At 63.8% G+C, this 112,838-nt stretch carries 105 protein-coding genes and 3 pseudogenes (2 of these 108 cut by a window edge); 32 read left to right on the top strand and 76 right to left on the bottom strand.

The window, feature by feature from the left end; genetic code table 11:
• The 3 genes from htpG to QZ656_RS09560 all read right to left on the bottom strand — a co-directional run.
• Positions 1-904 carry the 5' end (the start) of a molecular chaperone HtpG gene (htpG, locus tag QZ656_RS09570; RefSeq protein ID WP_291993163.1) on the bottom strand. The gene continues 1,016 nt to the left of window position 1, outside the view, so the window shows 904 of its 1,920 coding nt (coding positions 1-904); the start codon lies at positions 902-904; the stop codon falls past the left edge of the window.
• Between the two features lie 173 nt (positions 905-1,077).
• Entirely contained in the window at positions 1,078-1,653 is a 576-nt protein-coding gene (greB, locus tag QZ656_RS09565) for a transcription elongation factor GreB (RefSeq protein ID WP_291993162.1), read from the bottom strand.
• A 96-nt stretch (positions 1,654-1,749) separates the two neighbouring features.
• Positions 1,750-2,070 carry a hypothetical protein gene (locus tag QZ656_RS09560; RefSeq protein ID WP_291993161.1) on the bottom strand — a complete coding sequence of 107 codons (321 nt, stop codon included), beginning with the start codon at positions 2,068-2,070 and terminating at the stop codon, positions 1,750-1,752.
• Between the two features lie 133 nt (positions 2,071-2,203).
• Here QZ656_RS09560 and QZ656_RS09555 point away from each other — a divergent pair, with 133 nt between their 5' ends.
• From QZ656_RS09555 to hpnE, 3 genes are all read left to right on the top strand, one after another.
• Complete coding sequence (locus QZ656_RS09555) at positions 2,204-2,866, top strand: AzlC family ABC transporter permease (RefSeq protein ID WP_291993160.1); 663 nt, start codon at positions 2,204-2,206, stop codon at positions 2,864-2,866.
• A gap of 195 nt (positions 2,867-3,061) precedes the next feature.
• On the top strand, positions 3,062-3,895 hold the full coding sequence (gene hpnD / locus QZ656_RS09550; RefSeq protein ID WP_291993159.1) for a presqualene diphosphate synthase HpnD: 834 nt from the start codon (positions 3,062-3,064) through the stop codon (positions 3,893-3,895).
• The gene (hpnE, locus tag QZ656_RS09545; RefSeq protein ID WP_291993158.1) at positions 3,888-5,201 is read left to right on the top strand and encodes a hydroxysqualene dehydroxylase HpnE; all 1,314 of its coding nucleotides are present in this window, start codon (positions 3,888-3,890) and stop codon (positions 5,199-5,201) included. Before hpnD ends, hpnE begins: the two co-directional genes overlap by 8 nt.
• A 181-nt stretch (positions 5,202-5,382) precedes the next feature.
• Here hpnE and QZ656_RS09540 read toward each other — a convergent pair whose 3' ends face one another.
• On the bottom strand, positions 5,383-5,838 hold the full coding sequence (locus QZ656_RS09540; RefSeq protein WP_291993157.1) for a hypothetical protein: 456 nt from the start codon (positions 5,836-5,838) through the stop codon (positions 5,383-5,385).
• Positions 5,839-5,934: 96 nt separating this feature from the next.
• Entirely contained in the window at positions 5,935-6,636 is a 702-nt protein-coding gene (locus QZ656_RS09535) for an ABC transporter ATP-binding protein (protein WP_291993156.1), read from the bottom strand.
• Here QZ656_RS09535 and QZ656_RS09530 point away from each other — a divergent pair.
• A complete protein-coding gene (locus QZ656_RS09530; RefSeq protein ID WP_291993155.1) occupies positions 6,635-7,252 on the top strand; it encodes an arylesterase in 618 nt (205 codons plus the stop codon). The two genes, QZ656_RS09535 and QZ656_RS09530, sit on opposite strands and share 2 nt — an antisense overlap.
• Before the next feature lie 29 nt (positions 7,253-7,281).
• Positions 7,282-8,334: a tRNA 2-selenouridine(34) synthase MnmH gene (gene mnmH / locus QZ656_RS09525; protein ID WP_291993154.1), complete on the top strand. Its 1,053-nt coding sequence runs from the start codon at positions 7,282-7,284 to the stop codon at positions 8,332-8,334.
• Positions 8,335-8,344: 10 nt separating this feature from the next.
• Here mnmH and QZ656_RS09520 read toward each other — a convergent pair whose 3' ends face one another.
• Positions 8,345-8,890, bottom strand: a complete 546-nt coding sequence (locus QZ656_RS09520; RefSeq protein ID WP_291993153.1) for a class I SAM-dependent methyltransferase — start codon at positions 8,888-8,890, stop codon at positions 8,345-8,347.
• Positions 8,891-8,940: 50 nt separating this feature from the next.
• Here QZ656_RS09520 and QZ656_RS09515 point away from each other — a divergent pair, with 50 nt between their 5' ends.
• Positions 8,941-9,390, top strand: coding sequence for an OsmC family protein (locus tag QZ656_RS09515; protein ID WP_291993152.1), 450 nt, complete (start codon positions 8,941-8,943; stop codon positions 9,388-9,390).
• 212 nt (positions 9,391-9,602) lie between these two features.
• Positions 9,603-12,293, top strand: a complete 2,691-nt coding sequence (locus QZ656_RS09510; RefSeq protein ID WP_291993151.1) for a bifunctional acetate--CoA ligase family protein/GNAT family N-acetyltransferase — start codon at positions 9,603-9,605, stop codon at positions 12,291-12,293.
• A gap of 90 nt (positions 12,294-12,383) precedes the next feature.
• Here QZ656_RS09510 and QZ656_RS09505 read toward each other — a convergent pair whose 3' ends face one another.
• The 25 genes and pseudogenes from QZ656_RS09505 to QZ656_RS09385 all read right to left on the bottom strand — a co-directional run bounded on the left by QZ656_RS09505 (position 12,384) and on the right by QZ656_RS09385 (position 40,612).
• Positions 12,384-12,581, bottom strand: a complete 198-nt coding sequence (locus tag QZ656_RS09505) for a DUF3460 family protein (RefSeq protein ID WP_291993150.1) — start codon at positions 12,579-12,581, stop codon at positions 12,384-12,386.
• Between the two features lie 126 nt (positions 12,582-12,707).
• Positions 12,708-12,941, bottom strand: coding sequence for a DUF3567 family protein (locus tag QZ656_RS09500; protein ID WP_291993149.1), 234 nt, complete (start codon positions 12,939-12,941; stop codon positions 12,708-12,710).
• Between the two features lie 13 nt (positions 12,942-12,954).
• Complete coding sequence (clpB, locus tag QZ656_RS09495) at positions 12,955-15,534, bottom strand: ATP-dependent chaperone ClpB (RefSeq protein WP_291993148.1); 2,580 nt, start codon at positions 15,532-15,534, stop codon at positions 12,955-12,957.
• Between the two features lie 152 nt (positions 15,535-15,686).
• Positions 15,687-16,139: a molybdopterin synthase catalytic subunit MoaE gene (gene moaE, locus QZ656_RS09490; protein ID WP_291993147.1), complete on the bottom strand. Its 453-nt coding sequence runs from the start codon at positions 16,137-16,139 to the stop codon at positions 15,687-15,689.
• Positions 16,140-16,143: 4 nt separating this feature from the next.
• Entirely contained in the window at positions 16,144-16,395 is a 252-nt protein-coding gene (gene moaD, locus QZ656_RS09485; protein ID WP_291993231.1) for a molybdopterin converting factor subunit 1, read from the bottom strand.
• A 10-nt stretch (positions 16,396-16,405) separates the two neighbouring features.
• Positions 16,406-17,611: a gephyrin-like molybdotransferase Glp gene (gene glp, locus QZ656_RS09480; protein ID WP_291993146.1), complete on the bottom strand. Its 1,206-nt coding sequence runs from the start codon at positions 17,609-17,611 to the stop codon at positions 16,406-16,408.
• Positions 17,598-18,125 carry a molybdopterin-guanine dinucleotide biosynthesis protein B gene (gene mobB, locus QZ656_RS09475; RefSeq protein WP_291993145.1) on the bottom strand — a complete coding sequence of 176 codons (528 nt, stop codon included), beginning with the start codon at positions 18,123-18,125 and terminating at the stop codon, positions 17,598-17,600. Before mobB ends, glp begins: the two co-directional genes overlap by 14 nt.
• Positions 18,122-19,453, bottom strand: a complete 1,332-nt coding sequence (locus tag QZ656_RS09470) for a hypothetical protein (RefSeq protein WP_291993144.1) — start codon at positions 19,451-19,453, stop codon at positions 18,122-18,124. Before QZ656_RS09470 ends, mobB begins: the two co-directional genes overlap by 4 nt.
• On the bottom strand, positions 19,450-21,423 hold the full coding sequence (locus QZ656_RS09465; protein ID WP_291993143.1) for an ATP-dependent DNA helicase: 1,974 nt from the start codon (positions 21,421-21,423) through the stop codon (positions 19,450-19,452). Before QZ656_RS09465 ends, QZ656_RS09470 begins: the two co-directional genes overlap by 4 nt.
• Before the next feature lie 40 nt (positions 21,424-21,463).
• On the bottom strand, positions 21,464-22,333 hold the full coding sequence (locus QZ656_RS09460; RefSeq protein WP_291993142.1) for a serine protease: 870 nt from the start codon (positions 22,331-22,333) through the stop codon (positions 21,464-21,466).
• A 380-nt stretch (positions 22,334-22,713) separates the two neighbouring features.
• A complete protein-coding gene (locus tag QZ656_RS09455; protein WP_291993141.1) occupies positions 22,714-23,640 on the bottom strand; it encodes a transglycosylase SLT domain-containing protein in 927 nt (308 codons plus the stop codon).
• The gene (locus QZ656_RS09450) at positions 23,637-24,707 is read right to left on the bottom strand and encodes an SDR family oxidoreductase (protein WP_291993140.1); all 1,071 of its coding nucleotides are present in this window, start codon (positions 24,705-24,707) and stop codon (positions 23,637-23,639) included. The genes QZ656_RS09455 and QZ656_RS09450 overlap by 4 nt, the downstream gene beginning before the upstream one ends.
• Positions 24,704-25,984, bottom strand: coding sequence for a nucleotide sugar dehydrogenase (locus tag QZ656_RS09445; protein ID WP_291993139.1), 1,281 nt, complete (start codon positions 25,982-25,984; stop codon positions 24,704-24,706). Before QZ656_RS09445 ends, QZ656_RS09450 begins: the two co-directional genes overlap by 4 nt.
• A gap of 48 nt (positions 25,985-26,032) precedes the next feature.
• Positions 26,033-28,828 carry an XrtA/PEP-CTERM system TPR-repeat protein PrsT gene (prsT, locus tag QZ656_RS09440; protein WP_291993138.1) on the bottom strand — a complete coding sequence of 932 codons (2,796 nt, stop codon included), beginning with the start codon at positions 28,826-28,828 and terminating at the stop codon, positions 26,033-26,035.
• A gap of 41 nt (positions 28,829-28,869) precedes the next feature.
• The gene (gene prsR / locus QZ656_RS09435) at positions 28,870-30,231 is read right to left on the bottom strand and encodes a PEP-CTERM-box response regulator transcription factor (RefSeq protein ID WP_291993137.1); all 1,362 of its coding nucleotides are present in this window, start codon (positions 30,229-30,231) and stop codon (positions 28,870-28,872) included.
• Complete coding sequence (gene prsK, locus QZ656_RS09430; RefSeq protein ID WP_291993136.1) at positions 30,228-32,327, bottom strand: XrtA/PEP-CTERM system histidine kinase PrsK; 2,100 nt, start codon at positions 32,325-32,327, stop codon at positions 30,228-30,230. The genes prsR and prsK overlap by 4 nt, the downstream gene beginning before the upstream one ends.
• A gap of 74 nt (positions 32,328-32,401) precedes the next feature.
• The gene (locus QZ656_RS09425; RefSeq protein WP_291993135.1) at positions 32,402-33,784 is read right to left on the bottom strand and encodes a TIGR03013 family XrtA/PEP-CTERM system glycosyltransferase; all 1,383 of its coding nucleotides are present in this window, start codon (positions 33,782-33,784) and stop codon (positions 32,402-32,404) included.
• Positions 33,785-34,080: 296 nt separating this feature from the next.
• Positions 34,081-36,084 (bottom strand): O-antigen ligase family protein, encoded by a 2,004-nt coding sequence (locus QZ656_RS09420; protein ID WP_291993134.1) that lies wholly within the window; start codon positions 36,082-36,084, stop codon positions 34,081-34,083.
• Between the two features lie 227 nt (positions 36,085-36,311).
• A complete protein-coding gene (locus QZ656_RS09415) occupies positions 36,312-36,809 on the bottom strand; it encodes an Lrp/AsnC family transcriptional regulator (protein ID WP_291993133.1) in 498 nt (165 codons plus the stop codon).
• Positions 36,806-37,294 (bottom strand): AsnC family transcriptional regulator, encoded by a 489-nt coding sequence (locus QZ656_RS09410; protein ID WP_291993132.1) that lies wholly within the window; start codon positions 37,292-37,294, stop codon positions 36,806-36,808. Before QZ656_RS09410 ends, QZ656_RS09415 begins: the two co-directional genes overlap by 4 nt.
• On the bottom strand, positions 37,287-38,267 hold the full coding sequence (locus tag QZ656_RS09405) for an AsnC family transcriptional regulator (RefSeq protein ID WP_291993131.1): 981 nt from the start codon (positions 38,265-38,267) through the stop codon (positions 37,287-37,289). Before QZ656_RS09405 ends, QZ656_RS09410 begins: the two co-directional genes overlap by 8 nt.
• Before the next feature lie 5 nt (positions 38,268-38,272).
• Positions 38,273-39,436: a cytochrome D1 domain-containing protein gene (locus QZ656_RS09400; protein WP_291993230.1), complete on the bottom strand. Its 1,164-nt coding sequence runs from the start codon at positions 39,434-39,436 to the stop codon at positions 38,273-38,275.
• A 232-nt stretch (positions 39,437-39,668) separates the two neighbouring features.
• Positions 39,669-39,818, bottom strand: a pseudogene (locus QZ656_RS09395) (ABC transporter permease); the annotation flags it as partial.
• A 10-nt stretch (positions 39,819-39,828) separates the two neighbouring features.
• The gene (locus QZ656_RS09390; RefSeq protein ID WP_291993130.1) at positions 39,829-40,302 is read right to left on the bottom strand and encodes a protein NosL; all 474 of its coding nucleotides are present in this window, start codon (positions 40,300-40,302) and stop codon (positions 39,829-39,831) included.
• 13 nt (positions 40,303-40,315) lie between these two features.
• Positions 40,316-40,612: a hypothetical protein gene (locus tag QZ656_RS09385; protein ID WP_291993129.1), complete on the bottom strand. Its 297-nt coding sequence runs from the start codon at positions 40,610-40,612 to the stop codon at positions 40,316-40,318.
• Between QZ656_RS09385 and QZ656_RS09380 the strand changes: the two genes are divergently transcribed.
• Positions 40,605-40,994, top strand: coding sequence for a hypothetical protein (locus QZ656_RS09380; RefSeq protein WP_291993128.1), 390 nt, complete (start codon positions 40,605-40,607; stop codon positions 40,992-40,994). The genes QZ656_RS09385 and QZ656_RS09380 overlap by 8 nt on opposite strands.
• On the opposite strand, the gene QZ656_RS09375 is transcribed toward QZ656_RS09380, so the two are convergent.
• Complete coding sequence (locus QZ656_RS09375) at positions 40,972-41,313, bottom strand: hypothetical protein (RefSeq protein ID WP_291993127.1); 342 nt, start codon at positions 41,311-41,313, stop codon at positions 40,972-40,974. The two genes, QZ656_RS09380 and QZ656_RS09375, sit on opposite strands and share 23 nt — an antisense overlap.
• A gap of 186 nt (positions 41,314-41,499) precedes the next feature.
• The gene (locus QZ656_RS09370; protein ID WP_291993126.1) at positions 41,500-41,709 is read right to left on the bottom strand and encodes a hypothetical protein; all 210 of its coding nucleotides are present in this window, start codon (positions 41,707-41,709) and stop codon (positions 41,500-41,502) included.
• A 507-nt stretch (positions 41,710-42,216) separates the two neighbouring features.
• On the opposite strand from QZ656_RS09370, the gene QZ656_RS09365 reads away from it, so the two are divergent.
• Positions 42,217-42,678, top strand: a complete 462-nt coding sequence (locus tag QZ656_RS09365; RefSeq protein WP_291993125.1) for a hypothetical protein — start codon at positions 42,217-42,219, stop codon at positions 42,676-42,678.
• 15 nt (positions 42,679-42,693) lie between these two features.
• Positions 42,694-43,329, top strand: a complete 636-nt coding sequence (locus tag QZ656_RS09360) for an SCO family protein (protein ID WP_291993124.1) — start codon at positions 42,694-42,696, stop codon at positions 43,327-43,329.
• Between the two features lie 225 nt (positions 43,330-43,554).
• On the opposite strand, the gene QZ656_RS09355 is transcribed toward QZ656_RS09360, so the two are convergent.
• The 12 genes from QZ656_RS09355 to QZ656_RS09300 all read right to left on the bottom strand — a co-directional run bounded on the left by QZ656_RS09355 (position 43,555) and on the right by QZ656_RS09300 (position 52,511).
• Positions 43,555-43,944, bottom strand: coding sequence for a DUF2237 domain-containing protein (locus QZ656_RS09355; RefSeq protein ID WP_291993123.1), 390 nt, complete (start codon positions 43,942-43,944; stop codon positions 43,555-43,557).
• Entirely contained in the window at positions 43,941-44,135 is a 195-nt protein-coding gene (gene iscX / locus QZ656_RS09350; protein ID WP_291993122.1) for a Fe-S cluster assembly protein IscX, read from the bottom strand. The genes QZ656_RS09355 and iscX overlap by 4 nt, the downstream gene beginning before the upstream one ends.
• A complete protein-coding gene (fdx, locus tag QZ656_RS09345) occupies positions 44,132-44,473 on the bottom strand; it encodes an ISC system 2Fe-2S type ferredoxin (protein ID WP_291993121.1) in 342 nt (113 codons plus the stop codon). The genes iscX and fdx overlap by 4 nt, the downstream gene beginning before the upstream one ends.
• Positions 44,470-46,371, bottom strand: coding sequence for a Fe-S protein assembly chaperone HscA (hscA, locus tag QZ656_RS09340; protein WP_291993120.1), 1,902 nt, complete (start codon positions 46,369-46,371; stop codon positions 44,470-44,472). Before hscA ends, fdx begins: the two co-directional genes overlap by 4 nt.
• 64 nt (positions 46,372-46,435) lie before the next feature.
• The gene (hscB, locus tag QZ656_RS09335; RefSeq protein WP_291993119.1) at positions 46,436-46,963 is read right to left on the bottom strand and encodes a Fe-S protein assembly co-chaperone HscB; all 528 of its coding nucleotides are present in this window, start codon (positions 46,961-46,963) and stop codon (positions 46,436-46,438) included.
• Positions 46,964-47,050: 87 nt separating this feature from the next.
• On the bottom strand, positions 47,051-47,374 hold the full coding sequence (gene iscA, locus QZ656_RS09330) for an iron-sulfur cluster assembly protein IscA (RefSeq protein ID WP_291993118.1): 324 nt from the start codon (positions 47,372-47,374) through the stop codon (positions 47,051-47,053).
• Between the two features lie 52 nt (positions 47,375-47,426).
• On the bottom strand, positions 47,427-47,822 hold the full coding sequence (gene iscU / locus QZ656_RS09325) for a Fe-S cluster assembly scaffold IscU (protein ID WP_291993117.1): 396 nt from the start codon (positions 47,820-47,822) through the stop codon (positions 47,427-47,429).
• Positions 47,823-47,845: 23 nt separating this feature from the next.
• Positions 47,846-49,057, bottom strand: a complete 1,212-nt coding sequence (locus tag QZ656_RS09320) for an IscS subfamily cysteine desulfurase (protein WP_291993116.1) — start codon at positions 49,055-49,057, stop codon at positions 47,846-47,848.
• Positions 49,058-49,133: 76 nt separating this feature from the next.
• A complete protein-coding gene (locus QZ656_RS09315; RefSeq protein ID WP_291993115.1) occupies positions 49,134-50,291 on the bottom strand; it encodes a cysteine desulfurase family protein in 1,158 nt (385 codons plus the stop codon).
• Between the two features lie 56 nt (positions 50,292-50,347).
• On the bottom strand, positions 50,348-50,839 hold the full coding sequence (gene iscR / locus QZ656_RS09310; RefSeq protein WP_291993114.1) for a Fe-S cluster assembly transcriptional regulator IscR: 492 nt from the start codon (positions 50,837-50,839) through the stop codon (positions 50,348-50,350).
• A 64-nt stretch (positions 50,840-50,903) separates the two neighbouring features.
• Positions 50,904-51,656 (bottom strand): serine O-acetyltransferase, encoded by a 753-nt coding sequence (gene cysE, locus QZ656_RS09305; protein ID WP_291993113.1) that lies wholly within the window; start codon positions 51,654-51,656, stop codon positions 50,904-50,906.
• Positions 51,657-51,701: 45 nt separating this feature from the next.
• The gene (locus QZ656_RS09300) at positions 51,702-52,511 is read right to left on the bottom strand and encodes an RNA methyltransferase (RefSeq protein WP_291993112.1); all 810 of its coding nucleotides are present in this window, start codon (positions 52,509-52,511) and stop codon (positions 51,702-51,704) included.
• 67 nt (positions 52,512-52,578) lie between these two features.
• On the opposite strand from QZ656_RS09300, the gene QZ656_RS09295 reads away from it, so the two are divergent.
• Together QZ656_RS09295 and QZ656_RS09290 are read left to right on the top strand one after the other, a co-directional pair.
• Positions 52,579-53,388 carry an inositol monophosphatase family protein gene (locus tag QZ656_RS09295; RefSeq protein ID WP_291993111.1) on the top strand — a complete coding sequence of 270 codons (810 nt, stop codon included), beginning with the start codon at positions 52,579-52,581 and terminating at the stop codon, positions 53,386-53,388.
• Positions 53,389-53,456: 68 nt separating this feature from the next.
• Positions 53,457-53,813, top strand: a complete 357-nt coding sequence (locus QZ656_RS09290; protein ID WP_366522139.1) for a DUF1513 domain-containing protein — start codon at positions 53,457-53,459, stop codon at positions 53,811-53,813.
• 434 nt (positions 53,814-54,247) lie between these two features.
• Here the strand turns inward: QZ656_RS09290 and QZ656_RS09285 are convergent, their stop codons facing one another.
• The gene (locus tag QZ656_RS09285) at positions 54,248-54,574 is read right to left on the bottom strand and encodes a DUF2325 domain-containing protein (RefSeq protein ID WP_291993110.1); all 327 of its coding nucleotides are present in this window, start codon (positions 54,572-54,574) and stop codon (positions 54,248-54,250) included.
• Between the two features lie 122 nt (positions 54,575-54,696).
• On the opposite strand from QZ656_RS09285, the gene QZ656_RS09280 reads away from it, so the two are divergent.
• On the top strand, positions 54,697-54,984 hold the full coding sequence (locus tag QZ656_RS09280) for a hypothetical protein (protein ID WP_291993109.1): 288 nt from the start codon (positions 54,697-54,699) through the stop codon (positions 54,982-54,984).
• Positions 54,985-55,666: 682 nt separating this feature from the next.
• Here QZ656_RS09280 and QZ656_RS09275 read toward each other — a convergent pair.
• From QZ656_RS09275 to QZ656_RS09265, 3 genes are all read right to left on the bottom strand, one after another.
• Complete coding sequence (locus QZ656_RS09275) at positions 55,667-55,975, bottom strand: hypothetical protein (RefSeq protein ID WP_291993108.1); 309 nt, start codon at positions 55,973-55,975, stop codon at positions 55,667-55,669.
• Between the two features lie 553 nt (positions 55,976-56,528).
• On the bottom strand, positions 56,529-57,278 hold the full coding sequence (locus QZ656_RS09270; protein ID WP_291991589.1) for an ISAs1 family transposase: 750 nt from the start codon (positions 57,276-57,278) through the stop codon (positions 56,529-56,531).
• Positions 57,242-58,315: a Druantia anti-phage system protein DruA gene (locus QZ656_RS09265; RefSeq protein WP_291992010.1), complete on the bottom strand. Its 1,074-nt coding sequence runs from the start codon at positions 58,313-58,315 to the stop codon at positions 57,242-57,244. Before QZ656_RS09265 ends, QZ656_RS09270 begins: the two co-directional genes overlap by 37 nt.
• Here QZ656_RS09265 and QZ656_RS09260 point away from each other — a divergent pair.
• Positions 58,294-59,883 carry a carbohydrate porin gene (locus QZ656_RS09260; protein ID WP_291993107.1) on the top strand — a complete coding sequence of 530 codons (1,590 nt, stop codon included), beginning with the start codon at positions 58,294-58,296 and terminating at the stop codon, positions 59,881-59,883. The genes QZ656_RS09265 and QZ656_RS09260 overlap by 22 nt on opposite strands.
• Positions 59,884-60,007: 124 nt before the next feature.
• Here the strand turns inward: QZ656_RS09260 and QZ656_RS09255 are convergent.
• A pseudogene (locus tag QZ656_RS09255) lies at positions 60,008-60,139 on the bottom strand (IS3 family transposase); the annotation flags it as partial.
• Between the two features lie 87 nt (positions 60,140-60,226).
• Positions 60,227-61,345: an alanine dehydrogenase gene (gene ald / locus QZ656_RS09250; RefSeq protein WP_291993106.1), complete on the bottom strand. Its 1,119-nt coding sequence runs from the start codon at positions 61,343-61,345 to the stop codon at positions 60,227-60,229.
• A 307-nt stretch (positions 61,346-61,652) separates the two neighbouring features.
• Between ald and QZ656_RS09245 the strand changes: the two genes are divergently transcribed.
• Positions 61,653-62,300: a sigma-70 family RNA polymerase sigma factor gene (locus QZ656_RS09245; protein ID WP_291993105.1), complete on the top strand. Its 648-nt coding sequence runs from the start codon at positions 61,653-61,655 to the stop codon at positions 62,298-62,300.
• Here QZ656_RS09245 and QZ656_RS09240 read toward each other — a convergent pair whose 3' ends face one another.
• The 10 genes and pseudogenes from QZ656_RS09240 to QZ656_RS09195 form a co-directional block, all read right to left on the bottom strand.
• Positions 62,301-62,915, bottom strand: coding sequence for an alkaline phosphatase PhoX (locus QZ656_RS09240; protein ID WP_291993104.1), 615 nt, complete (start codon positions 62,913-62,915; stop codon positions 62,301-62,303).
• Positions 62,916-63,036: 121 nt separating this feature from the next.
• Positions 63,037-63,249: pseudogene (locus QZ656_RS09235) on the bottom strand (alkaline phosphatase PhoX); the annotation flags it as partial.
• A gap of 149 nt (positions 63,250-63,398) precedes the next feature.
• Positions 63,399-63,692: a BrnA antitoxin family protein gene (locus QZ656_RS09230; protein WP_291993103.1), complete on the bottom strand. Its 294-nt coding sequence runs from the start codon at positions 63,690-63,692 to the stop codon at positions 63,399-63,401.
• A gap of 129 nt (positions 63,693-63,821) precedes the next feature.
• On the bottom strand, positions 63,822-64,163 hold the full coding sequence (locus QZ656_RS09225) for a hypothetical protein (protein WP_291993102.1): 342 nt from the start codon (positions 64,161-64,163) through the stop codon (positions 63,822-63,824).
• Positions 64,164-64,385: 222 nt separating this feature from the next.
• The gene (locus tag QZ656_RS09220; RefSeq protein WP_291993101.1) at positions 64,386-65,342 is read right to left on the bottom strand and encodes a metal ABC transporter substrate-binding protein; all 957 of its coding nucleotides are present in this window, start codon (positions 65,340-65,342) and stop codon (positions 64,386-64,388) included.
• 12 nt (positions 65,343-65,354) lie between these two features.
• A complete protein-coding gene (locus QZ656_RS09215; RefSeq protein WP_291993100.1) occupies positions 65,355-66,236 on the bottom strand; it encodes a metal ABC transporter permease in 882 nt (293 codons plus the stop codon).
• A complete protein-coding gene (locus QZ656_RS09210) occupies positions 66,233-67,009 on the bottom strand; it encodes an ABC transporter ATP-binding protein (protein ID WP_291993099.1) in 777 nt (258 codons plus the stop codon). Before QZ656_RS09210 ends, QZ656_RS09215 begins: the two co-directional genes overlap by 4 nt.
• 14 nt (positions 67,010-67,023) lie before the next feature.
• Positions 67,024-67,167, bottom strand: a complete 144-nt coding sequence (locus QZ656_RS09205; RefSeq protein WP_291993098.1) for a hypothetical protein — start codon at positions 67,165-67,167, stop codon at positions 67,024-67,026.
• A 411-nt stretch (positions 67,168-67,578) separates the two neighbouring features.
• The gene (locus QZ656_RS09200; protein ID WP_291993097.1) at positions 67,579-69,294 is read right to left on the bottom strand and encodes an FAD-dependent oxidoreductase; all 1,716 of its coding nucleotides are present in this window, start codon (positions 69,292-69,294) and stop codon (positions 67,579-67,581) included.
• Positions 69,284-70,159, bottom strand: a complete 876-nt coding sequence (locus QZ656_RS09195) for a bile acid:sodium symporter (protein WP_291993096.1) — start codon at positions 70,157-70,159, stop codon at positions 69,284-69,286. The genes QZ656_RS09200 and QZ656_RS09195 overlap by 11 nt, the downstream gene beginning before the upstream one ends.
• A 352-nt stretch (positions 70,160-70,511) precedes the next feature.
• On the opposite strand from QZ656_RS09195, the gene QZ656_RS09190 reads away from it, so the two are divergent.
• The 7 genes from QZ656_RS09190 (at position 70,512) to QZ656_RS09160 (ending at position 78,623) form a co-directional block, all read left to right on the top strand.
• Complete coding sequence (locus QZ656_RS09190) at positions 70,512-71,420, top strand: DUF4338 domain-containing protein (protein ID WP_291991618.1); 909 nt, start codon at positions 70,512-70,514, stop codon at positions 71,418-71,420.
• Positions 71,417-72,937: a transposase family protein gene (locus QZ656_RS09185; RefSeq protein ID WP_291991619.1), complete on the top strand. Its 1,521-nt coding sequence runs from the start codon at positions 71,417-71,419 to the stop codon at positions 72,935-72,937. The genes QZ656_RS09190 and QZ656_RS09185 overlap by 4 nt, the downstream gene beginning before the upstream one ends.
• 186 nt (positions 72,938-73,123) lie before the next feature.
• Entirely contained in the window at positions 73,124-74,713 is a 1,590-nt protein-coding gene (locus tag QZ656_RS09180) for an alpha/beta hydrolase (RefSeq protein WP_291993095.1), read from the top strand.
• A 39-nt stretch (positions 74,714-74,752) separates the two neighbouring features.
• The gene (locus tag QZ656_RS09175; protein ID WP_291993094.1) at positions 74,753-75,772 is read left to right on the top strand and encodes a DUF4105 domain-containing protein; all 1,020 of its coding nucleotides are present in this window, start codon (positions 74,753-74,755) and stop codon (positions 75,770-75,772) included.
• A gap of 114 nt (positions 75,773-75,886) precedes the next feature.
• Positions 75,887-77,134, top strand: a complete 1,248-nt coding sequence (locus QZ656_RS09170; RefSeq protein WP_291993093.1) for a cation:proton antiporter — start codon at positions 75,887-75,889, stop codon at positions 77,132-77,134.
• A gap of 257 nt (positions 77,135-77,391) precedes the next feature.
• Positions 77,392-77,991 carry a hypothetical protein gene (locus tag QZ656_RS09165; protein ID WP_291993092.1) on the top strand — a complete coding sequence of 200 codons (600 nt, stop codon included), beginning with the start codon at positions 77,392-77,394 and terminating at the stop codon, positions 77,989-77,991.
• A gap of 59 nt (positions 77,992-78,050) precedes the next feature.
• Positions 78,051-78,623, top strand: coding sequence for a GNAT family N-acetyltransferase (locus QZ656_RS09160; protein ID WP_291993091.1), 573 nt, complete (start codon positions 78,051-78,053; stop codon positions 78,621-78,623).
• A gap of 74 nt (positions 78,624-78,697) precedes the next feature.
• On the opposite strand, the gene QZ656_RS09155 is transcribed toward QZ656_RS09160, so the two are convergent.
• Positions 78,698-79,882, bottom strand: coding sequence for an acetate/propionate family kinase (locus QZ656_RS09155; protein WP_291993090.1), 1,185 nt, complete (start codon positions 79,880-79,882; stop codon positions 78,698-78,700).
• Between the two features lies 1 nt (position 79,883).
• Positions 79,884-81,296, bottom strand: a complete 1,413-nt coding sequence (locus QZ656_RS09150; RefSeq protein ID WP_291993089.1) for a bifunctional enoyl-CoA hydratase/phosphate acetyltransferase — start codon at positions 81,294-81,296, stop codon at positions 79,884-79,886.
• A gap of 114 nt (positions 81,297-81,410) precedes the next feature.
• Here QZ656_RS09150 and QZ656_RS09145 point away from each other — a divergent pair, with 114 nt between their 5' ends.
• From QZ656_RS09145 to QZ656_RS09135, 3 genes are all read left to right on the top strand, one after another.
• On the top strand, positions 81,411-82,202 hold the full coding sequence (locus QZ656_RS09145; RefSeq protein WP_291993088.1) for a lipid-binding SYLF domain-containing protein: 792 nt from the start codon (positions 81,411-81,413) through the stop codon (positions 82,200-82,202).
• Between the two features lie 537 nt (positions 82,203-82,739).
• Positions 82,740-84,308 (top strand): 4-alpha-glucanotransferase, encoded by a 1,569-nt coding sequence (malQ, locus tag QZ656_RS09140; protein WP_291993087.1) that lies wholly within the window; start codon positions 82,740-82,742, stop codon positions 84,306-84,308.
• A 52-nt stretch (positions 84,309-84,360) separates the two neighbouring features.
• Positions 84,361-85,143 (top strand): EAL domain-containing protein, encoded by a 783-nt coding sequence (locus tag QZ656_RS09135; RefSeq protein ID WP_291993086.1) that lies wholly within the window; start codon positions 84,361-84,363, stop codon positions 85,141-85,143.
• A gap of 171 nt (positions 85,144-85,314) precedes the next feature.
• Here the strand turns inward: QZ656_RS09135 and QZ656_RS09130 are convergent, their stop codons facing one another.
• From QZ656_RS09130 to gabT, 10 genes are all read right to left on the bottom strand, one after another.
• On the bottom strand, positions 85,315-87,894 hold the full coding sequence (locus tag QZ656_RS09130) for a TRAP transporter permease (protein ID WP_291993085.1): 2,580 nt from the start codon (positions 87,892-87,894) through the stop codon (positions 85,315-85,317).
• A gap of 107 nt (positions 87,895-88,001) precedes the next feature.
• On the bottom strand, positions 88,002-88,967 hold the full coding sequence (locus tag QZ656_RS09125; protein ID WP_291993084.1) for a TAXI family TRAP transporter solute-binding subunit: 966 nt from the start codon (positions 88,965-88,967) through the stop codon (positions 88,002-88,004).
• Positions 88,968-89,308: 341 nt separating this feature from the next.
• Positions 89,309-90,097, bottom strand: a complete 789-nt coding sequence (locus QZ656_RS09120; RefSeq protein WP_291993083.1) for an enoyl-CoA hydratase-related protein — start codon at positions 90,095-90,097, stop codon at positions 89,309-89,311.
• Positions 90,094-92,277, bottom strand: a complete 2,184-nt coding sequence (locus QZ656_RS09115; RefSeq protein WP_291993082.1) for an acetate--CoA ligase — start codon at positions 92,275-92,277, stop codon at positions 90,094-90,096. Before QZ656_RS09115 ends, QZ656_RS09120 begins: the two co-directional genes overlap by 4 nt.
• 7 nt (positions 92,278-92,284) lie before the next feature.
• A complete protein-coding gene (locus tag QZ656_RS09110; protein ID WP_291993081.1) occupies positions 92,285-93,067 on the bottom strand; it encodes an enoyl-CoA hydratase/isomerase family protein in 783 nt (260 codons plus the stop codon).
• 75 nt (positions 93,068-93,142) lie between these two features.
• Entirely contained in the window at positions 93,143-95,905 is a 2,763-nt protein-coding gene (locus QZ656_RS09105) for an aminotransferase class I/II-fold pyridoxal phosphate-dependent enzyme (protein ID WP_291993080.1), read from the bottom strand.
• 39 nt (positions 95,906-95,944) lie between these two features.
• On the bottom strand, positions 95,945-96,949 hold the full coding sequence (locus QZ656_RS09100) for a C45 family peptidase (protein WP_291993079.1): 1,005 nt from the start codon (positions 96,947-96,949) through the stop codon (positions 95,945-95,947).
• Between the two features lie 16 nt (positions 96,950-96,965).
• A complete protein-coding gene (locus QZ656_RS09095) occupies positions 96,966-98,441 on the bottom strand; it encodes a biotin carboxylase (RefSeq protein WP_291993078.1) in 1,476 nt (491 codons plus the stop codon).
• A gap of 161 nt (positions 98,442-98,602) precedes the next feature.
• Positions 98,603-99,604 (bottom strand): carbon-nitrogen hydrolase family protein, encoded by a 1,002-nt coding sequence (locus QZ656_RS09090; RefSeq protein ID WP_291993077.1) that lies wholly within the window; start codon positions 99,602-99,604, stop codon positions 98,603-98,605.
• A gap of 363 nt (positions 99,605-99,967) precedes the next feature.
• Positions 99,968-101,272 (bottom strand): 4-aminobutyrate--2-oxoglutarate transaminase, encoded by a 1,305-nt coding sequence (gene gabT / locus QZ656_RS09085; protein WP_291993076.1) that lies wholly within the window; start codon positions 101,270-101,272, stop codon positions 99,968-99,970.
• Between the two features lie 324 nt (positions 101,273-101,596).
• On the opposite strand from gabT, the gene QZ656_RS09080 reads away from it, so the two are divergent.
• Positions 101,597-103,123, top strand: a complete 1,527-nt coding sequence (locus tag QZ656_RS09080; protein WP_291993075.1) for a PLP-dependent aminotransferase family protein — start codon at positions 101,597-101,599, stop codon at positions 103,121-103,123.
• Positions 103,124-103,227: 104 nt separating this feature from the next.
• On the opposite strand, the gene cynS is transcribed toward QZ656_RS09080, so the two are convergent.
• Positions 103,228-103,671, bottom strand: coding sequence for a cyanase (gene cynS, locus QZ656_RS09075; RefSeq protein ID WP_291993074.1), 444 nt, complete (start codon positions 103,669-103,671; stop codon positions 103,228-103,230).
• A 428-nt stretch (positions 103,672-104,099) separates the two neighbouring features.
• On the opposite strand from cynS, the gene QZ656_RS09070 reads away from it, so the two are divergent.
• Complete coding sequence (locus QZ656_RS09070; protein ID WP_291993073.1) at positions 104,100-104,954, top strand: formate/nitrite transporter family protein; 855 nt, start codon at positions 104,100-104,102, stop codon at positions 104,952-104,954.
• A gap of 65 nt (positions 104,955-105,019) precedes the next feature.
• Positions 105,020-106,756, top strand: a complete 1,737-nt coding sequence (locus QZ656_RS09065) for a bifunctional protein-serine/threonine kinase/phosphatase (protein WP_291993072.1) — start codon at positions 105,020-105,022, stop codon at positions 106,754-106,756.
• A 108-nt stretch (positions 106,757-106,864) separates the two neighbouring features.
• On the opposite strand, the gene glgB is transcribed toward QZ656_RS09065, so the two are convergent.
• A complete protein-coding gene (gene glgB, locus QZ656_RS09060) occupies positions 106,865-109,054 on the bottom strand; it encodes a 1,4-alpha-glucan branching protein GlgB (protein WP_291993071.1) in 2,190 nt (729 codons plus the stop codon).
• Between the two features lie 207 nt (positions 109,055-109,261).
• Positions 109,262-109,777, bottom strand: a complete 516-nt coding sequence (locus QZ656_RS09055) for a hypothetical protein (RefSeq protein ID WP_291993070.1) — start codon at positions 109,775-109,777, stop codon at positions 109,262-109,264.
• A gap of 36 nt (positions 109,778-109,813) precedes the next feature.
• Here QZ656_RS09055 and QZ656_RS09050 point away from each other — a divergent pair, with 36 nt between their 5' ends.
• The 4 genes in view from QZ656_RS09050 to QZ656_RS09035 are tightly spaced (each overlapping or abutting the next) and all read left to right on the top strand, a layout consistent with a single transcriptional unit that may run on beyond the window.
• Entirely contained in the window at positions 109,814-110,815 is a 1,002-nt protein-coding gene (locus tag QZ656_RS09050; protein WP_291993069.1) for an AAA family ATPase, read from the top strand.
• Positions 110,812-111,708 carry a DUF58 domain-containing protein gene (locus tag QZ656_RS09045; RefSeq protein ID WP_291993068.1) on the top strand — a complete coding sequence of 299 codons (897 nt, stop codon included), beginning with the start codon at positions 110,812-110,814 and terminating at the stop codon, positions 111,706-111,708. The genes QZ656_RS09050 and QZ656_RS09045 overlap by 4 nt, the downstream gene beginning before the upstream one ends.
• On the top strand, positions 111,705-112,166 hold the full coding sequence (locus QZ656_RS09040; RefSeq protein ID WP_291993067.1) for a DUF4381 domain-containing protein: 462 nt from the start codon (positions 111,705-111,707) through the stop codon (positions 112,164-112,166). The genes QZ656_RS09045 and QZ656_RS09040 overlap by 4 nt, the downstream gene beginning before the upstream one ends.
• Positions 112,163-112,838, top strand: partial view of a VWA domain-containing protein gene (locus QZ656_RS09035; RefSeq protein ID WP_291993066.1) — the 5' portion only. It continues 329 nt past the right edge of the window; only the first 676 of its 1,005 coding nucleotides appear in the window; the start codon lies at positions 112,163-112,165; its stop codon lies beyond the right edge, outside the window. Before QZ656_RS09040 ends, QZ656_RS09035 begins: the two co-directional genes overlap by 4 nt.

Genomic DNA, 112,838 nt, shown 5'->3' with positions numbered 1-112,838 from the left:
TGCCATGGCGGGCACCGCGGTCGAGCATGTCAAAGGGCGCTTTCGACGGGATGTACAACAGCTGGATGTACTCCTGCTTGCCCTCGACGCGCGCATGCGCGTGCGCCAGCGGGTCCTCGAAGTCGTGCGCGACGTGCTTGTAGAACTCGTTGTACTGCTCGTCGCTGATCTCCGACTTGGGACGCGTCCACAGCGCCGACGCCTGGTTGACTGTTTCGTCTTCGTTGCTAACGACCTGCTCTTTTTTCTCCTCGTCCCACGTCTCTTTCTTCATCACGATGGGCAGCGTGATGTGGTCCGAGTACTTGCGCACCGTCTCGCGGATTTTCCAGTTCGACAGGAACTCGTCCTCGCCTTCGCGCAGGTGCAGGACTACCTCGGTACCACGCTGCGGACACTCGACCATCTCGACGGTGAAGTCGCCCTCGCCGCCCGATTCCCAGCGTACGCCCTGATCGGCTTCGAGGCCGGCGCGACGCGAGGTCACCGTCACCTTGTCGGCGACGATGTACGACGAGTAGAAACCAACGCCGAACTGGCCGATCAGGTGCGCGTCGCGGGCCTGGTCGCCGGTCAGCGCCGAGAAGAATTCGCGGGTACCCGACTTGGCGATCGTTCCGAGGTGCTGCACCGCCTCGTCACGCGACAGGCCGATACCGTTGTCGCTGATGGTGATCGTCCGTGCTTCCTTGTCGAAGGCGACGCGGATCTTCAGCTCGCCGTCGTCGCCGTACAGGCCGGCGTTGTTCAAGGCCTCGAAGCGCAGCCGGTCGCAGGCGTCGGAGGCGTTGGAGATCAGCTCGCGCAGAAAGATCTCCTTGTTGCTGTACAGCGAGTGGATCATCAAATTCAGCAGCTGTTTGACTTCTGCCTGAAAACCAAGTGTTTCTTTTTGTGCACCCATTGAAGACTCCGTGAATAGCGTTGATGAAAGGATTGGATCGAACGAAGTGGCAGCGCGCCAGCGCGCAATGAAGCTGCAGGTGGGGGCCGTCGCGTCGATTTCAAGCCCTGCTGAAGCCGCGCGCTCGTGCGCAGGCACCAGCGTCGATGCAAATGCGAGCCAGGCGCACGGCCTCAGCCGTCGATCGCCCGATAGGCCACCGCCACCACCTCGACCTCACGAACACCCACCGGACTCTGAAAACGTACCGTATCACCTGCGCGTGCCTTGAGCAGCGCGCGCGCCAGTGGCGACACCCAGCTGATCCGTCCACGCCCAGAATCGGTCTCGTCGACGCCGACGATCTGGTAGGTCTGCTCGACTCCGTGCTCGTCGCAGAGCGTCACCGTTGCGCCGAAGAAGACCTGCTCGGTATCCTGGCGGCCAGACGGGTCGACGACGTCGGCAAGATCGAGCCGCTTGGTCAGGAAGCGAATCCGGCGGTCGATCTCGCGCAAACGCCTCTTGCCGTAGATGTAGTCGGCGTTCTCCGAGCGATCGCCGTTCGACGCCGCCCACTGCACGACGCCGACCAGCTGCGGCCGCTCGACGCGCAGCAGCTGATCGACTTCGGCCTTCAGCCGCGCGTGCCCAGCCGGCGTGATGTAGTTGCGCGTTCCCGCCGGCAGCCGGAACGAAGGATCGACGCCTTCGCTCTCGCCGCCGTCATCATCGTCAGCTGCCGACTCGCTGGTGAACGCTTTGCTCATGCCGCTCCTGCCACGGAAACTGGCCAAGAATGCCAAGCCAAAAAAGAAACGGCGCAGGTCGGGAAACCTGCGCCGCCAACCTGCGCCGCTGGTCGATCAGTAGCCGATATTGAAAGCGGCGACGTCGATGCGGACCGTGTCGCGTCCCAGCGCCAGTGCCGTGTAGCGGGCGAAACGCGTGGCCCATTCCTGCCGGTCGACGAAGCGCTGCTCGCCGCCGTAACGAGCCACGTTGAGGATCTTGTCGATGATCAGGACTTTGCCCATCGGGTTGCTGGGTTCGCATTCCAGGTCGGCGAACTCCTTGTCAAACCACCGGCGCGCTTCTTCGGGAGACCCTGCTGCGAGTTCGGTATGGGGGAATTTGAACTCAAATTCCCTGTCCCGCCCAAACGAAACGATAATGTGATAAACCATCTGCCTCCTCCTGGCGGTGTTCCCACGTAACAATTTGACCCTCTATTCTATTCGTAAAAAGCCGCCCATGCCGCAAGTCCCGAACGCGCGCACAGAGTTTGTTGCCGGTGTCCGCGCCTTTGCTCCAATGAGCATGAGCATCATCCCTTTTGGCATCGTCTGCGGCGCCGCGGCGAGCACCGCCGGCATGACGCCGCTGCAGGCCTTCGCCATGAGCTGGGTAATTTTCGCCGGTTCGGCGCAGATCGCCGCCACGCAGCTGTTCGCCGGCGGCGCGCCACTGCTGGTCATTCTCGCCACCGGCGCGATCGTCAACCTGCGCTTTCTGATGTACGGCGCCTCACTGGCCCAACACTTCGGCTCACTCGACCGCCGCTGGCAGGCAGCAATCGCCTACCTACTGACCGACCAGGCCTACGCACTGACCGTCGTGCACAGCGCGCAGCATCCCGAGCGCCACCTGCAGTTGCACTGGTTCTATCTCGGTCTGGCTGGCGCCACCTGGGCGTCGTGGCAACTGGCAACGATCGCCGGCATCCTGCTTGGCAGCCTGGTACCGCCGAGCTGGTCGCTTGATTTCATCGTGCCGCTGACCTTCATCGCGATGGTCGTGCCGCTGCTCAGCGACCGTGCCATGCGCCTGGCCGCGGCCGCCGGCGGCCTGGCGTCGGTGCTCCTGGTGCTGCCCTTGAAGCTCAATCTGATCGGTGCCGCGCTGATCGGCGTCGCGGTCGGCGTCAGCGCTGAAAAACTTTGCGCTGAGCGTCATCAGCGATCGCGAAACGCCCGACCATGAAGCGGATGACCGTTGCCCTCACCGGCCGTGTATTTTCCGGCTGGCACGCCGCAAGCGTTTTACGCGCAGGGACGATGATCGCTGAATTCTCCGTCGCTCACTCCGCTCCTTCTCCAACAGCGCGTAACGCGCAGATTAGCGAGATTCGGGAGTCGCGGACGTGACTCTTACGATAAGCACCTCACGAGATCGCCAATGACACCAGACGAATATTGCCAGCAGAAAGCTGCCCGCAGCGGCTCGAGTTTCTACTACAGCTTTCTCTTCCTGCCGCCGAACCAGCGGCGAGCGATCACCGCACTCTACGCCTTCTGTCGCGAAGTCGACGACGTCGTCGACGAGTGTCAGGATCCGCAGATCGCCGCCACCAAGCTGGCCTGGTGGCGGCACGAGTTGCGCAACGTCTACGGCGGCCAGGCACAGCATCCGGTAACGCAGGCGCTGCAGGCCGCGAGCGCCGAATTCAATCTGCCCGAAGAGCAGCTGCAGGAAATCATCGACGGCATGGAGATGGACCTGCAGCAATCGCGTTATCTCGATTTCAAGGCGCTTTCGCTTTACTGTTACCGCGTCGCCAGCGTCGTCGGCCTGCTCGCCGCCGAGATCTTCGGCTACCAGGATCGGCGAACGCAAAAGTACGCGCACGATCTCGGCGTCGCTTTCCAGCTGACCAATATCATCCGCGACGTTGGCGAAGACGCACGCATGGGGCGGATCTACCTGCCGATCGACGATCTGCAACGTTTCGAGGTCACTGCGGCCGACATTCTCAACGCGCGCCACAGCGAAAATTTCGAGCGCCTGATGAGCTTTCAGATCGAGCGCGCCGAGAGCTACTACGCGCAAGCGCTCGCAGCGCTGCCGGCCAGCGACCGGCGAGCGCAGCGTCCGGGCCTGGTGATGGCGGCGATTTACCGGACGCTGCTCGAAGAGATCAAGAATGATCGCTGCCGGGTTCTCAGCCAGCGGACTTCGCTGACGCCGATTCGCAAGCTGTGGATCGCCTGGCGGACCTGGGTGCGTGCCTGAGAGTAGCGTGCGCGTAGCGATCGTCGGCGGTGGCTGGGCAGGCCTGGCAGCCGCCGTCGAACTGGCGGCTGCGGGAACCCGCGTCACCGTCCTGGAGGCGGCGAAACAGCTCGGCGGACGCGCGCGCAGCGTCACCTTGAGCGGCCAGCGACAGCGGCTGGACAACGGCCAGCACATCCTGATCGGCGCCTACCGTGAAACACTGCGCCTGATGCAGCAAGTCGGCGTTGCCCCGGCGCGCGTACTGCACCGCCTGCCGCTGCAAGTGAGCTTTCCGGGCTGCCGGCCAAGGCCTTTCCGGCTGCGCCTGCGACGCCTGCCAGCGCCCTGGAATTTGGCGGCAGGGCTGCTCGCCGCCCGCGGCGCGAGCTTTGCCGAAAAGATCGGCGCAGCGCGTTTCATGCGCTTTCTGCAGAACAACGGCTACCGGATCGCCGACGACTGCAGCGTCGCCGCGCTGCTCGACCGCCACCAGCAACATGGAAACCTGCGCCGCTACCTGTGGGAAACACTCTGTCTGGCGGCTCTGAACACGGCGCCGGAAGATGCCTCGGCACAGATTTTCCTGAACACGCTGCGCGACAGCCTCGGCGGTGGCCCTGCGGCAACCGACCTGCTGCTGCCGGCTGTCGACCTCGACCAGCTCTTCGCGGTCGCTGCCGCTGCTTTCATCCGCGCGCGTGGCGGCGAAATTCGCCTGCGCACGCGTGTAGAGGCGATCGACGACGGCTTCAGCATCGCCGGCGAGCGCTACGACGCCATCGTCGTCGCCGTCGACCCGACGCATGCGGCCACCTTGCTGGCGCCGCATCCGGCAACGGCAAGCGTTGCGCAGTTGCTCGCCGACTACCGTTTCGAGCCGATCGGCACGGTCTACTGCGCCTATCCGCCAGAGCTGCGCCTACCCTTCCCGATGCTCGGCCTGGCCGCGCAGGATGACGGACAGATCGGTCAATGGGTCTTCGATCGCGGCACACTGTGCGGCACGCCGGGGCTGATGGCCTTCGTGCTCAGCGGCCATGGCGCCTGGGAGGCGCTCGACAATCAGGCGCTGGTTGCCGCGCTCGACGGCGAACTCGCGACGACGCTGCAACGCACGCTACCGACTGTCGTCTGGCAGCAGGTGATCCGCGAACGGCGGGCGACCTTCTCGTGCCGCCCCGGGCTGCGCCGCCCGAGCGCCAGAAGCGCGCGGACCGGTTTGTGGCTGGCCGGCGATTACGTCTGTGCCGATTATCCGGCAACGCTCGAAGCAGCCGTACGTAGCGGCGTCACCGCCGCGCGGGGAATCCTCCGCAGCGCGTGACGCGCGCTCGACCGCGGCGCGGTCCAGACCATTCGGGCAGCCGCTGCCTGAACGGTCTGGACTTGTCGAGAGATGCCGAATCGTCAAAGTGACGACCGTTTTCGTCTTTGCCGACGCTTCTCGCCACGGCGAAGCAGGGCGATTTGTCAGTCGCCGACGCGGCTTGCCCGCCAAGGCGCCGTCAGCTGGCGCTGTTCCATTCATCGATGCGCACCTGCGCGCACTGGACGGCGCCTGCCGAAAACAACTCTGGGTGACGGACGACGACGACCTCGAAGGCATAGTCCTCAAGACCCAGCGCCTGCAGCGTGGTGTAGCCCAGGCTTTCAGCGTCGCGGTTCACGGCGCGCTCGACGGCACCGATGATGCCATGCCGCCGGATCATCTGCCAGGTATGCACGGCGCGCGTCGCTTTGCCGTTTTTGATCGCCAGCACGCCTTCGTAGGCATAGACGGCCTCCAGGCACTCACGTTCGGGGTCGGTGCTGGCGCCATATTTCAGCGCCCGCAACTCGAGCGCTCGCTTACGAGCAGCAACCGCCAGATCAGGGCGCCCTCTTTCCAGCACGTTCTTCTCGAAGATGGTGCACTCTTCGGGCGTCTTGAAGTTTGCTACTCGTTCGGCCATAAGCGACATAAAATTCCTCAGATATTGATGTAGTTGCTGCTTCACGGCGGTCAGAGTAAAAGGACTCGTTCCTGGCCGCCTGATGTTCAGACCTGCTCGACACGCCTAGCGCACAGGTCTGGTGCTGACTTCTTCGAGCTTCCCGACGTCCATCCGTAGCCGTCGAGCACAACGTGCAGCAATCTCCTCGTCATGGGTAACCAGAATCAGCGTGGTGCCACTCTCGGCGTTGATCGCAAACATCAGCTCAATGACCTGATGCCCGGTAAGCGCGTCGAGATTGCCGGTCGGCTCATCGGCGAGCAGCAGCCGCGGCCCGGGAGCAAAGGCACGGGCCAGCGCGACGCGCTGTTGTTCACCGCCCGACAGGTGCTTCGGATAATGCCGCAGGCGGTGCGCCAGGCCGACGCGCTGCAGCCAGTGCTCGGCCTCGCCGCGAGCGTTGGCCGCACCCGCCAGTTCGAGCGGCAACATCACGTTTTCAATGGCGTTCAGCGACGGCAGCAACTGAAACGTCTGGAAGACAAAACCCAGCAGCCGCCCGCGCAATACCGCCCGCGCGTCCTCATCGAGCCCCTCCAGGTGCTCGCCGGCAACGACCACCGAGCCACTGCTCGCCTGGTCCAGGCCGGCGATCAGGCCCAGTAGCGTCGACTTCCCGGAGCCCGATGCGCCGACAATCGCCACCGTCTCTCCGGCCGCGACGGCGAACGAAATCTCGTGCAGAATGGTCAACGGCTGGCCGCCGTTATCGACACGTTTACTCAGCCCACGAACTTCAATCACCATCTCACCGTCTGGGACCATGCTCCATTTCCTGAACTGCCGTTGTTTGCTGCTCGCCGGACTGCTGCTGCTGGCACCAGCTGCCAGGGCCGCGCCAACCATCATGATCTACGGTGATTCGCTGTCAGCAGGCTACGGAATCCGCCAGGATGCCGCTTGGCCAGCCTTGCTCCTACGCCGCCTACAAGAGAAAAGCCTCGATTATAGCGTCGTCAACGCCAGTATCTCCGGAGAAACCAGCAGCGGCGGCCGTGCGCGCATCGACGCCGCACTCAGCAAGTACTCGCCGAAGGTCGTCGTCGTCGCCCTCGGCGCCAACGACGGCTTGCGTGGGCTACCGCTGGGCCAGCTGCGCGACAACCTCACCGCCATCGTCGCCAGCGCGCAGCGGCAGAAGGCCCGGGTGCTGCTGGTTGGCCAGCGCATACCTCCCAACTATGGCGCTTATGCGAGCGCGTTTCAGCAGGTCTTCGGCGAAGTGGCGAGGACCCGCAAGACCGCGCTGGTCGATTTTCTGCTCGACGGCGTCGCCACGCAGCCGCAGCTTTTTCAGTCCGACAACCTGCATCCGACCGCCGAAGCACAAGCCCAGCTGCTCGACAATGTCTGGCGCGGTCTGGCGCCACTGCTAGAATAGCGGGTTGCCATCGAGGGAAATGCCGCCGCATGAAACACGACATCGCGACCATCGAACGCATCGGCCAACTTGCCGCGTTTGACGAGATCATCGACGTTCGCTCGCCGGCCGAGTTCGCCGAAGACCACATCCCGGGCTCGATCAACTGCCCGGTGCTCGACGACCAGCAGCGTATCGAAATCGGCACGCTCTACAAGCAGGTGTCGCCATTCGACGCCAAGAAACTGGGCGCGGCCTACGTCTCCGAAAGTATTGCCAGACATCTGCGCGCGCGCTTCCTCGACCGCCCGAAGAACTGGCGGCCGTTGATCGTCTGCTGGCGCGGCGGCCAGCGCAGTGGTTCGATGACCTACGTCCTGCGGCGCGTCGGCTGGGACGTGCAGCAACTCGAAGGCGGCTACAAGAGCTATCGCCGGCTGGTCGTCGAGAATCTCGCCGAACTGCCGCGTCAATTCCGGCTCAAGGTCATCTGTGGTGCGACCGGCAGCGCCAAGAGCCGCGTCCTGCAGGCCATCGGACGGCTCGGCGAACAGGTGCTCGACCTCGAGGAGCTCGCTTGTCACAAAGGTTCGGTGCTCGGCGTCCTGCCCGACTCGCCACAGCCTTCACAAAAAATGTTCGAGTCGCACCTGCTGACCGCTCTACAGGCGCTCGACCCACAACGCCCGCTCTTTGTCGAAGCAGAAAGCCGCAAGATCGGTTCGCTGCAGGTGCCGGCGGCGCTGATCGAAACGATGCGTGCCGCCGAGTGCTTCAACATCAACGCCTCGTTCGCCGCGCGGGTCGATTTTCTGCTGCGCGACTATGACTATTTCCTGGCCGCTCCCGAACGCCTGAACGCCTGCCTGCGTCCCTTGCGCAATCTGCAAAGCAGCGAAACGATCGGCCGCTGGCAGGACTACGCGCGCGACGGCCAGTGGCGTGATCTTGTCAGCGAACTGCTGGCCCTGCACTACGACCCGCTGTACAGCCGCTCGCAGGCGCGCAACTACAGCGGCTTCGCCGCGCCGGCAAACTTCGTCAGCGACGACCTGACGCCCACTGGCGTCGAGGCGCTGGCGCTGGCGCTCTGCGGCCGCTGATCGGAGCATGTCAAAGTCGCCCGGCAATGGCGCCGCGCGCGGCGCACAGACGCTGGACGATCGCTGGCCGTGGCCGTTCGATCTCGCCCTCCTCGAAAGCGAGCACCCGCCAGCCCCGCTGTTGCACGCGGCCGAGCAGTTCCTGCGAGCGCAGCAGAAATTCTGGATTCGACGGCCTGCCGTGACGCTCGTTACCGATCATGAAGGTCTCGTAGATCAATACCCCAGGGTCGGCGAGGCAAGCCAGCAGTTCGTCCAGGCGTGGGCGAAACAGGTAATTGCTGACGACGATGCCGGCAAATGACTGACCGTCGTAGGGCCAGGCGCCGGCTTCGAGGTCGGCGCGTCGCGCCGACACCCGGCCAAAGCCGTGCAGCGAAACAAGTGCCTGTGAATCCCGATCGACCGCTTCAACGCGGTAGCCGAGGCCAGCCAGAAAGCGTGCATGGCGGCCCGTACCGCAAGCCAGATCAAGCACCTCACCCGCTGCCGGAATCAGCCCGGCAAAGCGCTGCACCCAGACGGAAGCTCGAGATTCCTCGGGAGAAATTGTCATGCCGGGCCCTCCTTCATTTATCATGGTCGCTGTTTTTCGAGAATGAACGCATGCCACAAGACCACTACCAGCAGGGCGTCGTCGTCAGCGAGAACGGCCTCGGACCTTACCAGCAGAGCGTTCGCGTCGGCAAGCACCGCTTGATCGCCGACGAGCCCGAGCACCTGGGCGGCGACAACGCCGGTCCCGAGCCCTTTGATCTCCTGCTCGCCAGCCTCGGCGCCTGCACCTCGATCACCCTGCGCATGTACGCCGAACGCAAGCAGCTACCATTGGCAGGCGTCAGCGTTGAGTTGACGCACGACCAGATCGACGTCGCGGGCCACGGCAAACGCGATCGAATATCGAGAAAGATCACCCTGCAAGGCGACTTGACGCGCGCCCAGAGCGACAGCCTCCTGGCCATCGCCAACAAATGCCCGATGTATCGCACCTTACACTCGACGATGCTGATCGAAAGCGTCCTGGCCAACGGCTGCGCGGCAGAGATGAGCAGCTAAGCGACGCCCCGTGAGCACCTCGCGCCGCGTACTCTGTTCACCAAACCGTCATGAGCATCGTCGATCATGGAAGTCATCACCGAGCACGAGAGCGTGACAAAATGCCGCTACCGCAACCATCAAGCTGCAGACCTGAAGGGCAATCCGTGGTAAATTGATGCAGTGCACCAATAACCCGAAAAGCGCCTCTCAAACACGAGGTGAAAATCCCCATGCTAGAACATCACTACCTCACCACCCTGTTTGAACCCAAGTCGGTCGCTGTCATCGGCGCCTCCGACCGCGAGTGTTCGGTCGGAGCCGTGCTCTTCAAGAACATCCTCGATTCAGGCTACAAGGGGCGCCTCTACGCGATCAATACGTCGCACGAGACGGTGCAGGGCGTGCCGGCGTACAAGTCGATCGAAGAGATCAGCGCCCGCGTCGAACTGGCGGTCGTCGTCACCAGACCGCAAACCGTCCCCAGGCTGATCGAGCAATGCGGGCGCAGCGGCGTCAAGAACGCGATCGTCATCACCTCTGGTTTTGCCGAGGCCGGTCATTCGGGTGCCGCGCTCGAGCGCAAGATGATGGAGATTGCCAGGAGCTACGGCGTCCGCCTCCTGGGCCCGAACTGTCTGGGAATCATTCGCCCCAATCTCGGCCTCAACGCCACCTTTGCCAGCGTCCACGCGCACCCCGGCAATCTGGCGCTGGTTGCCCAGTCCGGCGCCATCTGCTCGGCGGTTCTCGACTGGGCAAGCAGCAACCACATCGGCTTTTCCAGCGTCATCTCGCTGGGTGGCACCGCCGACGTCGATTTCGGCGAAATCCTCGATTACCTGATCTACGACAACCGCACCCACTACATCCTGCTCTATGTCGAAGGGATTCGTGACGCCCGCCGCTTCATGAGCGCCCTGCGCTCGGCAGCGCGCATCAAGCCGATCGTCCTGCTCAAGGCCGGTCGCCACGCCGGCGGGATGGCGGCAGTCGAGACGCACTCGGGAATGCCTGGTGGTTCCGATGTCGTTTTCGACGCCGCCGTCCGCCGCGCTGGCGTCGTCCGGGTCAAGAACATCGGGCAGTTGTTCTACGCCGCCAAGGCACTGGCGTCGAAGTTTCGCCCACAGGGCAAACGCCTGGCGATCATCACCAACGGTGGCGGTCCGGGGGCGATGGCCGCCGACCGCGCCGGTGACCTCGAGATCCCTCTCGCCGAACTGTCGGCCAGCACCATGCAGGCGCTCAACGCGGCGATGCCGTCGACCTGGTCGCAGAGGAATCCGGTCGACATCGAGGGCGACGCAACGCCAAAACGCTATCACGATGCGATCCTCGCGGTCGCCGAGGACGAGCAGGTTGACGGCGTTCTGGTGATGCTTTCGCCACAGGCGATGACGCAGCCGATGGAAGTCGCCAAAGCGGTCGTCGACGTCGACTTGCTGACCGCCAAACCAATCCTCACCTGCTGGATGGGCGAAGAACAGGTCGGTGAAGCGCGCAGCATGCTCGAACAGGCCGGCATTCCTTCGTTCCGGATGCCGGAAACCGCCGTCGAGCTCTACTACCACATCTCGACCTACTACTGGAACCAAAAGCTCCTGCTGCAAACCCCGGCGCCGCTATCGAAAGATGCCCGACCGGAGACCGAAGGTTCCAAGATGTTGATCGACGCGGTCCTCCACGAACGCCGCAAGGTGCTCTCCGAAATGGAATCGAAGGCCATCCTGCGCGCCTTCCGCGTCCCCGTTGCGCAGACCATGGTCGCCCACACGCCGACCGAATCGCTGCTCCTCGCCGAACAGATCGGCTTCCCGATCGCCATGAAGATCGATTCGCCAGACATCATCCACAAGAGCGAAGTCGGCGGCGTGCGACTGAACATCACCAATGCCCCGGCGGTCCGCAACGCTTATCACGACATCATCGAAACCATCAAGAAGCGGCACCCGACCGCACGTATCAACGGCGTATCGATCGAACCCTACCTGGCGCGCCCGCATGGCCGTGAGCTGATGATCGGCGTCTCGCGCGACCCGATCTTCGGTCCGATTATCACCTTTGGCGCTGGCGGTACCGAAGTCGAGGTTTTCAGCGACCGCGCGGTCGCGCTGCCGCCACTCAACCGCTTCCTGGCGCGCGACCTGATCGCGTCGACGCGCGCGTCGAAACTGCTCGGCGAGTTTCGCAACATGCCGCCGGTCAACCTCGAAGCGCTCGAAGACGTCCTGCTGCACGTGTCGCAGATGATCTGCGAACTGCCGCAACTGCAGGAACTCGATCTGAACCCGCTGATCGTCGACGAAAACGGCGCCATCGCCGCCGACGCGCGTATCGTGATCGACTATGCAGCGCCGTCGGGCGACCGCTATTCGCACATGGCGATCCATCCCTACCCGGTGCATCTGATCCAGGACTGGGAACTCCCCGACGGCCGGGTGGTGACCATTCGCCCGATCCGCCCGGAAGACGCCGAGCGCGAACACGAGTTCGTCATCTCGCTATCCGACGAAAGCAAGTACTACCGCTTCATGGATACCATCCGCGAACTGACGCAGGCGATGCTGGTGCGCTTCACGCAGATCGACTACGACCGCGAGATGGCGCTGGTGGCGACGATCATCAACAAGGATGGCAAGGAAGTCCAGATCGGCGTCGCGCGCTACGTCACCAATCCGGACGGCGAATCAGTCGAATTTGCCCTGGCCGTTGCCGATGACTGGCAGAAACACGGCGTCGGCCGCAAGTTGATGGGTGCGCTGATCGCCGCTGCCCGCGCCAAAGGCTACCGCACCGTCGTCGGCGACGTCCTGTCGATGAATACCAAGATGTTCAACCTGATGAGCAAGCTCGGGTTCACCATCCACCCGCACCCCGACGATCCGGCTGTCAAGCGTGTCATCAAGCCCTTGAACAGCTAGCGCCGACGCCTGCACGCGGCCGGCCTGGCGGCGCCCGGTCAGGCTGCCAGGCCGCTCCGGCCGCCCGTGCCGAAGCGACGCCCGGCTCGCCTATTCCTGCTCGAAATTGACGTCGTAGGGATACGAACGATGTCGTTCGGCCGCTTCCTTGTAGGATTTCTGCTCGTTCAGGTCGGACTTGCGGTCCCAGAAGATCGCCCGACCGCGGCGCTGATCCTCGACCCATTCGGGATTCCTGGCGAGCATTTCGCGGATGAATAGGGTGTGTTCGGATTCGTACAAGGCCATCTGGCCAACTCCCAAAAGATTGGCCGGCTGACGCCGGCAGACAGCGACAAGAGGCAAATTATACGCTCACGAAATGGCTGGATGGTCCCCAGCATGCCCGCCAACAGTGGCCAGCGCCGGCGGCCGTCAATGGACGACGATCGGCCGGGCGGCACCAGCGCAGTAAGCATCGAGAACGGCGTCGATCGCCTCTTCGTCACGCTCTTTGCCGGGGATCTCGTCCAGCGTTCGGCGCAGTTCCCTGGCCACCGACCCCTGAACGTAAAGGCTGCGACTGGCCGTCTTGTCGACCAGTTCGAAGCCGTGCTGCGGCGGGTAGGCGACGATCGCGTAATTGGCGCTGTTGTAGACAACGTTCATTGTCGGCGATCGCCTAAACCTTGTCGAAGCGCATGATGCCACTCTCGCAAGCGACGCGGATGCTGTCGCCGGCGACGAAGCGCCCTTCGAGAATCGCCCTGGCCAGCGCGTCCTCGAGCTGCGACTGGATCGCGCGTTTCAGCGGCCGAGCACCGAAAACCGGATCGAAACCCGCCGCGGCAATCTCCGACAGCGCACTGTCGGCGACTTCCAGCCGCAAATCCATCTGCGCCAGGCGCTTTTGCAGGTAGGCGAGCTGGATGCGCGCGATCGACTTGATATGCTTCTCGTCGAGCGCGTGGAAGACCACCACCTCGTCAATCCGGTTGACGAATTCGGGACGGAAATACGATTTCACTTCGCCCATCACCGCCAGCTTGATCAGCTGGTAATCGTCACCCGCCATTTGCTGGATCATCTGGCTGCCGAGGTTGGAGGTCATCACCACGACGGTATTCTTGAAGTCGACGGTGCGCCCCTGGCCGTCGGTCATCCGGCCGTCGTCGAGGACCTGCAGCAGGACGTTGAAGACGTCCGGGTGCGCTTTCTCGACCTCATCGAGCAGGATCACCGAATACGGCTTGCGGCGTACCGCTTCGGTCAGGTAACCGCCCTCCTCGTAGCCGACGTAACCCGGCGGCGCGCCGATCAGCCGTGACACCGAGTGCTTCTCCATGAACTCACTCATGTCGATGCGCACCAAATGCTCATCGGAATCGAACAGGAAACCGGCCAGCGCCTTGCACAACTCGGTCTTGCCGACGCCGGTCGGGCCGAGAAAGAGGAATGAGCCATACGGCCGGTTCGGATCGGACAGGCCGGCACGCGAGCGGCGAATGGCGTTGGCCACCAGGCGCACCGCCTCGTCCTGACCGACGACGCGCTGGTGCAGCCGCTCCTCCATATTGAGTAGCTTTTCGCGCTCGCCCTGCAACATCTTGGAGACCGGAATGCCGGTCGCGCGCGACACCACCTCGGCGATTTCCTCGACGCCGACCTGCGTGCGCAGCAGCCTGTTCTGTTGCGCGCCGTCACCTGCCTTTTCGGCGACCTTCAACTGCGCCTCGAGTTGCGGCAGCTTGCCGTATTGCAGTTCGGCGACCTTGTCGAGCTTGCCTTCGCGCTGCAGGCGGAGCATTTCGGCCTTCAACTTGTCAATTTCTTCCTTGATGTGCGCGCTGCCTTCCGCCTGCGCCTTCTCCGACTTCCAGATTTCCTCGAGGTCGTTGTATTCGCGCTCCAGCTTGAGCAGTTCGTCCTCGATCAGCTGCATGCGCTTCTTCGAGGCCTCGTCTTTCTCGCGACGTACGGCCTCGCGCTCGATTTTGAGCTGGATCATGCGCCGGTTGAGCTTGTCCATCACCTCCGGGCGCGAGTCGATTTCCATGCGGATGCGCGCCGCCGCCTCGTCGATCAGATCGATTGCCTTGTCGGGCAGGAAGCGATCGGTGATGTAGCGGTGCGACAGCTCGGCGGCAGCAACGATCGCCGGATCGGCGATCTTGACCCGGTGGTGCAGTTCATAGCGTTCCTGCAAACCGCGCAGGATGGCGATCGTGCTCTCGACCGACGGCTCGTCGACCAGCACCTTCTGGAAGCGGCGTTCGAGCGCGGCATCCTTCTCGACGTACTTGCGGTATTCGTCGAGAGTCGTCGCGCCGATGCAGTGCAGTTCGCCGCGCGCCAGCGCCGGCTTGAGCATGTTGCCGGCGTCGATCGCGCCTTCGGCCTTGCCGGCGCCAACCATGGTATGCAGTTCGTCGATGAAGACGATGATCCGCCCCTCTTCCTGCGCGATTTCCTTGAGCACCGCCTTGAGGCGCTCCTCGAACTCGCCGCGGTACTTGGCGCCGGCGAGCAGCGCCGCCATATCCAGGCTCAGCACCTTCTTGCCCTTGAGCGTTTCCGGCACCTCGTCGTTGACAATCCGCTGCGCCAGCCCCTCGACGATCGCCGTCTTGCCGACGCCGGGCTCGCCGATCAGCACCGGGTTGTTCTTGGTCCGTCGCTGCAGGATCTGGATCGCCCGGCGAATTTCGTCGTCGCGGCCGATCACCGGGTCGAGTTTGCCCTGGCGAGCGCGCTCGGTGAGGTCGATGCAGTACTTGCTCAGCGACTGGCGCTGTCCTTCGGCTTCCTGGCTATCGACGCCCTGGCCACCGCGCACCGAGGAAACAGCCTGCTCGAGCGCCTGCTTGACGAGGCCATGCTGTTTGGCCAGACGACCACATTCGCCCTTGTCGTCGCTCAGCGCCAGCAGGAACATCTCGGAGGCGATGAATTGGTCGCCGCGCTTCTGCGCCTGCTTGTCGGCGAGGTTCAACAGGTTGCCGAGGTCGCGGCCAACCTGGACCTCGCCGGCGTGGCCCTCGACCTTCGGCAGCCGGCCGACCGCCTGCGCCAGCGCCGCCTTGAGCGCCGCCACATTGACACCGGCGCGCGCCAGCAGCGGCGCCGTTGCCGCGTCGTCCTGCTGCAACAGCGCCAGCAGCAGGTGCTGCGGTTCGATCATCTGGTTGTCGTGGCCGACTGCCAGACTCTGTGCATCGGCCAGCGCTTGCTGGAACTTGGTCGTCATCTTGTCGAAACGCATGCGATTACCCTCCGGATAAGTTTGTCCATGCGCTACAGATGGGGGCGAGCGGCCGCCAAGTCAACGCGTCAAGGCTCCGATCTTTTCCGTTTGTTGGCTCGGCAGCGATCGACTCGAGTCGGCACCCGCGAATCACCCGCGCTGGTGGCGGCTCAATCGCGCCAGCGTTCGGCCGCCTGATCGTCGGCCTGGCGCGCGTCTACCCAGCGCGCACCGCTGCTGCCCAGCTCGCGCTTCCAGAACGGTGCCCGCGTCTTGAGGTAGTCGATGATGAATTCACACGCGGCGAAGACCTCGCCGCGATGCCCACCGGCGACGGCCACCAGAACGATCTGCTCGGTTGGCAACAGGCGGCCGACACGGTGGATCACCAGGGCGTCAAGGATTGCCCAGCGCCGCGCGGCTTCGTCGACAATCGCCGTCAGCGCTTTCTCGGTCATCCCCGGATAATGCTCGAGCGTCATTTCGGTCACGCCGCTACCGTCGTTGACGTCGCGCACCAAGCCGACGAAGGACGCCAGCGCGCCGATCCGCGGATCACCCTGACGCAGCGCCTGCAGTTCGGCGCCAACGTCGAAATCGCCTTCCTGGACGACGACGCGCATCGCCTCAGCCGCCGGTCACTGGCGGGAAGAAAGCGACTTCGTCGCCGGCAGCGAGCGGCGAGTCAGGCCGTGCCATCTCCTGATTGACCGCGTAGCGCAGGTTCCTGACCGTGGCCAGCGCCGCCCACTGACCGCCGCGAGCCGACAGAAAGGCGAGCAGGCCGGCGACGTCGCTGACGCCGGCCGGCAGCTCGAGCTCCTCACAACCGACGCCGAGTCGCTCGCGCAAGCCGGCGAAATAGAGAATCTTCAAGATCGTCTCCTGGCTAAGCCAGCAACTCGGAAAACGGCACGAAGCGCACCGTGTCGCCGCGCCGGATCGCCTGCTGCGGCGCATTGTCGATCAGGCCGTCGCCCCACACCGCCGACGTCAGCACGCCGGAACCCTGCTGCGGGAACAACTCGACGCCGTCGTCGGCGCTGGCCCGCGCGCGCAGGAACTCGCGCCGCGCGTCGGGCCGCAACCAGTCGAAATCGGCGCGCAGTGGATAGCTCGCCGGCGCCGTCTGGCGGGCGCCCTGCATCTGCAGAACGAAAGGCCGCACCAGCATCACGAAGGTGACGAAGCTCGATACCGGGTTGCCCGGCAGGCCGATGAACGGCACCGCGCGCACGGCCGTCGCCACCTGCCCGAAAGCCAGCGGCTTGCCCGGCTTGATGGCGATCTGCCACATCTCGAGCCGACCCTCGGCGTCGACAGCGGCCTTGACGTGATCCTCCTCGCCTACCGAAACGCCGCCCGAGGTGACGATCAGATCGTTGTCCTGCGCCGCGTCGCGCAGTGCCTGTCGCGTCGCCGCCAGGTCGTCGGCGACCTGGCCGTGGTCGCGGACCTCACAGCCGAGTTGCCCAAGCAGAGCGGTCAGCAGAAAGCGATTGGCATTGTAGATGGCACCCGCCGGCAGCGGCTCGCCGGGCATCCGCAGTTCGTCGCCGGTGAAAAATACCGCCACCCGCAAGCGACGATAGACCGGCAGCCTGGCGATGCCGACCGACGCCGCCAGCGCCGTGTCCTGTGGCCGCAGGCGTTGCCCGGCGGCGAGGATATCGCTGCCGGCGGCGATGTCGCTGGCCGCTCTCCGGATGTGCTCGCCAAGTGCGGGCAAATGGTCGATCAAGACCTCGTCGCCCAGCCGCTGGCAGCGTTCCTGCATCAGTACCGCGTCGGCACCAACGGGGATCGGCGCGCCGGTAAAGATGCGCGCGGCGCTTCCCGGCTGCAGTCGCTTGCCGACGCTGCCGGCGACGACGCGTTGGCTGACCGGCAAACGCGCCGGCAAGCTGGCCAGATCGGCGACGGCGACGGCATAGCCGTCCATCGCCGAGTTGTCGAGCGGCGGCGCATCGAGTGTCGAGCGTTGCGTTTCAGCGAGCACTCGTCCGGCGGCCGCCAGCGTTGGCTGCAGCGACACGTCGGTCAGCACCGGCGCGGCCGCCAGCAGGCGCGTCAGCGCCAGTTCAAAGGACAGCATGGCTCTTCCCTCCGGCATCGATGGTAGCGAGAATGAAGCGGGCGATCGTCGGCGCGTCGTTCAGATCAAGTGCCACCAGATGCGCCGGCAGCTTCGACGGCAGCGGCCGGTCGCAGGCGACGGCGATAATCTGAGGATGTTCGGGCCACAACGGCGGCTTGCCGTTGGCCGGCCGATAGACTTCCAGCGTCGGGATGGCCTCGCCCTTGAAGCCCTCGACCAGCACCAGGTCGCACGGCGCAAAGTGCGCGACGTAGTCGCGCAGCGACGGCTCGGGAGCGCCGCGCAACTCGTTCATCAACACCCAGCGCGAAGCACTGGCCAGCAAGACTTCGCTGGCGCCCGCCTGACGGTGACGAAACGAGTCTTTGCCGGGGCTATCGATATCGAACTTGTGGTGCGTATGCTTGAGCACCGACACCCGTAGGCCGTGCGCGCCGATCAATGGCAGCAGTTTCTCGAGCAAGGTCGTCTTGCCCGATCCGGAATAGCCGGCGATGCCGAAAATATTCAACGGCAACTCCCCGGCCGCATCTGATCGGGTACCGACAGGACCGCGGCGAAGCCGCCGCCCGGGGTGCGAAAGTTGGTCGTCTGGCCGCGGTAAACGCGCGCCGAAACGAGTTGCACGGCGCCCCGATAGACGTAATTGCGCAAATCCAGCTTGAAGTCCTGCTCGACGCCGTCGACCAGCAGACGCCGCTCCGACGGCCTGACCAGCGCCTGCGCGACGTAGCCACCGCGCGCAATCTGCGCGAAAACGCTGCGCGTCAGCTTGTCGCCGCGGTACGCCGCCTTGCCGCCAAAACCCGCCGATGGTTTGAAGAACCACTGCCGACGACTGCTCCAGAAGGCCTGTGCGTTTTCCGGGACGACTTCCTCGGTGTGCGGGATGCTGCTCGCCAGCAACTGTCGTTGCGGCTCGCCGACGCCGATTTCGGCCAACCAGCGGGCGTCGCCAAGGACCACCAGATTGCGCTTGTCGGCGTACAGCGCGTGCATCTGCGGATGCGGCGTGACGACCACCGCATCGGCCAGATAGGCGGCGCGCAGCGGCGCCTGCGGCGGCTCATCGAGGGCGAAGTCGGTCAAACGATTGTAGACCAGGTCGACGACCTGTCCACGACAGTACAGCTGCCGACCATCGAACGACAGCTCGGCCGGGCTGGCGACGACGGCGGCGATCGCGTGCGCCTCGAAGAGCTGGCGAAAGAGCTCGAATTCGGGCGCCAGATACTGCTCGTCGGGCCGCTCGTCGACGATCGCGATGCGCGCCAGTGGCCGACCGGGCGAGTCGCCCCGCGCCAAGCGCCACTCGTCGCGGAACATCGCGACGAAGCTCGCTTCGAGTGGCGCCGGCACCGGCATCAGCCGCGCCACCGGTGCGCAACACGCGCGCTGCGCGCGCAACAACCGGGAATTCAGCAGGGCGCCGCCGGCATTCGAATTGATCTCGATCAGCTGCGGGCCGTCGGGGCCCAGATGGAAGTCGTAGCCGAGAAAAACACCGGCGGCGGCCGGCGAATAGCGCGCAATCGGCGGTGCGTAGGCGAGCACCCGCTGACGATACGCCGGCAGCGCCAACACCTCTTCGAGCACGGCGATGGTCAGCGCCATCCGCCGCAGATGCGCCTCGCTGACAAAAACGACGCTGTCGGAAAACAGATGCGGTCGCGTCGCCAGCAGCTCGCTGTGCGAAAACGTTCCCTGGCCTTCTTCAAGCGCCTGCTTCAGCGAACCGTGATCGACTGAAATACACGCGCAACCATGATTGAGCCACTCGGCGGCACCGCCATCCGCGAACAGGGGCCCGGCGGCAGAGTTGGGCAGAACTTCGCTCATTCGTCGTCCGCAGTCGGCGGCGTGGCAAAGAAAGCCAGCGCCTCGGCGAGCTCGCGCGTCCTCTTCATCGGCGGCAGGCTGCGCCAGATGCGCTTGCCATAGGGCTTACTGATCAGCCGTGGATCGCAGATCATCAGCACACCGCGGTCGCTCTCGTCACGAATCAGCCGCCCGGCGCCCTGTTTGACGTTGATTACCGTGCGCGGCAACTGATACTCCATGAAGGCGTTGCGACCCTCGCTCTTCAGTCGCTCGATGCGCGCCGAGAGCACCGGATCGTCGGGGGGCGCAAAAGGCAGCTTGTCGATGACCACCAGCGATAGCGCTTCGCCACGCACATCGACACCCTCCCAGAAACTCTGGCTGCCAATCAGGATGGCGTTGCCAAGGCCGCGGAAGCGCTCGAGCAAATCGTTCTTGCTGCGCTCGCCCTGCAGCAGCAAAGGCAGATCGAGTCCCGCCGCCGCCAGTTGCTCGACCAGCAACTCGTGCGTTCGACGCATCGCGCGCAAGGATGTGCACAGGAAAAAAGCCCGCCCGCCGCTCGCTTTGAGCACCGGCAACGCGGCCTTGACGACCGCCTCGGTATAAGCCGGGCTATTCGGGTCCGGCACGTTGCGTGGCACGTAGAGCAAGGCCTGGCGCGGGTAGTCGAAGGGGCTCTCCCAACGCGCCGAACTGGCGTCGGCAAGCCCCATCTCGGCGCAGTAGTGGGTGAAATCGTTTTGCACGGCGAGCGTCGCCGAGGTGAATATCCAGGCCCGCGGATGACCGCTCATCTGCTTTTGCATGATCTCGGCAATCACCAGCGGCGTCGCGTTGAGCTGCAGCGAATGGGTATGCGTTTCTCCCCAGCGGACGAAATCGGCGTGCGCGCCGTCCTGCCAGCTGCGCAGCCGCAGCAGCAGCTCGCCGGCACGCCGCCAGCAACTCTCCAGCCCTTCGGAGCGCTGCGCTTGCGTTTCCAGCAGCGCGGCCAGCGCTTCGATGTCGCTGATTACCGCGGCAACGGCGCCGGCGAAGCCCGCTTGCCCTTCGAGTTGCAGCAGCGCGAAACGCGCCGGCTCGAGCGGCAGCGTCAAGCGCAGATCGCGCACCGTTTTTTCGAGCGCGCCACACAAGCCGGGAAGGTCCAGGCAGTCGCGCGCCGAAGCCAGACCGGCGATCTGCGTATCACGCGCCAGCTCGACGAGTTGCGCGGTCGACACGCTCTCGCCGAAGAACAAGCTGGCGACTTCGGGCAACTGATGCGCTTCGTCGAAAATGACCGTGTTGCACGCCGGCAGCAGCTCGGCGGTACCTTCATCGCGCAACATCACGTCGGCGAAAAACAGGTGGTGGTTGACCACCACCAGATCGGCGGCCAGCGCCTCGCGGCGCGCGGCGAGCACGAAACACTCCTTGTGTTTGGGGCAGTCCTGACCGAGACAATTGTCGCGCGTCGAAGTGACCGTCGCCCACACCGTCGCGTTCTCGGGCACGTCCGCGCACTCGGCCTTGTCGCCGCTGCTGGTCCGTTTGGCAAAGCGCGCGATGCGCTGCGCGTACGCCGCGTCGTCGCGCGACAGAAAACGGCCGTCGGCCAGCGCGCGTTCGAGGTGGTAGTGGCACAGGTAGTTGGCGCGCCCCTTGAGCAAGGCCACCTTGACCGGCGCCTTGAGCGCCTGGCGAATGGTCGGAATGTCGCGCGAGAAAAGCTGATCCTGCAGGTTGCGGGTGCCGGTCGACACGATCACCTTGCCACCGGCAAGCAGCGCCGGCACCAGATACGCATAGGTCTTGCCGGTGCCGGTACCGGCTTCGGCGATCAGCACCAGATTGTCGGCAATTGCCGCGGCGATGCGCTCGGCCAGCTCGAGCTGTTCGCTACGCAGGCGATAGCCGGGAACGCCGGCAGCCAGCGGTCCATCGGCAGCAAAGACTTCGGAAAGCAAGGTGGTCATGCGCTGTTCACCGGAAACAGCGCGCATGCTAACAGATGCTGGCGCTGGCCGTGTGGCCGCCGCTCGACTATTGGTTTGCGTCCTGCATCAGCTCGCGCAAGAACTGAATGGGAATCGCGAAGCTGATTCCCGAGGGCTTGCTGAGGATCGATTCCTTGGTTTCCTTGACGAAGACCATGTTGATGATGCCGACGACTTCGCCATCGCCAGCGTCGTACAGGGGGCCACCGCTGTTACCGGGATACGCCGTCGCGTCAAGCTGATAGATGTCGAAGCTACCGCTGCGCAGCCGCTGGATCACCTTGGCATTGAGTTTGCTGGAGTTCGCCCCGGGCAGGACAATCGGCGTCACCGCCGAGATGATGCCGCGGTGCGTCACCGGCGACAGGCCGAGTACGGCGCCGATCGGGAAGCCGGTAAACGCCACCGACTGCCCCTCGCGCACCGTGCCCGCCGCCTGCAAGCTCAGTGCCGGCAAGGCCGCACCGTCGATCCGCAACAGCGCCAGATCGTGCTCCTTGTCGACGGCGACCGATTGCGCGGCGCGCTGCTGCACGTTGGCAGCCGCCGAACGCGCGACGATCACCAGGACCTCGCCCGCCGCCTCGTCGATCTTCTCCGGAAGGACGTGCGAATTGGTCGCCACGTGGCGACCGTCGCCAACGACGAAGCCGGTGCCGCGCATCATGAATTGCGGGCTGCGCGTCCGCTGATACGTGCCGACGACGACCACCGAAGGCTTTACCCGCTCGATCACCTGCGGCAGGTCGGCGGCGACCGGCCCGGCGATCAGCAGCGAGCCAAGCAGCGCCGCCGCCGCCAAAAAGCGGCCCGGCGCCGACCCCCGTTGCGCCGCCGAACGCGGCTTGCCGGCGTCGCTGCCGAGCACGCCCGGCGCGTCAATCGACGCGGCCAAGAGCAAGGACCAGAAGTTCATGTTATTCCCCAGGCCATCAAAGGCCTCAGCAAAGCACTGTTGAAACCCGAGAAAGCGGCAGCGGCCAACGATCTTGTTGCCGCGTCCAAGGGTCGTTATGGCAGGTGAGTCGCACCACCGCGGATGATGAAACTCAGGACCGTTTCCCTCTCACTTGCAGTGCGCATTCCGGCTTGCACGCCGGAATCGTTCGCCGGGCAGGGAGCAGGCTCCCTGAATTCCCCGCCTCACCCCTGGCCCTTCTCCCGCAAGGGGAGACGGGAGTTTCGAGAGTCGCGTAGGCGACTTTCACATTAAATGCGCTGCGCCAGCGCCTGCTCTGCCGGCGTGGTGATGGCTTGCCATCGCCACGGCCGCCTGCCGTCGCCGCTTGCCGACCGCTAGCTGCCGTTGGCCAAGCGGATCCGTGACAACTCGGGCGAAGGCGTCGTCACCCTGGCGTCGTAGGGATGGTCATCGCGCTTGAAGAGGCTGATGATCCGCTTCACGTAACCCCGCGTCTCGGCGTAGGGTGGCACACCACGGTAACGGTTGACTGCCCCTTCACCGGCGTTGTACGCCGCCGCCACCAGGCTGACGTCGCCTTCAAAATAGGCCAGCAGCCAGCGTAGATAGGCGAGGCCGCCGCGCAGGTTCTGCTCCGGGTTAAACGGGTTCTTGACGTTGAAACGCGCCGAGGTATCGGGAATCAGCTGCATCAGACCCTGCGCGTTCTTGTTCGACAGCGCCTGCGAATTGAAATTGGACTCTGCCCTGATGACGGCCAGCGCCAGGCGTGGGCTGACGCCATATTCCGGCGCCAACTGATTGACCAGCCCGAAGACGACTTTTTGCGCTTCACTGCTGGCCACCAGAACATCGTGGCCATCGTCGGCCAGCACCGGCGGCCGCATGCACTCGGGCACAAGCGACCCGGGCTCGCCGACAAAGCGTTGCATCTTCTGTGACTGCGGGTGCCCTTGTTTGGCCGCCAGGTCAAAAAAGTAAGCGGCCCGCGAGTCGTCCCGGTCGACGCCACGACCGTTGGCGTACATCCAGCCGAGACTGAACTGCGCCTCGGCGTCGCCGAGACGCGCCGCGTCACAATACAGGCTGGCCGCCCGCAGCGGATCCTTGGGAACGCCTTCGCCATGCTCGTAGCGCAAGGCCTCGCTGCGAATCGCCAGCCGCCGTTCGCCATCCTGCTCGCCCGCGCCATCGACGGCTGCGTGTGCCGCGAACGACGACGCGGTGAGCGCCAGCAATCCGCAAAAGAACAGCGAGCCGCGGCGCCGCAACAGCTGACAGCGAAGGCCAGCGGCTTTCATCGGCGAACCTCGTCGGCGACGGCGAATCGTGACACGTACCAGGGCATCGCCGCGCGCACGCCCTCTTCGAGCCGGTGGCTCGGCTGATAGCCGAGCAAGCGCCTGGCCTTGCCGATGTCGGCCTGCGAATGGCGCACGTCGCCGGCGCGGAAATCGCCGTACACGGCTTGCGCGCTACTCACTTCGGGGTGAATTTCCGAGAGCGTGTCGCGCAGGATCGCGAACAGACGATTCAGCGAGGTACGACCGTCGACGGCGACGTTGTAAACCTCGTTGACCGCCGCCGCGTCGTCACTGCACGCGGCCAGCAGGTTGGCCTGCACGGCATTGTCAATGAAACAGAAATCACGGCTGGTCTCGCCGTCGCCGTTGATCGTCACCTGCTCACCGAGCAACAGCGCCCGCGTCCAGCGCGGAATCACGGCGGCGTACGCTCCCTCCGGATCCTGGCGGGCGCCGAAAACATTGAAATAGCGCAGACCGATCGACTGAAAACCGTAGCAGCGTGCAAAGACCTCGGCGTAGAGTTCATTGACCAGCTTGGTCACCGCGTACGGCGAAAGCGGCCGACCGATGCACTCCTCGACCTTGGGCAGCGCCTGATGATCACCATAGGTCGAACTCGAAGCGGCGTAGACGAAGCGCTTGACGCCGGCATCGCGAGCCGCGACCAGCATATTGAGAAAGCCATCGACGTTGCTGCTGTTGGTCAGCACGGGATTGGCCAGCGAGCGCGGCACCGAACCCAGCGCCGCCTGATGCAGTACGAAATCGACATCACGACACGCATCGTGGCAGGCATCGAGATCGCGGATATCGGCCTCGATGAAGCGATGCCGCAACCACTGCTCGGGAGCCACCAGCGCGCGCACCTCGTCGATGTTCCGCCGGTGCCCGGTGGCGAAATTGTCCAGACCGACGACGCTCTGGCCGAGTCCGAGCAGAGCCTGCACCAAATGCGAGCCGATGAAGCCGGCACTGCCAGTCACCAGCCAGCGTGCCGGTTGCGTCTGCAAACGCCGGCCAAGCGCGGCGAACGCTGGCGAGTCGGCAGTGCGGGAACTCACAGGCGCCACACCGTCACCCCTTGCGAACGCAGCTGCGCGGCGTCGAATATTCCCTTGACGTCGGCCAGCACGCCGCCCTCCTGCAACTTGCCCACATAATCGGCCAAGGGCCGCTCCTTGAACTCGCGGTGCGCGACGGCAGCGACGATCGCCGCTGCTGGCGGCAATTGTTCCCAGCTACGCAGCTCGACGCCGTACTCGTGGCTTGCTTCAGCGGCATCGGCAACGGGCTCATGGACCAGCACCTGCGCGCCGTACGATTCCAGTTCACGAATCACATCGATGACATGCGAGTTGCGCAGGTCCGGGCAATCCTCCTTGAAGGTCAGACCGAGGACAATAATCGGCGCACCCTTGACCTGCCAGCCATTGCGAATCAGGTGCTTGACCGTCTGCTCGGCAATGAATTTTCCCATCCCGTCGTTGATCCGCCGTCCGGCGTTGATCACCTGCGGGTGATAACCGAGCATTTCGGCCTTGTGCGTCAGGTAGTAGGGGTCCACGCCGATGCAGTGGCCACCGACCAGACCTGGCCGGAAAGGCAGAAAATTCCACTTACTGCCAGCGGCTTCGAGCACCTCGAGCGTATCGATGCCGATGCGATCGAAAATGATCGCCAGCTCGTTCATCAGCGCGATGTTCAGATCGCGCTGGGTGTTTTCGATGACCTTGGCGGCCTCGGCAACCTTGATGCTCGACGCCGGATAGACGCCAGCGGTGATCACCTCCTCGTAGACCTGCCGGACGCGCGCCAGCGTTTCCGGGCTATCGCCGGAAACCACCTTGACGATCTTGGTCAGCGTCCGCTCCTTGTCGCCGGGGTTGATCCGCTCGGGCGAGTAACCGACAAAGAAGTCCTTCTGCCACTTCATGCCGGAATGCTTCTCGATGATCGGAATGCAGACCTCTTCGGTGGCGCCGGGGTAGACCGTCGATTCGAAAACGACGGTTGCGCCACGCTTGAGGTTCTTGCCGACCGCTTCCGACGAGCCAATCAAGGGTCCGAAATCGGGCTGATGCGCCTGGTCCACCGGCGTCGGCACGGCGACGATCACGAAGTCGGCCTCGGCCAGCGCCGCCGGATCGGTACCCACTTCCAGATGGATAGCGGCCTGCAGGTCGGCGCTGCTGACCTCGCCGGTCGGATCGACGTACTGACGATACTGCGCAATCTTGCTCGCCGACAGGTCGAAACCGATCGTCCGGCGCCTCTTGCCGAACTCGACAGCAAGCGGCAAACCGACGTAACCCAAACCCACCACAGCAATAATAGTCATGAACTCCTGATCCTCCGAAAGTAATTTCTTGTCAAGTACAAGGGATTTCTACAGCCCTTTGAGCAGGCTTGCAACTTCAGCCTGCGCCGGGAACTTGTCGCCCAGCGCCGCCAGCTGCTCGAGCTCCTTCCTGGCCTCGCTCTTCTGAGCGGCGGCGATCAGGCCTTTGGCGTAGTTGAGACGAATCTGCGACGCCTCCGGAGCGATTTCCAGAGCTTTCTTGAGCAGCTCGAGGCCGCGCGCCCTATTGTCCTTATCGCCCTTGTCGATCAGCAGAACGGCGAGGGTATCCATCAGCGCCGGTTGATTCGGCGCCAGCTTGTTTGCCTTCTCGGCGTATTCAAGCGCCTTCGGATCCTTCATCTGGCCGGCAACCCAAGCCAGATTGTTGAGCAGCGCCGGCGTGTTGGGCTCCATCTCGAGCAAGATGCGGTAGTCCTTGGCGGCACCCGCATAGTCCTTGCGGGCGGTCGCGACCTCGGCCATATAGAGACGGAAACGCCCGTCCTTGGGGTTGGCCTTCAGCCAACTGTCACCGAATTTGTCGGCGGCACCGGCGTTGCCGCCGGCGGTCAGCACGGCGTACACCTTGATCGCCAGCTCACTCGCCCCGGGAACTGCCTTGAGGCCGGCACGGTAAGCGGCCTCGGCTTCGCTCCAGGACTTCTTGGCGACGTAGGCGTCGCCCTCGAAAACGTAGCCGATGATCTCCTTGGGCCGCTGTTTCTGCACCTCGCGAGCGACGGCGAGCGCCTCTGGGAAGCGCCCGGCATTGATTTCAAGCATCATGATTCCGCGTTGCGCTTCGAGCGAATCCGGCTTGATCTTCAGTGCTTTGTGCAGACTCTCGAGTGCCGCCGGCTTGTTCTCGGCCGAGACTTCGACCTCGGCCATACGCAAGTACGGCAAGGGATTTTCGGGTTGCAGCGCGACCATCTTGCCGTAAGTCGCCAACGCTTGGTTGTAGTCGCCGGCGGCCTGCTGGGTGCGTCCTGCGGCATCGAGAATCTCTGCCCGATCAGGCATCGCAGCAACGGCCTCCTGGGCAGCGGAGAGCGCACTCTTGACGTCTTTTTTGCCCAGATAAAGGCCGATCAAGGCCAGACGCGGCGCCGGTGCTGTCGGATCGGCGACCACCGCGCGCTTGATCAGACTAGCCACTTCTTCGGTCGAGCCACCGGCTCTGGCGCTCATCTGGGCGAGCGCCAGCAAGGCCTGCACGTTCTTGGGATCCTTCACCAGCAGCGTCTCGAAACGCTTTCTGGCTTCCTCGGGCTTCTTCTCGTACATATCCAGATTGGCCAGATTGGCGGTCGCCGGAAAGTAGAGCGGGTCCAGCGACAGCGCTTTCTCAAAGCTCTTGCGCGCGCCGCCGACATCTTTCTTGCCAAGCTGCGCGGAGCCGCGCAGGTTATGGATCAGTGGGTTGTCGGGTTGTTTTTTCTCCAAAGCGGCGATCGCCTTGAGCGCCTTGTCAAAATCGCGACGCTGCAAATGCGTCGCGATCAGAGCCAGATCGGCCTGATTACCGGGATCGACTGCCGCCACCTCCTCCAGGTCGCGAAGCGCGACGTCACTGTCGCCAGTGGCCAGATTGACCAATGCCAGCGAAGTCTTCTTCCCGACATTCTGTGGGTCCAGCGCGGCGGCCTTGGCAAAGTACTCGCCGCTCTTCTCGACGTCGCCGTTCTGCAGATAGACCTGGCCGGCGAGCGCCAGCATGTTCGAGTCCTTGGCGATTTTGTCGAGTACCGGTTCGAGGGTGCTCAGGGCCTTGGCCGGCTGCGCGTTGCGCAGGTAGCTGGCGATCAGGACGCGGCGGGCAACGCCGAGCGGCGGCGTCTTGGCAAGCGCCTTGAGCAGGTAGGCCTCGGCCTGCGGGTAGGCCTTCAGTTCGTACTCGATAAGCCCAGCCAACTGCAAGCCGAGCGGGCTGTCCGGAGCAAGCTTCAGCAACTGCAGAATGGCTTCCTGGGCGGCCGGGTAGTCTTTCTGTTGATACGCCAGCGTCGCCCGCAAGTAGTAGGTCTGGGGGTGATTGGCGGCGATCTTCTGCAGCGCGCCGAGCTGCGTTGCGGCCTCGTCCAGCTTGCCCTGGGCCAGCAGGATCTTGATCGCTGCCGCGTGCGCAGGGACAAAATTTGGCTTGACTTCCAGCGCCTGCCGATACGCCAGCAGGGCGCCAGCAGCGTCACCTTGGGCCGCCAAGACGTTGCCTTTGAGCTGCCAGGCGTCTTGCTGCTTGGGCGATTTCGCGATTACCGCGTCGAGCAAGGCCAGCGCGCCGGGGAAATCACCCTTGCTGGCGCTCACCGTTGCCTGGCCGATCAGCGCCGGCGGGTAATCCGGCTGCGCCGCCAGGGCCGCGACATAGGCGGCATCAGCCAGCTCGGCCTTGCCTTGCATCAGATAGGCTTGCGCAAGCGAGGTTTTGAGATCGGCGATCGCCGCCGGCGTCGACAGCTCGGACTTGGCCAGGTCGTCGGTCACTTTCTGTACCTGACCCAGCGCCAGCATGGCGCGGGCCAGGGGCGGGATCACCTGATCGGCAGGAGACTTCAAGCTCTGAGCCTTGCGCAACTCGACTTCAGCGCCGACCGGGTCGCCCGCTTCGAGTAGCGCCTGGCCAAGCAGAACACGCGCCTCGGCCAGGTCGGGTTGCTGTTGCAAGGCATTCTTCAACTGAATGGTAGCCGCCTTGTGGTCGTGCTTGGCCAGGTAGTCTTTGGCCGATGCCAGCATGGCTTCGGGCTTTTCGCCGCTACAGCCAACCAGCAGCAGAGCGGCCAGCAGACCGGAGACAGTCGCTTTGCGCAGCAAGTGAATCGAGTTACGAGTATTCATGAGGGTCCCCACGGAACGGAAAAGTTGACTAGCAAAAACCGCTACTTCAGTCCAAATCGATGCATCAGGTCGTAGAGTGTCGGGCGGCTGACGCCAATCAATTCGGCCGCCCGAACGACGTTTCCATCGGCGTGCGCCAAGGCGGTAATGATCACCCGCCTTTCGGCGTCGTCACGAGCCTGTCGCAGATCCAACAGCACCGCGTCGCGTTTCGCGTCGCCAGCCGCCAGGCCAATGTCGTCGGCCGTGATCTGATTGCCATCGGCCATGATCACCGCGCGTTTGATGCAGTTTTCGAGCTCGCGCACGTTACCTGGCCAGGGGTGCAACTCGATCGCCCGCAAAGCATCTTCGCGCAGCGTCATCGCGCCGCGATTCTGTTCGTCCGAGAAACGCCTGACGAAGGCGTGCGCCAGCAAAGTGGCATCGCCTGAGCGAGCGCGTAAGGGCGGAATGTTTACCACAATTTCAGCCAGGCGATAGTACAAATCCTCGCGGAAGCGCCCCTCGGCGATCAGCGACTTGAGATCCTGGTGCGTCGCGCAGACGATGCGTACGTTGACCGGGATCTCTTGCCGCCCACCGATCCGCTCGATCACCCGTTCCTGCAGAAAACGCAGCAACTTGGCTTGCAGCGAATGCGGCAGATCGCCGATCTCGTCGAGCATCAAGGTGCCGCCGTTGGCGGTCTCGATCTTCCCCGTAGTCGTCTTGGCAGCACCGGTAAAGGCGCCCTTCTCGTAACCAAAAAGCTCGCTTTCCAGCAAATTCTCCGGGATCGCCGCACAGTTGATCGCGACGAAGCGCTCACGGCGCCGCGGCGACGCGTTATGCACGGCCCGCGCCAGAACTTCCTTGCCGGTACCGCTCTCACCAAGCAGCAGCACTGTCGCATCGCTGACGGCAACCTTTTCGATCGTTCGACAAACGCGCAACAACTCCGGATCGCGAGTCAGCAGGCCAGACAACACATCGGGCTGCTGCATCGACTGCAGCCGCCGGTTCTCCTGCTGCAATTCATAGAGACGATAGGCACGTTCGATGGTCAAGCCGAGCATCTCGATTTCGAAGGGCTTGGCGAAGAAATCGTAGGCGCCGAGGGAAATGGCGCGCAAGGCATTGGTCCGATCATTCTGGCCGGTCAGAACAATAACCTTGGTGTCCGGTGCCAAATTCAGGATCTCTTCAAGCAGCCGGAAGCCTTCCGAGACCGAATCGGCATCGGGCGGCAAACCGAGATCCATGGTCACCACCGGCGGTTGGTAGCGGCGAATCTGCGCCAGCGCGCTCTCGCGATCGTCGGCAGTCAGCGCTTCGTACTGGTCGAACGCCCAGCGGATCTGTTTCTGCAGCGCCGGGTCGTCTTCGACGATCAGCAAATGCGGCAACTTCTCGGAACTCATTCCAACTCCTTCGGAGCAGCAGCGGCAGCGATTCCCGCGCTCGTGTCGAACAGTGGCAAAAGCAGGTTCACCTGCGTTCCGGCATCGACAGCGCTGTCGACCGACAGCTTGCCGCCCAACTCATTGACGTACTGGAAGCTCTCGTAGGCGCCGATTCCCATGCCCGTCGGCTTGGTCGTCTGAAAGGGCTTGAACAGCCGCTCGCGGACGAACTCGGGGCTCATTCCGTGGCCGGTGTCGCCGACCTCGACCAGCGCGTTGTTTCCCTGCCGGGCGATCCTCACCCACACGCGACCGCCCGCTTCCGTTGCCTCCAGCGCGTTCTGCACCAGATGGCCGATCACCCGCTCGATCCGATCCTCGTGGCCGCGCGCAACCAGTCTTTCCTCGATCGTCACTTCGACCTTGCGTCCCTGGCCCGACTTGGCGGTCTGAATACGCCGCACGGCATCGGCCAGCTCGATGCCGCGCGGACCATCCAGCGGCGTCGCGCCTTCGCGGAGTTGCAACATCAGCTGTCGCATCCGCTCGACCGAGTTCTCGACGGTCATCAGCATGTCCTTCTGAAACTCGGGATTGTCGCGATGGCGCTCGGCGTTCTTGAGCATCAGCGACAGCTGCGCGACGATGTTCTTGAGGTCATGCACGACAAACGCCGACATGCGGTTGAACGAGTCGAACTTGCGGACTTCGAGCAATGCCTCGCTGCCCTGCATCTGACCGAGAAAAGCACCGGCCTGGCGAGCGGCGGTCTTCAGGAGATCGTTCACCTCCCAATTCACGTCGATTCTGGCGCGCGCCGTGGCCAGCACGACGAAGGCGATCAATTCGTTGCCGGTGGTCAAGGGAACAACCAGCCAGGCGTTCGGCACCTCGACCAGCCAGGACGGCAAAGCGAGCCCGTCGTAGCGCCGTGGCAGGGACCGATACTCTTCGAGGTTGATCACCCAGCCGCTCTCCAGCAGAAACTTGCACAAGGAACTGCCATCTTCCTCGGTGGCCGCCGATACCGGCATGTTCCAGCACGCGGCCTGGGCAAAAAAACGACCCGAGGGATCTTTCAACCACAGCGCCCCGCCCGGACTCTCGACCATGTCGGCCAGGCCGCGTACGGCGTGGCGCCCCATGTCCGAGAAGCCATCCTGTGAGGCCAGCGTCTGCGTGAAGCGCAGCCATTCCTCACGATAGTCATAGCGGTAGCTGAAGAAATGCTTGCCAACCAGGACCCGCAAGCGCGCCCGCATCGAACCCGAAAAAGTCAGCGCGACAAGCACCAACAAGGCCGCAAAGAGTAGCGCGAGTTGCAGAGCCCGCCCCCATTCGCCGCCAAAGAAACGCACGTAGTAGCCGGCGGAAGCCATGAAAATCAAATACGCGCCGACGATCACCAGCGTCGCGGACTGCAGCGCGGCGCGCTGCGACATCACCAGTCGGCGCTTCCAGTCATGGCTGCGGATCGCCGACAAGGCCACCAGCGGCAAGCTCACCGCGTGCGCAAAACCGCGGATACTGAAAGCGTCAAGGTCGAGCCGGTTGAACAACAGGGCATCGGAATACAGGTACATATCGAACAGGAAAGCGCCGCCGAGCCCGAGGCACAGGGGCTTGATGCTCCAGCGGAAATCAGGCGACACCCGGCGGAACAGTTGTTCGAGCAGTAGCAGACCGAAGACACTCATCGCCAGCGAGGCAAACAAGGCCACGCGCTGCGGCGGCAGCGGGAAATCGATGCCGAAGACGACCAGAAGCTGCGAGCCGAAACCGCCCAGCGACAACAACACGGCGAGCGCGGTAAACCACCCGAAGGACTCCGTCGAACGCTCGCCATCGGGGACCTGCGGCTTCATCAGGACGAGCAGGAAGAGATACCAGCCGCCGAAGCGCAGTGCGTCGGCCAACAAGCTGCCAGCATAGAAGATCAGCTGACCGGTGAGCGCGAACGCCATCCCCAGCATTGCCCACAGCGCACAGAGGGCAACGGCCAGGAACATCGCGCGACTGCGCCCGCCCGCCCGCCAACCCGACGCCAGGTAGAGCGCCAGCATGGCAGCCAGCACGCCGGCCAGGCCGTAACTCCAGGCGGAAACAAGTGCCATGTTGCGGTCCATTACGATCTACGCTCCTCTGATAATCGACACCAGCCAACGCCCCGCACGCTACCGCGACAGCGTCACTGGGCGCCTTTTCCCGTCAATACGACACCGACCGTCTGGAAGAGGATCACGATATCCAGGAACAGGCTATGGTTCTTGACATAGTACAGATCGTACTGCAGCTTCTGGATCGAATCGTCGACCGACGAACCGTAGTGATAACTGACCTGCGCCCAACCGGTCACACCCGGTTTGACGCTGTGGCGCACGGCGTAGAAGGGCACGTCACGCGTCAGGTGATCGACAAAATACGGGCGCTCCGGCCGCGGTCCGACCAGGCTCATATCGCCGGTCAGGACGCTATACAACTGCGGCAACTCGTCGATACGCAGTTTGCGGAGGATTCTTCCGACGCGCGTCACGCGATCGTCGTTAGCCGTTGCCCAGCGTGGGCGGCCGTCGCTTTCGGCGTCGTTACGCATGCTGCGAAACTTGATGACATTGAACAAGCGACCGTCGAGGCCAACGCGCTCCTGCCGGTAGAAGACCGGAAAACCATCCTCGATAACAATCAGGATTGCGGTAATCAGCATCACTGGCAGCGCCAGAAGCAACAGGACCGATGCGGCAAGGATATCGAACAGCCGCTTGACGCTTGTCCGCCGCCAGCTCTGCCGGAAGCCATCGCCAAAAATCAGCCAGCTGACGCGTAGTGAATCGATACGAATCTGGCCAAGAGCACGTTCGAAATAGCTGGCCAGGTCGAGAACCTTGACGCCGGACAGCTTGCAGTCCAGGAGTTCGCGCAGGGGCAGCGCACCACCGCGGCGTTCGCGGACGGCGACGATGATCTCATCGACTTTCAGAGCATGCGCGGTGTCCGACAGCGAGCGATCACTCGGCAGGACGACCTGCGCCGGGACGACGATCTCGCCGTCGGTCGGGCTGGGATAAAAGCCGACGATGTGGATATCCGGATCCGACTTGCGCAGCACGCGCCCGACGTTTTCCGCCTCCTCGCCGGCACCAAAGACCAGCACCCGATGGCTGAGCAACTGACCGGTACGGCTGTGCGCCGAATGGACACGGTGAACCAGCGTCGCAAAAAGCGCCGCCAGGCCGGACAGCAACATGAAATCCCGATCCACCTCGGCGACCGACAGCAGCGCGAAGACGACATAAGCGAGCGGAATCGCCAGGTACAGGGCCAACACGGCGCGTGCCCGGGTCTCGGCCCGAGTGCGGCTGTGAACGCGTTGATAGATACCCAGCCAGGCGCTGAAGACGATCGTCGCCAGCGCGAAAATCACCGCGTAGAAAGCCGCTTTCTCGAGCGCCAGATGGCCTCCACGGCCGATCCAGATCGCGGCAAGGATCACACAGAGAACCGGGAACATCAGATCGATCGCGACCCGGGCAATGGTTGTCCGATAAAACCAATGATTGAACACCTTGATCACGATAGACCCCCTGCAAGCGCGAAGCTGAACACTTTTCGTTGATGACCGATTCGCCGAGAGCTCCTGGAGGCCAGGAAAAGTCAGCGAATCTCATGAAACGAAGGCTATCAGCGCACGGTAATGAACACCGTGATCAAATGCACAGGGAGCGAGTAGTACGCTGCGCGAGCGGCAACCCCATCCCACGGCAGAACAAAGGAATCGCATCCAGAAATTTCCATAAGCCGATGATAAAACATGTTATTGTCTTTTAATTGGCGCGAATTATGCCACTATTGTACTCTGCGCAGATCGTGTCAGGCCCTTTCCTGAGGACCGACAGACGTTCCGGGAAGGGCTTCAGACGAAGTCCCGTCGAGGAACAGGGCAGAGCATAGCAGCAAGAAGAACAGGAAAGCAGTCCGCGGCATGTCCAGCAGGCTCGAAAATACGCCGACCGCCAGGCCAGCCAGCAAGGACGCCAGCAGATACGGCGCCAGTACCTGCGTGCGGCCCGGACCGTACAGCAGATTGGCAAAAGCCAGCGCCAGCAGCGCCAGCAACAGCACCAGCCCGACCGCTCCCTGATCGATCAGCATCTCGAGAAACAGGTTATCGATATGCCAGGGCACGAAGTAATCGTGACCGGCAAAGAACCAATGCCGCAAGCCGTCCGAAAATGATCCGTTGCGCAGCCATTCGCGGCCATCCGAGCCGACCACGCTAAGCTTGTCGATATCGACGAAAGCGGCCGGCCCGAGCAGGCGTATGGTCAGGAATCCCGGTCCCGGCGGCGGCCACCAGTCCGTCGATCCGCCAGCGGCCGTGAGCGCCAGCGACCAGCCTTGCCATTGCTCGTCGCCCTTGATCGGCAGCACCACCACACGGCTGCAAGGCATCGCATACAGCAGATGCCGCGGGCAGAGCTCGACGAGCAGCCGCGCCGACTGCGCGGCGCGCAGCTCGATGTGCACCGTGTAGACGCCGCCGGCCATCGCCGGGACGCGCTGCAGGAGATCAAAAGCGCCGCGCAGGTAGGCACTGTGATGCGGGCCGAACAGACGCAGATAGCGTCGCTGATCCCGGCCGTCTTCGTCGATGACGCGCAGATGACCTGCCAGCTCGCGTTCGGGAACCGCCTGCGAGTAGTTGGCAGGAAAGCGCCCCAGCCCCCTGCCGAAGACGATCTCCGACGGCGCGCGCAGCAGCTGCAGCCCCTCTGACCAGTGCTGCAGGCGTCCGCCCAGATCGCGCACGCCACCCGACAGACGCCGGCCCATGAAATCGCCAAGCCCAAGCACCGCGACGACCTCGATGATCAGTAGCACCACCAGCGCTCGGCCACCCCACAGCCGCCACGGCTGGGATCGCCGCGGACTGGCCGTGCAAGCCGTGCGCGGGCCGCCCACGGCGGCCAGGAAAAAGCGACACGCCAGGACGCTCAGAGCAATCGCGACAGCCAGATAGACGCCGCGCGAGAAACTGGTCAGACACGCGTAGGCGGCGATCAAGGCCAACGCAGCGGCCAGCGCCCAGCGCCACGGGTCCGGCGCGCGCCGCAGCGCATAAACCACAAACGGCACCGTCAGGGCGAGAAAACCGTCGAGCGCGGCGCCACCGACGTGCATTTCCCAGAACAGCGCCGTCGTCCGATAGGCGGTCGAAAAATCGAACAATCCCGGATAAGCGGCTCGCTCCTGGAGAATCGCCAGCGAGGCGATCGCCAGTCCGCTGGCGATGCCGGCGGCGAGCCGGTGCGTCAGCAGCTCCGGCGCGCTACGCAGCGGGCGGCGCAAGGATGGCAAGAGCAGCAGCATCAAGGGCAAGCTCTTGCCGACGCGCAGGCTGTTCAGGGGTTCTTCGTAAGCCGCGAACCAGCCCAGCGCGAACTCTCCAGCGCCACCACCGACACTCACCGCATCGACCAGACCGCGTACCAACGCCAGCAGCCATGACCCGGCCAGCAGAGCGAGGCCGATTTCGGCCAGCGCAAACCACCTTTGCTGCCGCGATGCCGCCGGCTGACGATCCGGCCGCTGCCTGTGCAGCGTGGCCGCCATACGGCCGTGGCACCCCGTCACCGCGCCGAGAAGCAGCAGATCGAACTCCTCGACACCGATCCAGCCGGTCCACGGCGCCAGCCCGGCAAGCGGCAGCAAAGCGGGGACAACGAACGGCCAGATCGCCGGACGCAGCCAGACGGCCGCCGACCACGCCAGAAAAGCGCCGCACAGCAAAAGCGGCGACAGCGGATGATGCCAGGCAATGAAGCTGCCGAGGACGCCGGCAAAGGCCGCCACGGCGGCGTGCAGCCAGTTCACCGGCGGGCGCCGCGAACAAGGCGTCCGAGGCCACGGCAATGCGCGCAGACGACGATCTTCGATGGATTCATGGCCAGCAGAACGACTTCACGGATCAACGGCTGCCCAAATGCTGGCGCAGCGACTGGATTCAAGGGCGCGCTGCTCGGCGGCACGCCTCTCGGGAGACGCGGCCACGACGACACGCTGGACTGCGGCGACGCTTCCGGATGGTCTCGGCAAGCGCTTCAGACGCCGATCCGCAGACCCGTCTTCTTGAGTATGGCGGTCGAGAAAAGGACGTCGTTCGATCGGCAGTCGGGCCCCAGCAAGGCGGCGATTTCAGCGACCTTGGCCTGCACCTCGGCGCGCGAAGCGCCATGCACCATGGCAAACAGGTTGTACGGCCACTGCGGCAGCCGGCGCGGCCGGTGGTAACAGTGGGTGACAAAAGCCAGCGCACCGACGCGCGCACCAAGGTCGTCGATGCGCTCGTCGGGGACGTCCCAAACGCTCATGCCGTTGGCGGTGTAGCCGATCGCATAGTGGTTGGGTACGGCGCCGATGCGCCGGATAACGCCGCAGGCGAGCATCCGCGCCAAACGTTCCATGACCTCGTCGGGCAATATCCCGAGTTGTTCGGCGAGGAGGTGATACGGGCGACTGACCAGCGGCAAACCACTCTGTGTGGCGACGATGAGGCGGCGATCGATGGCATCCGCCGAGCCGGCGGGCGCGCCGTTCATGGCCGCACCGCCAGCTTCATTTCGACGAAGTATTCCTGCAGCTTGGGGAAGGCAAAGACCGCCAGACCGCTGGCATCCTCGATTGCGCGAACCGCGGCAGCGATGCCGTCGGCGGTCTCGGTGGCGAGCACGAACCACATGTTGAAATCGCAGTTACGGTCGCTCTCGCGGCGGTAGTTATGCGCCACCTGCGGGAAGGAATTGACCACCTCGAGCACTCTCTGCCAATCGGCTTCGGGAACGCGCATCGCGGCGAGGACGAAAGCGCCGCCCATACGCTCGACCTGGAACATCGGGCCAAAGCGCGTCAGCACGCGCGCCTCGAGCATCGCCTGCAGACGTTCGATGAGTTCGTTCTCGGCAATCCCGAGTTGTGCGGCGACGGCCGCGTAGGGCCTCTCGCAGATCGGAAAGCCACCCTGCAGGCCATCGATGATCGCCCGATCGATGGCGTCGATGCTGGCGCTGGCGGCACGCTCACGCATAACGTGCGCCGCCCTGCTTGAAACGCGTCAGCGAAAAAAGGACGTCGTGCGCGTAATCGCCAAGCCGCAAGCGGACCCGCAGTTCAGCGATGCGTTCCTCGACCTCGCCGCGGAGCCGACCATGGATCATGCAGAACAGGTTGTAGCGCCATTCCGGCGGCACGCGCGGGCGCTGATAACACAAGGTGACGGCGGGCTCGCGGGCAAGCGCCTCGCCGACCTCGCCAACGGCGTCGTCGGGGATGTCGTGCACCAGCATGGCGTTGGCCGTATAGCCGAGTTCGTGGTGCCTGACGACCACCCCGAAGCGCTTGATGATGCCCTCGGCGCACCAACGGCGGATGCGTTCGAGAACTTCGCTCTCGTCGCAGCCGACACGGCTGGCGAGCACCGAGAACGGTCTGATGAACAGCGGCAGGCCTTCCTGCAAGGCCATCACCAGGCGCCGCTCGAACTCGTCGAGCGGTCGCGGTGGCACAAAAGCCTGCCGGCGAGCGCTGGTTGGCGGTGACTTGTGCGTTGGGTCGTCGAGCGAAAAGCCGAGGTCGATGTGGTATTCCTGCAGCAAGGGCAGGCGCAGCAACGGATGACCGGTGGCCAGTTCGATGGCTCCCAGGGCGGCCAGCAGGCGCCCTTCCGAACCGGCGGTAACAACGAACCAGAGGTTGTAGCGGTGCTCACGCTCGTAGTTGTGGTTGACCTCGGGAAAGCGATTGACCGTCTCGGCTACCGCCGCCAAGCGCTCGGGCGGCACGGCCATCGCCGCCAGCGTGCTGGCGCCGATGCGCTTGGGTGCGAAAACGGCGCCGACGCGGGCAATCTTGCCCTGCCGACGCAACGCCTCGAGCAGCCGTAAAACGGCGCTCTCGGCGACACCAAGCCGCGCCGCCAGTTCGGCAAAAGGCGCCGGACAGATCGGGAAGTCTCTCTGGAAGTCGTTGAGCAGGCGGAAGTCGAGCGCCTGTTCGCTCATTTCGCTCAAAATCCGGTCCGCTGCGCGCGGCTGGTGAAGAAGATGCCGCTCGGCGCCTGTGCGGCGAACTCGCCAATCTTGCTGAAGGTCGCGGTATCGTAGATCACCACCTTGTTGTCGTCGCGGGCGGAAAGCCAGACGTGTTCGCCGCGCGGCGTAAACTCCATGTGCAGGATCGCCTTGCCCGGCTCGAAGCTGCGCACCACCTTGCCGCTCAGCGTGTCGATCACCTGTACCCAGCCATTGTCGGGAAAGGCGAAATTGACCCACACCTGCCGGCCATCGGGCTGCGCCATGACGAACACCGGCTGCCCCTTGACCTCGATGCGACCGACTTCCTGCCAGCTGCTGCCGGAAACGACCAGCACCTCGTGCCGCCCGACCGCCGGCAGGTAGGCCTTGCCCTGCGCCATCGACCAACCGCGCAGGTGCGGCATCTTGAACACCGGCAGCTTCTCTTCGCCGCGCCCGTAGTTGTCAAGAATTCGCCGTGTTCCCTTCTCCGGCTGCCAGGTATCGAGCAGGACCACGCCATCCTCTCCGAACAGTCCGGCGAGATAATAGCGCCCGTCGGGGGTCACCAACCCGTCATAAGGCTGCACACCGGCCGGGTAGCGCTGCGTGCTCGGATGGCGGGGATCGGAAAAGTCGCTGACCCAGATCTCGCCACCATCGAAGAGTGCATAGGCGAAGCGGTTGCCGGGAAGATCGGTCAGGCCGACAACTTTGGAAAAACTTCCCGGCGCGTACTCGGCGGGCACTTCGGAGAGCAGCTCCAGCGTTTCGGAGTCGAAGGCCTTGATGCCGCCTGGTTTGTAGTTCTGGGCGACGACGATGTGGCCATCCTGTGAAATCGAGCCGCCGATGGCATTGCCCGACTGCAGGACGCGCTTGACGATCCGTGCCTCGAGCAGATCGACCTTGGTCAGGCCGCCATCGCGGCCGAAGACGTAAGCGTAGCGCCCGTCGCGCGAGTAGACGACCGAGGCGTGCGAGAGGTCGCCCAGTCCTGCGATACGTGCGTACGGTACGCCGTGGCTGGTGTCGACCAGGCTGACGTGGCCGCTGGCGCGTTCGATCACCAGCCCGAGGTCGCCGGTGCCACGCAGCGGCGGTGCGGCACAGCCGGCAACGAGCACTATCGACAACAGGGCGAAAAGTCTTCTCATCATGCTCATCACTCAAACGGGCGCCATTGGCGCATTAACGAAAACGGTACCTGCCGTGCGTTCGGCACGCCCCTACACCTGCCATTATTCCAGCATTCAACAGCCGCGTGCCAGGCCGCTCGGTTAGCCGCCCCAAGCAGGCCGTGGCCAGAGGATAGAGCAGCATGCCCAGCCAGACAATGAAGGCGGCACCCTGCACAACAGCGGTGCTACGCGCCAGCGTCGAAGTCAGCATGCCGATGCCGAACTCGCGCGACTCGGTCAGGCCGAAAGCGAAGAGCAAGGCGACGATACCGCCGAAAAGCAGGCTGTAGAGCATGAACCGGCGCGCACGCAGCGACTCGACGATGTCCAGGCGGGCGGTCGGGAGCAGGAAATTCATTACGCCCGGTTCACTTGCCGCGTGCCAGGATGCGCTGTTTCATCTCCTGATACGACACGCTCTCGGGTTCTGGACGGGCGAGCGCCGCAAAATCGTAGCCCATAGGGCTCTTCTTGCCTGGCAGATAGTGTGCCTGGCGGGCGTCGATCCAGCCGCCCATGCGGTAATCGGCGACCCAGTACTCGGTGTTCGCTGTTTCCTCATTGAACGGCCTTTGCGACAGCCAGAACATCGCACAGCCGATATCGTCGAACTTCCACGCCCGGCCCTCGGGATCGCGAATCTGCGCGGCGAAACGTTTGTCGCTGATGATCATCCCGCAGCGTGGGTCGGCGTCGCGATCCCACTTGACCTGGGCCGGACCGCTGCTTGGCTCACCGCTGCAGCCGACCACAGACCAAGCCGCACCGACGCCGAGCAGCGGCCGCAAACAGGGTCCGATCGTCGCCGCCGGAAGAACCTCAAGAAAACGTCGTCGTTTCATTGCTATCCGTACCTCACTGCAAGGTGACCGCCGGGTCGACTTCCTTCATCTCGATCCGTGACAGCAGACCGACGTAGCGCGACACCATGCCCATGAAGCGCAGGCGGTCCGGCCCAGACACCGTACCTACCGTGCCACTCGAGGCCATTGCCGCGTCGGCGCGCGCCAGCGTCAGGGGCACCTGGAACAGCGCCGAAATCTTCTGGTCTTCGGCAACCCGATCGTCGAGAACAATTCTGCCGCTGCCCATTTCGAGCACCCGGTTGACCAGCACCAGGCCGTCGTCGAAACGGTGGCTGGCGATGATCATCGTCGCGTTCTCGAGTCGCTCGGCGAGCCGCGCAAAGAAGATGTGCGGCACCTCGGCGATCAAGATTGGCGGCCGGCTTGTCCATCACCAGCACCTGTGGATGACGGCCAGGGGCGATGGTGCTCAGCAGCTTCTGCTTCGTCCCCCCGGACAGGCAGTTGAAGGGTCGCGGCTCGACGTGGAGTTCGACGCCGTCGAGTACAGCGATCATCCTGTAGTCCTTGGCGACGTTTTCGCAGCGGATCATTCGCACCCTTCAGCGCAGCTTGCTCAAGCCCTTGCGTCCAAGACCAGCGTGCCGCTCGGGCAAACGTCGCCAGGCAGCCGGCAACGCGTGCAGTTGGGTCCGACCGGGGTGGTCAAGCGGCGGCCCCGCCCTTGATCAGCACGTCGAGAGCGTACGCCACCAGGCAGGCCGTGCGGCAGTTACCTTCGTGAAAGCACTTGTCCAGGCGGTACTGGGCGCGCACCGACGAAACGGCGCCCACGATACCATAGGTCAAGCCAATCGGGCTGACGTAGCGGCAGCAGGCGCGGCGCGAGTAGACGACTTCGAAGACCAGCAGCAGGAGCCAGCCGAGCGCCAACGAGGGTCCGTCGATCAGCGCCCTTGACACGATACCGGCCGACGAAATGGTCTCGAAAAGGCCATAGCCACTGACCACACCTCCAACAAGGCAAAAACGACCCAGAAGACTCATCACACTCTCCAGGGCTGGCGCTGATCGACGACGATCGCCACCGGCTCGACCGGGTAGACTATCTCGCCGCACTGTTCGACAAGCTGCGGTCGGTACTACTTGCTACCGTCGGCGGCGATCCACTCTCCCATGCGGATCGCGTCCTTGATCGGACACTCGCTGACGCAGAGCTCACAGAGGTCGCACTCACTCGTAGGGATGATCACGCGCCGGCAGCAGCTGCCAGCGATCGACCGCCGCGTAGGGCAGGTGACCACGCGCCTGGCAGATGCAGCCCTTGCCCCGAACCGCGAGGCACACCTCGGGGTACGCCAGACCGGCGCGCTCCGCGAGATTGAACGGTCGTTCGGGGTCGTCTTCCTTGGCCTTGAGGAGCGGCGGCTGCGCCAGCAGCATCCCGGCACAGATCTCCAGGAACGACGGCCTGGTGTCGGCCAGCGCGAATGCACTGCATGGCGGCGCTCGAGAAATCGCAGACCTGTCCAGACTGACCGCCGGACGAAGAGGCGACGAGTTTGTCGCGTTTGCCAGTCGAGACATAGGTCTTTGATGCCGCCAGCAAGTCTGTTGCGACAGCCACCTGCGCTTCATCACGTCCTGCAGAGACTCGGCAGCATGGACGCTACCGGCAGCGGCAACGCCGAATCCGGCTAGCCGCATCGACGCGACCTGCTTCGTTCGAAACTCCATCACCCCTCTCCCCGTGATCAATTGGCGGCTAGCGGTGCCCTCTCCATTGCCCCACGCCATGACGCCACTGCGGCAATATGCCGCACATTGTGCGTACAAGCGCTGCACGATAATTCGAGGTGCATCAATTTTCGCCAAGCCGGGCCTGCACAACAGCGCCGGCCCCACTGTCACCGCCCCACTGCCAACACCGATCACACCGCCGCCCGCTCGATGACCAAGAACCTGCTGCTCGACACTGCCATCCTGCTGGCGCTCGCCATCCTCGGCGTCATCGCCTACAAGCTGGCGCCACTGTTCAACCCGCAGACCGACGTCACGCTGCCGCTGTCGAGCTGCCAGCTCAGCGAGCAGGCCTGTGTGGCGACGCTGCCCGACGGCATGCAAATCGAGTTCTCTATCGAACCACGGCCGATCCCGGCGCTGCAGGCACTGCAGCTGCGGGCGTCGATCAGGGGCGGTGAGGTGCGCAAGCTCGAAGTCGATTTCACGGGCACGGAAATGAAAATGGGTTATAACCGACCGGCACTGGAAAAACTTCCTGACGGCCGCTTTTCTGGGCAGGCCAGCCTGCCGGTATGCATCACCGGCCGCATGGAATGGCACGCCACGCTACTCGTCGATACCGGCAAGGCGCTGGTCGCCGTGCCGTTCCGCTTCCTGATCGGTCACTGAGACGAAGCGGCAGCGATGAAAACACGCTGGGCACCGATGGCCTTGCTGGTTGTTCTGAGCGCTGCGCTGGTCTTCGTCGTCGCGTTCTGGGAACCGCTGCCGCCGCGGGCTGTTACCGCCATTCAGTCGCACAGCCGCTTGCCGCCGGCAAGCAGCCCGGCGGCGGGAGACTTCACGCTGCAGGGACCGCAAGGGCCGGTCGCGCTCGCCGACTATCGCGGGCAGGTGGTCTTGATCTACTTTGGCTACACCTCGTGCCCCGACGTCTGCCCAACGTCGCTGGCGCTGGTCGCGCAAGCGCTTTCCGGATTGACAGAGGCCGAGGCAAAGCGCGTGCGGGCGATCTTCATCTCACTCGACCCCGAACGCGACAGCACCGCCGTTCTGCGAGAATACGCGCCCTTTTTCCACCCGGCGATCGTCGGCCTGAGCGGTACGCCGGAGGAAATCGCAACGCTCGCCAAGCAGTACGGCGTCAGCTATCGAAAACAGCCGGCCAACGCCGAAGGCCAATACACCATCGACCACTCGACTGAAACCTACGTGGTCGACTCCCGCGGACGATTGGCGACGCGCCTGCCGTACGCCACGCCGGCGTCGGAAATCCTTGCTGCCATACGTCAGCAGCTGGCGCGACGCGATCCCGCATGATCGGCAATGACAGGAGAACACCGTCAGTCTTCTAGCCGCGCTCGTCGCACTGGCCGCCGCACGCAGGCGAGTGCGTAGCGCTGACGCGGCACTTCAAGGATTGCACGCGGAGCACCGGTGCTCCGCTCAGAAAGCCGCAGACGGCGATGTCGGTCGAAGCGATGGCCGAGCACGCTGGCATGAAGCACCGAGCGAGCAGCCCGTGACGCCGCTGCCGCGACTGCTTCAGTTCAAATCGATGGCGTGACGCTTGAGGTCGTCGAGGCTGGCGATCAGCAGCGCCGCTTCGTTGGTGGCGTTGAGGACTACCCGCGGCGCCTTGCCGGCGAGCAGTGCTTCGCGCCAGCGTTCGGCGCACAGGCACCAGCGGTCGCCGACTTGCAGGCCGGCAAAGCCGAACTCCGGCCGCGGCGTCGACAGGTCGTTGCCGCGTGCCCGCGAGAATTCGAGGAATTCGCCGGTGGCCACGATGCACACGGTATGACTGCCGAAATCCTCGTCGCTGGTGTTGCAGCAGCCGTCGCGGAAGAAACCGGTCATCGGCTTTTCGCTGCACGAACCAAGCAGGCCGCCGAGGACGTTGCGCTGCTGGCCACCCGTGTCGTCGGGTTTCATGCCAGCTCGTCGATCCAGGCTTGCTGGATCGCCTCGAGAATCTTCTCGCCGCAGTGCCGGCTGTCGTCGGCGAAACCCGGCAAGGCCATGACCCAGTTCATCAGGTCAACGAAGTTGATCGTCAGTGGGTCTACTTCGGGATGCGCCTCGGCGAGTTCGACCGCGAGATCGTTGATGTCGGTCCATTTCATCGCTTGCCTTCCTTGGTCATGTTGATCGAGTAGCGCGGAAGCTCGATCGTTAATGGCGTCGCGGTGACCATCACCTGGCACGACAGGCGCGAGTTCGGCTCGAGACCCCAGGCCTTGTCGAGCAGATCGTCCTCGAGTTCATCGGATGGATCGAGCGAGTCGAAGCCTTCACGAACGACGACATGGCAAGTCGTACAGGCGCAGGACATCTCGCAGGCGTGCTCGATGGCGATGCCGTTCTCGAGCAGATTCTGGCACAGCGACTCGCCTGGCCGGGCGTCGAAGACGCTGCCGTCTGGACACAGTTCGAGGTGCGGCAGGACGATGATCTGGGTCATGCCACTTCCCCCGTTTTCGCAGCCACCGAATCGCCTTCGAGTTCGTTGATATGGCGACCGGCAAAAGCCCGCCTGATCGACTTGTCCATCCGCCGTGCGGCGAAATCCTTGGTATCGGCCTCGAGATCGTCCATCGCCAACATGATTTGCCGGCGATTGTCAGCCAGCGCGGCGCTCTCGAGTCGGGCGATGTCGCTGTCGACCCGCGCGCGCTCGTCGGCCGCGAGCAGGTCGGCGTCGGCGGCAAGCGCCGCCCGCACCGCTTCGAGCAAACGCCGCGCGTCAACCTGCGACTCCTTCAAGGCACGCTGCAGCGCGTCGTCCTTGACGTGCGCCAGCGAGTCCTTGAGCATCGTCGCGATCTCGTCGTCGGATAATCCGTACGACGGCTTGACGACGATACTGGCTTCGACGCCAGACGTCTGTTCGCGCGCGCTGACCGCCAGCAGACCGTCGGCGTCGACCTGGAAAGACACCCGAATGCGCGCCGCGCCGGCGACCAGCGGCGGAATTCCGCGCAGTTCAAAACGCGCCAGCGAACGGCAGTCGCTGACCAGTTCGCGCTCACCCTGAACAACCTGAATGGCCAACGCCGTCTGACCGTCGCGGAAGGTGGTGAATTCCTGCGCGCGCGCCGTCGGGATCGTCGAATTGCGCGGGATGATCTTCTCGACCAGACCGCCCATCGTTTCGAGTCCCAGCGACAGCGGGATCACGTCGAGTAGCAGCCAGTCGTCGCCGGCAGCGCGATTGCCGGCCAGCAGGTTGGCCTGCGTCGCCGCACCGAGGGCGACGACCTTGTCGGGGTCGAGATTGTTCAAGGGGTCCTGGCGGAAGAACTTGCCGACCGCGCGCTGCACCTGTGGCATGCGCGTCGAGCCGCCGACCATCACCACGCCCTTGACGTCGCTGACCGACAAGCCGGCATCGCGGAGCGCTTTCTTGACCGGCTGCATGGTCTTGGCGACCAGCGTCTGCGTGATCTCGGCGAAGATCTCGGTGCTCAGCTGCAGGTCGACGACCTCACCGCTGTTCAGCCTCCCGCTGATCGGCGCGACACCGTGGCAGGTCAGGTACTCCTTGGCTTCCCTGGCGCGCGCCAGCAGCACGCTGGCGTCCTCGACGGACAGCGGCCGCAGCTTGGCAGCCTCGAGAATCCAGCAGAAGATGCGGTGGTCGAAGTCGTCGCCACCGAGCGCCGAGTCACCACCGGTCGCCAGCACCTCGAAGATTCCCCGCGACAGCTTGAGGATCGAGATATCGAAGGTGCCGCCACCGAGGTCATAGACCGCGTAGATGCCCTCGGCGGAGTTGTCGAGTCCGTAGGCAATCGCCGCCGCGGTCGGCTCGTTGAGCAGCCGCAGGACGGGCAATCCAGCGAGTTTTGCGGCATCCTTGGTGGCCTGCCGCTGCGCCTCGTCAAAGTACGCGGGAACGGTAATCACCGCGCCCAGCAGCGCGCCGCCCAGCGACGCCTCGGCGCGCAAACGCAGCGTCCGCAGGATGTCCGCCGATACCTCGACCGGACTTTTCAGCCCGCCGGCGGTGTCGATGCGCAGCATCCCCGGGGCGTCGTCGAAAACGTAGGGCATAGCCTCGCGGCCAGCAATGTCGGCGATACCGCGCCCCATGAAGCGTTTCACCGAGCCGATGGTATTGCGTGGGTCGAGCGCCTGCCCGGCCTGCGCCTCGTAGCCGACTTCGCTGCTGCCGTCGGCCAGGTAGCGGACCACCGACGGCAGCAGCGGTCGGCCGAGTTCGTCGCGCAGCACCACGGCCAGGCCACTGCGCACCGTCGCCACCAGCGAGTTGGTCGTTCCGAGATCGATACCAACCGCCAGCCGGTGTTCGTGTGGCGCGGCTGACTCGCCGGGTTCGACTATCTGTAATAAGGCCATTGAGAGTCCTGAGACGTACTTTTGGTGAGTGAACGCGTTACGGTTACCAGGGCGGCCTCTGCGGCTACTCCTCGCAGGCGACCATCGCGTCGTCGATTTCGATCAGCAGCTTCTCGATGAACATCAGCCGCCGCAGACGATCGGCGGCCTGTTCGAGATCGCGCCGATCGTCGAGCAGCACCGCAAGTTCGTCGTAGCGCTCGCCGATCTCACGTTGCAAGCGGTGGTGCAGGTGCTCGAGTTCATGGTGCTCGCCAGCGGTGCGCGCTTCGGCGACTGCCTCGCGCCACTCCATCTGTTCGACGAGAAAGTCGGCGGGCATCGCCGCGTTGTTCTCGCTGCCCAGGTCGTGGTCCGCCAGATGCAGCAGGTAGCTCGCCCGCGACAGCGGCTTCTTAAGTGTCTGATACGCTTCATTGACGCGTGTCGCCCACTGCAGCGACAAGCGCCGGTCGGCTTTGCCGGCGCTGGCGAAGCGGTCCGGATGGACGCGCGACTGCATTTCCAGATAGCGGCCGTCGAGCAGCGCCGCGTCCATCCGGAAAGTTGGCGGCAGCTCGAAAAGCGAGAAATGATCGGAGTTGAAATCCATTCGGTGATCCAGCGCGAGCGTCGGGCGACGCGGAAAGGCGCCGCCTGGGCACGCTCGTCGCGGCTTCCAGGACTGCGCGTTGCAAGGTCAGACGTTGAAACTCTCGCCGCAACCGCAGGCGTCCTTGACGTTCGGGTTGTTGAACTTGAAGCCCTCGTTGAGCCCCTCGCGGGCGTAGTCGAGCTCGGTGCCATCGAGGTAAGGCATGCTCTTCGGGTCGATCAAGACCCTGACGCCGTGCGATTCGAACTCGATATCGTCGGGCTGCGCGGTGTCGGCAAATTCGAGCTTGTAGGCCATTCCCGAGCAGCCGCTGGTGCGTACCGCAAGGCGCAAGCCAATTCCCTTGCCGCGCTTGACCATGTAATTGGCGACGTGGCGAGCTGCTCGTTCAGAAAGCGTCACTGCCATGAAAACCTCCTGCTGTTTTGCGTCTGCTACCGTTGATCGGACTTTGGCCATCTCAGGGGACGGCCTGCTCGGCGTGTTTTTTCTTGTAATCGGCGACCGCCGCCTTGATCGCATCCTCGGCAAGAATCGAGCAATGAATCTTGACCGGCGGCAAAGCCAGCTCTTCGGCGATCTGCGTGTTCTTGATGTCCAGCGCCTGCTCGACGGTCTTGCCCTTGACCCACTCGGTGACCAGCGACGACGAGGCGATCGCCGAACCACAACCGTAGGTCTTGAACTTGGCGTCTTCGATGACGCCCCCCTTGCCGACCTTGATCTGCAGTTTCATCACGTCGCCACACGCGGGAGCACCAACCATACCGGTCGCCACGCCCTCCTCTTCGTTGCCAAAGGAACCCACATTACGCGGGTTTTCATAGTGATCCAGAACCTTCACGCTGTATGCCATTTGTCTTCTCCTTCAAACCATTATCAATGAGCGGCCCACTGCACCGTGCTCAGGTCGACGCCTTCCTGAACCATTTCCCAGAGCGGCGAAAGCTCGCGCAGACGGCCGATCTTGTCGTGCAACAGGCGGATCGCATAATCGACCTCTTCCTCGGTCGTGAAGCGACCGAGCGTGAAGCGGATCGAGCTGTGCGCCAGCTCGTCCTCGCGACCGAGCGCGCGCAGGACATACGAGGGTTCGAGCGACGCCGAAGTGCATGCCGATCCCGACGAAACCGCCAGATCCTTGATCGCCATCAGCAGCGATTCACCCTCGACGTAGGCGAAACTGATGTTCAGGTTGTGCGGAACGCGCTGTTCCATGTCGCCATTCACATAAACGTGTTCGATGTCCGACAGCCCCTTCAACAGGCGGTCACGGAGCATGCGGACACGCTCGTTCTCGGCGCCCATTTCGAGGCGAGCCAGGCGGAAAGCCTCGCCCATGCCGACGATCTGGTGCGTCGCCAGCGTTCCCGAACGAAAGCCGCGCTCGTGGCCACCGCCGTGCATCTGCGCGGCCAGGCGGATGCGCGGCTTGCGACGCACGTAGAGCGCGCCGACGCCCTTCGGCCCGTAGGTCTTGTGCGCCGAAAAACTCATCAGGTCGACTTTCAGCGCCGTCAGGTCGATCGCCACCTTGCCGGTTGCCTGCGCCGCATCGACGTGCAAGACGATTCCCTTGGCGCGGCAGATCTCGCCGATCTCGGCGATCGGCTGGATGACGCCGATCTCGTTGTTGACCAGCATCACCGACACCACGATGGTGTCCGGACGCAGTGCCGCCTTGAAGACTTCAAGGTCGAGCAGGCCATCTTCCTTGACATCGAGGTAGGTGACCTCGAAGCCCAGGCGTTCGAGTTCGCGGCAGGTATCAAGCACGGCCTTGTGCTCGGTCTTGACGGTCACCAGATGTTTGCCCTTGCCGGCGTAGAAATTAGCCGCGCCCTTGAGCGCCAGGTTGTTCGACTCGGTGGCGCCCGAGGTCCAAACAATCTCCTTCGGGTCGGCGTTGACCAGCTTGGCCACTTCCGCACGCGCTTCTTCGACGGCCGTCTCCGTTTCCCAGCCAAAGGCATGCGAACGAGAAGCCGGATTGCCGAATTTCTCGACCAAATAGGGGATCATCTTGTCGGCGACGCGCGGGTCCACCGGTGTCGTCGCCGAATAATCGAGATAGATCGGTAGTTTCAGCATTGCTCTTGCTCCACTTGAACCATGTTGTACGGTTGATACCCTGTTGCGTCGTGTCGATCGCCGCGCGGCTGATCGCTCAGACGGCCATCGCGGTCAGTTGCTGCAGTCGGCGCACGGTGGCCTGCAGCGTCGCCAGAAAAGCGTCGACCTCGTCGACCGTATTGCTGCCGCCGAGACTGATCCGCACCGCAGCGCGTGCCAGCTCGGGCGCCACGCCCATCGCCTGCAGCACATGTGAGGGCTCCGGGTTGGCACTCGAACAAGCAGCGCCACTGGCCACAGCGTAGCCGGCACGGTCAAGCTGTCCGACGAGTGTTTCACCGTCAAGTTCCGGAAAAGCGAAATAGACGGTGTTCGGCAAGCGCTCAACGGCCTGCCCGAAGAGCGTCGCGCCAAGGCCCTGAAGACCGCGCTCGAGCCGCCCGCGCAAGGCCAGCAGGCGAGCAGCCGTCGTCGCCAGGCGAGCGACAGCCAATTCACACGCGACGCCAAAGCCGACGATCGCCGCGACGTTCTCGGTACCCGAACGCAGGCCGCGTTCGTGGCCGCCACCGGCAATCAGCGGCTCGATATCGAGCCGTTTATCGAGGACCAGAGCCGCAGCGCCCTTGGGGCCGCCGATCTTGTGCGCCGACAAGCTCAGAGCTTGCACGCCAGCAGCGTTGAGACGCCTGAAATCGACAGCGATCTTGCCCACCGCCTGCACCGCATCGGTATGGAAACACGCACCCGCCGCTCTCGCCAGGGCAGCCAACGCCTCGACGTCCTGGATCACGCCGGTCTCGTTATTGGCGAGCATCACCGACACGATGCGTGGCTGCGCAGCCATCACCGCCTGAAAATTCGCCGCGTCTACGCGGCCGTCGGCATCGACCGTCAGTTTGTGCAGCGTCCAGCCACGTTTGCGCAATTGCTCGGCGGGCCGGAGCACGCAGGGGTGTTCGATCGCGCTGACGGCCAGCAGACCGGGCTTCAGACAGCCGGCAGCGCCTTTGAGCAGAAGGTTGTTGGCTTCCGAACCGCCGCTGGTAAACACCACTTCGCTGGCATGTGCGCCAAGCGCCGCGGCGACCTTGCTGCGCGCCTCATCGATCGCTCGCCGCGCCGCCCGACCGTACTCATGCCGGCTCGAGGCGTTGCCGCACTGCAGCGACAGATAAGGCAGCATCGCGTCGACCACCGCCGGATCGGCAGGGGTCGTCGCGTTGTGGTCGAAATAGACGGGCGCAAACATCGTAAGTGGACGACCAGACAGTCAGACGTTGAGCAAAGATCAAGGCGCAAAGACACTCAGCGGCCAAAAGCGACCACTTTGGCGCGCGGCCGCGCGCCGCTACGGCGCGCGTCGTGCAAAACGGAAACGTCGACACCGCGCCTGCTGAGCTGCTGATCTACCAGCTGGGCCAAGGTCACCGAGCTCAGATAGTCGAACATCTTGACGTTCAAGGTTGACCACAGGTCATGGGTCATGCAGCGCTCGTCGTCATGGCAGTTCTCGCGACCGCCGCACTGCGTCGCATCGAGCGGCTCATCGACGGCGCGGATGATGTCGGCGACGGTCATCTCGCTGGTCGGGCGCGCCAGACAGTAACCTCCGCCCGGACCGCGCACGCTATCGACCAGCCGGTAGCGGCGCAGCTTGCCGAACAATTGTTCCAGATACGACAGGGAGATCTTCTGGCGATCGCTGATACCAGCCAGAGACACCGGGCCGTCGGCGCACCGCAAGGCCAGGTCGATCATCGCCGTCACCGCGAAACGCCCTTTGGTCGTCAGTCGCATGCTACCTCCACCATGAATAGTTGATTAGATTACTGCGATATTGACTATATCGACGACTCGCCGATTAGTCAACTATTTTACTCAGGTATTGAGGGTCGAACCGATCAGCCGTCACCAGGTCGCCATTGACATGCACGCCAGCGTCTTCGAGCTTCTTGAGCAGCAAGTCAAAGCGCCGGTCGGCGTCAACCGCATGGTCAAGCAAGCCATGAATTGCCTTGGCCAGCGGGTCATCCTGATCGCCCGCCAACGCGTACGCCGAAAAGCCCAACTGGCCGGCCATCTGCTCGCGTTTTCGCGCCTGCTCGCTATCGATGATCCGGGCTGGGTTGCCGACTGCCGTCGCGCCGGCCGGGACGTCCTTGACAACCACCGCGTTTGAGCCGACCTTGGCCGCAGCACCGACGGTAATCGGCCCCAGCACCTTGGCGCCAGCGCCGATCACCACGCCGCGCTCAAGCGTCGGGTGGCGCTTGCCCTTGTTCCACGATGTACCGCCCAGCGTCACGCCGTGGTAAAGCGTCACGTCGTCGCCGATCACCGCCGTCTCGCCGATCACCACGCCCATGCCGTGATCGATGAACATCCGACGGCCGACAGTCGCCCCCGGATGGATTTCAATACCGGTGAAAAAACGTGCCAGGTGCGAGACCAGACGACCCAACCAGGGACAGCGATGCGTCCACAACCAATTCCCGAGGCGATGCAGGACGATGGCGTGCACGCCCGGATAACAGGTCAGCACCTCCCAGGTGTTGCGGGCGGCGGGGTCTCGGTCAAATACCGATTGGATGTCTTCGCGCAGACGGCTGAACATGGGAAAAAAGTCCTTGGGCGATGCCCTGGATCCTACAATACCCAACTATTTTGGTCCACTATTTTCCGCACGTTCGGTGATCGCGCCCTGACGCGCTAGCTTCCGCTCAACCGCGTCGAGCAGTCCGCGCAGAATGTTGATCTCGTCGCCCTCCAGTTCGGCACGCCCGAACAGCCGCCGCAGCTTGGCCAACAGTCGCCGCGGCCGCTGCGGATCGAGGAAACCGCTGCTGACCATCACCCGTTCGAGGTGCTGGTAGAAGCGTTCGACGTCCTGATGCGGCGCCAGCGGCGAGGCAAAGGCAACTGCCCGGGTGACCACCGGCGGCTGACCGTCGAAGGCCGCCAGGCGCAGTTCGTAACACAGCAGCTGCACCGCCGAAGCGAGATTCAGCGAGCTGTAGTCGGGATTGGCCGGGATGAAGACCGTTCGCTGACAACGCTGCACTTCGGCGTTCGACAGTCCCGCCGTCTCGTTGCCGAACAGCAGGGCGACTTCAGCCTCGCCGGCGTGGGCGACAATTTCGGTCGCCGCTGCGCGCGCCGGCAGAGCGGACGGCCCGAGGTTGCGGTGCCGCGCCGACAGTGCGTAGACATGGATCGCCCCGGCCAGCGCCTCGTCGAGACTGCCACACACCAGCGCCTGCGCGAGAATGTCGTCAGCGTCGGCAGCCCGGGCCACCGCCTGCGGGTCTGGAAAACACTTCGGATTGACCAGCACCAGACGCGACAAACCCATGGTCTTCATCGCCCGCGCGGCCGCACCGATATTGCCGGGATGGCTGGGACGTGACAAGACGACGCGAATGCGATCGAGCGGCGCTGCGGAAGAATGCGACCCGGCAGGCGTGTTCATATTAGAATCGGGGTCCCCCACCACAGCAAGCGGGCGACATCAGTCGCCCGTCGCGTTATTCAAGGCCATGCATCCAGCTCTCAACATCATCATCAAGGCGGCGCGTCGCGCCAGCCAGATCATCAACCGTGCCTCGCTGGATCTGGAGCATCTGCAGATCACTACCAAGCGCCAGAGCGATTTCGTCACCGAAGTGGACAAGGCCGCCGAGGCGGCGATCATCGACATCCTGCGCGAGGCTTATCCCGACTACGGCATTTTAGCAGAAGAGTCGGGACAGACCGCCGGTCAGGACGGCGGCAGCGAGTACCAGTGGATCATCGACCCGCTCGACGGCACGACGAACTTCATCCACGGCTTCCCGCAATACGCGATTTCGATTGCCCTCGCACACCGCGGGCAAGTCACACAGTCGGTAGTCTACGATCCTGTCCGAAACGAGATGTTCACCGCCAGCAAGGGCGGCGGCGCCTTCCTCAACGAAAGGCGCATCCGCGTCAGCAAGTGCCTGAAACTGGAGAGCGCCCTGATCGGCACCGGCTTCCCCTATCGCGTGTATGACCATATCGACGCCTACCTGCGAATCTTCAAGGAGCTGGCACAGAAGACCGCCGGCATGCGCCGCCCGGGGGCTGCGGCGCTCGACCTGGCGTACGTCGCCTGTGGGCGCTTCGACGGATTCTGGGAATTTGGCCTGTCGCCCTGGGATATGGCCGGCGGCGCGCTGCTGATCTCGGAAGCGGGTGGCCTGGTCAGCGACCTCGCCGGCAACGAGACCTACCTGCAATCGGGCAACCTGGTCGCCGGCACGCCGAAAATCTTCGCGCAACTGCTGCAGGTGATCGACAGCCACCGGACGCCGGGGCTGGAGGCCTGAGCCCACAGCCCGACCGCAGTTAGAAGCAACGGCGAGCAACTGAGGAATCGGGCAGGCGATCGCAAGCCCTGCGAGAGGAAAGGCACCCGGATGTCTCTCACTCTGCACAAAGCCAAGCCCGACAAGCTCGCCACCGACATCTGGAGGTCGTCCGAGCGACTCAGGGCAGTGGCCAGGGCCTGATCGGCCTGCGCGACGTACAGAGCATGAGCAAGCTCGACGAATGGCGCTCGCACGGCCTGGACCCGCACCAGATGCTGGTGCTGCCGCAAGCGCTGATGGGCATCCCCGCCGGCGCACTGCTGGTCGCCAACGGTGGCATCCCCACACAGGCCGAGAGCGGTCGCGGCAAGAAAGTCGTCGCCGACATGGACTCGTCGCTGGTCGCGCTGGACAGCAAGGACGGGCAACTCCTCGGGCAATAGCGCCTGGCCGATGCCCGCCCGAGTATCTGTCATCTGGCATGGGACAGGGTCTCGGCACAGGTCGGCATTGCCCTGCAGGCCGAGCACGACGATCCGGCGGCACCGCTTGGTTCGATGTCAGCGGAGCGTTCCTGGGGCTGCAGCGGTAGCCCGATGTCTGCCCGCTGGCACTGGACAAGGGCCAGGTCTGGGCCGCAGGCGCAGACCGGGTGAGCACCCAGGCATCGCAGGAAGGCGGTGCCCGGTCAAGGGTCAGCTCTGGCGCATCAGGTAGCTGGCGGTTCGACAATCACTGGCATGTCCTCTCCGGTCAAGCCTGAGGCGCAGGAGTGGCTGCCGTCCTGCTGCGGTGCGCCGCGACAGCAGTCTCCCAGTGGCGTCGCCAGAAGCGCATGGCCGCTCGCTTGTCGAATCAGCCGAGCCAGCGACGACTTCTACTCGGGACTAGCCGCCGTCGCGTCGACGGCCGTTTCTCGTTCCCGCGCGCAAACGGCGCCGACGACGCGACCAAAACTGGCGACACCAGGGCTCTTGAGGAAGACGCATTGCTTGCCCGTACGCTTGCATTGTTCCTTCACCCGCCAATAGGCGTTGTGGCTGATACAGCCAGCCTGGCAGACGACGAGGTCGGCGGCGGCAAGGGCAGCGTCGATGCGGTGCAGGCTCTCCTCGAGCCCCCCGTCGTGATGAAGGAAATTGCCGCCGCGCTGCTCGACGACCTTGCGTAGGCCTCGATCGAGCCTGAGCGGCCACCAACGCACAGGATGCGCAACCCGGAGAGCGTCGGCTGCCTCCGGTTCGCCACGGCATCCTGCTGGTCGGCGCCGCCTTCGCCAACCGCAAGCAGGTACTCGATGGTCGACTCGGCATGGCAGGCGAGCCTGTGGAGTCTTTCGACTTCACCCTCCAACTCGACTGCCTTGGCCCGCAGCGCCGCAGATCGCGCATCGGCGTCCCTGGCACGGCGCGCGAGCATCTGACGGTCCTTGAGATCTGGCAAACTCTGGCGCAGAGTGTCGAGCTGGCCTGTCAGTACCGCCACCAGACCATCTTTGCCACCCAGGTCGGCACGCAGCCTGGCAATCTGCTCGCCGAGCAGATGCAGTTCGCGGGATTTCTCCGCGCGTTGCGTTTCCGTTTCGGAGCGAGCTTCCAGGAGTTGCCGGCGTAGCGCGGCGTTCTCTGTTCCGAGCAGCTGGAGCCTGGACAGATCGGCACGGGTGCTGCTGCCAACCTGGTGCTGAATCATGTGAATATCGCGAAATATCTGCTGTTCCAGCGTGCTGTCACACGATGGGTGCGTCCAACTGGCCCAAAGCGCGCCGGGGATATCAGTGCCGGTAGCGCAGAATTCTCGCCACAGCGCATGCAGTTCTTGTGCACCCCTGGAGCAGGACAGCTTACGGACCTGCGCTTGAAAACGCTTTTCCAGTTGTTTGTGCAACAAGGACGACAATTGCGTTCGTGTTTCGCATTCACCGACGGTCGTCGTGTGCAAGACGAAATCAGTCGTCTCGCGTGCAACACTCATCACTCGGGAGACGAGCGCGCGCAGCTCATCGACCTCGAAACAAACGCCGATCAACGGGCAATGGAACTTCGGCGATAGCTCCCATAGCTTCCGCCGTCGTGACCCTCGCGGCAGGGTCATTCCCTCGACAGCCGGGGGTGGCGCGTGCGGTGGCTTGGCAAGAGCCCGTTGGGGAAGTTGCGCGGCGGTGTCAAACGCTTCTCCGGCAAGGTGGAAGAGGCTATCGGGCATGTTTGCTTTCCTCGGCGAGAGCCCCGTTGCTGGCCGGCTGTGCGCCAGGCCAGACCAGAGCAGGCTGGCAATGTTGGAGGCCAGGAGACGGTCAACAGCTGTCCACGGCGCGCTCGTTGGTGCAGTCGGTTTTCTCCTGATACAAGAACAGTTGCGTCGTGACCTTGCCCTTTCCAGAACTGCGCCGATCCGAAACAGGGCAAACATTCGGCACCTCGCGAGCAGCGCCCAGCCAGATACTTGCGCGTTCGCAGAGGTTTCGCGTATCGCCATCAATCGCCGCCATGTCGTCCTGGCATTCGAGCAGGCGCGCGGCATTGAGAGCGGAATGCGGGCATCCGGTTTCCGCGTGGATCAGAAGGTGGCTCAGCGCGCCGGCCCAGAACTCGGTGGACGGCATGACAACTCCAGCGCGTTTCAAGGGAGAATACCGACCATGAACAACCAGACCAGGAGGCCGGCCAGGAAAGTATTGACAAGCAGCCCGTCCATAAACTCGCTCCGGTTGTTTAATTGCTTCTCATCATAGACACAGCTGGCCTTGTTCGCAATGGGAATCATTCGCAATAACGGCCATAAGCTTCGCCTTTTATCGCCAAAAGCTTTTCCCCGGTCGCCGACAGTTCGCTTTCAGGTTGTCGTTTCGCTGGCGCGATTCCGCAAGCGCCTGGGGTTACGGTGGCGGCGAGCTTGCACGTCGGAAGAGAACTCGCCCGGACTGCCAGCCTGACCTTGCGGAGCACAGCCGAGACGGTGCGGCACGAGAAGCGGCGCGGCAGGCCGCATCTTCCTGGCGGCGGTCGGCCTGATGAGGAAAGTTTCACCAGAACATTCCAATGCGAATGCTTCTCATCTACAATAACAACCAGTTCCTTTGGGTTTGGGCAGTGCTTGAGCAGCCCTGATCAGGGTCGTATTGCGCGAGACACGGTAAATTTGTTCTCGTGCCGGGATCAAGGTGATACGTGGCCTGTAGAATTTTTGGTCATGCGCAGGTAGTCGAAGACCAATCGGATGTTGCGGTTGAGGTGGCGCATTTTTTCGGAAATGCTGGTTTTGCCGTCGGAGAAGTGGTGCAGGATTCCGACGGCAAAGCGGCGCAGGCGTGACATGTTCTCGGGTCCGTAACCAGTCCGAATACGGCTACGGTCCTCGTCGTAGTTCCAGTCGATGACGTAGTGACAGCGGTTCTCTATCGACCAATGGCCGCGATTGATGGCGAGGATTTGCTGTGGGCTGGCCTGTTCTGGAGGGCGACTGGTGATCCCGAGAGCGATTTCGTGCGTCCGCTTGCCGCTCTTCTTGTGCAGCACTTCGCGCTCGATCAAGAACACCTGGCCGACATACGGGAAGTCGAGATAGGCGTTGAGGGCATTGCTGCACCAAATACGCCGAGTCTCGATCCGACCATGGTCAGGTGGCGAAACCGCCACGAAGTCTGCCCCCTTCCGATCCTGGAAGAGGAGCGCGATATCGGCTTGCAGTGTTGGCTGATTGCCTTTGACCGTGAAGTGATAGTGCGCCTTGCGCTCCACCAGGTAGGTCGCCAGCTTGCGCTGTGTCAGTAGCGCGTCGGCGGTGATGTCCTTGCCCTGAATATCGATCGCATCGAGCAGGGGTATGAACATCCCGATTTCATTGGTCTGCTTGAGCTCGTCCCCGCCATTTACGGGCAAGGTGCCGACTTTTTTTGGGTGTGACACACGCCGGTCTGATGCCCGACCACGCTCATGATGTGTGCTTGCTGACCGTGCTCGTCATGGGCATTGCGCATGGTCTTGCCGTCGACCGCCAGACTGGGGTCGTCTTGAGCATAGGCCTTGTTCCACTGCTGACACGCTTGATCGAGCGCCATGGGATCGACACGGATCAGGACGTCACGAATGATGAACTCGCTGGGTACGCGGTAAACGCCCTTCTCGCGACGACAGCGGAAACGCTCGCGTGCTTTCGGTGTGAGGTCTTTGGCCCACCCGGCGATGGCTTTGTAGCCCCGCATTCCGCACAAGACCGCCGCCGTGGCGATGGCCAGAACGGCAGGAAGGGGGTGACGCCTTCCTTGCGCGCGCCGCGGGTAGGCGATGCCGGCAAAGAAATCGGGAAGCGTGCGCATCTGTTCGGCGGTGAGCATCATCCTGGGCGCTCCTGTGCGATAGCGGGGGTTGAGTATCGAGCGGGAAAGTTGGCCGCGAGCGTCCGCCTGCAAGGGGCGAACAAAGACAACTTTGGGCGACGTCGGGTGGGCGCTGTAGCCTTCTCGGGTGCGGCGAAAGCCTTGCGTCAGCCCCAGAGGCGTCCAGTTCGCGGCGCGATAGACGGTCCCCTGGAAGCGCGAGGGGTCCACAAAGGTCTCCAGCAGTAACAGCGGCTTCCCGAAATGCGCCTGCCAATCCTCGGCGACCCGTCGCTCGCACAGCGAGAGCACCTTGGAGCCGAGATTGGGGTAATGCCAATCGGGAAGGATCAGAAAGCGACTGTTGTTGGCGACCAGGCCCAAGCGATCGTACTGATGCCGATAGTCCCAGCCGATCCAGCGGTCACGAACGCCGCATTTCCAGGCCGCCGCAGAGAAACTCAGCAGGGCCGTCCACTTTTCGCCGTAGGTGGCCACGTACCAAAGCGTGTGCCCGATCTTCGCCAGGTCGCCCAGGTAGTGATGCTCTGCCATCAACTCCCGATAGCGAGCCTCTTCGCTCTTGCCCACCAAGCGAACACGCAATGCACCAAGAACGCTTTCCATGCGCCATTTATACGGACTTCCGGCGCAGATGTCCAGGGGGAAGAACTAACTGCTTGATTGCCCGTGCGTTGCCTGAGAGGACAAATCCACCCTGTTGCGCGAGACTGGCGCTCATTCTTTTATTTGGAAGAAACATGTACATTGCCAGGCACACATTCGGAGCCGCGCACAGCGCGTTGCTCATCGCTGTTCTTTTCGCGCAAGTTTCGGCAGCGCAAGCGGCCGCAGCGCATGACCCGGCGGTGTTCGGGGGGACAGAAGAACCCCGGGAAGGCGACGGCGGACCAGCGCGCGAGGCCACCGCCGCCGAGAGAGCAGACCGCGTCGCGCCAAACTGGTCGGAAAGCACCCTCAGCGGCGATTGGGGCGGCGCACGTCAGCGCCTGTACGACGCCGGCATTGAGCTCGAACTCCTCTATACGGCTGACTACCTGCGCAACAACAGCGGTGGGTTAAAACGCGGTGGCGGCTACATGGGCCACGTCGACGTGATCCTGCAGCTTGACGGCGAGAGGCTGCTCGGCTGGCAGGGCGGATCGGCCTACCTGCAGCTGATCAGCAACAGCGGCAAGCGCGTTAACCTGAACTATGTCGGCAGCCTGATGGGCGTGGACAACATCGAAGCGCCGGTCAACCGCAGCGGCATTTTCCGGGCCTGGCTGCAGCAATCCTTCCTTGACGACAAGGCTTCGCTGCGGCTTGGCCTCTACCCTATCGACTCCGAGTTCTACGTCACCAATTCCTCAGGCGTCTTTCTCCATCCGTCATTCGGGATGGCTGCCGAAGCGGGCGATTTCGGCACCCTGGCCGGACCGTCGATCTATCCGACCAGCAGCTGGGGGGCGCGCCTGCGCGTTGATCCCGACCCCGCCTGGTACGCGATGCTGGCCGTCACACGTGCGCTGCCGAGCGATCGCGCAGCGACCGCTGGCCCTAACATCAGCTGGCAACAGGGCATCGGTAGCATGGTCATCGGCGAAGTCGGTCTGCGTCCGATAGAACTCGGCGTGTTCGGCGAGACAGCGCCGGCGACCACCGTGGGCGATGCCGCGGATGACTTTCAAAGCACCAGCAAGCTGGCGCTTGGTGCCTGGCGTTTTGCCCCGCAGTTCCCGGAACTGGTGGCCGTCGATGCGGCCGGCGATGCGCAGACGACGACGCACTGGGGCGCCTATGTTCTTGGCGAACAGACCCTCTATCGGGTGCCCGGTTCCAAGCGCAACCTGACCGGCTTCATTCGCTACGGCATCACGGACGGCAAGACCAACAACATCGATTATTCGGTCAGTGCCGGTATTGCCTGGCAGGGGGTGTTCGCCGGCCGCGAAGACGACGTGTTCGGCATCGCCGCGACGCGCGCGCACGTCGGTCCGCAAGGCCGCGAACTGTTGACCGCCGATCTTGGCTCAGCGCTGTCGTCGACCGCTGAAACCGTTGTCGAAATAAGCTACCAGGCGCAGCTCGCCCGCGGCGTGATCGTGCAGCCAGTGGTCCAGCGCATCTTCAATCCGGGTCTTTCGCTGCCAGACTCCACAGTCGCCGGCGCACGGCTGCAGCTGGCATTTTGAACACCAACACCACGACGCCGGGATAGGGCGTTTTTCTGCCATTTGATGGTCATGGACATTCAGCGGCAGTTAACCGAGTTTCGAGTGCAGGCGGGCGCCGTTGTCGAGGCCGACGACGCAAGCAGCGCTCCATGACGGCCTTGTTCAAGTAGTTGGCCTGGCGGGCCACACTGGCCTGCAGATGGTGCCGGGCGAGCAAGATGCGGTGGGCGTCGCTGGCGTACTGGCTGCCCCGATCCGAATGCACCACCGAACGCCGGGCTCGACTCCTGCAGGCAGCAGGCAACGAGGCACGCCGTCGTGCCCCGCAGCCCTCTTCAGTCGATTCGGTGCTGGCGCCTCGTCAGCCGGCAATCACCGACAGAGCATCGTGATAGTCGTACTTGAGGTCTTCGGCAACCTCACGGCAAGTGACCTTGCCGAAGGCGACGTTCAAGCCGTTGCGCAGGTGCTCGTTATCCTGCAGCGCTTGCCGCCAGCCCTTGTCGGCGATCTGCAACGCGAAGGGTAGCGTCGCATTGTTGAGCGCGTAGGTCGAGGTCCGTGGCACGCCACCCGGCATGTTGGCGACACAATAGTGAACGACGTTGCCGACCATGTAGGTCGGGTCAGCGTGCGTCGTCGCCCTGGCCGTTTCGCAACAACCTCCCTGGTCGATGGCGACGTCGACGATCACCGAACCGGGCTTCATCTCGTCGACCAACTGCCGGGTAATCAGCTTCGGTGCTGCCGCACCGGGAATAAGGACGCCGCCGATCACCAGGTCAGCGCGCAGCACGTGCTGCTCGACGTTGTCGCGGTTCGAGAAAACGGTGATCACGCGCGCGCCGAGCAGTCGATCCATGCGTCGCAGCACGTCGAGATTGCGGTCGATGACCACCACCTGCGCGCCGGTACCAACGGCGATCTGGGCAGCGTTCGAGCCGACCACACCACCGCCGAGAATGACGATCTTCGCCGACGGAACTCCGGCAACGCCGCCGAGCAGGATGCCCATGCCGCCATGCGCTTTCTCGAGACAATAGGCGCCGGCCTGGATCGACAAACGACCGGCTACTTCTGACATCGGCGCCAGCAGCGGCAAGCCGCCGCCGGGCTGCGTGACTGTTTCATAGGCGATACAGACCGCGCCGCTGTTGACCAGGTCGGCGCATTGAGCGGGGTCTGGTGCCAGGTGCAGGTAGGTATAGAGGATCTGCCCCTCGCGCAGCATCGCGCGCTCGCCGGCCTGCGGCTCCTTGACCTTGATGATCATTTCGGCGTTGGCAAAGATCTCGGCGGCGCTTGCGGCGATCGTCGCGCCAGCCTTTTCGTAGACTTCGTCGGCGGCACCGATGCCGCTGCCGGCCCCGGTTTCGACGGTTACCGGATGACCGTGCGCGACCATCTCCCGAACCGACGATGGGGTCAGACCAACACGGTATTCGTGATTCTTGATTTCCTTGGGTACGCCAATGTGCATCGCTGTCTCCTCAATGTGGTTTCGGGGTCGCCAATCTTATGCCAAATCCGGATCCAAGGCGCTTCTTTCGCGCGCCTTGCTGCGCGCCGTCCGCGTCCGGCAACGCGCTCGGCCAAGCCGCTATCGCCACTGCTCGCTTGCGTATAAACTGCCAGTCACGCCAGCGCTCCGCTGCGCGGCCGTCGCGGCCGCAGCCCTCAAGAAGCCGCGGCAAAACGACCGCCGCACGCGCGGCACCATTCCTGGCGAGACCACCACCGTGCCCCACCTGCCACTTCACCATGATTATTGCCGACGATAACGCCAGATGATCGCTCGGGGTTCAGGCCGCTGCGACCGCTCGCCATCCGAAACCGGCGCCAGTCCCGGACTGCCGGCAGCCGCGGCGACAATCGCTGACGATCTGGCGGGCTTTCGGCGCGAGATGCTGCGCTTCGCCGTATTGCAATTACGCGACCAGGCGAGCGCCGAGGACGCCGTCCAGGAAGCGATGCTCGCCGCACTCCAGGGTGCCGATCGTTTTGCCGAACGGGCGAAGCTCAAGACCTGGGTGTTCTCGATTCTCCGCAACAAGATTGTCGACATCATCCGCCGACGCGTTCGCGAGCCGATCTACGAGCACCCCGAGGACGAAATCGACGACGCCGATTTCGATTCACTGTTCAAAGGCAACGGTCACTGGCAAAGCGACGCGCGCCCTTCGGACTGGGGAAACCCGGAAAAGAGTCTTGAAAACCGGAATTTCTGGGCGGTTTTTGACGCCTGCCTGAACCGCCTGCCGCCGGCCACGGGCCGCGTCTTCATGATGCGCGAAATGCTCGGCCTGGAGACCAGCGAAATCTGCGAGGAACTGTCGATGACCAGCAACAATTGCTGGGTGGTGCTGCACCGTGCGCGCATGGCGCTGCGCGTGTGTCTCGATCAACAATGGTTCAGCAGTGGCCAGCGCCGCTGATCAACTGCCGACGATGCCGCCGTCGCGGCGCCTGATGACCAGCGTCGCCGAGCGCGGACGCCCGCCGGTGACGTCGGGAAACTGGCTGGCTGGCCATCGTGATCCGGCCAGGGGTGTCGCCGGCTCGGATCCGCCAGCGACCTCACCGGGATGCTGGACATTGACGAACAGCTTGCGGGCGTATGGCGTGGCGCTGATGCCGGTGATTTCACAGCCCTTCGGCCCGCTCGGGAAACGCCTGATTTCGCCGCTACGCACGTCGCCGACGAGCATCTGGTTGTTGCCGAATCTCGCGTTGTCGCCACGGTTCAGGGCGCTGCCCGAGACGTCGGTCTGAATCCACAAGCGCCCGTCGCGATCGAACCACTGGCCGTCCGGACTAGCGAACGCGTCCCCCCTGATAGTCCCCTGCTTGTTCATGTCTGCTTGCTGCGGGTCGCCGCAGAGTACGAAGACACGTCCCAGGCGAAGCGGCCGGCAGCGGCGTCGCCACTGCGCGGATCGACGGCGATCCATTCCGGGCGGTCCCTTTTTGGTCGCGCCGACGACATCGGTGGCCTGCCGAGTGCGAATCAGCACGTCGGCCTGATCGGCAAAGCCGCTGCTGGCGCTCAAACCGTTCTGACCATGGACCACAGTGCCAGCCAGTGCCCCTCGCCGTCGGCGTCGAAGCTCGCCACGTAGAGCGTCCCGACGTCGAGCAGCGCGCCTCTGGCGGCCGAATTCGTGGCGTCAAACGATCGCGCGAGACAAACTTGTAGATGTAGTCGAAGGCTTGGTCGTCACTCATGTAGACCACCACGCGGCCATCACTGGCCAACGCGACGGTCACACCTTCGTGCTTGAAACGACCCAGCGTGGTGCGCTTGACGGGTGCCTGTGTCGGCTGCCACGGATCGATTTCGACGACCCAGCCAAAACGATTGGGCTCGTTGGGCACAGTCGCCACGTCGAAACGGCTGTCGTGTTCGTGCTGTTGTTGCTGGTCGGTTCGTCGGCGATTGGCATGCTTCGTTCCCAGGGCTTGGCGAAGGCCGCCATTATCGCCCCTGCGCAGCGTCCGACCGGCGCTTGCGTGGAAGCATTCGGCAGCTGCTACTACGCCGTCCGGTGCCGTTCCACGTACTCGCGCAAGGCTTCGTCCATGCGCGTTTGCCAGCCTTCGCCAGTCGCCTTGAAGTATTCCAGAACCTCGCGACTGTAGCGCAAGGTTACCGCGACCTTGGTCGGTCTCTTTTGTGGTCCGCGACGACCTGGCAGACGAGCTTCGGCCTTGGCCCGAAACACCGCCGCTGGATCGTTTGCGTCGAAGCGGCACTCGGCAGCGCGCGCGCGCTCGGCGACCACCGCAGCAGCCGCTGGCAAGCGCTCCTCGCGGGACGCCAAAGGCATTGATGTGCTTTCTCTTGTCATTCGTTTCACCGTAAATGAAGTGGCCGTGAGCGAAGGCGTGCCGAGCGAGCCGCTCGGGCGTGCGGCGTAGCGATTTGCCAGCACCCCTTGCCCCCTGGTAGATCTCGCCTAGCGGTTTTTAAGCGCTGCGGCCGGCGCGATCACGTCGCGAATCGTCGCTTGCAGCTCGGCGAAGTCGAGACAGGAAAGCAGCATCAGGCCGGCGCGCAGGAGCTGCCCCTTGCCGATGTCGACACCCGCGCTCGCCAGACGCTTCTTGAGCTGCGCGAGCTGGCGGTATTCGCTCTTCGGAATCCGGACGCTGCGACGAACGGTCTTCGCCGCCTTGCGCGCTTTCCTGGTCTTCCGGGCGGGTGGCTCCGCGGCCGTCGCGGCAAGCCTCCGAAGCCGGAGTTGCTCGGCGGCGGCGAGAATCGCTTCGGCGCTGGACGATGTAGCTGGCAGTAACATTCATGGCTCCCTGGCAAGATGCGGAAAAGCAGCCAGCAAGTCACGCCGCGCGATCGGGCCGGGCGCTGCGTCTCGGTTGCTGGATGCCTTGGCAAAGACCGGCGAATGATGCGTCGATTGTGTGACGAATTGATGACAGCGCCGCGCGCCGCCGCGGTCGGCGAGCAAGCCAGGAAGGGCTTAGTTTGGCCGCCGAGCGCGGTGTCGATACCGCAACACGCGTCAGTCGGCGAGTGCTGCGGCGAGCGTTTTGGCGTTCTGCCGCATCATCCCGAGATAGCTGTCCGCCGCTGTGCCAGGCGGGGACAGCGAGTCCGAATACAGCGTACCGCCAATCACCGCGCCCGATTCCTGCCGGATCCGTTCGAGTAGACGGGGATCGCTGACGTTTTCAATGAACATCGCCCTGATCTTTTCCTGGCGGATCTGCCGGATCGTCGCGGCCACCGCCGCCGCCGAAGGCTGGGCGTCGGTACTGACACCGACCGGGGCAATGAAAGCGATTCCGTAGGCGCGAGCAAAGTAGGCGAACGCGTCGTGCGAACTGACGACCTTGCGCCGTTCGACTGGAAGCGCAGCAAAGGTCGCGCGCAAATCACGGTCGAGGGCGTTGATCTCGGCTTGCAGCCTGGCGGCGTTGGCCTGATACGCCGCCTTGTTCGCCGGATCGACGGCGCCCAGTGCCGCGGCGATGTTATTCACATAATGGCGGGCGTTGGCCAGATCCTGCCAGGCGTGCGGATCGACGTCGGCGACGTGATCATCCCGTGCACGCGGGCCGAGATCGCTCGCCGTCCGACGCAAGGGCTTGACGCCATCGCTGGCGACCACCAGCCGGCCGCGATAGCCCGAAGACCGAATCAGGCGGTCGATCCAGCCCTCGAAGCCCAGCCCGTTGACCACCACCAGACTGGCGCGGGCGATGGTCTTGACGTCGGCCGGCGTCGGTTGGTAAACGTGCGCATCACCGCCGGGGCCGACGAGGGCGTAAACCTGCACGTACTCGCCACCGATACGCCGCGTCAGGTCGGCAAGAATGCTGAAGCTGGCGACCACCGGCAGTGGCTCGGCCGCCACCGCCTGACCGAGGCAGACGATGCCCAACAGCACACCCGCCAGCACGCGGCAGAGCGCGCTCACAACGGCCTTGCCGCTCGCCCGCCAGGTCTCCCTATTCATTTCCTCGTGCCCTCAACGTTCAAAATGCCAGCCCGACCGCCAGCGGCTGGCCAAGGGCCCGAGCGTGCCGAGCGCCAGCGACAAGGCGTACAAGCCACCGAGCGTCAAGACAATCGCCGGTCCGGCCGGCAGATTCATGTAATACGACAGCAGCAGACCGACGAAGGAGCCAGCGATGGCAATCAACACGGCGATCAGCAGCAGTGGGCCAATGTTGCACACCCACAGGCGCGCCGCGGCCGCGGGCAGGATCATGATGCCGACCGCCATCAGCGTGCCGAGGGCGTGGAAACCGGCGACCAGATTGAGCACCAGGAGGACCATGAAGCCGTAATGCGCTAGTGGCCCGAGGCGGCTGACACGCGCCAGGAAAGCCGGATCGCAGCCTTCGAGGACGAACAGGCGCAAGCCGAGAGCGAGCGCCACCACCGACAGCGAGGTAAACGCCGCGAGCAACAACAGCGTCGCGTCGTCGAGCGCCAGCACGCTGCCGAACAGGACGTGCAGCAGGTCTACGCTGCTGCCCCGCAAGGAGATGATCAGCACCCCGGCGGAGAGCGAAATCAGATAGAAGGTGGCCAGGCTGGCGTCTTCCTTGATCACCGAATTGCGCGCCACGCCGCCGGACAGCACGGCAACACTCAACCCGGCCACCAGCCCGCCGATCGTCATCGCCGGCAGTGACAGCCCGGCGATCAGATAGCCGACGGCAGCACCCGGCAGGATCGCGTGCGACATCGCGTCGCCGGCCAGGCTCATCCGGCGCAACATCAGGAAGACGCCGACCGGCGTCGCCCCGAGCGACAAAGCCAGGCAGCCAGCCAGCGCCCGGCGCATGAAACCGAACTCGACAAACGGCGACAGCAGCGGCACATTGGCAAGTAATTCGCTCATCCGGATTCCTGGTTGGCGTGGCAGATCGCGGCGTGCGCTTCGTCGCCGCCCCCTTCGGCGATCTGCCGGGCGCGCAACAGATTTTCGTCGCTCAATACGCTGGCCGAGTCGCCACGGGCGATGATCTCGCGGGCCAGCAGCAGCGTCTCGGGGTACTCCTGCCGGACGTGCTCGAGATCGTGCAGGACGGCGATCACCGTCCGCCCTTCGTCGTGCCAATGCCGTACCAGCGCAGCCAGGTCGCGAACGCTGGCCGCGTCGATCGCCCCGTAAGGCTCATCAAGCAGCACCAGCGGCGCGTCCTGCAAAACCACCCGGGCAAAGTGTGCGCGCTGCAACTGGCCACCCGACAGCGCACCGATCGGACGGCTCTCGAGGCCATGCAAGCCGACCAGATCGATGGCTGCGTCGATGCGCCGACGCAGCGCGCGGTGCACACTGCCAAAGGCACCGATCTCGTGCCACAAGCCCATCGCCACGAAGTCGTGGACGACCATCGGGAAGCTGCTGTCGAGCGTCAATTGCTGCGTCAGGTAAGCGATTTGCCGACGCTGCACCCCGAGCAGCTCGAGGCTACCTTGCAGCGGCCGCAATTCACCGCTGATCCCCTTGAGCAGCGTCGATTTGCCGGCGCCATTGGGACCCACGATGGCCAGCAGGCTGCCGGCGGCAATTTCGCCGTGCAAGTGGTGTACCGCCGGATGACGGTTGTAGCCCAGCGTCAGGTTGGCGAAGCGCACGATAGCCCGGGACGTTGACGACGAAGGGCTCATCGATAGACGCGAATTCAAACGATCGCCCAGAGAACGCTGGTCCACAGGATGAGCAGCGCAGCGAGCGCCCAGAACAGGCGCGACGCGGCGCTGACGCAGAGAACCGGGTTGGCTACGGTGGCACTGGGCGACGAGCGCCGACGTGCAGGCGATGGCATGGGCAAGGTTGGGGGCTACCGTGGAAGTCGCGTCCGCGCGTCACGAACGCACTGTGTTCGCTCGGCTGAGGCGTCGAAGCCGTGGGACGGTGATCACTGTCATGATCGGGGCGATGTTTCGATAAGTCATGACCGTTTCGCCGGGGCACGATCAGCGTTGGCACGAGCGGCGAATGTTGCCTCGTTCGCCGTGCAATTGCAACAGCGGCAATGGCGTCGCGCCAAGCGCCGAGCAGCGGCTGCTGGCGCCGCCCTTCGACATTTGGCCGCGGCCTGGTCGACGCCCCGGAAGCTCGTTTGCAGCCAACGCTACGAGGTTCGGGCCGCGGGCCTTGAGGATTCGGCAGGCCCGGCATAGATCTCGCGAGCCATTCCCCGCCCACGCCGCGCGTCCCTTGCCGCCAAAGCTTCTCAAGTCATCGCCAGGATCACGCGTGACAGCATGCCGCCGGCGACATTGCGCGCCTTGAAGCCATTTTGCAGAAGAACTCGCGTCGCGTAGTAAGCGCGCTGGCCGGAGCGGCAGATGACCAGGATCTCGCGGTCGCGCGGGAGTTCGCCAAGACGCGCCCGCAGTTGCCCCATCGGGATGTTGTGCGCCCCGGGAACGTTCTCGACGGCGAGTTCGGCGGCCTCGCGGACGTCGAGCAGGAAGGCATCCTCGGCGGCATCCCAGTGGCTCAGCGGCATGTCGCCGCGGAGGATGTCGGCGGCGACCATGCCGGCGAAGTTCACCGGGTCCTTGGCGCTGCCGAACTGCGGCGCGTAGCACAGCTCGGCTTCCTCGAGGTCATAGATCGTTGCGCCCATCTGCAGCGCCATCGCGAGCGCGCTGATCCGCTTGTCCACGCCATCCTCGCCGACCGCCTGCGCGCCGAGGAAACGTCCGTCGGATTTCCGGAAGAGGACTTTCATCGCGATCGGCCGCGCACCCGGGTAGTAGCCGGCGTGCGAATTCGGGTACAGGTAGATCTTCTCGTAATCACTGTCGCCGAGCCGCTTGAGCGACTTCTCGCTGGCGCCGACCCAGGCCGCCGCCGCGCCGAAGAGACCGATGATCGACGTGCCCTGCGTGCCGCGGAAGCGCGAGTCGCGTCCGGCAATCACGTCGGCGGCGATGCGACCCTGCCGGTTTGCCGGCCCGGCGAGCGCGATGAGGCTCCACTCGCCGGTGACGAAATCGCGAACTTCGACGGCGTCGCCGACGGCGAAGATATCCGGCTTGCTGGTACGCATCTGTTCGTCGACGCGGATCCCGCCGCGTTCGCCAATTTCGAGGCCGGCGCCCTTGGCCAACGCCGTGTCCGGACGCACGCCAAGCGCCAGAATAACGATGTCGGCGGGATGCGTCCTGCCCGCTTGGGTGAGCACCTCGAGCGAACCGTTGGCGGCCTGCTGGAAGCCGGCGACACCGTCGTTGAGCGCCAGGCGGATACCGTGATGCTCGACGAAACCCTCGACGATGCGCGCCATTTCCTGATCGAGCGGCGCCAGGACCTGATCGAGCATCTCGATCAGGGTGACGTCGAAGCCGCGATGGACCAGATTCTCGGCCGTTTCGAGTCCGATGAAGCCGCCGCCGATGACCACCGCGCGCGTCTTCGGTCTGACCGTCTGGAAGCCCGAATACTTGTCCATGCCGGTAAGGAATAGCGAGCCGCGTTCGATCCACTCGCGGATCGCCCGCGCATCGGGAACGGTGCGCACCTGGAAGATCCCCGGCAGATCGATTCCGGGCAGCGGCGGGCGCACCGACGGCGCGCCGGGCGATAGCACCAGCTTGTCGTAGGACTCGACTGTCACTTCGCCGCTCGCCACGTCTCGCAATTCGACGGTCTTCTGGTCGGGCGAAATGCTGATCGCCTCGCAACCAGTGCGCGCGTCGACGGCAAAATGTGCGCGGAAAGTGTTCGCGTCCGCGACCATCAGACTGGCTTCCTTCTCGATTACGCCGCCGACGTGGTAGGGCAGCCCGCAGTTGGCGTAGGAAACGTAGGGCCCGCGCTCGACCATGATGATTTCCGCATTCTCGTCCAAGCGCCGCAGCCGGGCTGCACACGATGCACCGCCAGCGACGCCGCCAACGATGACGACTTTCGTCCTGCTACTCTTGTCTTTAGCTTCCACCTTGATCTCCTTGGGATTCATTCATCTTCTTCAGGCGGCGGCACATCTGGCGTGCCGTTGCCAGCATTATCGCCAGGCCCACAACCGCCCCGATCAGCACCATGACCACCACCGCCGGGTCATTGAGGCTCTCGACGGCGACCACCAATGCCGCCGACGTGTTTCGTTCGCCGCTGGCAAGCGCCAGGACATTTCGCGTGCGCGGATTCTCGCCACCCAGGACGTAGCCCAGCAGCGCCACGGCCAGTACGAACAGTCCGTAGGTGCCGATCGCAAAACTGCCGATCGTATCGACCAGGGCGCCGATGTTCAGCCCCACCAACAGCACCAGCAGCACCATGAAGGCGACGCTCGACAGCTTGCGCAGGAAAGGCAGGAGACGTCCGCTGGCCCTCGCCCACCAACCACCGAGCACGAAGCCGAGCGCCAGGGGCAACAGCATCATGAGCAGCAGCGGCCTGGCAATACTCCAGGGGTCAGCCGACAGTCCCGGGACGACCCAGGGCAACACCACCGGAATGAAGGCGATGCTCCCGATCATCAGCAGGACCATGATCGCCACCGAATACGCGAGGTCTCCGCCGGCGACTTCAGCCAGCTTCGGGATGAACGGTGCGCCGGCGGCACCGCCGAGCAGCAGCAAGCCGATCGCGTGCGCGGGCTGCAGCGGGACGATGCGCGCCAACAGCAGGGCCAGCAGCGGCGCGGCGATGAAATTCACGACCAGCGCGACGACCACCGTGCGCGGATCCTGCAGCGGCGCGACGACATCAGGCAGTCGCTGGCTCATGCCCATCACCAGCATGCTGCTGACAACATAAGTGACGACGGCCAGTTCGCCGACTTTCTCGAGAGTTTCGATCATCGCCAGTCTTCCATTCGCGGTGCCCTCGCCGCTTGCGCGCGCTCGCCAGAGTTCCGAAACAGTTCTCGTCTGGTTCACCGCGATGCGGCTTGCATGTGCCTGGGCGGCCAACGGCACTTGCCATCGGCAGCAGCCAAGCGCGAGCAAACTCCGTCATTCTACATGCTATTGGCACAGAACGATGGCGGCGGTGAGCAACGCCAGCGCTGAAGCATGACTGCGCCAGCCCAGTACTGGCAAGGCGTTGCGGTGGGCAGGCAAAAAAGGTTTCGCACAAGGGAGCTAGACAGCCGGGGGGACTTCTGGCAGGATAGGTGGAGGGTCATTGGTCCACGTTTCAGCCGGAGGTATCGTGGTGGTTGCAACGAGCGAAGGGGAGTGGGTGCACTGCGGTCGCGTATTCAGCGCCGCGGAGATCGCCGAGGTGTGCGGGACGGTGGCGTGGCTGCCGGGATTGGCGCGCAAGGAGTTGGCGGCGACGGTCTGCGAGCACCTGGGGTGGACCACTCTGACAGGGACGGCGAAGATCAGCGCCTGCCTGGAGTTTCTGGAGCGTTTGCAGGCGGCCGGGCTGCTGACACTGCCGGCGATAAGGCCGTCGTCAGCACGCCGTTGCGCGCCGCCCGCGGCACCCGTAGATACGGTCACCGGGGAGCTTCCCGTGCACTGCGCCCTGTCGGCACTCGCACCGGTCTGCCTGGAAGTCGTTCGCGACGCGGCGTTGGTGGCGCAGTGGGATGCGCTGGTGGCGCGCTGGCACCCACTGGGTTTCCAGGGGGCCTTCGGCTACCGCCTGCGCTACTTCATCACGGCGGGCGACCGGCGGCTCGGCAGCGTCCTGCTGGCCGGCGCTGCCCGCGCGGTCGCCGTGCGCGACCGCTGGATCGGCTGGACGGCCCAGGCCCGCCGCGAGAACCTGGCGCGGGTGGTGAACAACAGCCGCTTCCTGATCTTTCCCCACGTCCGGGTGCCGCATCTGGCCAGTCATGTGCTCGGACAACTCGCGCGCCGCGCACGCGCGGACTGGCTCGATCACTGGGGCTTCGAGCCCCTGTTGCTGGAGACTTTCGTCGATCCTCGTCACTATACCGGCACCTGTTACCGCGCGGCCGGTTGGCAGTTGCTCGGGGCAACCAGCGGGCGCGGGCTGGCCCGCCCCGGCCAGTCGTATCGCAGCACGCCCCGCCAGGTGTGGCTCAAACCGCTGAGCGCCGATTGTCGCGACCGGCTGTGTGCCGCCCCTGGGAGCTCCCGGCCATGAGCAAACCCTGCCGTCGCCCGACACGCGCTGCCCTCAAGGAGCTGCGCTCAGAGAAGAAACGGCAGGAAAAGGCACTGAACGCGAAACGGCGCGCGAGTGGACAAGTCCTCCACTCCCCCACTTCTCTGCCCAACCGATGCTCAGCCTTCGCGACCGTCGGCGAGGAAAGGGAGGCCCGCGAGGACGCCGTGAGCAAAAAGACGCGTCTCCTGCGCAAAGAGCTACCCGCCTTGCTCGAGCAACTGGAACAAATTCCCGACCCGAGAGACCCCAGGAAGCGCCGCCACAAGCTGACCGCGCTGCTGCTTTACGGTCTGCTGATGTTCGTCTTTCAGTTCTCCTCTCGGCGCGAGACCAACCGCGAAATATCCCGTCCCCAGTTCATGGCCAACCTCCACCTGCTGTTCCCGGAGATCGAGACCCTGCCACACGCCGACACCCTGTTTCGGCTGCTGCGCGACATCGACCTTGACCACCTTGAGCAGGCCCACGTCGATCTGGTGAAGCGGCTGATCCGCGGCAAGAGCTTCCGCCGCTATCTGATCAACCACTGCTACCCCATCGCCATCGACGGCTCGCAGAAGGTCGCCGGCGACACCCTCTGGGCGGAGGAACTCCTCCAGCGCACCGTCGGCAAGGAGGAAACCCGCCACACCCAGTACTTCGTCTACGTCCTCGAGGCCAGCCTGGCTTTCCACAACGGCCTGGTCGTCCCACTGCTCAGCGAGTTCCTCGAACACGCGCTGGGCGATACCGAAGCGCAAAAGCAGGACTGCGAGCTGCGCGGCTTTGTGCGCTTGAGCGACCGGCTCAAGACGCTGTTCCCCCGCCTGCCGATCCTGCTCCTGCTCGACGGCCTTTACGCCAACGGGCCGGTGATGCAGCGCTGCTTGCGCGCCCACTGGCAGTTCATGATCGTGCTTAAGGACAAGGATTTGTCCACGGTCTGGCAGGAGTTCCGCGCACTCCACGCCCTGAAGCCACAAGCCGTGCAGCGCGCTTGGGGAAGGCGCCGACAACACTTCAGCTGGGTCAACGACATCGACTACGCCTTCGCGGCCAACGGGCGTCAGCGTCTCAAGCTGAACCTGGTGGTCTGTGAGGAAAGCTGGGAAAAGATCGATGAACAGGCCAGGACCGTCACCGAAACATCGCGCCACGCCTGGCTCTCCAGCCAACCGCTCAGACAAGACAATGTCCATGAGCGCTGCAACCTCGGTGCCCGCCACCGTTGGGGCATCGAAGCGGGCTTCCTCGTCGAAAAACATCAGGGCTACCACTACGAGCATGCCTTTGCCCTCGACTGGAATGCCATGAAAGGCTATCACCTCCTCATGCGCCTGGCGCATGTGTTCAATACCCTGGCACGTTTCACCCGGCAGTTACGCAACCTCTATCAAGAACTCGGTGTGCGCGGCGCCATCGCCTTCATCCGTAATTCCTGTGCTGCGCCCTGGCTTGACCCAGCACGCCTGCGTCTGCTTCTCGCCGAACCGTTCCTGCTGCAACTCGAATAACCTTGCCCAGGCCTGCCCAACACATCTTCCCAAGCGCGGCGCACCCCGCGCCGGGAAAGGCTCGCCTGGCGATCGTAACGGAGCTCCCTCGACCTCTCCTGTCCCACTGACTGAACACCAAACCCCCGCGCCGCAAGCGCTCCCTTGCCGCTAGCCAACCCCCATCTGGCCGCCTCGGCGGCGAAAGTGGGCGTAACCGGCAAGTGCTGTCGATTCGGGGAGGTCATGCGTCAGGGCTGGAGCAACGCCGCCAGCTTGCAGCCGTCGCGGCAGGGGCTGCGGCGATGGTGCGCCTGCTGGGAAAAGATGTGCTGCCGCTCGGGAAGAACAGCGCTGGCCAGCCACCGGCAAACCCATGCGCAACGGCTTGCGGTAACATGCGGCTTCACCCTCGCCCAGATTTCAGGTTCCGACAGCATGCAAGCGCTACTCATCAGAACGACTGTCACCGTCCTGGCCGCCCTCCTGCTCGCTGGCTGCGCCGCCAGCGCGCGCCAGTTGATGCCGACACCGACCCTGTACCAGCTTCCGGACGGCCAGCCGGTATTCGATCTCGCCAAGGACGTCCAGCAGAGCCCCGACCTGGACCTGCTGTTCATCACCGACCGAGCCCCGCTGACCGCTGCCGAGCTTGCCGGGCAAGGCAAAGACCAGGCTCCCCTGCCCTACGGCGAGGAACGCGCCCGCGGCATCGCCTACGGCTCGGCTCTGGTTCGGATGGTGCCGGAGCTGGACTGGCAGACCCTGCGCGAGCAGAGCCAGCTCGCCGAGCGTACGCGTGCGGTCAATCTCGAGCTCGGCGAGGTGCGCGAGCTGGATTCCTTTCCCCGCGAGCCCTACCAGATCACCAAGGGCCCGGACGGCAAGATCCTGCGCGACCGCAGCGAACTCGCGCGCCACTTCGAGGCCAAGGCCGGGCTGCAGCAAGAGGTCCAGCGCCGTTTCGCTGTCGCGCCCAAGCACGAGATCCTGCTCTATGTGCACGGCTTCAACGAGACCTTCGCCACCGCCGCCTATACCGCCGCCGAGCTGTGCCACTTCCTCGGCCGCGAGCAGGTCTGCGCCTTCTTCACCTGGCCGGCCTCGTCCAGCGGCAACTTCCTGACTTCCTACACCACCACCACCGAGTCCGCCGAGTACTCCGTCGCACACCTCAAGAAGACCATCCGCGCGCTGGCAACAACGCCCGGGCTGAAGGGTCTGCAGATTCTTGCGCATAGCCGCGGCACGGCCTTGACCCTGGCAGCCGTTCGCGAGTTGGCGAACGAGGCCATCGCCGCCGGCAAAGAACCGGCGGATCTGTACAAGATCGACAACCTGGTCCTGCTTTCGCCGGACATCGACGTGGACATTGCCGGACAGGAGGTCACCAGCTATCTCTCGGACCCGGAGCTGCTCACGGCATGGCCCGAGGGGCGGCTGCCGCGTGTCCTCAATGGCCGCCTGACGATCTATGCGTCGCCCGAGGACCGGGCGCTGCGTGTCTCCCAGATTCTCTTCCGCAGCCGTCACAGAGTCGGCCAACTGCGCCCCGAGGACATCCCCGAGCCTATCCAACGCGTCTTCGAGTTCGCCGGACGCTTCGACCTGATCTCGTACGAGGGAAAGCGCACCGACCTGTTTGGGCATTCCTACTTCACCACCAACCCGGAGGTCAGCTCCGATCTCGTCGAGTTGATCCGCTTCCGGAAACAGTTGGGAGAACCAGGACGGGAGCTGATCAAGACGGGACGGGTGACCTGGATGTTCCCGGTCGACGGGCAGAATCGACGATAGGCAACACGTGACTGTTCTACCAGCCGGGGGTTCACAACGATGAAGGGGGCATTGGGCGCGATCCGCCTGGGTCGCCTGCTCCTGCGCCTCGTCGCCTCGCTGGCTCTGGCGATCGCCATACTCTGGGCGAGCGCGGCGCTGTGGGTCGATGGTCCCGAATCGCGCGTGCTTGCCGGCGCACTTGCCGGCGGCCTGGTCCTGATCGCCGCCTTGATGGCGCTGGTGGTCCGCCCCTGGTGGCGAGCCATGGTCGCCGTTTTGGCGCCCTTCGCCATCGCTCTCGCCTGGTGGTTGAGTCTCGCACCGAGCAACCAGCGTCATTGGCGGCCGGATGTCGCACGGCTACCGACGGCGACCATCGACGGCTCGCTGCTGACGATCAACAACGTCCGCAACTTCACGTATCGCAGCGATCAGGATTTCAGCGAGCGCTGGGAGACACGCAACTATGACCTCGACACCCTGGTCGGCGTCGATCTGTTGATCTCGTTCTGGGGGCCGACGCTCTACGGTCACACGATCACCAGCTGGGAGTTCGCCGACGGCCGCCATCTCGCCGTATCCATCGAAACGCGCAAAGAGAAAGGCGAGGAGTACTCGGCGCTGCGAGGCTTCTTCCGTCAGTACGAGCTCTACTATGTCGTCGCCGACGAGCGCGATGTCGTCGGGCTGCGGACGAACCAGCTTGGCGAGGCGGTGCAGCTCTACCGCATCCGTGCTGCGGCAGACAAGGGCCGCGCCCTGCTGCTCGACTATGTAAAGGAAATCAACGCCATCGCCGAGCAGCCGCGCTGGTACAACGCCCTGACCCATAATTGCACGACGACCATCTGGCAGCACACCAGGGCCGTCGGCTCGGGCCCAACGTTCGACTGGCGCCTGCTCGCCAACGGCTACCTCGTCGACCTGGCCTTCGAGCGCGATTCGGTCAACACCAGCATCGGACTCGACGAACTGAAGCGCCGCAGCAACATCACCGCCCGCGCCCGTTCTGCCGGCAACCTCGAAGGCTTCTCCAAAGCCATTCGCGACGGCCTACCACAGCGGCCGCCAGGCTGACCCGATGAGAACAGTCGGCAGTCGGCGACGAGGCCAACGCTTGGCGGCCGTTATCCTCAATTCGCATCCTGGGCATCATCGCCCGCTCGACCGAGCTCTAACTTTGGAACCTGCATGTTGATCGCGGCTGCCTTCACCCTCCTGGTCTTTGCCTACAGCCTCGTGTCGCGCCAGCTGGAGCGTACGCTCATTACCGCACCGATTCTGTTTACTGCCGCGGGGGCGCTGATGCTGCTCTTCCCCGATGCGTCCAGCGAACTGTTCCTCGACCGCAAGGGCCTCCTGCTGATCGCCGAAGTGGGGCTGGTGATGACCTTGTTCACCGACGCTTCGCACATCGGCCGGCGCTCCCTGCAGGACAACCACAAGTTGCCGGTGCGTCTGCTCAGCGTCGGCATGCTGCTGACGATTTTCCTGGGAGCGGCGGCGGCGATGCTGTGCTTCGCCGGGCTGTCGTGGTGGGAGGCTGGAATCCTCGCCGCGATCCTCGCACCGACCGACGCCGGCCTCGGACAGGTCATCGTCAACAGCCCGCGCGTGCCGGCGCGCATACGACAGGCGCTGAACGTCGAGGCCGGCCTCAACGACGGGCTGGCAGTACCGTTCCTGATGCTCTTCATTGCCCTCGCGGCAGCGATCGACGACGGTGTTGGTGCGCGTGGCGTGCTGGCGCGTTTTCTCCTTGAACAGATTGGCTACGGAAGCGTAATCGGGCTGGCGATCGGGCTGGGCGGCGGTCTGCTAATGGGGCTGGCGCAGCGTCGGCAGTGGATGTCGGCCGAACTTGGCCAGCTCGCCGTGGTGGCGATGCCCTTGCTGTGCATACTGGCCGCAGAGGAGTCCGGCGCGAGCATGTTCATCGCCGCCTTCGTCGCCGGCCTGGCGGCGCAGGTCGGCTTCCCAAAGGTCGGACGGCACAGCGTCGAGTTCACCGAAGGCTGGGGACAGCTGTTCAACTTCTTCGTCTTCTTCCTGTTCGGGCTGCTCTGCGCGGGCAACTGGCATGCGTTTACTCCGGCGATCCTGCTCTACGCGGTTCTCAGCCTGACAGTCGTGCGCATGCTGCCCGTCGCGCTGGCCGTTGCCGGCATCGGACTCAGTCGGGCGACGGTTCTCTTCATCGGCTGGTTCGGCCCGCGTGGCCTGGCATCGATCGTCCTCGGGCTGGTCTATCTGGAGCAGCAAACGAAGCTCCCGGGCGAGGAGACGATTCGTCTGGCGGTGATGGCGACGGTGCTGCTCAGCGTCGTCGCGCATGGACTGAGCGCCAAGCCCGGCATAGCGCGCTACGCCCGGAGTTGCGAAGCACTGCCAGCGGACGCCCCGGAGAACGCCGCCGTCGACGGGCCTGCCGCCAAATAGATGACACCCCCCTAGAGTCGTGCCGGACAAGGCGCAAACGGCGCGGCACGGCTACTTCTTCTGGCTCTACGACAACGCAAATTGTCTCCGCTCGAGTTCGCCAAGTGCGCACACGCAGGCACGTAAGGAAGCGTATCCCGATCGAGATCCAGCCGCCGCGCGGTCTCCCGTCGTCGTCTGATGGCGGCTACCGGGTATAATCGACACAGCTTCCGGCGACCCCTCGTGCCGCCCAGACCCCCTCTCCAGGAAACGACATGAACAAACCAGCCCGACTCAAGCAAAACCTCGTCACCCTTCTTCTCGCTGCTTCACTCGGAGCACTGAGCGCGTGCTCGTCCGTGGAGGAGAAACCCGAGTCGCGCAATCTCGACTCGGCGCAGGTCAAGCAGGAGCGCGAGCAGGTGCTGACCATGGCCAAGAAAGCGCTCGACAAACTCTACGCCAAGGAGCCCGCTGCTCGTGCGGTGGTTGAAGGCGCCGCCGGTTATGGCGTCTTCGACATCACCACGGTCAATGCGCTGGTCGTTGTCGGCGCACGCGGCCCCGGCGTGATTTTCAACAACGCGACGGGCAAGCCAACGTACATGCAGGCGATTCGCGCCGGCACCGGCCCGGGCCTGGGCTACCAGACGCTCTACCAGATCTTCGTCTTCAAGTCGAAGGCAGCACTCGATCAGTTCAAGGTCGGTGGCAAGGCGGGCGGCGATGTCGGCGCATCGGCGACCGCTGGCTCAACCGGCAAGACGATATCCTTCAATCCCTACATCGACGTCTACCAGCTGACCGAGAAGGGCTTCGCTCTGCAGGCCAACTGGGGCGCCGCCGCCTATTACGTCGATCCGGACCTGAACTGACGCGGGCCGCGCGAGGCTTGACGCCTCCTGCCCGGCGGATCAGGAGAAAAGGGGAAACAATGACGCCTCCCTTTTCAGACATTGACCTCAGCCTGCGCGACGGGCGAGCCGTACACATCCGCGAGATCAGCAGCACAGACGAGGACGAACTCCTGCAAGGATTCGCGCGCCTTGACCCGGAAGCCCTCTACATGCGCTTCATGCGGGTGGTCCGCGAGCCCAATGTCGACCGCTTGCGCAAGCTTCTCGCTTCGTTTCCCGAGAGCGGCATCGGCCTCGCCGCCACCGTCCCGGCTGCCGACGGCATCGACATCGTTGGCTTCACCTACCTGATGCTCGCTAACGACCGGGCGAACTGCGAGTTCGCGATCACCGTTGCGGCCGACTACGGAGGGACCGGCCTTGGCCACGCCCTGATGAGCGCACTGATCGCTGCGGCGAGGGCGCGCGGACTGGTTGAGATGGAAGGTTTCGTGCTGCGGGTCAACGCACCGATGCTGCGACTCGCCTCCCGCCTCGGCTTCACCGTCGCGCCCGACCCTGACGATCCATCGGTCGCCATCTGCCGCCTGCAACTCGACAGCCCGTCAACCACCTTGCCCTTTTCCCGACCAGCACCAAGCGCGGGCTGAGCTCCGCCCGTCGAAGAATCCTGAAGCGCGCGCTTCGCTGCCGGCAGTAGCTGAGCGCTACCTTGCAGCCGTGCTCACAGCCCGAGCAGCTGGCAGGTATGCCTCGCGATCATCAGTTCCTCGTTGGTCGGCACGACCCACGCCGAAACTTTGCTGCCGGCGCTGCTGATGCGCGGACCGCCCTGCTCGTTGGCCGCCGCGTCGAGGTCGATGCCCAGCCATTTCGCCTGCTCGCAGACCAGACGGCGAATGTGGGCGCTGTTTTCGCCGATGCCGGCGGTGAACACGAAGGCGTCGATGCCGCCGAGCACCGCCGCCAGCCCGCCGAGTTCGCGGCTGATGCGATAGACGAAATGATCGATCGCCAGCCGCGCGCGCGGCGAGTCGCTCTCCTGCAGGACACGCATGTCGTTACCGATTCCCGACACGCCGAGCAGGCCGGAGCGCTTGTAAAGCATGTTCTCGATGTCCTTGGCGCTCATGCCTTCCTGTTGCAGCAGGTAGAGGATGATGCCGGGGTCCAGGTTGCCTGGCCGCGTACCCATCATCAGTCCATCGAGCGCGGTGAAGCCCATCGAACTGCCAACGCTGCGGCCCTTGTGCATCGCGCACATGCTGGCACCGCTGCCGAGGTGCGCGACGACGACCCGCCCGTCTGCAATCTCGGGTGCGACCTCCGGCAGCGTCGCGGCGATGTACTCGTACGACAGGCCATGGAAGCCGTAGCGCCGGATACCGCGTTCGAAGTACTCGTAGGGCAGGCCATAGAGCTGCGCCACCTTTTCCTGGCTGCGGTGGAAAGCGGTATCGAAGCACGCGACCTGCGGCAGTTCGGGCTGCGCCTCGGCCACCGCGCGGATGGCGGCGAGGTTGTGCGGCTGGTGCAGCGGCGCCAGCGGCACAAAGGTATCAAGCGTATCCATCGCCGGCGGCGTGAGCAGCAGCGGCGCCGAGTAATCGGCGCCACCATGCACGACGCGATGGCCGACGCCCGCCAGATCCTGTCCCGCGAAACGCGAACGCAGCAGCATCGCGATCTGCTGCAAGGCCTGCGCGTGATTGGCGACTTCGCTCGTCGTCCACGATTCATCGGCAATGACCCTACCGTCTGCGCCCTTCGCCCTGAGTCGTGGCGCCGTTCCCAGGCCTTCGACCTGGCCGACGGCCATGGCGCGCAGAGCAGTCGCAGCGCCGACGTCGAAAACCGAGAACTTCAGACTCGATGAGCCGGCATTGAGGACCAGAATTGCCTTGCCCATTTTAGCCTCCCGCCCTGGTCACGTCGTGCGCCAGCGCGGCGCTGGCCATCAGGCAGGCCACCGCACACGAGGCCAGCTTGGCGCGCCGGTTGTCGGCACGGCTGGTGAGGATTATCGGCACGCGCGCACCAAGCACGATACCCGCGCCATCGGCCTGGCTCATGAAGGTCAGTTGCTTGGCGAGAATGTTGCCGGCAGCGAGGTCGGGAACGACCAGAATGTCGGGATCGCCGGCGACGACCGAATCGATTTTCTTGATGCGCGCGGCTTCCTTGCTGATCGCGTTATCGAGCGCCAGCGGGCCATCGAGAATGGCGCCGGTGATCTGGCCGCGGTCGGCCATCTTGCACAGCGAAGCGGCGTCGGTGGTACACACCATCCGCGAGTTGATGCCTTCGACGGCGCAGATGATCGCCACCTTCGGCCGCACGACGCCAAGCACGTGCGCCAGATCGATCGCGTTCTGGCAAATGTCGCGTTTGCAATCGAGGTCCGGCGCGATGTTGATCGCCGCATCGGTCACGATCAGCGGCTTGTGGTAAGTCGGCACGTCCATCATGAAGGCATGGGTGATGCGCCGCTCGGTACGTAAGCCCGTCTGTCGATTGACGACCTCGGCCATCAGCTCGTCGGTGTGCAGACTCCCTTTCATCAGCGCCGCAGCTTCTCCCAGACGTACCAGCTCGACGGCGCGAAAGGCGGCGGCGTGGCTGTGCGGCACGTCCTCGACACGTACCCCGGTGAGGTCGAAGCCATACTGCTCGGCGAGCGCCAGCAGCCGCTCCAGGGGGCCGACCAGAATCGGTTCGATCAGACTTTCGCGGGCGGCTTCGAGAGCAGCGCCCAGCGACGATTCGTCACAGGGATGCACCACCGCCACGGCCACCGGCGGCAGCTTCGCGCAGCGTTCGACAAAACTGTCAAAGCGGTCGTGGCTCTGGATCGACACCTGCGCCGCATCCGGACGGTCCATGATGATTCGGGTATCCGGAGCGATGACCCTGGCGACACCGCTGACGATCTTCTCGCCGCGGCCGTTGACGCCGAGGCAGTCGAAGCTGACCCGGCGCGTTTCCGGGAACTTCTCGCGCGCGGTGATGCTGATCGTCACCTCGTCGCCGATCGCCAGCGGCGCGTGGAACTCCAGATCCTGGCCGACATACAGCGTTCCCGGACCCGGCAGTTCGTTGCCGAGCAATCCGGAGATCTGCGCGCCCAGCCACATGCCATGCGCGCTCAACTCGTTGACGCCGAGTTGCTTCACCAGTTCGAGGTCGAGGTGGGTGGGATTGACGTCGCCTGAAACGGTCGCGAAGAGCTGCACGTCGCGCACGCTCAGCGTGCGGCGAACGCTCGCCGTATCGCCAATGCTGATCTCGTCGAAACAACGGTTCTCAAGGGTGTCTGTGGTCATCATGTACTCGTCGTGGATAATGATTTTGGCGTCTCGCCGGCAAGCCCCCCTGCTCGCTACCCGTCGTGCACCGGCGACTCCGGCCGGTGCCTGACGCCTTGCTGGCCGGCCGGAATGTCCATTCTAGCGTATCGCGCCGAAAGCGCGAATGGCAGGACCAGCCAGGGCGTGCGCTGGCCGTGTCGACGCCAGGCACGACCATCCCGGAACCTGACATTGGTATGTATCCCGCTTGCCGAAACAAGCACTGAGGCAACTTTCGCTTATCATGATGCCTCGACGAGGCGATCAGACGGGCGCTTCCCAACAACGTTTCTTTCTGTATGGAGTGGCGACATGAACAAGAAATATCTCTCTCACTTTTCTCAACTTTCCAGATGGCTGTTGGTGGCCGCAATCGCGCTTGTGCTGGCCCCGGCTGCGGCCATCGCCGCAGACCATGCAGCGCTCGAAAGAGACGCGCGCAAGGCCTATCACAAGCTGCTCGCCAAGCTGCCGGTGGCGAAGTCCCTGTCCGCCGATGCCGTCGCCGTGCTGGTCTTTCCGAAGATCATCAAGGCCGGCCTCGTCGTCGGTGGCCAGTACGGCGACGGCGTGCTCTTCAAGAACGGCAAGGCAGCAGGCTATTACAACACCGCGGGCGCCTCGTACGGCCTGCAGGCCGGCGCGCAGCAATATGGTTATGCGATGTTCTTCATGAACGAAAAAGCACTGCAGACCCTGAACCAGGCTGAAGGCTTCGAAGTCGGCGTTGGCCCGTCGATTGTCGTCGTCGATCAGGGCATGGCCAAGTCGCTGACCTCGACCACTGCGAACGACGACGTCTACGCCATCGTCTTCGGCCAGACGGGCCTGATGGCCGGTGTCGGCCTGCAAGGCAACAAGATTACGAGACTCGCCGACTGATCAAGCCGCCGACCGTGCACGACCTGACGACCGATAGATGGCGAGGGCACGCCGCGTTCGCGCCGCGCCGAAGCCGGCGCGGCTCGTTGGCCGCCTAGCGAACACCATTTTCTGCGGCGACGACGACCTTGCCGCAGGCGTCAGCGAGTTTCCGATTCACCTTGGGAAAGCACGCGCTGGCCGACCCGATCGCCGGCCGAGCGGCGAAAGCGATCGGCCTACGCCGCTAGCGGATCAACGCTTGCTGGCGCGGCCTGGGGCCCTGGCCGGGGCCCCGGCTCCTCGACCTCGCTTCACCGGCGCCAGCTCCTGGCGCCAAGCGCTGAACTCGACTTGCACTGCGGGCGCAGGCACCCGATACTGGCCGCTTTGTGCAATTCACATCACCCGACTCACCCTCCCCCAGCAACTTCCATGGCCCGCGACGCTGGCTTCGACTCCGGCGGCGCTCAGCGACTATCGTGCCCAGACATCGACCTGGGCGCGCTGCCATCGCCCACCAGCAGGCGATGGCCCTAACCCAGAAAAAGGATCAGCATGACCTCCATTCCGCGCCAGAGCGGCATTCTTCTTCACCCGACTTCATTACCCGGCCCGCACGGATCGGGCGACCTCGGCCCGGCTGCACGCCACTTCGTCGACTGGCTGGCGGGCGCTGGCCAATCGCTGTGGCAGTTGTTGCCGCTGACCGGAGTCGGACCCGGGAACTCGCCGTACTCCAGTCCATCGGCCTTCGCCGGCAGCGAACTGCTGATCGACCTGGGCCAACTGCAGCAGGCCGGCTGGCTGAGCGACGCCGACCTCGCGGAGGCGCCGTCTTTTCCCGAACAACGCATCGATTACGCGACCGTTAGACCCTTCCGCATGGAGCAATTGCGGCGCGCCGCCGGACGCTTCTTTGCCGACCAGAAATCACCCAGGCACACGGCATTTGCCGCCTTCTGTGCCGACGCTGGCGCGTGGCTCGACGACTACTCGCTTTTCATGGCGCTCGACATCGCCTACGGTGGCGACGGCACGACGTGGCAGGACTGGCCGGCCGCGCTGGCTCACCGCGAAGCCGACGCGCTGCGCGCAGCGATACGCCAGCACGCCGATGAAATAGACTTCTGGAAGTTCTGCCAGTGGTGCTTCTTCGACCAATGGACGGCGCTCAAGGACTACGCCAATTCGCAGCACGTCGAGATCATCGGCGACCTGCCGATCTTCGTTGCCGGGCACAGCGCCGACGTCTGGGCCAATCCGGGTCTTTTCGACCTCGACGAGCACGGCCGGCCGCGCGTGGTCGCCGGCGTCCCGCCGGACTACTTCAGTGAAACCGGCCAGCGCTGGGGCAACCCGCTCTATCTGTGGTCGGCACACGCCGCCGAGGATTATCGTTGGTGGGTCGAGCGAATGCGGCAGACGATGAAGCTTTGCAACACCATTCGTATCGATCATTTCCGTGGTTTCGAAGCGTACTGGGAAATTCCCGGCGCCGCCGAGACGGCCATCGACGGACTATGGCAACCGGGGCCAGGCGAAGCGGTGTTCGCCGCCATGCGCCGCGAGCTCAGCGACGATCTGGTCGACGAAAACGGGCAACTGAAGATCATCGCCGAAGACCTGGGGATCATTACCCCGGCGGTCAAGAAGCTGCGTCAGGACGTTGGCCTGCCAGGCATGCGCATCCTGCAATTCGCTTTCGGCGACGATGCCAGGAATCCCTATCTGCCGCACAATTACGACGCCAATTCGGTGGTCTATACCGGCACCCACGACAACGACACCACCTGCGGCTGGTGGCAGTCGCTCGAAAAGGAAGAGCAGGAGCGGGTACACGCCTACCTGGGCGTGGGCAGCGACAGTCCCGACGAACTCTGCTGGTATCTGATCCGCCTCGCCTTCTCGTCGGTCGCTCAGCGCTGCGTCATCCCGATGCAGGACGCGCTCTCGCTTGATACCGCGCACCGTATGAACCAGCCGGGAATTGGCTCCGGATCGTGGGAGTGGCGCTACCGCTGGGAACAGGTCGAGCCCTGGCACGCCGAGCGCCTCGCTGACCTCACTCGGCTGTACGGCCGCGACCGCGACAGCAACCGCGCCGACGACGAGCCCGAAGCTTGAGCGACGCACCAGGCCGCCGCCGGAAAATCTGTGCAACCAGGGCAGCAAGCCGATGACCTTACCCTCGCCCGAGCTGAACGCGATTCACGAAGGCCTGAAGGCAGGGGACTTCTTTGTCGAGTACCTGCCGATTATTTCCCTCGGCGACCAGACCTGCCTGGGCGCCGAGGCGCTCATCCGCTGGCGGCGGCCCGGCGGGGAAGTCATTCAGCCGGGCGAGTTCATCCCGCTGCTCGAAAACACGCCGCTATCGGGTCTGATCACCTACTGGTTGGTCGACACGGTAACCGTCGAAGTCGGCGGCTGGCTGCACGCCAACCCCGAAGCGCGTCTGAGCATCAATGTTCCACCCGAAATTCTCGGTCGCGGCGGTTTGGAATACGCGGCCGTCAAGTCCGGCTTGAGCGCTTTGCGCTCGCAACTGATCCTTGAGGTGACCGAGCGCGGGATTCCCGACCAACTCGGCTTGATGGCCCTGAACAGCATGCACCAGAGCGGCATCAGTCTGGCGCTCGACGACGTGACGATGAGCGGCACCAATCTGGCGCTCATTTCGCGCTGCGACTTCAAGATCATCAAGATCGATCGCCTGCTGACCGACCAGATCCAGCCGGACTGTCCGCAGCCGGACTGGCTGCGCGGCCTCGCCGGACTCCTGCAGACGACCGATCTGACTGTCGTTGCCGAAGGCATCGAGACCAACACCCAGGTTCAGGCGCTGAGCGCCGCCGGCGTGCAATTGGCACAGGGTTTCTACTTCTCGCCGCCGCTGGCCGCCGCCGAGCTGATGAGCTACTACGCGAGAACGCGGAAAACGCCCGCCAACCTGGCGTGAGCAGGCGTCTCGGCATGAAAAGAACTCGTCGATGATCATTCGCGACGCCTTGCCGTTCGACTAAGCGGAAATTATCGCCCGCGGCCAGCGCCAAACAACGACGGGCGGCGCCAACGCAAACGACGCGCTTGCCGAGCTTCCGGCAAGCGCGTCGTAGCCGACTACAGTGGCTTAGGTGGCGACGCCGGCGCGCCGCCGCTGGATGACGATAATCAGGCCAAGCAGACCGAGAGCGGGAATGAAGAACCATTCCTTGGCCGGCCGGTCAGCAAGCACTTCGATCGAGGTGATCTTGAAGCCCTGCTCGATCCCCAGTTTCGCTGCTCGGCTGCCAAACTTGACGCCCATGATGTCGACGCTGTCTCCGCTCGCCATCAGGCTCAGACCGGCCGCGTTGAGGCGCTTGAGCGCTGGCGCGGGTTCGCCCAGCGGCAACAACACGCCCTTGTGGACCTCCTTGCCGTTGATGTCCTCGCCCTCGATCCAGATCCGTAGCCGATCGTCGGCGGGCGCCCGCTCGACGACCTCCATGATCTGGTCGGCTGATATCTTGTCGTAAGGGGGATGGATCATGTCCATCCAGAAGCCCGGACGAAACAGCGTCAAGGTCACGAGTAGCAGGACCACAGCCTCCCACCAGCGGTTGCGGGCCATGAACCAGCCCTGCGTCGCGGCGGCAAAGACAAGGTTGGCGACGATCGCAGTGAATATCGTCAGCACCAGGTGCCAGATACTGTCGATACCGATCAGCAGCAGCTGCGTGTTGAAGATGAACATGAACGGCAGGATCGCCGTACGGATGCTGTAGCCGAAAGCCGTGACGCCGACCTTGATCGGATCGACGCGCGCGATGCCGGCCGCCGCGTACGACGCCAGGCCGACCGGTGGCGTGACGTCGGCCATCAGCCCGAAGTAGAAGACGAACAGATGCACGGCGATCAGCGGCACCAGCAGCCCGCTCTGCGCACCGAGTTCGACGACCACCGGCGCCATCAGCGTCGATACCACGATGTAATTGGCCGTCGTCGGCAGGCCCATACCGAGGATCAGGCAAATCACGGCCACCATCACGAGCATGACCATCAGGTTACCACCCGAGATCAGTTCGACCAGTTCGCTCATCACCAGGCCGATACCCGTCAGCGTCACTGTCCCGACGATGATGCCCGCCGCCGCGGTCGCGATACCGATACCGATCATGTTGCGCGCACCGGTCACCAGCCCCTCAAACAGATCATGGAAGCCCCGGCGAACGGCCGCGCCAGGGTCGCCCTGCTGGCGGAAGTGGGCGATGATTGGCCTTTGCGTGACTAGGATGAGCATCAGGAAAACCGTCGCCCAGAACGCCGATAGCGCCGGCGAAAGTTCCTCGACCATCAGGTTCCAGATCAGCACCACCACCGGCAGCAGGAAGTGCAGGCCCGATTTCAGTGTCGGACCGGCATCCGGCAGGTGCTCGAACGGCTTGTTCGGATCGTCCATGTGCAACTCTGGAAAACGCGTACCGAACTTCAGCAGGCCGACGTAGGTGGCGAGCATGACGACGCCGACGATGTATATCGACGCGTCACCAAAGACGTCCTTGAGCCAGCCGAAGCCGTAGTAGACGATGCCGGCGAGGATGATGATTCCGGAAACGGTCATCAGGAAAGACAGCGCGCGGTCACGGAACGAGGCTTCATGGACGTGCGGGATACCGCGGATATCGGCCTTCATCGCCTCGAGGTGCACGATGTAGAACAGCGCGATGTACGAAATCAACGCCGGCAGGATCGCGTGCTTGAGCACCTGCGTGTACGGAATGCCGACGTATTCGACCATCAGGAAGGCCGCGGCGCCCATCACCGGCGGCATGATCTGCCCGTCGACCGACGCGGCGACCTCGACCGCAGCCGCTTTGTCGGCACGATAGCCGACGCGCTTCATCAGCGGAATGGTGAACGTTCCGGTGGTCACCACGTTGGCGATCGACGACCCGGAGATCAGGCCGGTACACGCCGACGCGACCACCGCGGCCTTGGCCGGGCCACCACGCAGGTGGCCGAGCAGCGAGATCGCCGACTTGATGAAGTAGTTGCCGGCGCCGGCCGTTTCGAGCAGCGAACCAAAAAGAACGAAGAGGAAGATGAAACCCGACGAGACGCCGAGCGCGACGCCGAACACGCCCTCGGTGCTCAGCCACAGGTGCGACATGCCCTTGCCGAGCGAAGCGCCCTTGTGGGCGATCATGTCCGGCATGTAGGGGCCAAGGAAGATATAACCGATGAAGATCGTCGCCAGAATGACCATCGGCAGGCCGAGCGCACGCCGTGCCGCTTCGAGCAGCAGGATGATCCCCCCCACCGAGGCGACCAGGTCTAGCGTCGTCGGTTGCCCCGGCCGCGTGGACAACTCCGAGTAGAAGACGAACAGATACGACGCGCAGAAGACGCCGACCAGGGCCAGCACCCAGTCCAGGATCGGCACGTGATCACGCGGCGAATGTTTGAACGCCGGGTAGGCGAGAAAGGCGAGGAACATCGCGAAGGCGAGGTGGACCGAACGCGATTCGGTGTCATTGAGCACCAGGATGCCGAACGAATACGGCAGCGGCGAGGCGATCCATAGTTGAAACAGCGACCAGGCCAATGCCGTATACAGGATCAGCTTGGCGACCGCACCGGTCGGCTTGCGACCACCGGTGTCGGCTTCGGCAACGAGTTGTTTGAGCTGCTCGTCGGTCAGGACGGGAGCCGTTTCTTTTTCAGCCATATGCGTACCTCCACAGACTTCAAGGACAGACGGCCCCGATCGGGGCCGTCAGCAGGTCCGCCGGGAAAGGCTGGTAGCACGCCGATCCCGGAGTTCTTTCGACCGACTTACATCCAGCCCTTCTCTTTGTAGTACTTGACGGCGCCGTCATGCAGTGGTGCCGACAGGCCGTTCTTGATCATCTCTTTCGGATCGAGGTGCGCAAAAGCCGGGTGCAGCTTCTTGAAGTCATCCAGGTTGTCGAAGACCGCTTTCACCATCGCATAGACGACGTCGTTCGAGACCTTCGACGACGAGACGAAGGCGGCAACGACGCCGAAGGTGTTGGTCGGGTTCGGGTTGTGCGCGTACATGCCGCCGGGGATCGTCACCGCGGCGTAGTACGGATACATCTTGACCAGTTTATCGACCGCCGGGCCGATGATATTGACCAGTTGCGCGTGGCACGTCGTGGTCGGGTCCTGGATGTTCGCCGAAGGGTTACCGACAACGTAGGCGAAGCCGTCGATCTTGTTGTCGCACAGCGCGGCGCCGTGTTCGTCGGCCTTCATTTCCGAAACCAGCGAGAAATCACTGGTCTTCATGCCCATGGCAGGAAGCAGGATATCCATCGTCGCGCGTTGCCCGGAACCCGGATTGCCGATGTTGAAGCGCTTGCCCTTGAAGTCGAGCAGCGACGTAACCTTGGCGTCCTCGCGGGCGAGCACGACCAGCGGCTCGGGATGAATCGAAAAGACCGAACGCAATTCGCTGAAAGCGGCACCCTTGAACTGGTTTTCTCCCTTCAGCGCGTTGTACGCCACGTCGGACTGGGCCACGCCGAAGTCAAGCTCGCCGGCCTTGATGGTATTGACGTTGTAAACCGAGCCACCCGTACTTTCGACCGAACAGCGAATACCGTGCGTTTTCTTTTCCTTGTTCATCAAGCGACAGATCGCGCCACCCGCCGCGTAGTACACGCCGGTCACGCCACCGGTACCGATGGTGACGAATTTCTGCTGCGCAAAAGCCGCCGGGCTACCGAGGCCGGCGCAGACCGCCAGAGCGGCGGCCAGAGTTGTGAGTTTTTTCATGTTGAGTCTCCTTCCTTGTGATCTATCAATGAGAACGAACTATGCGGCTACTACCTGGGGGTACCAAGCTCATCGTCGGAAGGTGTGCGAAAGGTCTGCGCAGGCATTTCCCATCGATGTCCAATACTGCCCGGGTAGGTTTGCAACAGCCCGTTACAGCGCTATCTGCGCCATTGGCCAACACCAACTCGCAGGAGGCTTTCACCAACTGCCGCCGACAAAATGCCAACATGATGGACTGTACACACAAAATCGGCGCACACGAAGACCAATTCAAAAAAATGGCAAAGACCAATTTCAGGCGCTCTCCCCTCGGTTTTCCGCAGATGGCCGCCGGCAGATTATGCCTTCAGCATCGCCCGAACCGCCGCCAGGTGCTCCGTTTCGTTGTGACACATGCCCTGAAACGCCGCGCTCAGGTCGAGAAAATCCTTTAACTCCATGCGTTGCGCCATTTTCATCAGGCGCTTGGTCAAGCGCAGCGCCTTCGCGGGTTGGGCGGCAATCCGCGCAGCGAGTTCGCGCGCTCTTGGCAACAAATTCTCGGGTTCGAGCACCTCGAGCACGATACCCAGGGCTTTCGCCTCGTCGGCGGTGACGATGCGTCCGGTCAGCGTCAACTCGAAGGCCTGCTGGTAACCGATCAAGCGCTGCATGAACCAGGCGCCGCCATCGCCGGGGATGATCCCCAGGTTGAGGAAGGTTTCACCGAACTTCGCGCGGCTTGAGGCGAGACGGATATCGGCCATGTTGGCGAGGTCGAAGCCCGCACCAATGGCCGCGCCGTTGACCGCGGCGATCACCGGAACTTCGACGGCGTTCAGCGCCAGCGGGATGCGCTGAATGCCGCGCCGATAACGCTCGGCGACCTCGGCGACGTCGCCGGCAAAATCACCGCTGCGCTTGGCCATGTCCTTGACGTTGCCACCCGCCGAGAATGCCGCGCCAGCGCCGGTGATCAACAGTACCGAAACCTCGTCACAGCTATTGACCCACTCGGCGACAGCGACGATGTCGTCGATCAGGCGCGTACCGGTCAGCGCGTTGCGCACATCGTCGCGATTGAGCGTCAGCATCGCCACCCGCTGGTCCACCTCCAGCAGTGCGTCGCTAAGCGTCGGCATCTTCATAGTGTTTCCTCCGGCCGGTCAGCATCCACCCGCTCGACGATGATCCGGGCATCGACGACGGCGTAGCCGTCGGCCAAGGCAATGACCGGGTTGAGGTCAAGCTCGGCAAGTGACGGGTAGGCCTGGACAATGCTCGAAACTTTCAACAGCAGATCGATCAGCGCTTGCCGGTCCACTGCCGCCTCACCACGCACGCCTCCCAGGATCTTGCGCGACTTGATCTGGTCGAGCATCGAGCACGCGTCGCCGTAGGACAGCGGTATGGCACGGAAGACGACGTCCTCGAGGATCTCGACAAAAATACCGCCCAGCCCGAACATCAGCACCGGTCCGAATATCGGATCACGAACGACGCCGATGATCACCTCGGTTCCTTTGCGCGCCATCGGTGCGACGAGAACGCCGGTGATCAGCGCCTGCGCGTCGTAAGCGCGGCAGGAGTCGAGGATTTCGTCGAAGGCGACGCGCATTTGCGCTTCACCTTGCACATTGAGCTTGACACCACCGGCATCGGACTTGTGGAGAATATGCCGGGACACCACTTTCATCGCCAGCGGCTGCTCGCCGAAGTGCTCGGCAATCGCCGTCAAGTCGCCGGCCGAGGCGGCCAGCCGCTCTAGCGGCACGGCGACGCCATGCGCGCGCAGCAAGTCCTTGGCCTCGAACTCGAAAAGGTCGCGTCCCTCGGCTTGTGCCGTGGCGAACGCGCGCTCGGCATCGCCGTCGGGCGCAAGCGCCAGCGCCGGCTGCTCGCCGGCGCGGCCCGCCAGATAGCTACCGCGCTCGCCAAGCGCCGCCAGGACGCGCACCGCGTGCTCGATCGAACTGTAGACCGGCAGGCCGGCTTCGTGCAGCCGACGCAGGGCCGGTGGATTGACAGGCGCATAGAGGCTGTAGACCACCAGTGGCTTGTCGGTCCGACGCGCCAGTTCGATCATCGATTCGGCGCCGCGCATCTCGCCGCCGAGCAGGTCTTCGGCAAAGCGCGTGTGATAGCCACCAAACATGCCGACCAGGAAAATGCTGTCGACGCCGTCGTCATCGGCGACGATTTCCAGGCAGTCGGCGAGCAGCGCGGGGTTGGCATCGCTGCTGCCGGCGACGTCTACCGGATTGACCAGCGACGCCTGCGGAAAAAGGATTTCGCCCAGACGCCGGCGCGTCGTGGCGCTCAACTCGGCCAGCACCAGCCCCGCTTCGCTCAGCCGGTCGGAGGCGATCGTCGCCTGACCGCCGCCATCGGCGACGACGGCAACACGCTTGCCGCGTGCCTTCTGCAGCAGTGCCAGGCCCTCGGCGACGGGCAGGATCTCGTCTGAGTTCTGCACCACACTGACGCCGACCTGACGCAACAGGTCAAGGGTCATCGCGTAGCTGCCGGCCAGCGCGCCGGTGTGCGAACTGGCGGCTTTCTGACCGGCCTCGGTCGAACCCGACTTGTACACCACCACCGGCTTCAACGCGGTGATCTCGCGCGCCGCGTCGAGGAAGCGACGGCCGTCACGAAAACCTTCGACGTACAGCGTCGCAACACGCGTGTGCGGATCCTCGCCAAGGTAGCGCAGGTAGTCGTTGAAGCCGATATCGGCCTGGTTGCCCGGCCCGGCGTAGGTGCTGAAGCCGACGTGACCGTTGCGCTGCGCTTCGAGCACCAGCGACAGCAGCATGTTGCCCGATTGCGAGATCAGTCCGATGCCACCGGCCTTGACGTTGTTCAGCGCCAGCAAGTTGACTTTCTTGTGCAGGTTGAACATCCCGGAGGTGTTCGGGCCAATGACCCGTACGCCGTTCTGGCGCGCAGCGGCCAGCATCTCCTGCTCCAGCTTGATGCCTTCCGGGCGACCCGTTTCGCGAAAGCCACTGGCCAGGATCACCGCGCCCTTGACGCCTTTCTTGCCGCACTCGACGAGCAGGCCCGGCACGCTGGCGGCGGGAGTGCAGATCAGCGCCAGGTCGGCGGTGCCCGGAATGTCGGCCAGCGACGCGTACGTCCTGACGCCGAGAACCCTGTCCACCTTGGGATTGATCGGGTAGATTTTGCCCGCGTAGCCGTCCTTGATCAGGCCGACCATCGCCTTGTAGCCACGCTTGCTGGGGTCGGCCGAAGCACCGACGATGGCAATCGAATCGGGTGCGAGAAAATCGTGCAGCGGACTCCGCTGCGTTGCGCTAGCCAGCACTTTCATCTCAGCAGCCCTTGAAAACCGGCAGGCGTTTTTCGGCAAAGGCGTCGATTCCCTCCTGCCAGTCCTGCGTCGTTGCGGCGAAGGTCATTCCTTCGAGTTCGGCAGCAAATGCCGCGTCAAGAGTACGTTCAGCAGCCATGTTCAGCTGCTCCTTGGCCATCTGCATCGACAGGGGCGCTTTGCCGGCAATCCGTGCGGCGAATTCACGCGCCGCGTCGAGAAAACCCTCGTCGGGCAGCAGACGATTGGCCAACCCGATACGTACCGCCTCTTCGCCCTTGATTCGCTCGCCGAGAAAGACCAGTTCGCGCGCCTTGGCCAAGCCGACCAGGCGCGGCAGCAGATAGGTCACGCCACCACCAAGAAATGTGCCGATGCTCACCTCGGGCAGACCGATCTGCGCGCTCTCGGCGATCACGATGAAGTCCGCAGCGATCGCCATTTCGGCACCGGCGCCGAGCGCGAAGCCATTGACCGCGGCCACCACCGGCTTCGACAACAACAGCAATCGTTTGCAGACTCTCTGCTCGGCACACAGATACTGGCGTCTGGCGAAGGCCGTTCGGCCGGCCTTGTGGGCTTTGAGATCAGCGCCGACGCAGAAGGCCCTGCCCTCGCCGGTCAACAGCACGACGCGCACGTCGCTGTCGGCCTCAGCGACGTCCAGCGCGGCGTTGACTTCGTCGTAGAGCTGCTGGGTTACCGCGTTGAGCCGCTCGGGTCGGTTCAAACGGATTTCTGCAATCCCCTCGGCCGATCGATAAATGATCGTTTCGGTCTGCATCGATAGTGCTCCTTTTCTGCCAGCAAGTGCACGCGTCGGCGCAACTCAAAAAGCAGCGAGCCGCGCCGATCGTTGTCAGGTCGGCAGCTCCTGAATCGACGACGGCGATACCTCGAGCACCGCCAGCGCATGCTCGGTAAAGACGCGCAGGCCAAGTTCGGGCCGGTAGCCGTGAATCTCCTTGACATCAAGAGCGCGCATGAAGGTAATGATTTCCTGACTGATCACCTGCCCCGGGACGAGAATCGGAAAACCCGGCGGGTAGGGGATGACGAAGGTCGTCGACACCAACTGGCGTCCGGCGGCGATTTCCTTCTCGATCGCCCGGCCGGCGATCGGCACGTATTCGCATTTGCTCTCGTCGTAAGCGAGGAAGAACGCCGAGCGGATGTCGCCTTCCGGCGTACCATTACCCGAACTCAGCCGGAACGAGTCGTGAAAGCAACTGAAATCGGGAAGCGGCGGCAGGTCCTCGCGCAAGGCCTTGACCTGACGTTGGAAGATCTTGCGCTCGACATTGCTGGCGTCGTCGAGGCGGTCATCCAGATCGCGCGCGATCTTGACCAGCACCTCGATCAGATACGCCACCGACGAGCGCGTCGTGCCGATGTTGGTCATGAACAGCACCGTGTTGCGCGAGGTCTTGTTGATCTGGATGCCGTGCTTGTTCATCAGGATTTCGTTCTTGAACGTATCACCGTCCCAGCCCGAACCCGCCACCGACAGCGTGATGCGCGTCGCATCGAGGACGAACTCGTCCTCGCTCCAGGCGGTCATGATGTCGGTCCAGCCGTGCTCGGGATCCCAGTAGCTCTTGATCCCCGACTTGCGGTACTCGGCGGGAATCATCTCGGCGACGGTGAGAACGTGGAAATACTTGCTGATCAGCGGGTGGGTATTGATCACCTTGCGCAGCGACATCGCCTGCTCGACCTGGCGCTGGATGAACTCGAAGCCCTCGAGTTCGACCTGCCGCCGGCCGATATCGAGCGAGGCAATGATCTGGTAATTGGGCGAGGTGGAAGTGTGCGTCATGTAGGCCTCGTGAAAAGCCTGCTCGACCTCGTCCTTGAAATCCTGGTCGTGTACGTGAATCATCGAACCCTGGCGCAGAGCGGTCAGTGTCTTGTGCGTCGATTGACACGCGTAGGCCCGCACCCGCACATGCTCGGGGTCCGCCATCAGGCGCGTGTTCAGCAGGACCTCATCGTCGGCATCAGCCATTTTTTCCCGGTACTCGGCATAAGCCGCGCGGTACTCGGGCGAACGGTAACGCTCGCGCAGCTGGCCGGCGCAGTACATGGCGGTGCGCCGCCGATAGGCCGGACCAAAACGGGCGAAGGCAAACCACGCCTCATCCCAGAGGAAGACCAGGTCCGGTTTTATCGCCAGGCACTCGTCCATGACCCGCTCGACGTTGTAGACCACGCCATCGAAAGTGCAGTTGGTCAGCAGCAGCATGCGCACGCGGTCCAGCTTGCCTGCCGCCCGCAATTGCAGCAGACGGTGCTTGATTTCTTTCATCGGCACCGCGCCGTACATCGAGTAATCGTTGAGCGGGTAGCTATCGAGATAAACGACCTGCGCGCCGGCCAGGACCATGCCATAGTGGTGCGACTTGTGGCAGTCGCGGTCGACCAGCACGATGTCGCCCGGGCGGACAATCGCCTGCACCACGATCTTGTTGCAGGTCGACGTACCGTTGGTGGCAAAGAAGGTCTGCTTCGAGCCGAAGGCACGGGCGGCCATCTCCTGTGCCTTCTTGATCGGACCATGCGGCTCGAGCAGGCTGTCGAGTCCGCCCGAGGTGGCCGAAGTTTCAGCCAGGAAAATGTTCATCCCGTAGAAGTCGCCCATGTCCTTGATCCAGTGCGAGGCGGTGATCGACTTGCCACGACTGATCGGCATGGCGTGAAAAACGCCGGTGGGGATGCGGGCGTACTGCGTCAGGGCATTGAAGAACGGCGCCTCGAAGCGCTCCGAGACACCGCGCAGGATGTTCAGGTGCAGGTCCAGATGGTCTTCCTGGTTGTAGAAGACGCGCCGGCAGTTACCGAGCTTGGCACCAGCAATTTCTTCGACCGACTGATCGGTGAACAGGTACACGTCGAGCTCGGGACGAAGCTTGGCGATCATCCGGCACAGTTCCGGACCGTACTCCTTGGGCTCCACCTCTTCCAGAACGGCCTCTTCGAGGCGCGAAAGATAGCGATGCAGGAGCTCCAGCGTCTGTTCCGATTCGCGCTTCAGGTCGTTGCGAATCACCACCGCCTGCAGGTTGTGGTTGAACATCACACCGATCAGGGCATCGGTAAGGCTGGGAACGAAGACCGGTTCATAGACAAAGGGATCCTCGGGGCGGCGCAGCGCACGCAGGGTGCGACGCAGATTCTCTTCCTGCATCGGCGAAAACTTGTCGACGAACAGCACTTCGAAGTAGAGCAGGTCCTTGGTCGCATTTTCGGTGGACTCGTCGTCCGGACTGCCTTCGGTCAATTCCTCGACGTCATGGTGGTGCGGGTTGCGTCGATAGCTGTTGCTCAGCAGCGCGTGACAGATGTTTCGCACGGTGATCGCCAGCACGTCAAAACGACCCTGCGTTACAAGGTCGCCGAGCCGGCCGAAAGTGTCGTGCCCCGGAAACGCCCAGTAGAGTTCGATCGGACGCAAGGCGTCGATCAATTCGACGACCTTGCGCTCGGCCTCGCTTCGCCGGCGTTCCGTCTGGCTCTGGACGAGTTGTTCGCTGGCGATTTTCAGCGCGCTCCAGCGATCGGTCCGCAGCTGCAGCGCGCTGTAATATTCACCCAGCGATTTCTTGCTCTTGTCTGCCTTCATCTTCTTGTCTCCTCACGCAGGTCAATGCCTGGCGTATCGTTATTCGGTGGTGGGGGAACTGCCAAACTCGATCAGCCGCGAGCCAACCGTGAAATCGGTAAACGACTGCGACCAGGCAAGGCCTGGCCAGAGAAAATCGGCACGTCCTTCGCTCGGCCAGTAGGCGGCCGAGTAAAGCGTGCCAAGACCACGGGCAAACGCGTTCGAGTAGATCGGTGCTTGCAGGAAGGCGGCGATCAGCGCCTCGCTGGTGATGGCGCTGTCGTCGAGCATCAGCCGTAGCAGCCGCAGGCGCTCGACCGTCGACGTCGCACGCGCGTGTTGCTGCCATTCGACCTTCTGCTGGTGGTTGGTCGCCGCCGCGATGCGCTGGATATCGCCTTTCTTGCCCGGCGCCAGATAGACCGTCGCAAAGTCGCCGTGACAATCGAGCACCGTCACGTTGTAACTCATGTGCACCGGCACCCGCGCCAGAGCCGCACTGGCCTCAGCCGTTCGGCGGCAGGTTTCCAGCACGTAGCGCAGGAGCAACGGCACGCCGAAGCCTTCGCCGACATCCAGGCGGCCACCGAACGACAAGGATACTGCCAGGCCGTCGTCGTTGATGCCGTCGAGTAGGCCCCAGACGCAGTCGCTGACGCCGATCACCTGGCGGCCGTTCCATGCCGTCTTCAGGATTACGCCTTCACATAACTGCGGCGGATAGTCGTAGTTGCGCAGCAGCAGCGGCCGAGTTCCGGTCAGGGCGACCTGCGAACACGCGGTGACGTACGGTGGCGGGCAGAACAGCGACAGAAAGCGGGCTTCCAGATCGCCGCCGCCAACGAGTTCGGCGAGTTTTTCGTAGGTTGGCAGCAACTCCGGCATGTGCTTGCGCAGCGCCCGTACGCAAGGCAGGTAGTAGGGGCGCGCCGCATTGCCGCCTTGCAGGTACCAACGGCGATACGACGGCCAGAACTCGGCGAACAGCGCTTGCCAGATGGTGCCCGGTCGTTCTTCCTCGATCGCCCGGAACAGCAGCGACTGGGACTGAATGAGCGCCATCTGGCTCGGCCGACGATCAGAGGATCTTGAACGCGCCGGCCGACGGCGCCGGTTGCTGAATGCCGGTATCCAGCGGTCGGCCCTTGTAGAAGCTTTGAATGCCCTTGATCCAGTTAAAGGCCCGCGGGTTGAGCTTGAACTCCTCGGTCATCGAGCGGCCGCGGGTGATCAAAATCCCCAGATCGGCGCCTTCATAGCGGTAATCACCGGGGCCCGTGATGCGCAACCAGAACGCCTCGTTCTCGCCTTCGACCGCCAGGCGGTGATAATCAAAGCGGTGATAGCTGACGTTGCCGGCGTCGTCCATGCGGTAGATCCCCGATTGCGGCGCCTCCTCGACGATATCCACCTCTTCGTCGGTGTACTTCATCACCAGTTGGCTCCAGGTGTCGATGTACTTCGGATTTTTCCAGCGTTCGTTCATTGCGGCTACGTCGAGCTTGAAGTCCGCACCGCTGAACTCCAGCAGGTGGAAGAAGAACAGCGGCGCGTCGGCATAGGCGAAAGCCGCGTGGTTGGTCATCGGGCTGGCACCGCAGACGCGCGGGTTGAGTTCGCCCAGATAAACCTCTTCGCTGTCCTCGTCGACCAGAAAGTCGAGGTCGAAGTAACCGCGATAACCCTCCTCGAGCAATTGGTTGCCGAAGGCATAGGCGTAGTCGCGCGCGGTAATCCGCGCCTTTTCCGGAAAAGCTCCGGGGAAGACCTCGTTGCCGCACCAGCCGCCCTTGTATGGCGTCAGTTCCTTGGCGCCGACGATTTCGGTCAGCAAGGGGCCAACCACCGTCCCGCAATGCGTGACGCAGGCTTCCAGCGTGCCGCCGCGGCAGTTAATCCGCTTCATCACCTTGACCTCGGGATCCTTGACGATCTCGTCAGCGTACTTCTTCCACTCTTCGTCATTCGAGATAAAGAAAGTCGTGTGACCCGAGTCGCCGAAAGCCGACTGAATCACCAGGTCGCTGCCAAGACCATTTTCCTCGGTCAGCTTGATCAGTTGCTCGTAGCTTTCGACCTTGGCCAAGACGTTCGGCACCGATGGCACGTTGGCCTTGTTGCCGATGCGTACCGTTTCCATCTTGTTGTCGCAACGCGTGCGCAAGGATGCTGGCGGGAACCACAGCTCGATGCCCAGTTCCTTGCACAACTCCTCGGTCTTCTCGTCGAACATCAGGAACACGGCGACCGGATCGCCGCCGCGTCCCTTGATGTAGTCGATGACTTCCTTGTTCTGCAACAGATAGTTGTTGATGTCCTCGATACCCTCGAACTCCTCATGCGGCTGCTCCTTGGGAACGAAGACATTCGGATGGCGGCCGTCGTAGCAGTCGATGTAGTTGATGTGCTTGAAGTGCGGCACCCTTTCGTCCATGCCCGCCAGATTGAAGTTGGTAGCGCTGATGAAGTAGATCGGACGCTTGTTGCGATGGAAGAACAAGCGCAAGTCGGACATGCTGGTGATCGTGGACAACGGCGGCTGGGTCATTTCCATTTCCTGTCTCCTCTGTGGGTTTGTTTCTTCTTGGGCTTGCATCCTCTTGCGGCCTCGCTGGATCGCGAAAATAGCGATCCCGAAGACGGCCAGCAAAGCTGAACCGGCGAGCAGCGCGGCATTCATCCTGTCACCCGCCTGACTTCCGGAGATCGGCTCACTCACGAGCGATGATGGTAGTACGGTGCAACACTCTCCAGCGATTCACCAGAGAAACCGGTGTCCGCTTGCAGATCGGTGAGGTAGACGGTCGAACCGTCCGGTCCGGCGACGACGCCAGCAGGCAGCGCAACTGGCTCGGAACGCGATCCGCGCGTCGGCTTGACCAAGGGCCCGAGACTATTCAGATAGTCGCCCTCATGACCCAGGTGTTTCTGATAAACCGGAAACTCGATCGGGCGGTCACGGAAACTCTTGAGCGTTTGCCCCAGGCCACGGATTCCCACCTCGCGCTCGCGACGAACGCGCGACAGATCGATTTCCACCGGCATGATTTCTTCGCCACCGCCCGCTTCATGGATGACGTAGCCGGAAGGACCGACGATCACCGAGCGGCCTGTGCCGCAGTCGCCGACGCCATTCACATCGAAAAAATAGCACTGATTGATGGTCGCGTTGGCGCGGGCTATCGGCAGCTCGACATCGCGGTCGATGGTGTCGGTCATCGTCGGATGGAGAATGCATTCCGCGCCCATCGAGACCAGCGTCCGGGTAGTTTCGGGAAACCACATGTCGTAGCAAATGGAAACCCCGAAACGGCCGATGTGGGGGACGTCAAACACACAGAACTCGGTGCCGGGCTTGATACCCATTTCATAGGGCAGGAAAGGGAACATCTTGCGGTAACGGGCGATCACCTTGCCGTTCGGATCGATCACCGGCGTCGTATTGAAAATATCATCGCCAATGCGTTCGAACATCGACCCCGGCAGCAACCACAGGCCATGCTTGGCGGCCATCTGGCAAAAAATCTGCTCGGCTGGCCCGCCGGTCGGCTGCGCGTGATACGGCGCCGGTCCGAAAGGCGCCAGCTCGCTGAAGACGACCATCTGCACCCATGGAAAACGGGCCATGAGGACGTCCAGCTTGTGCCCCATCGCGGTGATGTTCTCGTGCTCCATCGAGATATTCATCTGAAGGCCAGCAATTGAAAACGGAACCATGAAGTGATTTCTCCTGCCGCTGCTAGTGAGCGTACGGTGATTATTGGAATTGCCCTCAAGTTCCGACGCCGCGAACCTGAGCAGATTACGTCAACGCTCGTGACGTGTCGAGACGCCGCGAACTCGACTGCTGCAACGGACCCGCCCGCCCGGGACTCTTCAAGGCGGGCGCCCTGTGCACGCCAAACGACTACATCACAGTAATCGCGCGACGACAATTCGGCGACGCCGTCTGCTTCTCGGCCATTCCCGGAATTGCCGCGTCGTCGCGGCGAGCACCACGGCAAGGCGTACCAAGGGGCGATACTGTTGGGCTAGTGCCAACAGCGCTTGGCCGATCAGGCCGTCGCCGCCGCGCGGCGTTCAGGCGCCGATCGCCTGCAGCGACGCGTCGATAATCTCCAGACCTTCGTCGAGGAGCACCTCCGGGATGGTCAGCGGCACCATGACGCGCAAGACATTACCGTTTGATCCACACAACAGCAACAGCAAGCCGCGTCGCGCCGCTTCGTTCTTCAGGGCCAGGGCCATATCGGCCGCCGCTTGCCGCGGATCACCATTGCGGCAGAACTCCACCGCCGTCATCGCCCCGAGGCCGCGTACTTCGACGATGCTCGAATACTTTTTCTGCATTGCGCCGAAGCGGCTACGCATGCGCTCGCCGAGCGCCATCGAGCGGCTGCACAGCTGCTCCTCCTCAATCACGTCGAGGACCGCCAGCGCGCCGGCGACAGCCACCGGGCTGCCGGCGTAGGTGGAACCGAGACCACCGACTTCGGCGGCGTCCATGATCGCCGCCTTACCGACGATCGCGGCAACCGGCAGACCACCGCCAAGACCCTTGGCCAGGGTGATGATGTCGGGCTCGACGTCGTAGTGCTCGGTCGCAAACAGCTTGCCGCAACGGGCCATGCCGCTCTGCACTTCGTCGGCAACCAGCAAGATCCCGTGCTGGTCGCACAGCGTCCGCAGGCGGCGCAGGAAAGTGAATGGCGCCGGCAGGTAGCCGCCCTCGCCCTGTACCGGTTCGATGACGATGGCGCCGACCTGCGACGCTTCGATGCTGTAAGCAAACAGTCGTTCGATCGCCGCCATGGAGTCGTCTTCCGAGACACCGTGCAGCGCATTCGGGAACGGCACATGAAATATGCCGCCCGGATACGGCCCGAACTTGACCTTATAAGGAGCCACCTTGCCGGTCAGCGCCAGACCGAACATGGTCCGCCCGTGGAAGCCACCGCCGAAGGCGATCAGGCCGCTCCGGCCGGTCGCCGCGCGGGCGATCTTGACGGCGTTCTCGACGGCTTCGGCGCCGGTATTGACCAGAAAGGACTTCTTCGGCGTGGCGCCAGGTGCGGCGGCATTGAGGCGCTCGCACAGTTCGACGTACGACTCGTAGGCGACGACCTGGAAGCAGGTATGCGTAAACGCCGCCAGTTGTGCGCTGGCCGCGGCCACCACTCGAGGATGGCAATGGCCGGTATTGACGACCGCGATGCCGGCGCAAAAGTCGATCCAGCGCCGGCCCTCGACGTCCCACACTTCGGCGTTTTCGGCGCGCGCGGCAAACAGCGGGTGCGCCTGGCCAACGCCCCTCGGCAAGGCCGCCTGGCGCCTGGCCAGCAAACTGGCGTTGGTTTCCGTGCTCATCTCATTGCCTACGTTCATGGCTTTCTCCTGTGTGTTTGCCGACCGGGTCGGTGGCTGCCACCGCGACGACCATGCTCGACTTCGAGAGACTTCGGGGCCCGACACGGGCTGCGGCACGCGCGCCGCAGCCTGCGACCCAGGTGATGGCATTCGCTGCCCGGCGCTGGTCCTGGCGCCGCAAAGTTCCAGTTGACTTGAGGCACCGCCAAACAGACAACAGATTTCGACGGCATGCACCAAAGTGGGTTGACTGTACGCTGAAGAGCGGCGGACAATCAGACCAATTATTGCAAGACTCCTGATACCAATTCGGACGGCTTCGCGATGGACAAGTCGCTTTGCATGGAACTCATTCGGCATCACTTCGACAGCGAGCCGAGCGCTTCCCGAAGACAGACGGCCTTGTACCTGACGCTCCGGCGCCTGATTTTTGACGGCCAATTGCCACCGGGCAGTCCGCTGCCGCCGACACGCCAATTGACCGCCGCGCTCGGTCTGAGCCGCAGTACGCTGGTCCGCGTCTACGAGCAGCTCCTGGTCGAGGGCTATCTGCAAAGTCGCGGCGGCTCCGGCACGCTGGTCTCGGAAGACTTGCCGATCGCCGCGCCCAGCCACACGCCGCGCCTTAGCCCGCCGCGAGCGGGTTCCGGCTTATCGCGACGCGGTGTCGAGATTTCCCGGCACGCCAGCAGCAGCCCGCTGCAGGGCGGCGCGTTCGTGCCCGGCATGCCCGACGTCGGCCTGTTTCCGTTCAAGACCTGGCGGCGCCTGTTGTGCAAACACAATCGCTTCGAACAGCGTCACCTCGCGCGCTACAGCCACGGCGGCTATGGGCCATTGAAGGCGGTGCTCGCCGACTACCTGCGTGGGGCGCGCATGATGTCGTGTTCGCCGCGGCAGATCCTGATCCTCAATGGCTCGCATCAAGCGATTGATTTGTGTGCAAGAATGCTCTGCGATGTCGGTGATCGGGTGTGGATGGAGGACCCGGGTTACTGGGGCGCGAGCAATGTGCTGCGCGCCAACGGCCTGCACATCGACGCCATTCCGGTCGATGACCAGGGGATCACCGTCCCGCCACCCGACCCGGCGTCGCCACCACGGCTGATATTTGTCACCCCCTCGAGCCAGTACCCGACCGGCGTGGTGATGTCGCTGAGCCGGCGAATGCAGCTTCTCGAACTCGCCGACGCGCACGATGCGCTGATCATCGAGGACGACTACGACAACGAGATCCGCTTCCACCCGTATGCCATCGGCTCGCTGTTCGGGCAGTCGCGGTCAGCGCGAGTCATTCATCTGGGAACCTTCAGCAAGACCATGTTCCCGGGCTTGCGTCTGGCCTACATGGTGGTCCCTGAACACCTGGCCGACGCCTTTGCCATCGGCAACGCCGAACTATACCGGGAAGGACGCCTGATCGAACAGGCGACGCTCGCCGACTTCATCGACGAGGGCCACCTGAGCACGCATCTTCGGCACGTGCGCAACATCTATCAGGAACGCCGCAACGTCCTGCGCCGGGCGATCGAATCACGGCTAGGCGGGCTGGTGACGACCACCGGCGGCATGGCCGGCCTACACCTGCCCTATTTTTTCAACGAAGCTTTCGATGACCAGGCACTATCCAGGGAGATGCTCGACGCCGGCATGGTCTTGCGACCGCTGTCGATGTATTACGCCGACCCGGGCCGCAGCCGCTCGGGGATGGTTCTCGGCTTCGCCGCCGCCGACGCCGCAAGCATCGAAGCCGCCGCCGACCGCTTGTGCGACCTGATCGAACGCCGACTCGAACGCCAGCGAGGCGGCGGCGCTGGCACCAGCAGCCGCCAGCCCCTACGCGCTCCAGGCAATCACCACGACCGGTAGGCGAGCCTGCTAACGGCCTGCGTCGAATGATCGACAGGCAGCACCCCGGCTCCGACCAAGCTCGTCAACGGCGCCGATCGAGCACCGATCAAGAGGTGGCGCGATCAATACTTCTTGTACGGCAGAAACTTTCCCGACATAACGATATGGACGCGGTCACCGGCCGCGCTCGGCTCGCGTTCGAGCTTCATATTGAAGTCGATCGCCGACATGATGCCGTCGCCGAATTCTTCGTGAATCAGCTCCTTGAACGTCGTGCCGTACACATTGATCAACTCGTAGAAGCGGTAGATCAGCGGGTCGCTCGGTACCGCGGTCGGCAGCGAGCCCTTGTACGGAACGACCTGCAGCAGGGCAACGGCCTCGGCAGGAAGGCCGAAGATGCGGCCGACAGTTGCTGCCTGCTCGTCGTCAAAGCTCATCTGGCCAAGGCACGCGGCGGTGACCCATTCCTTCGACAGAGCAAGCTCCTTCGCCACATCGGCCCACTTGATTCCTCTCTGGATTTTTGCGGCGACGATCATTTCGGTCACTTCGATGCGATTCATGGTCTGGCTCCTGGTTTGCTCGGTTGGCGAGAAGGACTGCGGCTTGAGCCCCTCGCGTTCATAGTTTAAGCAGCATTCGTGCCATGCCGGCCGCGATCGCCGGCGACGGGCGAATTCTCGGCAGCCTGCTGCGCCGCACCAAATGAAAGCGCAATCGCGTCAGGCACGCCCCACGAGAGGGCAGGAATCGGCTTGCGCGGGTCGCCCGGGCGACGCGGAGCATTGTCGGCAGGTCTTGATGTGGCTGGCACGATACGTGCTTTGCCTTGTTCAAGCCAAGCCGATAGCGGCTTGACGCCAGTGCAGCAACGATGCGTCTGCACGGGCGTGCGAATGGATAAAGGCGTCTCGTACCGCGCCAGCGGTGCGAGCTGGCGGGGGACGCCTTTATCGCCAACGCGACCCATCACTCACCCAGGGGAAACATCATGTCCTACCTAGCACCTACAGAGTTCGTCACCAAAATGGTCGACGCCGGCGAAGCCAAGGTCTTCATGTCCACTCGTGACACGCTCGTTCGGGCCTACATGGCCGGCGCCATCCTCGCGCTTGCCGCGGCTTTTGCCATAACCATCAACGTCCAGACCGGCCAGCCACTCGCCGGCGCGATTCTTTTCCCGGTCGGCTTCTGCATCCTGTACCTGCTCGGCTTCGACCTGTTGACCGGGGTGTTCACGCTGTGCCCACTGGCCTTGATCGACAAGCGACCAGGGGTGACCGTGGGCGGCGTTCTGCGTAACTGGGGCCTGGTCTTTGTCGGCAACTTCGCCGGCGCGCTGACCGTCGCGGTGATGATGGCGATCATCTTCACCTACGGCTTCACCACCGAACCCAACATCGTCGGACAGAAAATCGGCGTCATCGGCGAAAGCCGTACGGTCGGCTACGCCGCGCACGGTGCAGCGGGCATGCTGACGCTGTTCGTCCGCGGCGTGCTGTGTAACTGGATGGTTTCCACGGGCGTCGTCGGCGCGATGGTGTCGACCAACGTGTCGGGCAAGGTCCTGGCGATGTGGATGCCGATCATGCTCTTCTTCTACATGGGCTTCGAACACTCGATCGTGAACATGTACCTGTTTCCGTCGGGCCTGATGCTCGGTGGCAACTTCTCGATCTATGACTACATGGTCTGGAACGAGATCCCGACGGTGCTCGGCAACCTGGTCGGTGGCCTGGCCTTTGTCGGCCTGACGCTGTACTCGACGCACGTGCGCACGGCGCCAAAGCGCAACGCCGACTACGCGACGCAGCTGCGCAGCGCCGCCAAGCGCAACGCCGCCTGAGCAGTACTCGGCACGAGCGTCGCGCCGCCGGCGCGGCGCGACGCTCAAACCATCAGCCATGCGCCATGTCCGGTAAACTCACTCTCTCCGTTGGTCAGTACTCCGACCGCGGCCGCAAGGAAATCAATCAGGATTTTCATGGCCTGTGCATCCCTGAAGAACCGCAACTCGGTTCAAAAGGAATCGCCATTGCCATCGCCGATGGCATCAGCAGCAGCGACGTCGGCCACATCGCCAGCGAGTCAGCCGTCAAGAGCTTCCTCGACGACTACTACTGCACCTCGGAAGCCTGGTCGGTCAAGTCGTCGGCGCAGCGGGTGTTGATGGCAACGAACTCCTGGCTGTACTCGCAGAGCCGACAAAGCCAGTACCGCTACGACATGAACCGCGGTTACGTGAGCACGCTCAGCGCGCTGATCATCAAGTCCACCACCGCGCACGTTTTCCACGTCGGCGACAGCCGTGTTTATCGCCTGCGCGACGACACCCTCGAGCAGTTGACCAACGACCACCGCCTGCTTGTTTCAGCGGACAAGAGTTATCTCAGCCGGGCCCTCGGCGTCAGCGAACAACTCGAAATCGACTATCAGGCGCTGCAGATCGAGGAAGGCGATCTGTTCGTCCTGGCGACCGACGGCATCTACGAATTTGCCGCAGCACGATTCATCGTCGCGACCATTGGCCGGTGCCGGGCCGATCTCGACAGCGCCGCCAAATTAATCGCCGATGAAGCCTACGCGCAGGGCAGCCAGGACAATCTGACGATCCAGATCATCGGCATCGAAACGCTGCCCCAGCCGGCGGCCAACGAACTCTACCAGCAGTGGGCCGAGCTGCCGCCGCCGCCCATCCTCGAAGCCAGGATGTCCTTCGACGGCTACCGGATCGTACGCGAGGTCCACGGCAGCAGCCGCAGCCATATTTATCTGGCCGAGGACAGCGACAGCGGCCTACCGGTGATCATCAAAATCCCGTCGATTGACCTGCGCGGCGACCCCGCGTATCTGGAACGGTTCATGCTGGAAGAGTGGATCGCCCGCCGCATCAACAGCGCGCACGTGCTGAAACCCTGCCCGCCGGCGCGCAAACGCAACTACCTCTACGTCGTCACCGAGTACGTCGAAGGCCAGACGCTGGCGCAGTGGCTAGTCGACAATCCCGCTCCCGAACTTGAAACGGTGCGGCGCATCGTCGAACAAATCGCCAGAGGCCTGCTCGCCTTCCATCGGATGGAAATGCTGCACCAGGATCTGCGGCCGAACAACGTCATGATCGACGCATCCGGCACCGTAAAGATCATCGATTTCGGCGCCGCGCGCGTGTCCGGACTCGCCGAAGCGGGCAGCGCAAACGTGCAGCCGCACATTCTCGGGACCGTTCAATATACCGCGCCCGAGTACTTCCTCGGCGAGGCCGGCCGGCCGTGCTCCGACCTCTTCTCGCTTGGCGTCATTGCCTACCAGATGCTCTCGGGACGACTGCCGTACGGCGCCGAGGTGGCAAAATCAAGAACCCGGGCGGCGCAGAGAAAACTGCGCTACCGATCGGTACTCGACGAACAGCGCGAGATCCCGGCCTGGGTCGACGCGACGCTCGCCAAAGCGGTCCACCCGGACCCCAACCAGCGCTACCAGGAACTCTCCGAATTCACCCATGACCTCAGGCACCCCAACCAGGCGCTGCTGGAAGGACGCCCTCCACCGCTGATCGAACGCTACCCGCTGCGCTTCTGGCAGGGCCTGTCGCTCTTGCTGGCGATGATCGTCCTGTTCTTGCTCAGCACGAACACGCTCGTGAAATAGGCGCGTCAACACGCGTCTCGATGCTCCGGCGAGCCACCGCCGACGATCGGCGGCGGCCCAACCGGCGCTCGCCATGGCGAGCGCTGGCCCCGGAACGGGTCGGCGGCGCTAGCGAAGCGGCGCCAGAACGATCGTCGCCAGCGGCGGCACGGTGATCTCCAGCGAGTGCGCACGATTCATCCACGGGATCGATTCGGCAAACAGCACATCCTGCCCATTGCCGATGTTGCTGCCGCCGTAGAAATGCGAATCGGAGTTGAAGATCTCGCTATACGCACCCTCCTCGGGAACGCCGATGCGGTAGCAGCGGCGCGGCACTGGCGTCAGGTTGACAACGACGATCAAGAACTCGGATCCCGCCCGGCGCACGAAGCTGAGTACTGACTGCGCGGAATCGCTACAGTCGATCCAGTCAAAGCCCGTCCACTCGAACTCGTGGGCGTACAGGGGCGCGCTGTTGCGATAAAGATGGTTGAGATCGCTCACCAGCAGTTGCATGCCGGCGTGCAGCGGGTATTCCAGGACGTACCAGTCGAGGACGCCGGCGCTGTTCCATTCCAGCCCCTGGCCGAACTCGGTTCCCATGAACAGCAGCTTCTTGCCGGGGTGCGTGAACATATAGCTGTAGAGCGTGCGCAGGTTGGCGAAGCGTTGCCATTCGTCGCCCGGCATCTTGTTCAGCATCGAGCCTTTGCCGTGCACCACCTCGTCGTGCGAGAACGGCAGCATGAAGTTCTCGGTGAACGAGTAGAGCATGCTGAAAGTCAACAGGTTGTGGTGATACTGTCGATAGATCGGTTCCTGCGCGATATAGCGCAGCGTGTCGTTCATCCAGCCCATGTTCCACTTGATGTCGAAGCCGAGGCCGCCGAGATAGACCGGCCGCGTCACCTGTGGCCACGAGGTCGATTCCTCGGCGATGATCAAGGCACCCGGACATTCGACGTGCGTGACGCTGTTGAGCTCGCGCAGAAAGCCGATCGCCTCGAGGTTCTCGCGGCCGCCGTAGATATTCGGGATCCAGTCCTCACGCGAATAGTCCAGGTACAGCATCGACGCCACGGCATCGACGCGCAAGCCGTCGAGGTGCATCTCGCGCAACCAGTACAGCGCGCTGGCGACGAGGAAGTTTCTGACTTCGTTGCGGCCGAAGTTGAAGATCAGCGTCGACCAATCGAGGTGCTCGCCCTTGCGCGGATCCTCGTGCTCGTACAGCGCGGTGCCGTCGAAACGTGCCAGGGCGAAAGCGTCCTTCGGGAAGTGCGCCGGTACCCAGTCGAGAATCACGCCGATGCCGTGCGCATGCAGGTGGTCGACGAAGAAGCGAAAATCGTCCGGCGTGCCAAAACGGCTGGTCGGCGCGAAATAGCCCGTCGCCTGATAGCCCCACGAGAGGTCGAAGGGGTGCTCGGTGACCGGCAGCAACTCGACGTGCGTGAAGCCCATGCGTAAAACGTAGTCGACGAGTCTGACCGCCAGTTCGCGGTAGTTCAGAAATTCGCCCTCGGGCCCGCGCTGCCACGAGCCCAGATGCACCTCGTAGACCGACATCGGCGAATGCTGCCAGTCCCACTCGGCGCGGCTCGCCATCCACACGCCGTCCTGCCAGACGTGCTCGCTTTCACCGACGACGATTGACGAGGTCTTCGGGCGGGCCTCGAACTGCTGCCCGTAGGGATCGGACTTCAGCAGCACCTCGCCGCTTTGCCGATTCCTGATCTCGAAGCGATAGAACGCCCCCGGTGCAAGATCGGGAATGAAGATCTCCCAGACGCCGCTGCCTGGACGCACACGCATCTGGTGGCGACGACCGTCCCAGCGATTGAAGTCGCCGACGACGCTGACGCGCTCGGCGTTCGGCGCCCAGACGGCGAACAAGACGCCGGCGACGCCGTCCACTTCGCGGCAATTGGCGCCGAGAACCTTGTAGGCGTGGCGGTGATTGCCGGCGCTCAGCAAGTGCAGGTCGAGGTCACCGATCTGCGGTGCGTACGAATAGGGATCGTGGGCAATATGCTGGCGACGTGCATCGTCGAGCCAGATCAGCCGATAGTGCTCCGGAACGTCGCTTGCCGCGCCGCGCCACTTGAAGAAATCGCTTTCACCGACACGTTCCAGCGGCCGATTTCCTTCCAGGATGGATACTTCCACGGCATGCGGAATATAGACGCAGACCTCTACGCCGTCTTCGTTCGGATGTTTGCCGAGCACCTCGAACGGATCGTGATGTCTGGCCTCGATGATCTTGATTTGGCTGTCATTGAGCGTCGGTGCCGTGCTGCGTTCTGCCTGTTTCATATGCCTTCTCTATTTTTGTGTTGACGCCACGGCACGCATGCGGACCGCGGCCAGAAAATGGTGGGGATCGTCTTCTGCGCACGCCAGACTGCGGCGGCGCACGGCGCATGCGCCTTCCCTCGCGCACCCCACACGGCTCGGCAAACAGTCTACTGCGTGGTCATTACGACCACAAGCACGGTATGGACAAAGCGCCAACGCGGCCGCTCACTCTTCGGTGATGACGCCGATCGCGAACCGCTCGGCGTACGCCGACGAGCGAAGAATCGACGCCTGGGCGTGCCGACTGGCCGTTTTCCAGCTAACTGCGCCAGCCGGCGAGGCCGTGCAATTGCCGCCATCCGCGCAAAACACTATGCACCGACGTAGCGCAGCAAAGGCTGCCAAAGCGCACTGGCCAGTGCTTTTCCTTTGCAGCAGGATGGTCAAAAGTCTCCTTAAGTTGTCTTTAAGCGTCCCCGGCGCATGCTCCGGCTTGTCGGAAGGGTGCTGCTGCCGACGACCAGCACCGGAGTTACCAACCCTGGCAGCCGCGGAACTCTTGCGCTCGGATCGCCTCAGTGCGTCGCAGAGCTCTTTTCCCCTGGCCTGGATTGCCCGCCAGAATCGCCATCGATGGCGACCCGGGAATGACAGGGCAATTCCTGGCGGCTCGCCAGCAAGCGCAACCAGCCATCCGGCTGCCGTCATCCCGCCGGCGCGGCTGCCGACAAAGATGAGCAATCACGCCAATTTCTGACCATCAGCACGGACCATGACATGAACAGCCCTGCCCTCGAATTGAGCCACACCAGCAGCCGTGCGCTGACCGTTTTCGACGAACTGCGCCGCTATCTCGATGCTCAGATCATCGGCCAGGAGCGACTCGTCGAGAGTCTACTCATCGCCTTGCTGGCGGACGGCCACCTGCTCGTCGAGGGGCCTCCCGGGCTGGCCAAGACGCGTGCCGTCAAGGCTCTTGCGCACGGCCTGGAGTGCGACTTTCAGCGCGTGCAGTTCACCCCCGACATGTTACCCGCCGACCTTACCGGATCAGACATCTATCGGCCCGAAGAGGGACGTTTCGAATTTCAACGCGGGCCACTGTTCCACAACCTGATTCTGGCCGACGAAATAAATCGCGCGCCGGCCAAGGTGCAGTCGGCGCTTCTCGAAGCCATGGCCGAGCGCCAGATCAGCGTCGGCGCGGCGACCTATTCGCTACCCGGCCTGTTCCTGGTGATGGCCACGCAAAACCCGATCGAGCATGAAGGTACCTATCCCTTGCCGGAAGCTCAGCTCGACCGCTTCATGCTGCACACCCTGGTCGACTATCCGGATCGCGCCAATACCCTGCGCATCATGGAATTGGCGCGCCGCGAAGCGCTCGCGGGCCGCGAGCTACCCCCGCCAGCGCATTCGCTGCCTCTTGATGCCGTCTTCACGGCACGTCGCGAAGCCTTGAATCTGACCCTCGCCGCGTCGGTCGCCGAGTACATTGCGGCGCTCGTCGATGCCACCCGCAGGCCTCAGCCCTACAGCGACAAACTGGCCGGCTGGCTGCGCTGGGGAGCCAGTCCGCGCGCGGCAATGGCCATCGAACGCGGCTCGCGCGCGCTCGCCTGGCTCGATGGTCGCGACTACGTCAGCCCTGAAGACGTCCTGACGATCGCTCCCGATGCTCTGCGCCACCGCCTGCTGCTCGACTACACGGCACAGGCGCGCGGTGTCACCGCGCAGGATTGCATTGACGAACTGCTGCGTCAGGTGCCGGCGCCATGATCATCCCCGATCTCGCGGAACTGGCTGCCCTGCGCGGCGCCGCACGGGGCCTCAGTTTGCACGCTCGCCGACCGGCGCTGGCGCAGTTGCGAGGCGGACATCGCAGCGCGCAGCGCGGCCGCGGCCTGGAATTCGAAGAGGTCCGTCTCTACGCGCCGGGTGACGACGCACGCGCCATCGACTGGCGCGTGAGCGCACGCCGTGGGCGACTGCACACCAAGTTGTTCGGCGAGGAACGCGAACGTCCGGTGTGGCTGGTCGCCGATCTGCATGCCGGTCTCTTCTTCGGCAGCCAGCGGCAACTCAAGTCGGCATTGCTGCTGCGCGCCGCCGCCTTGCTCGGCTGGGTGGCGGCGCTGGGCGGTGACCGCGTTGGCGCGGTTATCGCAAAGGCCGACGCGGCGGCGCCGAGAATTTTGCCAGCACGTGCGCGCGAAGCCGGCGTCTTGCCGATCCTCGAAGCGCTGGTAGAGGCGCAACCGCGCGCGCCCGGATCGCCGGCCGGCGAGGGCTTGCGCGCGGCGCTCTCGACACTTTGCCCGCTGCTCAAGCCGGGCAGTTTGATCCTGCTGTTGAGCGATTTCGCAACACTCGACGCGACCACCAACGATCTCCTGGCCGCCACCAGCGCGCACAACGACATTCGCCTGCTGTGGATCATCGATTCGCTGGAAAGGGACGGGCTGCCCGCCGGCAACTATCGCGTCGGTCTGCCCGGGCGCTTGTGGTGGTTGGACGGCGAACGCTGTCGCCGCGCGTGGCAAGACGTCTGGCGGGCCCGTGACGAACACTTGACGAACGTCTGCACGCGCCTGCATCTGCCGCTCAATCGCCTGCTGACGCACGCTGATGTGCTCGAAACCCTGGTCCCCCTGTTGCGGGAAGCGTCATGAGTGACGCCAAGGCCGACTGGCTCGCGCAACTGGCGCCCGCGCATGCGCCACCTGCCGCCGGCTGGTGGCCTCTGGCACCCGGCTGGTGGGGCGTGGCCTTCTTGACACTGATCAGCATCGCCGCAATCGCCTACTGGCAAACCCGTCCACCCGTTCGCCGGCGCCGTCTGGCGCTGCGCGAACTACAGCGGCTCGCAGCCCTGGCGAGCGACGATCAGGCCCTGGCGAACGGCATCGAAAGCCTGTTGCGGCGCTACGCGCTGGCGCGCTTTGGACGCACCGCCGTCGCCGGCCTCAGCGGCGAGGGCTGGATCAGCTTTGTCGTTGCGCACGGCGGCCGGGCCTGGGCTGGAGGCGCCGGCAGCCTTCTCCTTCGTGCCGCCTGGGGCGGCCCGGTCGAGGCCGATCGCAGCGCCTGGCTGAGCGGTGCGCGCGGCTTTCTGAGGGCACGCAAATGATTCACCTTGCCTGGCCGTGGATGTTCCTCGCCCTGCCCCTGCCATGGCTGCTCGCACGCCTTCTGCCGGCGGTCGAAGCGCGCGGCGATGCGCTGTTTCTGCCCTTCGCGGCCAGTGTCACGGCGGCAGGCGCGCCGCACCTGGCGGCTCGTCCGCGCGCTCGCCAGTTGCTCTTTGCGCTGCTCTGGCTATTGCTGGTTGCGGCAGCCGTGCGTCCACAGTGGCTGGGCGATCCCTTGCCGGTGCCAAGCAGCGGCCGGCGCCTGCTGTTGGCGGTCGATGTTTCCGGGTCGATGGCGACCCCCGACATGGCCGGCAAGGCGTCCCGCCTTGATGTCGTGCAGGCGGTTGCCGGCGAGTTCATCGGCCGTCGCCATGGCGACCAGCTTGGCCTGATCCTGTTTGGTACACGCCCCTACCTGCAAGCGCCGATCACTGCCGACCTGCGCACGGTCGACGAGTTCCTGCAGCAAGCGGTCGTCGGCATCGCCGGCACCGAGACCGCCATTGGCGACGCCATCGGGCTGGCGATCAAGCGCCTGCACACCAGCGCGGCGGCGGCGACAGAATCCAGCAACGCCGCGAATTCCGAAAAGAACTCGTCAGAACACGGCGAAACCGTGCTCATCCTGTTGACCGACGGCGCCAACAACGCCGGCCTGATGGATCCGA

The organism is Candidatus Accumulibacter sp. ACC003 (assembly GCF_907163085.1).
In the GTDB taxonomy this organism is placed as follows: domain Bacteria; phylum Pseudomonadota; class Gammaproteobacteria; order Burkholderiales; family Rhodocyclaceae; genus Accumulibacter.
Note: the sequence above shows the minus strand (reverse complement) of the source record. Positions and strands in the feature narration are given on the sequence as shown.

What these genes read in the sequence shown, in the direction of transcription:
- greB (WP_291993162.1), bottom strand. Translation starts at nt 1,653, where the DNA reads ATGAGCAAAGCGTTCACCAGCGAGTCGGCAGCTGACGATGATGACGGC.
- QZ656_RS09560 (WP_291993161.1), bottom strand. Translation starts at nt 2,070, where the DNA reads ATGGTTTATCACATTATCGTTTCGTTTGGGCGGGACAGGGAATTTGAG.
- QZ656_RS09555 (WP_291993160.1), top strand. Translation starts at nt 2,204, where the DNA reads ATGAGCATCATCCCTTTTGGCATCGTCTGCGGCGCCGCGGCGAGCACC.
- hpnD (WP_291993159.1), top strand. Translation starts at nt 3,062, where the DNA reads ATGACACCAGACGAATATTGCCAGCAGAAAGCTGCCCGCAGCGGCTCG.
- QZ656_RS09540 (WP_291993157.1), bottom strand. Translation starts at nt 5,838, where the DNA reads ATGTCGCTTATGGCCGAACGAGTAGCAAACTTCAAGACGCCCGAAGAG.
- QZ656_RS09530 (WP_291993155.1), top strand. Translation starts at nt 6,635, where the DNA reads ATGCTCCATTTCCTGAACTGCCGTTGTTTGCTGCTCGCCGGACTGCTG.
- QZ656_RS09535 (WP_291993156.1), bottom strand. Translation starts at nt 6,636, where the DNA reads ATGGTCCCAGACGGTGAGATGGTGATTGAAGTTCGTGGGCTGAGTAAA.
- mnmH (WP_291993154.1), top strand. Translation starts at nt 7,282, where the DNA reads ATGAAACACGACATCGCGACCATCGAACGCATCGGCCAACTTGCCGCG.
- QZ656_RS09520 (WP_291993153.1), bottom strand. Translation starts at nt 8,890, where the DNA reads ATGACAATTTCTCCCGAGGAATCTCGAGCTTCCGTCTGGGTGCAGCGC.
- QZ656_RS09515 (WP_291993152.1), top strand. Translation starts at nt 8,941, where the DNA reads ATGCCACAAGACCACTACCAGCAGGGCGTCGTCGTCAGCGAGAACGGC.
- QZ656_RS09510 (WP_291993151.1), top strand. Translation starts at nt 9,603, where the DNA reads ATGCTAGAACATCACTACCTCACCACCCTGTTTGAACCCAAGTCGGTC.
- QZ656_RS09505 (WP_291993150.1), bottom strand. Translation starts at nt 12,581, where the DNA reads ATGGCCTTGTACGAATCCGAACACACCCTATTCATCCGCGAAATGCTC.
- QZ656_RS09500 (WP_291993149.1), bottom strand. Translation starts at nt 12,941, where the DNA reads ATGAACGTTGTCTACAACAGCGCCAATTACGCGATCGTCGCCTACCCG.
- clpB (WP_291993148.1), bottom strand. Translation starts at nt 15,534, where the DNA reads ATGCGTTTCGACAAGATGACGACCAAGTTCCAGCAAGCGCTGGCCGAT.
- moaE (WP_291993147.1), bottom strand. Translation starts at nt 16,139, where the DNA reads ATGCGCGTCGTCGTCCAGGAAGGCGATTTCGACGTTGGCGCCGAACTG.
- glp (WP_291993146.1), bottom strand. Translation starts at nt 17,611, where the DNA reads ATGCTGTCCTTTGAACTGGCGCTGACGCGCCTGCTGGCGGCCGCGCCG.
- QZ656_RS09470 (WP_291993144.1), bottom strand. Translation starts at nt 19,453, where the DNA reads ATGAGCGAAGTTCTGCCCAACTCTGCCGCCGGGCCCCTGTTCGCGGAT.
- QZ656_RS09465 (WP_291993143.1), bottom strand. Translation starts at nt 21,423, where the DNA reads ATGCGCGCTGTTTCCGGTGAACAGCGCATGACCACCTTGCTTTCCGAA.
- QZ656_RS09460 (WP_291993142.1), bottom strand. Translation starts at nt 22,333, where the DNA reads ATGAACTTCTGGTCCTTGCTCTTGGCCGCGTCGATTGACGCGCCGGGC.
- QZ656_RS09455 (WP_291993141.1), bottom strand. Translation starts at nt 23,640, where the DNA reads ATGAAAGCCGCTGGCCTTCGCTGTCAGCTGTTGCGGCGCCGCGGCTCG.
- QZ656_RS09445 (WP_291993139.1), bottom strand. Translation starts at nt 25,984, where the DNA reads ATGACTATTATTGCTGTGGTGGGTTTGGGTTACGTCGGTTTGCCGCTT.
- prsT (WP_291993138.1), bottom strand. Translation starts at nt 28,828, where the DNA reads ATGAATACTCGTAACTCGATTCACTTGCTGCGCAAAGCGACTGTCTCC.
- prsR (WP_291993137.1), bottom strand. Translation starts at nt 30,231, where the DNA reads ATGAGTTCCGAGAAGTTGCCGCATTTGCTGATCGTCGAAGACGACCCG.
- prsK (WP_291993136.1), bottom strand. Translation starts at nt 32,327, where the DNA reads ATGGCACTTGTTTCCGCCTGGAGTTACGGCCTGGCCGGCGTGCTGGCT.
- QZ656_RS09415 (WP_291993133.1), bottom strand. Translation starts at nt 36,809, where the DNA reads ATGAACGGCGCGCCCGCCGGCTCGGCGGATGCCATCGATCGCCGCCTC.
- QZ656_RS09410 (WP_291993132.1), bottom strand. Translation starts at nt 37,294, where the DNA reads ATGCGTGAGCGTGCCGCCAGCGCCAGCATCGACGCCATCGATCGGGCG.
- QZ656_RS09405 (WP_291993131.1), bottom strand. Translation starts at nt 38,267, where the DNA reads ATGAGCGAACAGGCGCTCGACTTCCGCCTGCTCAACGACTTCCAGAGA.
- QZ656_RS09400 (WP_291993230.1), bottom strand. Translation starts at nt 39,436, where the DNA reads ATGAGAAGACTTTTCGCCCTGTTGTCGATAGTGCTCGTTGCCGGCTGT.
- QZ656_RS09390 (WP_291993130.1), bottom strand. Translation starts at nt 40,302, where the DNA reads ATGAAACGACGACGTTTTCTTGAGGTTCTTCCGGCGGCGACGATCGGA.
- QZ656_RS09380 (WP_291993128.1), top strand. Translation starts at nt 40,605, where the DNA reads ATGATCATCGTCGCGTTCTCGAGTCGCTCGGCGAGCCGCGCAAAGAAG.
- QZ656_RS09385 (WP_291993129.1), bottom strand. Translation starts at nt 40,612, where the DNA reads ATGATCATCGCCAGCCACCGTTTCGACGACGGCCTGGTGCTGGTCAAC.
- QZ656_RS09375 (WP_291993127.1), bottom strand. Translation starts at nt 41,313, where the DNA reads ATGAGTCTTCTGGGTCGTTTTTGCCTTGTTGGAGGTGTGGTCAGTGGC.
- QZ656_RS09370 (WP_291993126.1), bottom strand. Translation starts at nt 41,709, where the DNA reads ATGCTGCTGGCGCAGCCGCCGCTCCTCAAGGCCAAGGAAGACGACCCC.
- QZ656_RS09365 (WP_291993125.1), top strand. Translation starts at nt 42,217, where the DNA reads ATGACCAAGAACCTGCTGCTCGACACTGCCATCCTGCTGGCGCTCGCC.
- QZ656_RS09360 (WP_291993124.1), top strand. Translation starts at nt 42,694, where the DNA reads ATGAAAACACGCTGGGCACCGATGGCCTTGCTGGTTGTTCTGAGCGCT.
- QZ656_RS09355 (WP_291993123.1), bottom strand. Translation starts at nt 43,944, where the DNA reads ATGAAACCCGACGACACGGGTGGCCAGCAGCGCAACGTCCTCGGCGGC.
- iscX (WP_291993122.1), bottom strand. Translation starts at nt 44,135, where the DNA reads ATGAAATGGACCGACATCAACGATCTCGCGGTCGAACTCGCCGAGGCG.
- fdx (WP_291993121.1), bottom strand. Translation starts at nt 44,473, where the DNA reads ATGACCCAGATCATCGTCCTGCCGCACCTCGAACTGTGTCCAGACGGC.
- hscA (WP_291993120.1), bottom strand. Translation starts at nt 46,371, where the DNA reads ATGGCCTTATTACAGATAGTCGAACCCGGCGAGTCAGCCGCGCCACAC.
- hscB (WP_291993119.1), bottom strand. Translation starts at nt 46,963, where the DNA reads ATGGATTTCAACTCCGATCATTTCTCGCTTTTCGAGCTGCCGCCAACT.
- iscA (WP_291993118.1), bottom strand. Translation starts at nt 47,374, where the DNA reads ATGGCAGTGACGCTTTCTGAACGAGCAGCTCGCCACGTCGCCAATTAC.
- iscU (WP_291993117.1), bottom strand. Translation starts at nt 47,822, where the DNA reads ATGGCATACAGCGTGAAGGTTCTGGATCACTATGAAAACCCGCGTAAT.
- QZ656_RS09320 (WP_291993116.1), bottom strand. Translation starts at nt 49,057, where the DNA reads ATGCTGAAACTACCGATCTATCTCGATTATTCGGCGACGACACCGGTG.
- QZ656_RS09315 (WP_291993115.1), bottom strand. Translation starts at nt 50,291, where the DNA reads ATGTTTGCGCCCGTCTATTTCGACCACAACGCGACGACCCCTGCCGAT.
- iscR (WP_291993114.1), bottom strand. Translation starts at nt 50,839, where the DNA reads ATGCGACTGACGACCAAAGGGCGTTTCGCGGTGACGGCGATGATCGAC.
- cysE (WP_291993113.1), bottom strand. Translation starts at nt 51,656, where the DNA reads ATGTTCAGCCGTCTGCGCGAAGACATCCAATCGGTATTTGACCGAGAC.
- QZ656_RS09300 (WP_291993112.1), bottom strand. Translation starts at nt 52,511, where the DNA reads ATGAACACGCCTGCCGGGTCGCATTCTTCCGCAGCGCCGCTCGATCGC.
- QZ656_RS09295 (WP_291993111.1), top strand. Translation starts at nt 52,579, where the DNA reads ATGCATCCAGCTCTCAACATCATCATCAAGGCGGCGCGTCGCGCCAGC.
- QZ656_RS09275 (WP_291993108.1), bottom strand. Translation starts at nt 55,975, where the DNA reads ATGCCGTCCACCGAGTTCTGGGCCGGCGCGCTGAGCCACCTTCTGATC.
- QZ656_RS09260 (WP_291993107.1), top strand. Translation starts at nt 58,294, where the DNA reads ATGCACCAAGAACGCTTTCCATGCGCCATTTATACGGACTTCCGGCGC.
- QZ656_RS09265 (WP_291992010.1), bottom strand. Translation starts at nt 58,315, where the DNA reads ATGGAAAGCGTTCTTGGTGCATTGCGTGTTCGCTTGGTGGGCAAGAGC.
- ald (WP_291993106.1), bottom strand. Translation starts at nt 61,345, where the DNA reads ATGCACATTGGCGTACCCAAGGAAATCAAGAATCACGAATACCGTGTT.
- QZ656_RS09245 (WP_291993105.1), top strand. Translation starts at nt 61,653, where the DNA reads ATGATCGCTCGGGGTTCAGGCCGCTGCGACCGCTCGCCATCCGAAACC.
- QZ656_RS09230 (WP_291993103.1), bottom strand. Translation starts at nt 63,692, where the DNA reads ATGCCTTTGGCGTCCCGCGAGGAGCGCTTGCCAGCGGCTGCTGCGGTG.
- QZ656_RS09225 (WP_291993102.1), bottom strand. Translation starts at nt 64,163, where the DNA reads ATGTTACTGCCAGCTACATCGTCCAGCGCCGAAGCGATTCTCGCCGCC.
- QZ656_RS09220 (WP_291993101.1), bottom strand. Translation starts at nt 65,342, where the DNA reads ATGAATAGGGAGACCTGGCGGGCGAGCGGCAAGGCCGTTGTGAGCGCG.
- QZ656_RS09215 (WP_291993100.1), bottom strand. Translation starts at nt 66,236, where the DNA reads ATGAGCGAATTACTTGCCAATGTGCCGCTGCTGTCGCCGTTTGTCGAG.
- QZ656_RS09210 (WP_291993099.1), bottom strand. Translation starts at nt 67,009, where the DNA reads ATGAGCCCTTCGTCGTCAACGTCCCGGGCTATCGTGCGCTTCGCCAAC.
- QZ656_RS09205 (WP_291993098.1), bottom strand. Translation starts at nt 67,167, where the DNA reads ATGCCATCGCCTGCACGTCGGCGCTCGTCGCCCAGTGCCACCGTAGCC.
- QZ656_RS09195 (WP_291993096.1), bottom strand. Translation starts at nt 70,159, where the DNA reads ATGATCGAAACTCTCGAGAAAGTCGGCGAACTGGCCGTCGTCACTTAT.
- QZ656_RS09185 (WP_291991619.1), top strand. Translation starts at nt 71,417, where the DNA reads ATGAGCAAACCCTGCCGTCGCCCGACACGCGCTGCCCTCAAGGAGCTG.
- QZ656_RS09175 (WP_291993094.1), top strand. Translation starts at nt 74,753, where the DNA reads ATGAAGGGGGCATTGGGCGCGATCCGCCTGGGTCGCCTGCTCCTGCGC.
- QZ656_RS09170 (WP_291993093.1), top strand. Translation starts at nt 75,887, where the DNA reads ATGTTGATCGCGGCTGCCTTCACCCTCCTGGTCTTTGCCTACAGCCTC.
- QZ656_RS09165 (WP_291993092.1), top strand. Translation starts at nt 77,392, where the DNA reads ATGAACAAACCAGCCCGACTCAAGCAAAACCTCGTCACCCTTCTTCTC.
- QZ656_RS09160 (WP_291993091.1), top strand. Translation starts at nt 78,051, where the DNA reads ATGACGCCTCCCTTTTCAGACATTGACCTCAGCCTGCGCGACGGGCGA.
- QZ656_RS09155 (WP_291993090.1), bottom strand. Translation starts at nt 79,882, where the DNA reads ATGGGCAAGGCAATTCTGGTCCTCAATGCCGGCTCATCGAGTCTGAAG.
- QZ656_RS09150 (WP_291993089.1), bottom strand. Translation starts at nt 81,296, where the DNA reads ATGACCACAGACACCCTTGAGAACCGTTGTTTCGACGAGATCAGCATT.
- QZ656_RS09145 (WP_291993088.1), top strand. Translation starts at nt 81,411, where the DNA reads ATGTCCATTCTAGCGTATCGCGCCGAAAGCGCGAATGGCAGGACCAGC.
- malQ (WP_291993087.1), top strand. Translation starts at nt 82,740, where the DNA reads ATGACCTCCATTCCGCGCCAGAGCGGCATTCTTCTTCACCCGACTTCA.
- QZ656_RS09135 (WP_291993086.1), top strand. Translation starts at nt 84,361, where the DNA reads ATGACCTTACCCTCGCCCGAGCTGAACGCGATTCACGAAGGCCTGAAG.
- QZ656_RS09130 (WP_291993085.1), bottom strand. Translation starts at nt 87,894, where the DNA reads ATGGCTGAAAAAGAAACGGCTCCCGTCCTGACCGACGAGCAGCTCAAA.
- QZ656_RS09125 (WP_291993084.1), bottom strand. Translation starts at nt 88,967, where the DNA reads ATGAAAAAACTCACAACTCTGGCCGCCGCTCTGGCGGTCTGCGCCGGC.
- QZ656_RS09120 (WP_291993083.1), bottom strand. Translation starts at nt 90,097, where the DNA reads ATGAAGATGCCGACGCTTAGCGACGCACTGCTGGAGGTGGACCAGCGG.
- QZ656_RS09110 (WP_291993081.1), bottom strand. Translation starts at nt 93,067, where the DNA reads ATGCAGACCGAAACGATCATTTATCGATCGGCCGAGGGGATTGCAGAA.
- QZ656_RS09105 (WP_291993080.1), bottom strand. Translation starts at nt 95,905, where the DNA reads ATGAAGGCAGACAAGAGCAAGAAATCGCTGGGTGAATATTACAGCGCG.
- QZ656_RS09100 (WP_291993079.1), bottom strand. Translation starts at nt 96,949, where the DNA reads ATGGCGCTCATTCAGTCCCAGTCGCTGCTGTTCCGGGCGATCGAGGAA.
- QZ656_RS09095 (WP_291993078.1), bottom strand. Translation starts at nt 98,441, where the DNA reads ATGGAAATGACCCAGCCGCCGTTGTCCACGATCACCAGCATGTCCGAC.
- QZ656_RS09090 (WP_291993077.1), bottom strand. Translation starts at nt 99,604, where the DNA reads ATGGTTCCGTTTTCAATTGCTGGCCTTCAGATGAATATCTCGATGGAG.
- gabT (WP_291993076.1), bottom strand. Translation starts at nt 101,272, where the DNA reads ATGAACGTAGGCAATGAGATGAGCACGGAAACCAACGCCAGTTTGCTG.
- QZ656_RS09080 (WP_291993075.1), top strand. Translation starts at nt 101,597, where the DNA reads ATGGAACTCATTCGGCATCACTTCGACAGCGAGCCGAGCGCTTCCCGA.
- cynS (WP_291993074.1), bottom strand. Translation starts at nt 103,671, where the DNA reads ATGAATCGCATCGAAGTGACCGAAATGATCGTCGCCGCAAAAATCCAG.
- QZ656_RS09070 (WP_291993073.1), top strand. Translation starts at nt 104,100, where the DNA reads ATGTCCTACCTAGCACCTACAGAGTTCGTCACCAAAATGGTCGACGCC.
- QZ656_RS09065 (WP_291993072.1), top strand. Translation starts at nt 105,020, where the DNA reads ATGTCCGGTAAACTCACTCTCTCCGTTGGTCAGTACTCCGACCGCGGC.
- glgB (WP_291993071.1), bottom strand. Translation starts at nt 109,054, where the DNA reads ATGAAACAGGCAGAACGCAGCACGGCACCGACGCTCAATGACAGCCAA.
- QZ656_RS09050 (WP_291993069.1), top strand. Translation starts at nt 109,814, where the DNA reads ATGAACAGCCCTGCCCTCGAATTGAGCCACACCAGCAGCCGTGCGCTG.
- QZ656_RS09045 (WP_291993068.1), top strand. Translation starts at nt 110,812, where the DNA reads ATGATCATCCCCGATCTCGCGGAACTGGCTGCCCTGCGCGGCGCCGCA.
- QZ656_RS09040 (WP_291993067.1), top strand. Translation starts at nt 111,705, where the DNA reads ATGAGTGACGCCAAGGCCGACTGGCTCGCGCAACTGGCGCCCGCGCAT.